111 protein-coding genes and 1 pseudogene (2 of these 112 cut by a window edge) are annotated in these 110,619 nt (G+C 62.5%); 64 read left to right on the top strand and 48 right to left on the bottom strand.

All coding sequences use genetic code 11. The features are described 5' to 3' along the window. The 5 genes from J5M73_RS13880 to gatC all read right to left on the bottom strand — a co-directional run. Positions 1–94 carry the 5' end (the start) of a calcium/sodium antiporter gene (locus J5M73_RS13880; protein WP_102861133.1) on the bottom strand. Its footprint begins 971 nt before the window's first position, so only the first 94 of its 1,065 coding nucleotides appear in the window; the start codon lies at positions 92–94; its stop codon lies beyond the left edge, outside the window. Positions 95–144: 50 nt separating this feature from the next. Then, positions 145–525: a septal ring lytic transglycosylase RlpA family protein gene (locus J5M73_RS13875; protein ID WP_102861134.1), complete on the bottom strand. Its 381-nt coding sequence runs from the start codon at positions 523–525 to the stop codon at positions 145–147. A gap of 82 nt (positions 526–607) precedes the next feature. After that, positions 608–2,053, bottom strand: coding sequence for an Asp-tRNA(Asn)/Glu-tRNA(Gln) amidotransferase subunit GatB (gene gatB / locus J5M73_RS13870; protein ID WP_102861135.1), 1,446 nt, complete (start codon positions 2,051–2,053; stop codon positions 608–610). Between the two features lie 10 nt (positions 2,054–2,063). After that, positions 2,064–3,515, bottom strand: coding sequence for an Asp-tRNA(Asn)/Glu-tRNA(Gln) amidotransferase subunit GatA (gene gatA / locus J5M73_RS13865; RefSeq protein WP_102861136.1), 1,452 nt, complete (start codon positions 3,513–3,515; stop codon positions 2,064–2,066). Positions 3,516–3,531: 16 nt separating this feature from the next. After that, a complete protein-coding gene (gene gatC / locus J5M73_RS13860; RefSeq protein ID WP_022642307.1) occupies positions 3,532–3,819 on the bottom strand; it encodes an Asp-tRNA(Asn)/Glu-tRNA(Gln) amidotransferase subunit GatC in 288 nt (95 codons plus the stop codon). Between the two features lie 211 nt (positions 3,820–4,030). Between gatC and mreB the strand changes: the two genes are divergently transcribed. From mreB to tldD, 8 genes are all read left to right on the top strand, one after another. Continuing rightward, positions 4,031–5,068 (top strand): rod shape-determining protein MreB, encoded by a 1,038-nt coding sequence (gene mreB / locus J5M73_RS13855; RefSeq protein WP_002555108.1) that lies wholly within the window; start codon positions 4,031–4,033, stop codon positions 5,066–5,068. A 142-nt stretch (positions 5,069–5,210) separates the two neighbouring features. Next, positions 5,211–6,308 carry a rod shape-determining protein MreC gene (gene mreC, locus J5M73_RS13850; protein WP_102861137.1) on the top strand — a complete coding sequence of 366 codons (1,098 nt, stop codon included), beginning with the start codon at positions 5,211–5,213 and terminating at the stop codon, positions 6,306–6,308. Then, entirely contained in the window at positions 6,308–6,799 is a 492-nt protein-coding gene (mreD, locus tag J5M73_RS13845; RefSeq protein ID WP_102861138.1) for a rod shape-determining protein MreD, read from the top strand. The genes mreC and mreD overlap by 1 nt, the downstream gene beginning before the upstream one ends. Before the next feature lie 43 nt (positions 6,800–6,842). Next, the gene (locus J5M73_RS13840) at positions 6,843–7,448 is read left to right on the top strand and encodes a nucleoside triphosphate pyrophosphatase (protein WP_102861139.1); all 606 of its coding nucleotides are present in this window, start codon (positions 6,843–6,845) and stop codon (positions 7,446–7,448) included. Positions 7,449–7,504: 56 nt separating this feature from the next. Next, a complete protein-coding gene (gene rng, locus J5M73_RS13835; RefSeq protein ID WP_102861140.1) occupies positions 7,505–8,962 on the top strand; it encodes a ribonuclease G in 1,458 nt (485 codons plus the stop codon). 75 nt (positions 8,963–9,037) lie between these two features. Next, complete coding sequence (locus tag J5M73_RS13830) at positions 9,038–12,841, top strand: YhdP family protein (RefSeq protein ID WP_102861141.1); 3,804 nt, start codon at positions 9,038–9,040, stop codon at positions 12,839–12,841. Positions 12,842–12,899: 58 nt separating this feature from the next. Further along, positions 12,900–13,739 (top strand): carbon-nitrogen hydrolase family protein, encoded by an 840-nt coding sequence (locus J5M73_RS13825; protein WP_102861142.1) that lies wholly within the window; start codon positions 12,900–12,902, stop codon positions 13,737–13,739. A 26-nt stretch (positions 13,740–13,765) separates the two neighbouring features. Continuing rightward, a complete protein-coding gene (gene tldD / locus J5M73_RS13820) occupies positions 13,766–15,208 on the top strand; it encodes a metalloprotease TldD (protein WP_102861143.1) in 1,443 nt (480 codons plus the stop codon). 48 nt (positions 15,209–15,256) lie between these two features. Here tldD and yjgA read toward each other — a convergent pair whose 3' ends face one another. Then, positions 15,257–15,778 carry a ribosome biogenesis factor YjgA gene (yjgA, locus tag J5M73_RS13815; RefSeq protein ID WP_102861144.1) on the bottom strand — a complete coding sequence of 174 codons (522 nt, stop codon included), beginning with the start codon at positions 15,776–15,778 and terminating at the stop codon, positions 15,257–15,259. A gap of 108 nt (positions 15,779–15,886) precedes the next feature. Here yjgA and pmbA point away from each other — a divergent pair, with 108 nt between their 5' ends. The 6 genes from pmbA to J5M73_RS13785 all read left to right on the top strand — a co-directional run bounded on the left by pmbA (position 15,887) and on the right by J5M73_RS13785 (position 21,252). Next, positions 15,887–17,233 (top strand): metalloprotease PmbA, encoded by a 1,347-nt coding sequence (gene pmbA, locus J5M73_RS13810; RefSeq protein WP_102861145.1) that lies wholly within the window; start codon positions 15,887–15,889, stop codon positions 17,231–17,233. 237 nt (positions 17,234–17,470) lie between these two features. Next, entirely contained in the window at positions 17,471–17,866 is a 396-nt protein-coding gene (locus tag J5M73_RS13805) for a FagA protein (protein WP_102861146.1), read from the top strand. Further along, the gene (locus J5M73_RS13800) at positions 17,859–19,235 is read left to right on the top strand and encodes a class II fumarate hydratase (protein WP_102861147.1); all 1,377 of its coding nucleotides are present in this window, start codon (positions 17,859–17,861) and stop codon (positions 19,233–19,235) included. Before J5M73_RS13805 ends, J5M73_RS13800 begins: the two co-directional genes overlap by 8 nt. A gap of 27 nt (positions 19,236–19,262) precedes the next feature. Continuing rightward, complete coding sequence (locus J5M73_RS13795; protein ID WP_102861148.1) at positions 19,263–19,712, top strand: hypothetical protein; 450 nt, start codon at positions 19,263–19,265, stop codon at positions 19,710–19,712. 1 nt (position 19,713) lies between these two features. Next, a complete protein-coding gene (locus tag J5M73_RS13790; protein ID WP_102861149.1) occupies positions 19,714–20,325 on the top strand; it encodes a superoxide dismutase in 612 nt (203 codons plus the stop codon). A 33-nt stretch (positions 20,326–20,358) separates the two neighbouring features. Then, entirely contained in the window at positions 20,359–21,252 is an 894-nt protein-coding gene (locus J5M73_RS13785) for a ZIP family metal transporter (RefSeq protein WP_207815829.1), read from the top strand. A 29-nt stretch (positions 21,253–21,281) separates the two neighbouring features. On the opposite strand, the gene J5M73_RS13780 is transcribed toward J5M73_RS13785, so the two are convergent. From J5M73_RS13780 to J5M73_RS13735, 10 genes are all read right to left on the bottom strand, one after another. Further along, positions 21,282–21,554 carry an HPr family phosphocarrier protein gene (locus J5M73_RS13780; protein WP_041115979.1) on the bottom strand — a complete coding sequence of 91 codons (273 nt, stop codon included), beginning with the start codon at positions 21,552–21,554 and terminating at the stop codon, positions 21,282–21,284. A 16-nt stretch (positions 21,555–21,570) separates the two neighbouring features. Continuing rightward, positions 21,571–22,428: an RNase adapter RapZ gene (gene rapZ / locus J5M73_RS13775; RefSeq protein ID WP_016966640.1), complete on the bottom strand. Its 858-nt coding sequence runs from the start codon at positions 22,426–22,428 to the stop codon at positions 21,571–21,573. Between the two features lie 2 nt (positions 22,429–22,430). Beyond that, positions 22,431–22,895 (bottom strand): PTS IIA-like nitrogen regulatory protein PtsN, encoded by a 465-nt coding sequence (ptsN, locus tag J5M73_RS13770; protein ID WP_011059267.1) that lies wholly within the window; start codon positions 22,893–22,895, stop codon positions 22,431–22,433. Between the two features lie 12 nt (positions 22,896–22,907). Next, the gene (gene raiA, locus J5M73_RS13765) at positions 22,908–23,213 is read right to left on the bottom strand and encodes a ribosome-associated translation inhibitor RaiA (RefSeq protein ID WP_016966642.1); all 306 of its coding nucleotides are present in this window, start codon (positions 23,211–23,213) and stop codon (positions 22,908–22,910) included. 125 nt (positions 23,214–23,338) lie between these two features. After that, on the bottom strand, positions 23,339–24,832 hold the full coding sequence (locus J5M73_RS13760; protein WP_102861151.1) for an RNA polymerase factor sigma-54: 1,494 nt from the start codon (positions 24,830–24,832) through the stop codon (positions 23,339–23,341). A 182-nt stretch (positions 24,833–25,014) separates the two neighbouring features. Next, complete coding sequence (gene lptB, locus J5M73_RS13755; RefSeq protein ID WP_011059270.1) at positions 25,015–25,740, bottom strand: LPS export ABC transporter ATP-binding protein; 726 nt, start codon at positions 25,738–25,740, stop codon at positions 25,015–25,017. Beyond that, on the bottom strand, positions 25,740–26,285 hold the full coding sequence (gene lptA, locus J5M73_RS13750) for a lipopolysaccharide transport periplasmic protein LptA (protein ID WP_102861152.1): 546 nt from the start codon (positions 26,283–26,285) through the stop codon (positions 25,740–25,742). The genes lptB and lptA overlap by 1 nt, the downstream gene beginning before the upstream one ends. Next, positions 26,272–26,844: an LPS export ABC transporter periplasmic protein LptC gene (gene lptC, locus J5M73_RS13745; protein ID WP_102861153.1), complete on the bottom strand. Its 573-nt coding sequence runs from the start codon at positions 26,842–26,844 to the stop codon at positions 26,272–26,274. The genes lptA and lptC overlap by 14 nt, the downstream gene beginning before the upstream one ends. A 9-nt stretch (positions 26,845–26,853) precedes the next feature. Then, positions 26,854–27,378 (bottom strand): HAD family hydrolase, encoded by a 525-nt coding sequence (locus J5M73_RS13740; protein ID WP_102861154.1) that lies wholly within the window; start codon positions 27,376–27,378, stop codon positions 26,854–26,856. Continuing rightward, positions 27,378–28,352, bottom strand: a complete 975-nt coding sequence (locus J5M73_RS13735) for a KpsF/GutQ family sugar-phosphate isomerase (RefSeq protein WP_102861155.1) — start codon at positions 28,350–28,352, stop codon at positions 27,378–27,380. Before J5M73_RS13735 ends, J5M73_RS13740 begins: the two co-directional genes overlap by 1 nt. A 264-nt stretch (positions 28,353–28,616) precedes the next feature. Here J5M73_RS13735 and J5M73_RS13730 point away from each other — a divergent pair, with 264 nt between their 5' ends. The 10 genes from J5M73_RS13730 (at position 28,617) to hisC (ending at position 36,605) form a co-directional block, all read left to right on the top strand. Continuing rightward, positions 28,617–29,426, top strand: coding sequence for an ATP-binding cassette domain-containing protein (locus J5M73_RS13730; RefSeq protein WP_102861156.1), 810 nt, complete (start codon positions 28,617–28,619; stop codon positions 29,424–29,426). After that, the gene (gene mlaE, locus J5M73_RS13725; RefSeq protein WP_102861157.1) at positions 29,426–30,223 is read left to right on the top strand and encodes a lipid asymmetry maintenance ABC transporter permease subunit MlaE; all 798 of its coding nucleotides are present in this window, start codon (positions 29,426–29,428) and stop codon (positions 30,221–30,223) included. Before J5M73_RS13730 ends, mlaE begins: the two co-directional genes overlap by 1 nt. Further along, positions 30,223–30,690: an outer membrane lipid asymmetry maintenance protein MlaD gene (gene mlaD / locus J5M73_RS13720; RefSeq protein WP_011059277.1), complete on the top strand. Its 468-nt coding sequence runs from the start codon at positions 30,223–30,225 to the stop codon at positions 30,688–30,690. The genes mlaE and mlaD overlap by 1 nt, the downstream gene beginning before the upstream one ends. Before the next feature lie 11 nt (positions 30,691–30,701). Next, complete coding sequence (locus J5M73_RS13715; RefSeq protein WP_102861158.1) at positions 30,702–31,355, top strand: ABC transporter substrate-binding protein; 654 nt, start codon at positions 30,702–30,704, stop codon at positions 31,353–31,355. Beyond that, positions 31,352–31,657 carry an STAS domain-containing protein gene (locus J5M73_RS13710; RefSeq protein ID WP_102861159.1) on the top strand — a complete coding sequence of 102 codons (306 nt, stop codon included), beginning with the start codon at positions 31,352–31,354 and terminating at the stop codon, positions 31,655–31,657. The genes J5M73_RS13715 and J5M73_RS13710 overlap by 4 nt, the downstream gene beginning before the upstream one ends. Before the next feature lie 117 nt (positions 31,658–31,774). After that, positions 31,775–32,014: a BolA family protein gene (locus J5M73_RS13705; RefSeq protein ID WP_011059280.1), complete on the top strand. Its 240-nt coding sequence runs from the start codon at positions 31,775–31,777 to the stop codon at positions 32,012–32,014. 22 nt (positions 32,015–32,036) lie between these two features. Further along, complete coding sequence (gene murA / locus J5M73_RS13700; protein ID WP_102861160.1) at positions 32,037–33,302, top strand: UDP-N-acetylglucosamine 1-carboxyvinyltransferase; 1,266 nt, start codon at positions 32,037–32,039, stop codon at positions 33,300–33,302. Between the two features lie 129 nt (positions 33,303–33,431). Beyond that, the gene (gene hisG / locus J5M73_RS13695) at positions 33,432–34,067 is read left to right on the top strand and encodes an ATP phosphoribosyltransferase (protein WP_016968619.1); all 636 of its coding nucleotides are present in this window, start codon (positions 33,432–33,434) and stop codon (positions 34,065–34,067) included. Positions 34,068–34,221: 154 nt separating this feature from the next. Further along, positions 34,222–35,550: a histidinol dehydrogenase gene (gene hisD / locus J5M73_RS13690; protein WP_047283941.1), complete on the top strand. Its 1,329-nt coding sequence runs from the start codon at positions 34,222–34,224 to the stop codon at positions 35,548–35,550. Between the two features lie 2 nt (positions 35,551–35,552). Then, positions 35,553–36,605, top strand: coding sequence for a histidinol-phosphate transaminase (hisC, locus tag J5M73_RS13685; RefSeq protein WP_207815827.1), 1,053 nt, complete (start codon positions 35,553–35,555; stop codon positions 36,603–36,605). Positions 36,606–36,694: 89 nt separating this feature from the next. Here the strand turns inward: hisC and J5M73_RS13680 are convergent, their stop codons facing one another. From J5M73_RS13680 to algW, 3 genes are all read right to left on the bottom strand, one after another. After that, on the bottom strand, positions 36,695–37,423 hold the full coding sequence (locus J5M73_RS13680) for a DUF4198 domain-containing protein (RefSeq protein ID WP_207815825.1): 729 nt from the start codon (positions 37,421–37,423) through the stop codon (positions 36,695–36,697). A gap of 12 nt (positions 37,424–37,435) precedes the next feature. After that, positions 37,436–39,541: a TonB-dependent siderophore receptor gene (locus J5M73_RS13675; RefSeq protein ID WP_207815810.1), complete on the bottom strand. Its 2,106-nt coding sequence runs from the start codon at positions 39,539–39,541 to the stop codon at positions 37,436–37,438. Between the two features lie 85 nt (positions 39,542–39,626). Next, positions 39,627–40,781 (bottom strand): Do family serine endopeptidase AlgW, encoded by a 1,155-nt coding sequence (gene algW, locus J5M73_RS13670; RefSeq protein WP_207815809.1) that lies wholly within the window; start codon positions 40,779–40,781, stop codon positions 39,627–39,629. Between the two features lie 102 nt (positions 40,782–40,883). Here algW and J5M73_RS13665 point away from each other — a divergent pair, with 102 nt between their 5' ends. The 3 genes from J5M73_RS13665 to cysN all read left to right on the top strand — a co-directional run bounded on the left by J5M73_RS13665 (position 40,884) and on the right by cysN (position 44,704). After that, positions 40,884–41,642, top strand: a complete 759-nt coding sequence (locus tag J5M73_RS13665; RefSeq protein ID WP_207815808.1) for a Nif3-like dinuclear metal center hexameric protein — start codon at positions 40,884–40,886, stop codon at positions 41,640–41,642. Between the two features lie 236 nt (positions 41,643–41,878). Next, positions 41,879–42,796 carry a sulfate adenylyltransferase subunit CysD gene (cysD, locus tag J5M73_RS13660; RefSeq protein ID WP_102861165.1) on the top strand — a complete coding sequence of 306 codons (918 nt, stop codon included), beginning with the start codon at positions 41,879–41,881 and terminating at the stop codon, positions 42,794–42,796. A 9-nt stretch (positions 42,797–42,805) separates the two neighbouring features. Then, entirely contained in the window at positions 42,806–44,704 is a 1,899-nt protein-coding gene (gene cysN, locus J5M73_RS13655) for a sulfate adenylyltransferase subunit CysN (protein WP_102861166.1), read from the top strand. Between the two features lie 120 nt (positions 44,705–44,824). Here the strand turns inward: cysN and J5M73_RS13650 are convergent, their stop codons facing one another. The 3 genes from J5M73_RS13650 to J5M73_RS13640 are packed head-to-tail and all read right to left on the bottom strand — an operon-like array spanning position 44,825 to position 48,226. After that, positions 44,825–45,730, bottom strand: a complete 906-nt coding sequence (locus tag J5M73_RS13650) for an acyltransferase (protein WP_207815803.1) — start codon at positions 45,728–45,730, stop codon at positions 44,825–44,827. Beyond that, entirely contained in the window at positions 45,731–47,830 is a 2,100-nt protein-coding gene (gene pta / locus J5M73_RS13645; protein ID WP_102861168.1) for a phosphate acetyltransferase, read from the bottom strand. A gap of 57 nt (positions 47,831–47,887) precedes the next feature. Continuing rightward, entirely contained in the window at positions 47,888–48,226 is a 339-nt protein-coding gene (locus J5M73_RS13640; RefSeq protein ID WP_102861709.1) for a DUF3565 domain-containing protein, read from the bottom strand. Between J5M73_RS13640 and J5M73_RS13635 the strand changes: the two genes are divergently transcribed. From J5M73_RS13635 to J5M73_RS13625, 3 genes are all read left to right on the top strand, one after another. After that, entirely contained in the window at positions 48,195–48,680 is a 486-nt protein-coding gene (locus J5M73_RS13635) for a peptidylprolyl isomerase (RefSeq protein WP_102861169.1), read from the top strand. The two genes, J5M73_RS13640 and J5M73_RS13635, sit on opposite strands and share 32 nt — an antisense overlap. Positions 48,681–48,802: 122 nt before the next feature. Continuing rightward, positions 48,803–49,285: a glutathione peroxidase gene (locus J5M73_RS13630; protein WP_102861170.1), complete on the top strand. Its 483-nt coding sequence runs from the start codon at positions 48,803–48,805 to the stop codon at positions 49,283–49,285. Positions 49,286–49,471: 186 nt separating this feature from the next. Then, complete coding sequence (locus J5M73_RS13625; RefSeq protein WP_102861171.1) at positions 49,472–50,575, top strand: NADH:flavin oxidoreductase; 1,104 nt, start codon at positions 49,472–49,474, stop codon at positions 50,573–50,575. Here the strand turns inward: J5M73_RS13625 and J5M73_RS13620 are convergent. Together J5M73_RS13620 and cysZ are read right to left on the bottom strand one after the other, a co-directional pair. Continuing rightward, complete coding sequence (locus J5M73_RS13620; protein WP_102861172.1) at positions 50,572–51,852, bottom strand: glycosyltransferase family 1 protein; 1,281 nt, start codon at positions 51,850–51,852, stop codon at positions 50,572–50,574. The two genes, J5M73_RS13625 and J5M73_RS13620, sit on opposite strands and share 4 nt — an antisense overlap. Before the next feature lie 45 nt (positions 51,853–51,897). Continuing rightward, the gene (cysZ, locus tag J5M73_RS13615) at positions 51,898–52,647 is read right to left on the bottom strand and encodes a sulfate transporter CysZ (protein ID WP_102861173.1); all 750 of its coding nucleotides are present in this window, start codon (positions 52,645–52,647) and stop codon (positions 51,898–51,900) included. A 310-nt stretch (positions 52,648–52,957) separates the two neighbouring features. Here cysZ and trxB point away from each other — a divergent pair, with 310 nt between their 5' ends. After that, positions 52,958–53,920 (top strand): thioredoxin-disulfide reductase, encoded by a 963-nt coding sequence (gene trxB, locus J5M73_RS13610; RefSeq protein WP_060837566.1) that lies wholly within the window; start codon positions 52,958–52,960, stop codon positions 53,918–53,920. A 67-nt stretch (positions 53,921–53,987) separates the two neighbouring features. Here trxB and J5M73_RS13605 read toward each other — a convergent pair whose 3' ends face one another. From J5M73_RS13605 to J5M73_RS13580, 6 genes are all read right to left on the bottom strand, one after another. Beyond that, a complete protein-coding gene (locus J5M73_RS13605) occupies positions 53,988–54,326 on the bottom strand; it encodes a HopJ type III effector protein (RefSeq protein WP_102861174.1) in 339 nt (112 codons plus the stop codon). Further along, the gene (locus J5M73_RS13600; RefSeq protein WP_102861175.1) at positions 54,319–54,615 is read right to left on the bottom strand and encodes a DUF1244 domain-containing protein; all 297 of its coding nucleotides are present in this window, start codon (positions 54,613–54,615) and stop codon (positions 54,319–54,321) included. The genes J5M73_RS13605 and J5M73_RS13600 overlap by 8 nt, the downstream gene beginning before the upstream one ends. A gap of 80 nt (positions 54,616–54,695) precedes the next feature. Then, positions 54,696–55,067, bottom strand: a complete 372-nt coding sequence (gene folX, locus J5M73_RS13595) for a dihydroneopterin triphosphate 2'-epimerase (RefSeq protein WP_102861176.1) — start codon at positions 55,065–55,067, stop codon at positions 54,696–54,698. 2 nt (positions 55,068–55,069) lie between these two features. Then, positions 55,070–55,630 carry a GTP cyclohydrolase I FolE gene (gene folE / locus J5M73_RS13590; protein ID WP_102861177.1) on the bottom strand — a complete coding sequence of 187 codons (561 nt, stop codon included), beginning with the start codon at positions 55,628–55,630 and terminating at the stop codon, positions 55,070–55,072. 23 nt (positions 55,631–55,653) lie between these two features. After that, positions 55,654–56,364 (bottom strand): dihydromonapterin reductase, encoded by a 711-nt coding sequence (gene folM, locus J5M73_RS13585; RefSeq protein WP_102861178.1) that lies wholly within the window; start codon positions 56,362–56,364, stop codon positions 55,654–55,656. Positions 56,365–56,500: 136 nt separating this feature from the next. Further along, a complete protein-coding gene (locus J5M73_RS13580; protein ID WP_102861179.1) occupies positions 56,501–57,070 on the bottom strand; it encodes an antibiotic biosynthesis monooxygenase in 570 nt (189 codons plus the stop codon). 209 nt (positions 57,071–57,279) lie between these two features. On the opposite strand from J5M73_RS13580, the gene J5M73_RS13575 reads away from it, so the two are divergent. Further along, positions 57,280–58,239: a MerR family transcriptional regulator gene (locus J5M73_RS13575; RefSeq protein WP_102861180.1), complete on the top strand. Its 960-nt coding sequence runs from the start codon at positions 57,280–57,282 to the stop codon at positions 58,237–58,239. Positions 58,240–58,257: 18 nt separating this feature from the next. Here the strand turns inward: J5M73_RS13575 and J5M73_RS13570 are convergent, their stop codons facing one another. Together J5M73_RS13570 and J5M73_RS13565 are read right to left on the bottom strand one after the other, a co-directional pair. Then, positions 58,258–58,863, bottom strand: coding sequence for a hypothetical protein (locus J5M73_RS13570; RefSeq protein WP_102861181.1), 606 nt, complete (start codon positions 58,861–58,863; stop codon positions 58,258–58,260). A gap of 53 nt (positions 58,864–58,916) precedes the next feature. After that, positions 58,917–59,390: a PAS domain-containing protein gene (locus J5M73_RS13565; RefSeq protein ID WP_102861182.1), complete on the bottom strand. Its 474-nt coding sequence runs from the start codon at positions 59,388–59,390 to the stop codon at positions 58,917–58,919. A 159-nt stretch (positions 59,391–59,549) separates the two neighbouring features. Between J5M73_RS13565 and J5M73_RS13560 the strand changes: the two genes are divergently transcribed. Continuing rightward, positions 59,550–60,005, top strand: coding sequence for a flavodoxin (locus J5M73_RS13560; protein ID WP_102861183.1), 456 nt, complete (start codon positions 59,550–59,552; stop codon positions 60,003–60,005). On the opposite strand, the gene J5M73_RS13555 is transcribed toward J5M73_RS13560, so the two are convergent. Then, positions 59,986–60,882: a LysR family transcriptional regulator gene (locus tag J5M73_RS13555; protein ID WP_102861184.1), complete on the bottom strand. Its 897-nt coding sequence runs from the start codon at positions 60,880–60,882 to the stop codon at positions 59,986–59,988. The genes J5M73_RS13560 and J5M73_RS13555 overlap by 20 nt on opposite strands. Positions 60,883–60,980: 98 nt before the next feature. Between J5M73_RS13555 and J5M73_RS13550 the strand changes: the two genes are divergently transcribed. The 9 genes from J5M73_RS13550 to J5M73_RS13510 all read left to right on the top strand — a co-directional run bounded on the left by J5M73_RS13550 (position 60,981) and on the right by J5M73_RS13510 (position 71,853). Beyond that, entirely contained in the window at positions 60,981–61,367 is a 387-nt protein-coding gene (locus J5M73_RS13550; protein WP_102861185.1) for a CidA/LrgA family protein, read from the top strand. Beyond that, complete coding sequence (locus J5M73_RS13545) at positions 61,357–62,043, top strand: LrgB family protein (protein WP_060837578.1); 687 nt, start codon at positions 61,357–61,359, stop codon at positions 62,041–62,043. Before J5M73_RS13550 ends, J5M73_RS13545 begins: the two co-directional genes overlap by 11 nt. A gap of 144 nt (positions 62,044–62,187) precedes the next feature. Next, positions 62,188–62,970, top strand: coding sequence for a class II aldolase/adducin family protein (locus J5M73_RS13540; RefSeq protein ID WP_115581620.1), 783 nt, complete (start codon positions 62,188–62,190; stop codon positions 62,968–62,970). Then, positions 62,970–63,872, top strand: a complete 903-nt coding sequence (locus tag J5M73_RS13535) for an alpha/beta hydrolase (RefSeq protein WP_207815800.1) — start codon at positions 62,970–62,972, stop codon at positions 63,870–63,872. The genes J5M73_RS13540 and J5M73_RS13535 overlap by 1 nt, the downstream gene beginning before the upstream one ends. A gap of 168 nt (positions 63,873–64,040) precedes the next feature. Next, entirely contained in the window at positions 64,041–64,952 is a 912-nt protein-coding gene (locus tag J5M73_RS13530) for an SDR family oxidoreductase (protein WP_102861710.1), read from the top strand. A gap of 162 nt (positions 64,953–65,114) precedes the next feature. Beyond that, positions 65,115–65,474 (top strand): hypothetical protein, encoded by a 360-nt coding sequence (locus tag J5M73_RS13525; RefSeq protein ID WP_102861188.1) that lies wholly within the window; start codon positions 65,115–65,117, stop codon positions 65,472–65,474. 483 nt (positions 65,475–65,957) lie between these two features. Further along, entirely contained in the window at positions 65,958–67,757 is a 1,800-nt protein-coding gene (locus J5M73_RS13520; protein ID WP_207815798.1) for a DUF1302 domain-containing protein, read from the top strand. A gap of 24 nt (positions 67,758–67,781) precedes the next feature. After that, a complete protein-coding gene (locus J5M73_RS13515; RefSeq protein ID WP_207815796.1) occupies positions 67,782–69,149 on the top strand; it encodes a DUF1329 domain-containing protein in 1,368 nt (455 codons plus the stop codon). 148 nt (positions 69,150–69,297) lie between these two features. Next, positions 69,298–71,853: a LuxR C-terminal-related transcriptional regulator gene (locus J5M73_RS13510; RefSeq protein WP_207815794.1), complete on the top strand. Its 2,556-nt coding sequence runs from the start codon at positions 69,298–69,300 to the stop codon at positions 71,851–71,853. Between the two features lie 10 nt (positions 71,854–71,863). Here J5M73_RS13510 and J5M73_RS13505 read toward each other — a convergent pair whose 3' ends face one another. Further along, positions 71,864–72,664, bottom strand: coding sequence for an IclR family transcriptional regulator (locus J5M73_RS13505; RefSeq protein WP_102861192.1), 801 nt, complete (start codon positions 72,662–72,664; stop codon positions 71,864–71,866). A gap of 167 nt (positions 72,665–72,831) precedes the next feature. Here J5M73_RS13505 and hmgA point away from each other — a divergent pair, with 167 nt between their 5' ends. The 4 genes from hmgA to J5M73_RS13485 all read left to right on the top strand — a co-directional run bounded on the left by hmgA (position 72,832) and on the right by J5M73_RS13485 (position 77,600). Continuing rightward, on the top strand, positions 72,832–74,136 hold the full coding sequence (gene hmgA, locus J5M73_RS13500; RefSeq protein ID WP_207815792.1) for a homogentisate 1,2-dioxygenase: 1,305 nt from the start codon (positions 72,832–72,834) through the stop codon (positions 74,134–74,136). Positions 74,137–74,139: 3 nt separating this feature from the next. After that, positions 74,140–75,441, top strand: a complete 1,302-nt coding sequence (gene fahA, locus J5M73_RS13495) for a fumarylacetoacetase (protein ID WP_207167081.1) — start codon at positions 74,140–74,142, stop codon at positions 75,439–75,441. 11 nt (positions 75,442–75,452) lie between these two features. Beyond that, positions 75,453–76,091, top strand: a complete 639-nt coding sequence (maiA, locus tag J5M73_RS13490) for a maleylacetoacetate isomerase (RefSeq protein WP_102861194.1) — start codon at positions 75,453–75,455, stop codon at positions 76,089–76,091. A 138-nt stretch (positions 76,092–76,229) separates the two neighbouring features. After that, positions 76,230–77,600 (top strand): aromatic acid/H+ symport family MFS transporter, encoded by a 1,371-nt coding sequence (locus J5M73_RS13485; RefSeq protein ID WP_207815791.1) that lies wholly within the window; start codon positions 76,230–76,232, stop codon positions 77,598–77,600. A 12-nt stretch (positions 77,601–77,612) separates the two neighbouring features. On the opposite strand, the gene J5M73_RS13480 is transcribed toward J5M73_RS13485, so the two are convergent. The 3 genes from J5M73_RS13480 to J5M73_RS13470 form a co-directional block, all read right to left on the bottom strand. Continuing rightward, the gene (locus tag J5M73_RS13480; RefSeq protein WP_102861196.1) at positions 77,613–78,080 is read right to left on the bottom strand and encodes a GNAT family N-acetyltransferase; all 468 of its coding nucleotides are present in this window, start codon (positions 78,078–78,080) and stop codon (positions 77,613–77,615) included. A gap of 56 nt (positions 78,081–78,136) precedes the next feature. Continuing rightward, the gene (locus J5M73_RS13475) at positions 78,137–78,958 is read right to left on the bottom strand and encodes a class I SAM-dependent methyltransferase (protein WP_207167082.1); all 822 of its coding nucleotides are present in this window, start codon (positions 78,956–78,958) and stop codon (positions 78,137–78,139) included. A gap of 66 nt (positions 78,959–79,024) precedes the next feature. Then, complete coding sequence (locus J5M73_RS13470; RefSeq protein ID WP_102861198.1) at positions 79,025–79,828, bottom strand: transglutaminase family protein; 804 nt, start codon at positions 79,826–79,828, stop codon at positions 79,025–79,027. Between the two features lie 182 nt (positions 79,829–80,010). Here J5M73_RS13470 and J5M73_RS13465 point away from each other — a divergent pair, with 182 nt between their 5' ends. From J5M73_RS13465 to J5M73_RS13455, 3 genes are all read left to right on the top strand, one after another. Next, positions 80,011–81,030 (top strand): Glu/Leu/Phe/Val dehydrogenase dimerization domain-containing protein, encoded by a 1,020-nt coding sequence (locus J5M73_RS13465; protein WP_102861199.1) that lies wholly within the window; start codon positions 80,011–80,013, stop codon positions 81,028–81,030. A gap of 110 nt (positions 81,031–81,140) precedes the next feature. Then, positions 81,141–81,395 carry a hypothetical protein gene (locus tag J5M73_RS13460; protein ID WP_102861200.1) on the top strand — a complete coding sequence of 85 codons (255 nt, stop codon included), beginning with the start codon at positions 81,141–81,143 and terminating at the stop codon, positions 81,393–81,395. Beyond that, positions 81,392–81,817 carry a hypothetical protein gene (locus J5M73_RS13455; RefSeq protein WP_207815790.1) on the top strand — a complete coding sequence of 142 codons (426 nt, stop codon included), beginning with the start codon at positions 81,392–81,394 and terminating at the stop codon, positions 81,815–81,817. The genes J5M73_RS13460 and J5M73_RS13455 overlap by 4 nt, the downstream gene beginning before the upstream one ends. A 192-nt stretch (positions 81,818–82,009) precedes the next feature. On the opposite strand, the pseudogene J5M73_RS13450 reads toward J5M73_RS13455, so the two are convergent. Next, positions 82,010–82,249, bottom strand: a pseudogene (locus tag J5M73_RS13450) (YebG family protein); the annotation flags it as partial. A gap of 266 nt (positions 82,250–82,515) precedes the next feature. Between J5M73_RS13450 and J5M73_RS13445 the strand changes: the two are divergent. Then, complete coding sequence (locus tag J5M73_RS13445; RefSeq protein ID WP_102861203.1) at positions 82,516–83,016, top strand: phosphate-starvation-inducible PsiE family protein; 501 nt, start codon at positions 82,516–82,518, stop codon at positions 83,014–83,016. On the opposite strand, the gene J5M73_RS13440 is transcribed toward J5M73_RS13445, so the two are convergent. From J5M73_RS13440 to J5M73_RS13430, 3 genes are all read right to left on the bottom strand, one after another. Further along, the gene (locus tag J5M73_RS13440) at positions 83,013–83,330 is read right to left on the bottom strand and encodes a DUF3509 domain-containing protein (protein WP_102861204.1); all 318 of its coding nucleotides are present in this window, start codon (positions 83,328–83,330) and stop codon (positions 83,013–83,015) included. The genes J5M73_RS13445 and J5M73_RS13440 overlap by 4 nt on opposite strands. A 219-nt stretch (positions 83,331–83,549) precedes the next feature. Further along, positions 83,550–84,845 (bottom strand): serine/threonine transporter, encoded by a 1,296-nt coding sequence (locus J5M73_RS13435; RefSeq protein WP_102861205.1) that lies wholly within the window; start codon positions 84,843–84,845, stop codon positions 83,550–83,552. A gap of 63 nt (positions 84,846–84,908) precedes the next feature. Next, positions 84,909–86,285, bottom strand: coding sequence for an L-serine ammonia-lyase (locus J5M73_RS13430; RefSeq protein WP_207815789.1), 1,377 nt, complete (start codon positions 86,283–86,285; stop codon positions 84,909–84,911). A 135-nt stretch (positions 86,286–86,420) separates the two neighbouring features. Here J5M73_RS13430 and J5M73_RS13425 point away from each other — a divergent pair, with 135 nt between their 5' ends. Both J5M73_RS13425 and J5M73_RS13420 read left to right on the top strand, forming a co-directional pair. Then, positions 86,421–87,368, top strand: a complete 948-nt coding sequence (locus J5M73_RS13425) for a LysR substrate-binding domain-containing protein (RefSeq protein ID WP_102861207.1) — start codon at positions 86,421–86,423, stop codon at positions 87,366–87,368. A 213-nt stretch (positions 87,369–87,581) separates the two neighbouring features. Then, complete coding sequence (locus J5M73_RS13420) at positions 87,582–87,989, top strand: HPF/RaiA family ribosome-associated protein (RefSeq protein ID WP_102861208.1); 408 nt, start codon at positions 87,582–87,584, stop codon at positions 87,987–87,989. Positions 87,990–88,056: 67 nt separating this feature from the next. Here the strand turns inward: J5M73_RS13420 and fecA are convergent, their stop codons facing one another. The 3 genes from fecA to J5M73_RS13405 all read right to left on the bottom strand — a co-directional run bounded on the left by fecA (position 88,057) and on the right by J5M73_RS13405 (position 92,013). Then, positions 88,057–90,417 (bottom strand): TonB-dependent Fe(3+) dicitrate receptor FecA, encoded by a 2,361-nt coding sequence (gene fecA, locus J5M73_RS13415; protein WP_207815783.1) that lies wholly within the window; start codon positions 90,415–90,417, stop codon positions 88,057–88,059. A gap of 133 nt (positions 90,418–90,550) precedes the next feature. Continuing rightward, a complete protein-coding gene (locus J5M73_RS13410; RefSeq protein ID WP_207815781.1) occupies positions 90,551–91,516 on the bottom strand; it encodes a FecR family protein in 966 nt (321 codons plus the stop codon). A gap of 8 nt (positions 91,517–91,524) precedes the next feature. Continuing rightward, positions 91,525–92,013 carry a sigma-70 family RNA polymerase sigma factor gene (locus J5M73_RS13405; protein WP_102861211.1) on the bottom strand — a complete coding sequence of 163 codons (489 nt, stop codon included), beginning with the start codon at positions 92,011–92,013 and terminating at the stop codon, positions 91,525–91,527. Positions 92,014–92,233: 220 nt separating this feature from the next. Between J5M73_RS13405 and J5M73_RS13400 the strand changes: the two genes are divergently transcribed. The 11 genes from J5M73_RS13400 (at position 92,234) to J5M73_RS13350 (ending at position 104,912) form a co-directional block, all read left to right on the top strand. After that, positions 92,234–92,539 carry a DUF3649 domain-containing protein gene (locus J5M73_RS13400; RefSeq protein ID WP_102861711.1) on the top strand — a complete coding sequence of 102 codons (306 nt, stop codon included), beginning with the start codon at positions 92,234–92,236 and terminating at the stop codon, positions 92,537–92,539. After that, on the top strand, positions 92,536–94,101 hold the full coding sequence (locus J5M73_RS13395) for a PepSY-associated TM helix domain-containing protein (RefSeq protein WP_102861212.1): 1,566 nt from the start codon (positions 92,536–92,538) through the stop codon (positions 94,099–94,101). The genes J5M73_RS13400 and J5M73_RS13395 overlap by 4 nt, the downstream gene beginning before the upstream one ends. Further along, positions 94,101–94,427 carry a DUF3325 domain-containing protein gene (locus J5M73_RS13390; RefSeq protein WP_102861213.1) on the top strand — a complete coding sequence of 109 codons (327 nt, stop codon included), beginning with the start codon at positions 94,101–94,103 and terminating at the stop codon, positions 94,425–94,427. Before J5M73_RS13395 ends, J5M73_RS13390 begins: the two co-directional genes overlap by 1 nt. A gap of 14 nt (positions 94,428–94,441) precedes the next feature. Continuing rightward, on the top strand, positions 94,442–95,017 hold the full coding sequence (locus J5M73_RS13385) for an RNA polymerase sigma factor (protein WP_115581634.1): 576 nt from the start codon (positions 94,442–94,444) through the stop codon (positions 95,015–95,017). Next, complete coding sequence (locus J5M73_RS13380) at positions 95,014–96,003, top strand: FecR family protein (RefSeq protein ID WP_115581635.1); 990 nt, start codon at positions 95,014–95,016, stop codon at positions 96,001–96,003. Before J5M73_RS13385 ends, J5M73_RS13380 begins: the two co-directional genes overlap by 4 nt. Positions 96,004–96,171: 168 nt before the next feature. Then, positions 96,172–96,579, top strand: a complete 408-nt coding sequence (locus tag J5M73_RS13375) for a biopolymer transporter ExbD (RefSeq protein ID WP_060837609.1) — start codon at positions 96,172–96,174, stop codon at positions 96,577–96,579. A 4-nt stretch (positions 96,580–96,583) separates the two neighbouring features. Then, the gene (locus J5M73_RS13370) at positions 96,584–97,354 is read left to right on the top strand and encodes an energy transducer TonB (RefSeq protein ID WP_207815779.1); all 771 of its coding nucleotides are present in this window, start codon (positions 96,584–96,586) and stop codon (positions 97,352–97,354) included. A 43-nt stretch (positions 97,355–97,397) separates the two neighbouring features. Beyond that, entirely contained in the window at positions 97,398–99,638 is a 2,241-nt protein-coding gene (locus tag J5M73_RS13365; RefSeq protein WP_102861217.1) for a TonB-dependent receptor, read from the top strand. A 28-nt stretch (positions 99,639–99,666) separates the two neighbouring features. Further along, positions 99,667–100,305 carry a MotA/TolQ/ExbB proton channel family protein gene (locus J5M73_RS13360; protein WP_207815777.1) on the top strand — a complete coding sequence of 213 codons (639 nt, stop codon included), beginning with the start codon at positions 99,667–99,669 and terminating at the stop codon, positions 100,303–100,305. A gap of 147 nt (positions 100,306–100,452) precedes the next feature. Further along, positions 100,453–102,156, top strand: coding sequence for a bifunctional metallophosphatase/5'-nucleotidase (locus J5M73_RS13355; RefSeq protein ID WP_207815775.1), 1,704 nt, complete (start codon positions 100,453–100,455; stop codon positions 102,154–102,156). Positions 102,157–102,473: 317 nt separating this feature from the next. Next, positions 102,474–104,912 (top strand): TonB-dependent receptor, encoded by a 2,439-nt coding sequence (locus J5M73_RS13350; protein WP_102861220.1) that lies wholly within the window; start codon positions 102,474–102,476, stop codon positions 104,910–104,912. Positions 104,913–104,946: 34 nt separating this feature from the next. On the opposite strand, the gene J5M73_RS13345 is transcribed toward J5M73_RS13350, so the two are convergent. From J5M73_RS13345 to J5M73_RS13335, 3 genes are all read right to left on the bottom strand, one after another. After that, positions 104,947–105,774, bottom strand: coding sequence for a phosphatase PAP2 family protein (locus J5M73_RS13345; protein WP_102861221.1), 828 nt, complete (start codon positions 105,772–105,774; stop codon positions 104,947–104,949). A 52-nt stretch (positions 105,775–105,826) separates the two neighbouring features. Continuing rightward, positions 105,827–107,101, bottom strand: coding sequence for an OprD family porin (locus J5M73_RS13340; protein ID WP_207815773.1), 1,275 nt, complete (start codon positions 107,099–107,101; stop codon positions 105,827–105,829). Positions 107,102–107,575: 474 nt separating this feature from the next. After that, complete coding sequence (locus J5M73_RS13335) at positions 107,576–108,451, bottom strand: AraC family transcriptional regulator (RefSeq protein WP_207815770.1); 876 nt, start codon at positions 108,449–108,451, stop codon at positions 107,576–107,578. A gap of 156 nt (positions 108,452–108,607) precedes the next feature. On the opposite strand from J5M73_RS13335, the gene J5M73_RS13330 reads away from it, so the two are divergent. Further along, positions 108,608–109,555 carry a DMT family transporter gene (locus J5M73_RS13330; RefSeq protein WP_102861224.1) on the top strand — a complete coding sequence of 316 codons (948 nt, stop codon included), beginning with the start codon at positions 108,608–108,610 and terminating at the stop codon, positions 109,553–109,555. A 90-nt stretch (positions 109,556–109,645) separates the two neighbouring features. Here the strand turns inward: J5M73_RS13330 and J5M73_RS13325 are convergent, their stop codons facing one another. Further along, on the bottom strand, positions 109,646–110,619 hold the 3' portion of the coding sequence (locus J5M73_RS13325; protein WP_207815767.1) for a D-glycerate dehydrogenase. 1 nt of this gene lie beyond the right edge of the window; the window shows 974 of its 975 coding nt (coding positions 2–975); only part of the start codon is in view: it crosses the right edge, with 2 bases visible at positions 110,618–110,619; the stop codon is at positions 109,646–109,648.

Below are 110,619 nucleotides of genomic sequence, written 5' to 3'. Positions count from 1 at the left end.
GTACATGCAGGCGTGCGGACAAACGTACTGCGGCACGCACCAGCAACTCGGCGCCGACGATCAGCATCACCAGGCCGCTGATGAGTTGGATCAGGCTGAGCAGGGGCAGTTCGGCAAAGGCGGTAATGGCTCGGGCTCCGTCGTTCAGTCGCTGAGGGCTTGGATGCGTACTTTGGCGGTGCCGCTGCGCAGCATGCCCAGCTGTTGCGCGGCAGCGCGGGATAAGTCGATCAGGCGGCCGCGAGTGTGCGGGCCACGATCGTTGATACGGACCACGACGCTTTTGCCGTTGCCCTGGTTGGTGACTTGCACTCGGGTGCCGAACGGCAGTTCGCGATGGGCCGCAGTGAGGCCGTTCTGATCGAAGGGCTCGCCGCTGGCGGTGCGTTTGCCATGATGGCGGGCGCCGTAATAGGAGGCTGTCCCGGTCTGGTCATAACCTCGAGGGTCGACGATATGGCTGCTTGCGCAGCCCGTGAGCAGAGCGAGCAGGGCACAGGCCACGAACCAGGGACGGGGAGTCATTATTCGCAGGAACTGGCTTGCCAGCGAAGACGGGCTTGCATCCCCGCGATTTCGACTGACAAGCCAAGGCTGCATTTTTCGATCAGCCTTCGAGCTTGCTTTTCAGCAGCTCGTTGACCTGTTGCGGGTTGGCCTTGCCCTTGGACGCTTTCATCGCCTGGCCGACGAAGAAGCCGAACATCTTGCCGCGCTTGGCCTCGTCGGCGGCGCGGTACTGTTCGACCTGTTCGGCGTTGGCCGCGAGCATTTCATCCAGCACCGCGGAGATCGCGCCGCTGTCGGTGACTTGCTTGAGGCCGCGCTTGTCGATGATCTCGTCGGCGCTGCCCTCGCCATTGGCCATGGCTTCGAACACGGTCTTGGCGATCTTGCCGGAGATGGTGTTGTCCTTGATCCGCAGCAGCATGCCGCCCAGCTGTTCGGCGGAAACCGGGGCTTCGTCGATTTCCAGACCCTGCTTGTTGAGCAGGCTGCCCAGTTCGACCATGACCCAGTTGGCGGCGAGCTTGGCGTCACCGGCAATGCTGGCAACTTTCTCGAAGTAGTCCGCCTGCTCGCGGCTGGTGGCCAGGACGCTGGCGTCGTAGACCGACAGGCCGAACTGCTCCTGGAAGCGCTCGCGTTTCTGCGGTGGCAGTTCTGGCAGGGTGGCACGTACCTGGTCGAGGAAGGAATCCTCGATAACCACGGGCAGCAGGTCCGGATCGGGGAAGTAACGGTAGTCGTTGGCTTCTTCCTTGCTGCGCATCGGACGGGTTTCGTCCTTGTTCGGGTCGTACAGGCGGGTCTGCTGGATCACTTTGCCGCCGTCTTCGATCAGATCGATCTGGCGACGGATCTCGCTGTTGATCGCCTTCTCGATGAAGCGGAACGAGTTGACGTTCTTGATCTCGCAGCGGGTGCCAAACTCGACCTGGCCCTTGGGGCGGACCGAGACGTTGCAGTCGCAACGCAGCGAGCCTTCGGCCATGTTGCCGTCGCAGATGCCCAGGTAGCGAACCAGCGCGTGGATCGACTTGACGTAGGCCACGGCTTCCTTGGCGCTGCGCATGTCCGGCTCGGACACGATTTCCAGCAGCGGCGTGCCGGCGCGGTTCAGGTCGATGCCGGTGGCACCGTTGAACTCTTCGTGCAGGCTCTTGCCGGCGTCTTCTTCCAGGTGCGCGCGGGTGATGCCGACGCGTTTCATGGTGCCGTCTTCCAGAGGGATGTCCAGGTGGCCCTTGCCAACGATTGGCAGCTCCATCTGGCTGATCTGGTAACCCTTGGGCAGGTCCGGGTAGAAGTAGTTCTTGCGGGCGAACACGTTGTGCTGGCCGATCTCGGCGTCTACCGCCAGGCCGAACATCACCGCCATGCGCACCGCTTCCTGGTTCAGCACCGGCAGCACGCCGGGCATGCCCAGGTCGATCAGGCTGGCCTGGGTGTTGGGCTCGGCACCGAAGGCGGTGGAGCTACCGGAGAAAATCTTCGATTGAGTGGTGAGCTGGGTATGAATCTCCAGCCCGATCACGACTTCCCATTGCATGTGTGTCTCCTCAGAAGCCGGTTGGGGTGCGGGTGTGCCAGTCAGTGTTCAACTGATACTGGTGCGCAACGTTGAGCAAGCGGCCTTCCTGGAAATACGGGGCGAGCAGTTGCACGCCGACCGGCAAGCCGTCGACGAAACCGGCCGGCATCGACAGGCCCGGCAGGCCCGCGAGGTTGGCGGTGATGGTGTAGACGTCTTCCAGGTACGCGGCGACCGGATCGCTGCTCTTGGCGCCGAGCTTCCAGGCCGGGTTGGGCGTGGTCGGGCCGAGGATGATGTCGACTTCGTTGAAAGCGGTCATGAAGTCGTTCTTCACCAGGCGACGGATTTTCTGCGCCTTGAGGTAGTAGGCGTCGTAGTAGCCGGCGGACAGCGCGTAGGCGCCGACCATGATCCGGCGCTGCACTTCGCTGCCGAAGCCTTCGCCACGGGAGCGCTTGTACAGGTCTTCAAGGTTGGCCGGGTTCTCGCAACGGTAGCCGAAGCGCACGCCGTCGAAACGCGACAGGTTGGAGGAGGCTTCCGCCGGGGCGATCACGTAGTACGCGGGAATCGCGTGCTGCATGTTCGGCAGGCTGATTTCCTTGATCACCGCACCGAGCTTTTCCAGCTCCTTGATGCTGTTGTGGATCAGTTCGGCGATGCGCGGGTCGAGACCGGCGCTGAAGTACTCCTTCGGCACGCCGATGCGCAGGCCCTGCAGCGAGCCGCTGAGGCTGGCGCTGTAGTCCGGCACCGGTTCATCGATGCTGGTGGAGTCGTTCGGGTCGAAGCCGGCCATGCCTTGCAGCAGGATCGCGCAGTCTTCGGCGGTGCGTGCCAGCGGGCCACCCTGATCGAGGCTGGAAGCGTAGGCGATCATGCCCCAGCGGGAAACGCGACCGTAGGTCGGCTTCAGGCCGGTGAGGTTGGTGAAGGCGGCGGGCTGGCGGATCGAACCGCCGGTGTCGGTGGCGGTGGCCGCAGGCAGCAGGCGCGCGGCTACGGCGGCGGCGGAACCACCGGACGAACCGCCGGGCACGTGCTCCAGGTTCCACGGGTTTTTCACTGCGCCGTACCAGCTCGACTCGTTGGCCGAGCCCATGGCGAATTCGTCCATGTTGGTCTTGCCCAGGGTCACGGCTCCGGCCGCGGCCAGCTTGGCGACCACAGTGGCGTCATAGGGCGCCTTGAAGTTGTCGAGCATCTTCGAACCGCAGCTGGTGCGGATGCCTTGGGTGCAGAACAGGTCTTTGTGGGCGATCGGTGTGCCCAGCAGGGCTCCGCTCTCACCGTTGGCGCGACGTTCGTCGGCGGCCTTGGCCTGGCCCAGGGCCAGGTCTTGGGTGAGGCTGATGAAACTGTTGATCTGCGGATCCAGCTGAGCGATGCGCGCCAGCAGGGTCTGGGTCAGTTCTACAGAGGAAAACTTCTTGTCGGCGAGGCCGCGGGCGATCTCGGCCAGAGTCATGTGGTGCATTGCAGGCTCTTTCCCTTTAGTCGATGACTTTCGGAACCAGATACAGGCCGTTTTCGACCGCTGGTGCGATGGACTGATAGGCCTCGCGATGATTGGACTCGGTCACAACGTCTGCGCGCAGGCGCTGGCTGGCTTCCAGAGGGTGGGCCAGGGGCTCGATACCATCGGTATCGACTGCCTGCATTTCATCCACCAGCCCGAGAATGCTGTTAAGGGCGGAGGTGATGTGTGGAAGATCGCCTTCATTGAGCTTGATGCTGGCCAAATGAGCGATTTTTTCCACGTCGGAGCGTTCAAGCGCCATGGGATTCTCCAGTGGAAAACAAAAACGGATTTCGTCCGCGTGTTAGATTGTCGGAACACTACCGCATTTCTACGGTCTTATGGCCGCGATTGTGGGGTTTGGTGCACAGAAAAGCGGCCAATTTAACATATTGGCGCCTTGCCCAAAATCCCTGTCGTTGTTAGAGTTTGCCGCACTTTTTTACCCACGCGTTGCCTAGGGTCCCTTTCCCATGTTCAAGAAACTGCGTGGCATGTTTTCCAGCGATCTTTCCATTGACCTGGGCACTGCCAACACCCTTATTTACGTGCGCGAGCGCGGTATTGTCCTGAATGAACCATCGGTTGTGGCCATTCGGACCCACGGTAATCAGAAAAGTGTTGTTGCGGTTGGTACTGAGGCCAAGCGCATGCTCGGTCGTACTCCGGGCAACATTGCCGCCATTCGTCCGATGAAGGACGGCGTGATCGCCGACTTCAGCGTCTGCGAAAAGATGCTGCAGTACTTCATCAACAAGGTTCATGAAAACAGCTTTCTGCAGCCCAGCCCTCGTGTGCTGATCTGCGTTCCATGCAAGTCCACCCAGGTTGAACGTCGTGCCATCCGTGAGTCGGCCCTTGGCGCCGGTGCCCGTGAAGTGTTCCTGATCGAAGAGCCAATGGCCGCTGCGATCGGTGCCGGCCTGCCGGTTGAAGAAGCCCGTGGTTCGATGGTCGTGGACATCGGTGGTGGTACCACTGAAATCGCCCTGATCTCCCTGAACGGTGTGGTTTATGCCGAATCCGTACGTGTTGGCGGCGACCGTTTCGACGAGGCCATCATCACCTACGTGCGTCGCAACTACGGCAGCCTGATCGGTGAGTCCACCGCTGAGCGCATCAAGCAGGAAATCGGTACTGCCTATCCAGGCGGCGAAGTGCGTGAAGTCGACGTACGCGGCCGTAACCTGGCTGAAGGCGTGCCACGTGCCTTCACCCTGAACTCCAATGAAGTGCTGGAGGCTCTGCAGGAGTCCCTGGCAACCATCGTTCAGGCGGTGAAAAGTGCCCTGGAGCAATCGCCTCCGGAACTGGCTTCGGACATCGCCGAGCGCGGTCTGGTGCTGACCGGTGGTGGCGCTCTGCTGCGTGATCTGGACAAGCTGTTGGCCCAGGAAACCGGTCTGCCGGTGATCGTTGCCGAAGATCCGCTGACCTGTGTTGCTCGCGGCGGTGGCCGTGCATTGGAAATGATGGACAAACACACCATGGACCTGCTCTCCAGCGAGTAACTTCGCCTGTTGCATCTATGCTGTTGCGCTCACAGGCAGCACTTTGCAGTGCTGCCTGTGGCGTTTATCTTCTGTCAATCTGCATCCAGGCCGGTTTGATGCCGTATGAATAAACACAACATTTGCCTGGGAGGAGCGGCTTATTAAACCGCTTTTCGCCAAAGGCCCCTCATTGGGCGTGCGCCTCCTGGTGCTGGTCGTACTGTCGGTCGCACTGATGGTGGTCGATGCCCGCTTCACACTGCTCAAGCCAGTGCGTAGCCAGATGTCGCTGGTGTTGATGCAGTCCTACTGGATCACCGACCTGCCGCAGCGGCTATGGCAGGGCGTTGCCAGTCAATTCGGCAGTCGCACCGAGCTGGTCGCTGAAAACGAAAAACTCAAGACCGAAAACCTGCTGCTGCAGGGGCGCATGCAAAAGCTTGCCGCCTTGACCGAGCAGAACGTGCGTCTGCGCGAGTTGCTCAACTCTTCGGCACTGGTCAACGAGAAGGTTGAAGTGGCCGAGTTGATCGGCATGGACCCGAACCCCTTCACCCACCGCATCATCATCAATAAAGGTGAGCGCGATGGCGTCTTTCTCGGTCAGCCGGTGCTCGATGCCCGTGGCCTGATGGGACAGGTGGTGGAGTTGATGCCCTACACGTCCCGCGTGCTGCTGCTCACCGACACCACCCACAGCATTCCGGTACAGGTCAATCGCAATGGCCTGCGGGCCATTGCCAGTGGCACTGGCAACCCGGAGCGCCTGGAGTTGCGCCACGTGGCCGACACCGCCGATGTCAAGGAAGGCGATTTGCTGGTCAGTTCGGGCCTTGGCCAGCGTTTCCCCGCTGGATATCCGGTGGCCACGGTCAAGGAAGTGATCCACGATTCCGGTCAGCCATTCGCCATTGTGCGAGCGGTGCCCACTGCCGCGCTGAACCGCAGCCGTTACCTGTTACTGGTATTCAGTGATCCGCGCACGGCCGAAGAGCGGGCCAATGATGCGGCCCAGGCTCAGGAAGCCCAGGACCAGCAGGGTGGCAATACCACCCCGGTGGTGCCGACCACGGTGCCCAAGCCTGCGGTGACTCCAGCTGCGACCGCAGCCCCTGCCAGCGCCCCCGCGACTGCACCAGCGACTCCGGTCAAACCGGCCGCCCATGCTCCGGCCAAGCCGGTCAATAAACCTGTGGTGAAACCGGCGGCGGCCAAGCCTCCGGCTGCGGCACCGGCCACCACCGGAGGAAGAGAATAATGGCGGGTAGCACCTATTCGCAAAACGGCTGGATCGTCTGGCTGACGTTTCTGATCGGCATGCTGCTGAGTGTGTCGCCTTTGCCTCAGTTCATGGAAATCCTGCGCCCGCTATGGCTGGCCCTGCTACTGGCCTTTTGGGCCCTGGCCCTGCCGCACAAGGTGGGCATGGTCACGGCTTGGTGCCTTGGGCTGGCGGAGGATGTGCTTTACGGCACGCTCCTGGGGCAGAACGCCTTGATCCTGACGCTGATTACCTTCCTTGTGCTGTCCCTGCAACAGCGTCTGCGGATGTTCCCGATGTGGCAGCAGAGTTTGGTGATCCTGGTGATCTTTGGCTTGGCGCAGTTGGTCCAACTCTGGCTCAGCGCCCTGACCGGTAATCGCCAGCCGACCCTGGCGCTGGTCCTGCCAGCCCTGGTCAGTGCGCTGTTGTGGCCGTGGGTCAGCTTTGGCCTGCGTGGGTTGCGCCGACGTTTCAAAATCAATTAGTTCGGTCAGGCATTGGCCCGCACCTCGACAGGGAGATGTCTTGATGAATCCGCTTTACCTCGCTTCCGGTTCGCCCCGTCGGCGTGAGCTGCTCACCCAGATCGGTGTGCCCTTCACCGCCATCAGCGCGGACATCGATGAAACTCCGCTGGCTGATGAATCCCCTGCGGCTTATGTCGAGCGTCTTGCCCGTGGCAAGGCGGCGGCCGGGCGCGCCCTGATCACCAGCAGCGAATCCCGGGCCCCGGCCTGTGTGCTGGGAGCCGATACGGCCGTGGTGCTGGACGGGCGGATCCTCGGCAAACCGCTGGACCAGGCCGACGCCCTGGCGATGCTCATGGCGCTGGCCGGGCGCGAGCACGAAGTGTTGACCGCCATTGCCCTGCTCGACGGGGAGCGCTGCGAGTCGAGAGTGGTGCGCAGCCTGGTGCGGTTTCGCGCCATCTCCCCTGAGGAAGCGAGCATCTACTGGGCCAGCGGCGAGCCTCGGGACAAGGCCGGCGGTTATGCAATCCAGGGGCTTGCGGCGGTGTTTGTGTCAGGGCTCAATGGCAGTTACTCCGCTGTGGTTGGCTTGCCGGTGTGCGAAACCGCAGAACTGCTTGGCCATTTCGGCATACCCTGTTGGCAAAACCTTCCAGTGCGCTAAAGCGCCGTACCCGACTGCTGCGGCCTTCTATGAACACGCCTGAACGAGACACTGCCATGAGTGAAGAGATTCTGATCAACATCACGCCGATGGAATCACGGGTGGCGGTGGTCGAAAACGGAGTGCTGCAAGAGGTTCACGTCGAACGGACCCAGCGCCGCGGTATCGTTGGCAACATCTATAAAGGCAAGGTGGTGCGGGTATTGCCTGGCATGCAGGCCGCCTTCGTCGATATCGGCCTGGACCGCGCAGCGTTTATTCATGCTGCGGAAATTTCCACCCGTGAAGGTACGGCGGTGGAAAGCATCAGTGCCCTGGTGCATGAAGGGCAGAGCCTGGTGGTGCAAGTCACCAAAGACCCCATCGGCACCAAGGGCGCCCGACTGACCACCCAGTTGTCGATTCCTTCACGTTATCTGGTGTACATGCCCCGTACCGCCCATGTCGGCATCTCGCTGAAGATCGAGGATGAAGCCGAGCGTGAGCGCTTGAAGCAGGTGGTCAGCGACTGCGTGGCCCAGGAAGGCATCAAGGAGGCGGGCGGGTTCATCCTGCGTACTGCCGCCGAGGGCGCCGGTGCCGATGAGATCCTGATGGACATTCGCTACCTGCGTCGGCTCTGGGATCAGATCGGCGTTCAGATCAAGACCATTGGCGCGCCCAATGTGATCTACGAAGACCTGGGCCTGGCGCTGCGTACCCTGCGGGATCTGGTGAGCCCGAAAATCGAGAAGATCCGCATCGACTCCCGGGAAACCTTCCAGAAGACCACTCAGTTCGTTGCCGAGCTGATGCCGGAAATCGCCGATCGCCTGGAGCACTACCCCGGTGAGCGGCCGATCTTCGACCTGTACGGCGTCGAGGATGAAATCCAGAAGGCCCTGGAGCGCAAGGTGCCACTCAAGTCCGGTGGTTATCTGGTGGTGGACCCGGCGGAAGCCATGACCACCATCGACGTCAACACCGGGGCCTTCGTCGGTCATCGCAATCTTGAGGAAACCATCTTCAAGACCAACCTCGAAGCCGCTACCGCCATTGCCCGGCAGCTGCGCCTGCGCAACCTGGGCGGGATCATCATCATCGACTTCATCGACATGGAAGACGAGGAGCATCAGCGTCAGGTACTGCGGACCCTGGAGAAGCAACTGGAGCGCGATCACGCCAAGACCAACATCATCGGCATCACCGAACTGGGCCTGGTGCAGATGACCCGCAAACGCACGCGCGAGAGCCTGGAGCAGGTGCTCTGCGAGCCCTGCAGCAGTTGTCAGGGACGGGGCAAGCTGAAGACCCCGGAAACCATCTGTTACGAAATATTCCGTGAAATCCTCCGTGAGGCCCGGGCTTATCAGGCAGAAGGGTATCGAGTGCTGGCCAATCAGAAAGTGGTGGATCGTCTGCTGGACGAAGAGTCGGGCAATGTGGCGGAGTTGGAAGGTTTTATCGGCCGTACCATCAGGTTCCAGGTCGAAACCATGTACTCCCAGGAACAATACGACGTGGTGCTGCTCTGATTTCCCGTGTTTTACACCACTGGAAACGGCTGGCTTCAGCTTTTTGCATGACTTTTGCCATGGGAGCCAACTGAGATGGAGCGGCTGATCCGCTTGTTCACCACGCTGATTCGCTGGGGGCTGGGTGCCTGCGCGTTGCTGTTGGTGGTGACGGCCTTGTACGTCAGCCTGGGTCGGGAACTGACTCCGCTGGTGGCTGAGTACCAGGCCGAGGTCGAAGCCAAGGTGCAGCAGGCCGTGGGGCTGCCGGTGCATATCGGTAGCCTGGAAGGGCGTTGGAGCGGACTGTCGCCGATTCTCCTGGCACACGATGTGATGGTGGGCGAGGGGGCCAACGCCCTGCGCCTGGACCAGGTCAGCGTGGCCCCGGACATGCTCGGCAGCCTGTTGGCCCGTGACCTGCGCATAGGGCGCCTGGAGCTCAGCGGTCTGAGTCTGAGCCTCAAGGAAGGCGCGGACGGCCAATGGCAATTGCAAGGCCTGCCAATGCAGCAGGACCAACCCATGGATCCGGGACAACTGCTGACTCGCTTGCAGCAAGTCGCGGAACTCTCCCTGTTGGACAGCCAAGTCACTTTGCTGCCGCAGGATCATTCGCCGCTGGCCCTGACCTATGTCGGACTCAATCTGCGCACCGGTCCCAGCCGCCAGCGCCTGGACCTGCGCCTGACCCTGCCGGACGGGCAGCCCCTGGCCGTCAACCTGCGCACACGCATCCAGGCGGATGCATGGCGCGACGCCCGGGCCGAGCTGTACCTGAGCCTGCCGCAAAGTGACTGGTCGCGCTGGCTTCCGGCCCGTGTCACTCAGCAATGGAAACTCTCCGAACTCAAGGCCGGTGGCGAGCTGTGGCTGACCTGGGCCAAGGGCACAGTGCAGAGCGCGGCGCTGCGCTTGAATGCGCCACAGCTCAGCGGCGCCTATGCCGAGCGCACGCCAGTCACCCTGAAGAATCTGGCGTTGAATGCCTTCTTCCAGCGCAGCGATCAGGGCCTGCAGGTACAACTCGATTCCCTGGCGCTGAGCCTTGGCGAAACCCGCTGGGAATCGCGCCTGCAACTGCAGCAAACCCAGGCCGGCGATAACCGTGAAGAACTCTGGCATCTGCAAGCCGACCGCCTGGACCTGACGCCGCTCACGCCGATCCTCAATGCCCTGGCACCTTTGCCGCAAGGCCTGGCCACCACCATCGAGCGCTTGAAGGTTAGCGGCGGGCTGCGCAATGTGCTGCTCGACTATCGCCCCCAGAACACCGGCGACCAGCGGCTGAGCTTTGCCGCCAACCTTGATCGGGTCGGCTTCGACGCCTATCACGGCGCTCCGGCGGCGCGAAACGTCAGTGGCAGCATCAGCGGCGACCTGGGTAAGGGCGAGCTGCGCATGGACAGCAAGGATTTCTCCCTGCACCTGTACCCGATCTTCGCCAAGCCCTGGCAGTACATCCAGGCCAACGCCACCCTGACCTGGAAACTCGACAAACAAGGTTTCACCCTGATCGCGCCCTACCTCAAGGTGCTGGGGGAAGAGGGCAAGATTGCCGGCGATTTCCTGATCCGGCTGCACTTCGACCACAGCCAGGAAGACTACATGGACCTGCGGGTCGGCCTGGTGGACGGCGATGGGCGCTACACCGCCAAGTACCTGCCCCAGGTGCTCAGTCCGGCGCTGGATGAATGGCTGCGTACGGCGATCCTCAAGGGCGCGGTGGATGAGGGGTTCTTCCAATACCAGGGTTCGCTGAACCATGACGCTATCGAGGCGGCTCGCAGCATCAGCCTGTTCTTCAAGGTGCATGACGCCGAACTGGCGTTCCAGCCGGGCTGGCCGCACCTGAGCAAGATCAGCGGCGACGTGTTCGTCGAAGACAGCGGCGTACGCATCGTCGCCAGCAAGGGGCAGCTGTTGGATACCAAGGTGCGGGATGTTTTCGTCAACATTCCCCATTCCGTTGCCGGTCAGAGCAGCCACATGTTCATCGACGGCAGTTTTGCCGGCGGCCTGGGTGACGGGGTGAAGATTCTGCAGGAAGCACCGATCGGCACCGCATCGACCTTTGCCGGCTGGCAGGGCGAGGGTGACCTGCAAGGCAAGCTGAACCTGGACATCCCCCTGGTCAAGGGCGAGGAACCGAAGATCCTGGTGGACTTCAAGACTGACAAGGCGCGCCTCAAACTCAGTGAACCCGAGTTGGAACTGACCCAGCTCAAGGGCGACTTCCGCTTTGACAGTGCCAGGGGCCTGAGCGGTACAGGCATCAGCGCCCAGGCTTTCGATCGGCCGGTCACGGCGCAGATCTTTGCCGATGGCAAGCCAGGCAAGCCCAATACCCGGGTGGTTGCCAAGGGCCAGGTTACGGTGAAGAAACTCACCGACTGGTTGAAAGTCAGCCAGCCGTTGCCGGTGTCCGGCGAAGTGCCCTTTCAGTTGCAACTGAACCTTGACGGTGCCGACAGTCAATTGATGGTCAACTCCAGCCTCAAGGGCGTGGCGGTGGACCTGCCGGCGCCGTTTGGCATGGCTGCCAGCACCGGGCGTAACAGTGTGTTTCGCATGACCCTGCAAGGGGCCGAGCGGCGCTACTGGTTCAAATACGGCGAGTTGGCCGACTTCACTTTCGCGGCGCCCAGCGGCAAGCTCGCCGAGGGTCGGGGCGAACTGTTCCTCGGCGATGGTGCGGCCTTGCTGCCTCCTGGCAAAGGGCTGCGGGTACGGGGGATTCTCTCCGAGCTGGATGTGGAACCGTGGAAGGCCCTGGTGGATCGCTATGCTGGAAAGGACCCGGGGGGCAGCGCCAAGCAGTTGCTCAGCAGTGCGGACTTCAAGGTCGGCAAGCTCAGCGCCTTCGGCACCTCGCTGGATCAGGTCAACCTGCTGCTGAGCCGCAAGCCCTCTGCCTGGGAGCTGCAGATCGACAGTCAACAGGCCAAGGGCAAAGTCGGGATTCCCGATGCCAAGGTGGCGCCAATGGTCATCGACATGGCGTACGTACGCCTGCCGGCCGCCGACCCGACGGCCCAGACCGATGAAAATGCACCTGATCCTTTGGCTTCAGTGGACCCGAAGAACGTTCCGCCCCTGGATATTTCCATTGCCCAACTGTTCCAGGGCCAGGACCTGATCGGTCGCTGGGCGCTCAAGGTTCGGCCGACGGCCAAGGGCATGGTCTTCAATGGCCTGGACCTGGGCCTCAAGGGCATGCAGTTGCAAGGCGAGGGGGGCTGGGAAGGTCAGGCCGGTGCCAGCAGCAGTTGGTACCGTGGCCGTATTGGTGGCAAGAACCTGGCGGATGTGCTCAAGGGCTGGGGCTTCGCACCGACCGTAACCAGTGAAGACTTTCACCTGGATGTCGATGGCCGCTGGCCAGGCTCACCGGCCTGGGTGGGCTTGAAGCGCTTCTCCGGCAGCCTGGACGCCACCCTGCGCAAGGGGCAGTTCGTTGAAGTCGAAGGCGGGGCCCAGGCCCTGCGGGTATTCGGCCTGCTCAACTTCAACTCCATCGGCCGGCGCCTGCGCCTGGACTTCTCCGACCTGTTCGGCAAGGGCTTGAGCTATGACCGGGTCAAGGGCGTGCTGGCGGCGAGCAATGGCGTGTATGTCACTCGCGAGCCGATCACCCTCACGGGGCCGTCGAGCAATCTGGAGCTCAATGGCACCCTGGATATGGTGGCCGATCAGGTGGACGCCAAGCTGCTGGTGACCCTGCCGGTCACCAACAACCTGCCGATTGCCGCGCTGATCGTCGGGGCGCCTGCGGTGGGCGGGGCGTTGTTCCTGATCGACAAGCTGATCGGAGACCGCGTGGCGCGCTTTGCCAGCGTCAAATACAACGTCAAAGGCCCGTGGAAAGATCCCCAAATCACCTTCGACAAGCCGTTTTGAGAATCCTCGATTCGTGCCTATGGAGTAGCATGGCGGCCTACCCTACAAGGAGTTCGCCATGTCTCTTGCGGTGATTCAAATGGTCAGTCAGAGCGATGTGCTGGCCAATCTGAACCAGGCTCGGAGCCTGCTTGAGCAAGCCGCCGTTGCTGGCGCCAAGCTGGCCGTGCTGCCGGAAAACTTCGCCGCCATGGGCCGCCGCGACATGGCAGCCATCGGTCGCGCCGAAGCCCTGGGCGAAGGTCCGATCCTGCCATGGTTGAAACAGACCGCCCGCGACCTCAGGTTATGGATAGTGGCCGGCACCTTGCCGCTGCCCCCCGAGGATCAGCCCGAGGCCAAGGCCAACGCCTGTTCATTGTTGGTGGACGATCAGGGACAGATTGTGGCGCGCTACGACAAGCTGCATCTGTTCGATGTCGACGTGGCGGACAATCGCGGACGCTATCGCGAATCCGATGACTATGCTCATGGAGACCGCGTGGTAGTGGCGGATACGCCGGTGGGTCGGTTGGGGCTGACGGTTTGTTATGACCTGCGCTTTCCCGAGCTGTACAGCGAATTGCGCGCCGCCGGCGCTGAACTGATTACCGCGCCTTCGGCTTTTACCGCGGTGACCGGCGCCGCCCATTGGGAGGTGCTGATCCGGGCCCGGGCCATTGAAACCCAGTGCTACCTGCTGGCGGCGGCCCAGGGTGGCGTGCATCCCGGCCCACGGGAAACCTACGGCCATGCGGCCATCGTCGACCCATGGGGACGCGTGCTGGCGGAGCAGGATCAAGGTGAGGGCGTGCTGTTGGCCGAGCGCGACAGCAGTGAACAGGCGTCCATTCGGGCGCGGATGCCGGTGGTCAGTCACCGGCGCATTTTCTCGCAAGGCGTTCAACGGCTTGCATAAGTACGACGAATTTAAGGCCAAAGCATATGAGCGGGTTGTTGTCCTCAGTCAGTGAACATCTTCTAGCCCCTGGCGGCGTGACCATCGAAAGCTTGCAGGGCGTGCTGGGGGATCTGGCCGGCCCGGGCATCGATGCCGCCGACCTGTATTTCCAGGGGCAGATTTCCGAGTCCTGGTCCCTGGAAGACGGGATCGTCAAGGAAGGCAGTTTCAACCTCGACCAAGGGGTGGGTGTGCGTGCGCAGTCCGGGGAGAAGACCGGCTTTGCCTACAGCAACGCCATCACCCTGGAAGCCCTGGGACTGGCGGCCCGTGCTGCGCGTTCGATCTCTCGGGCCGGACAGAACGGTACGGTGCAGGCCTTCACCAGCCAGGACGTGGCGCAACTGTATGCGCCGGACAATCCTCTGGAAGTCATCAGCCGGGCCGAGAAAGTCGAACTGCTCAAGCGAGTGGACGCGGCGACTCGTGCTCTGGACCCGCGTATCCAGCAGGTCAGCGTGAGCATGGCCGGGGTCTGGGAGCGGATTCTGGTGGCCTCGACGGACGGCGGCCTGGCGGCGGATGTGCGGCCGTTGGTGCGCTTCAACGTCAGCGTCATCGTCGAGCAGAATGGCCGCCGCGAGCGCGGTGGCCATGGTGGCGGCGGGCGTACCGATTACCGCTATTTCCTCACTGAAGATCGGGCCATGGGCTATGCCCGTGAAGCGCTGCGTCAGGCCCTGGTCAATCTCGAAGCCATTCCGGCACCGGCGGGCACCTTGCCGGTGGTACTCGGCTCCGGCTGGTCCGGTGTGCTGCTGCACGAAGCCGTGGGCCACGGCCTGGAAGGCGACTTCAACCGCAAGGGCAGCTCGGCCTACAGCGGCCGCATGGGCGAGAGGGTGGCTTCCAAGCTTTGCACCATCGTCGACGATGGCACCCTGGCTGGGCGTCGCGGCTCCCTGAGTGTGGACGACGAAGGCACCCCGACCGAATGCACCACCCTGATCGAGAACGGTGTGCTCAAGGGCTATATGCAGGACAAACTCAATGCCCGCCTGATGGGCGTGGCCCGCACTGGCAACGGGCGTCGTGAGTCCTACGCGCACTTGCCGATGCCGCGCATGACCAACACCTACATGCTGGCTGGCGAAAGCGATCCGGCGGAAATCATCGCCTCGGTGAAGAAAGGCATCTATTGCGCCAACCTTGGCGGCGGCCAGGTGGACATCACCAGCGGCAAGTTCGTGTTTTCCACCAGCGAGGCGTATCTGATCGAAGACGGCAAGATCACCGCACCGGTCAAGGGCGCGACCCTGATTGGCAACGGTCCTGAAGCGATGAGCCGAGTGTCGATGGTGGGCAACGATTTGTCCCTGGACAGCGGCGTTGGCACTTGTGGCAAGGACGGGCAATCAGTGCCGGTAGGCGTCGGTCAGCCGACCTTGAAGATCGATGCGATCACCGTGGGTGGCACAGGGGCATAAGAGAAGAGGGCGCCGGGTGAACTGCTGGGCAGCTCACCCGTGGAGGACTCAACGCAGACCGCGTTGGGTCTCGTCCAGCTCGCGGATGTACTTGAAGATTTTACGGCTGGAGGCCGGTGCCTTGTTATGGGCCACCTCGTGCTGGGCCTGACGAATCAGGGAGCGCAGTTGCTGGCGATCGGCGTCCGGGTATTCACTGACGAACTTTTCCAGAACGTCATCGCCGCCGCCGATCAGGCGGTCACGCCAACGTTCCAGGTTATGGAAACGTTCGTTGTACTGCCGGGTGGAGGCGTCGAGTTGGTCGAGCAGTTGCAGAATCGCGTCGGTGTCCTGGTCACGCATCAGCTTGCCGATGAATTGCAGGTGGCGCTTTCGGGCGATATGGGCGACGTGCTTGGGCGCATCCGCCAGGGCCCGGCGCAAGGCGTCGGTCAACGGCAGTTTGTTCAGCAAGTCAGGCTTGAGAGTGGTAAGGCGCTCGCCGAGATCAACCAGAGCATGCAGCTCGCGTTTGACCTGGGATTTGCTTTTCTCCCCATCGAGGGAGTCGTCGTAAGAATCAACCATGGTGGCAGTCCGCAAAGAAACGCCGCCATGATAACCAGTCGAGGGCCGCTTGTCCGGCCCGGTCGCTCGCCGGCCTTAATCGAAAGCAGAATTTGAGTGGAGAACAGCATGAGTGCAGCACAAAGCGTCGGCCCACAGGCTTTGCCGGCCCTGCAGGAGCAAGTCGAGCAGATCGTTGCCGAGGCCAAGCGCCAGGGGGCCAGTGCCTGCGAAGTAGCGGTGTCTCTGGAGCAGGGCCTGTCGACTTCGGTGCGCCAGCGGGAAGTGGAAACCGTGGAGTTCAACCGCGACCAGGGCTTTGGCATCACCCTCTACGTGGGCCAGCGCAAGGGTTCGGCCAGCACCTCTGCCAGCGGCCCCGAGGCCATTCGTGAAACCGTGGCCGCGGCCCTGGCAATCGCCAAGCACACCTCCGAAGACGAAGCCTCGGGGCTGGCCGATGCATCCTTGATGGCCAAGGACCTGCAGGACTTCGACCTGTTCCATGCCTGGGACATCACCCCAGAGCAGGCCATCGAACAGGCCCTGGCCTGTGAAGCTGCGGCCTTTGCCGCCGACAGCCGGATCAAGAATGCCGACGGCACCACCCTGAGCACCCATCAGGGCTGCCGGGTGTATGGCAACAGTCACGGTTTTATCGGTGGTTATGCCTCCACTCGCCACAGTCTGAGCTGCGTGATGATTGCCGAGGCTGACGGCCAGATGCAGCGCGACTACTGGTATGACGTCAATCGCCAGGGCCAGTTGCTGGCCGACCCTGCGAGCATTGGTCAGCGTGCTGCCCAACGCGCAGCCAGTCGACTTGGCGCCCGCCCGGTGCCGACCTGCGAAGTGCCGGTGCTGTTTTCCGCGGAACTGGCCGGCGGCCTGTTCGGCAGTTTTCTCGGCGCGATTTCCGGCGGCAATCTGTATCGCAAGTCATCCTTCCTTGAAGGCGCCTTGGGCCAACAGCTGTTTCCCCAGTGGCTGACCATCGATGAGCGTCCGCACCTGATGCGCGCCATGGGCAGTTCGGCGTTCGATGGTGACGGCCTGGCCACTTACGCCAAGCCTTTCGTCAAGGACGGTGAACTGGTGTCCTATGTGCTGGGTACCTACTCGGGTCGCAAGCTGGGCATGCCGAGCACCGCCAACGCCGGTGGCGTGCACAACCTGTTTGTCACCCATGGCGATGAAGACCAGGCGGCTTTGCTGCGGCGTATGGGGCGTGGCCTGTTGGTGACCGAGTTGATGGGGCATGGCCTGAACATGGTCACTGGGGATTACTCCCGTGGTGCGGCGGGTTTCTGGGTCGAGAATGGCGAGATCCAGTTCGCGGTACAGGAAGTCACCATTGCCGGGAATTTGCGGGACATGTTCAAGCAGATCATTGCCGTGGGTAACGACCTGGAACTGCGCAGCAACATCCGCACCGGCTCGGTGCTGATCGAACGCATGACTGTCGCTGGTAGCTGACCGCCCTCCTGGGTCACCCCAACGCGCCACCTCCCCGGGTGGCGCGTTTTTTTATGCCTGGCGCTTTCTAGGAGCTGGCTTGCCAGCGAAGGCGTCCTGACGCTCGATACCAGGCTCAGGGGCTCATTCGCCGCCAAGTCGGCTCCTACAAGAGTTGGGCAAAATTCGTACAAGTCAGATTGATTTGATTCTCAATATCATTTAATAATGAAAATCATTATTCAATGAGCCCAGGTCATGAGTTCTGCCTTGCACGAGCAGCCCTACCTCGAAAGCTGGCGCTGGATGAGTCGCCAGATCCGTTGCGCACTGGAACCGGACGAACCGCGTCTGATCGAGCATTACCTCGCCGAGGGCCGCTACCTGGCGTGCTGCACCGCGATGTCGGCCTGGACCGTCGCTGAAACCTCCTTCCGTTTGTTGATCGATACCGCTACCGATACTGCGCTGCCCTGGCACTGGCGCAGCCTGTGCCTGGATCAGGCCTGGCGGCCATTGCGTGACATGGAGCGGTTGTCTTTGTGCAAGTGCCGGCTCAAGCGCTGGCAAAGCCATGCCTGGCAACTGGCGACCTGCTCGCTGTTGCCTTCCATTCCTCTGATTGAACTGGTGCAAGGATTTCCCGATGAGTAATACCCGTATCGAACGAGACAGCATGGGCGAACTGCAGGTCCCGGAGCAGGCCTTGTATGGCGCGCAGACTCAGCGCGCGGTGGATAACTTTCCCATCAGCGGGCAACGCATGCCGGCAGCCTTCATTCGTGCCCTGATTCTGGCCAAGGCTGCAGCGGCCGAGGCCAACGTCGAGCTTGGGCAGCTCAGCGCGTCCCAGGGCAAGGCCATTGTCGATGCCGCCCAGGGCTTGCTGGAGGGTGACTTCATGCAGCACTTCCCGGTGGATATCTTCCAGACCGGCTCCGGTACCAGTTCCAACATGAACGCCAACGAAGTGCTGGCGACCTTGGCCAGCCGCCTGTTGGGCGAGCCGGTCAATCCCAATGACCACGTCAACTGTGGTCAGAGCAGCAACGACATCATTCCCACCACCATTCACGTCAGCGCAGCCCTGACCCTGCATGAGCAACTGCTGCCGGCACTGGTGCATCTGGTGGAGGTCATCGAGCGCAAGGCGGTGCAGGTACATCCCTTCATCAAGACCGGTCGTACCCACCTGATGGATGCGATGCCGGTGCGAATGAGCCAGGTGCTGGACGGTTGGGCGCAGCAGCTCAAGGCCAATATCGCTCACTTGCAGGACCTGCTGCCGAGCCTGCAGGCCCTGGCTCAGGGCGGCACCGCCGTGGGTACCGGAATCAACGCTCACCCCGAGTTCGCTGCGCGCTTCAGCCGACAGTTGAGCAAGCTGACCCAGGTGCAGTTCACCCCGGGCAAGAACCTGTTCGCCCTGATCGGCTCACAGGACACGGCGGTCACGGTGTCCGGCCAGCTCAAGGCCACAGCGGTGTCGTTGATGAAGATCGCCAACGACTTGCGCTGGATGAACTCCGGTCCACTGGCGGGGCTTGGCGAGATCGAGCTGGAGGGGCTGCAGCCGGGCTCGTCGATCATGCCGGGCAAGGTCAATCCGGTGATTCCGGAAGCCGTGGCGATGGTCGCGGCCCAAGTCATTGGCAACGACAGCACCATCACCGTGGCCGGGCAATCGGGCAACTTCGAGCTCAACGTGATGCTGCCGATCATTGCCCAGAACCTGCTCGGTAGCATTGAACTGCTGGCCAACTCCAGTCGCCTGTTGGCGGACAAGGCCATTGCCAGCTTCAAGGTCAACGAGCCCAAGCTCAAGGAAGCACTGTCACGCAACCCGATCCTGGTGACTGCTCTGAACCCGATCATTGGGTATCAGAAGGCCGCTGAAATTGCCAAGACTGCCTACAGGCAAGGTTGCCCGGTGATCGACGTGGCACTTGAACTCACTGATCTGCCACGCAGCCAGCTTGAGGTCCTGCTGGACCCGGAAAAACTCACCGCAGGCGGCGTGTAACTCCCAACACCGCTTTGGAGGCTCACCATGGAGCACTGGAAACGCACGATCGAAAGGGCCAATCGCCTCTTTATGCAGGGCGAACTGGTGGATGCTCGCGAGTTCTACCTGCAGGCACTGGCCTTGGCGCAGGTGTTGTTCGAGCGCTGGGGGGATGCCGACGAGGCGGTGGCAGCCTGTGTGATTTCCCATCACAACCTGGCGGACCTGCATTTGCGCCTGAACCAGCCGGAGGAGAGCGCAGAGTACCTCTGCGCGATCCACCAGCGCCTGCTGCAGACCATGCAGGACAGCCGCCTCAGCCCGGCCTTGCGCGAAGCGGCTTTGCGCCAGAGCAGCAAGACCTACGTCGAACTGCTGAATTTCATCGGTGATCACGGTGAATACCCCCGTACTCATCGTTTGCTGGACAGCAACGTCGCGGGCCTGTCAGCCGACAGCCCGCTAGCCGACAGCCCCTCTTACGGAGCCCATTGATATGTCCTTTACCTTGCCTGCACTGCCTTATGCCTACGACGCCCTGGAGCCGCACATCGATGCGCAGACCATGGAGATTCACTACAGCAAGCACCACCAGACCTACATCAACAATCTCAATGCCGCTGTAGAAGGCACTGAATGGGCGGGCTGGGAAGTCGAAAAACTGGTGGCCAGCGTCCAGCAACTGCCGGAAAAACTTCGGGCCGCGGTGATCAACCAAGGGGGTGGCCACGCCAACCATTCGCTGTTCTGGGCGGTGATGACCCCGGCCGGCGGCGGTAAGCCCGAGGGTGCCCTGGCTCAGGCAATCGAGCAGCAGCTGGGTGGTTTCGAGCGCTTCAAGGAGGCGTTCACTAAGGCTGCGCTGACCCGTTTCGGCAGTGGCTGGGCCTGGCTCAGCGTGACTCCGGAGAAAAAGCTGCTGGTGGAAAGCAGCGGTAACCAGGACAGCCCGCTGATGAATGGCAACACGCCGATTCTCGGTCTGGACGTGTGGGAGCACGCCTACTACCTGCGTTATCAGAACCGTCGGCCGGAATACATCAATGCGTTCTACAACGTGATCAATTGGCCGGAAGTCGCTCAACGCTATCAGGCCGCGATGGCCTGATACCTCCATTCATAACAAGACCTAAGGCCGACTATGGGCACTGAAACACTGGCGATCAGCAGCGGACGGATGTTTCGTTATGCCTTCGGTTCGCTGTTGCTGTTGGCGGGCACTGCGCTGCTGGTGGCTCAAGGGCTGAGCTGGCTGGATCTGGAGCCAAGGTTGTTGCGCGCCTTGCAGGGTGGGTCGCTTTGCGCACTGGGCACGGCACTGGGGGCGGTCCCGGTGCTGGTGATCCGCAGAATGCCGATGGCCGTGAGCGATACGTTGCTGGGTTTTGGCGCTGGGGTGATGCTGGCGGCGACGGCGTTTTCGCTGATCGTTCCCGGTATTGCCGCTGCTCAAGACTTGGGCTTGTCTGCCTGGGGCTCCAGTGGCCTGGTTTGCGCCGGCATCATGCTGGGGGCTTTTGGCTTGTTCCTGGTGGATCGCAAGGTGTCGGGAGCCAGCCCTGAAGTGCTGGTAGGTACGGCGGAGCGTCCGGTGATTGCGCCACGCATCTGGCTGTTTGTCTTCGCCATCATTGCCCACAACATTCCGGAAGGCATGGCGGTGGGGGTGTCGGCAGGGGGCGGCATGGCGGACGCGGACAGCTTGGCCATGGGGATTGCCCTGCAGGATGTACCGGAGGGGCTGGTGATCGCTCTGGTGCTGGCGGGGGCGGGGATGTCGCGGGTCAGGGCATTTCTGATTGGCGCCGCTTCAGGCTTGGTAGAGCCGGTCTTTGCCTTGCTCTGTGCCTGGTTGGTCAGTCTGGCGCAGGTGCTGCTGCCGCTGGGGTTGGCCTTGGCGGCGGGAGCCATGTTGCTGGTGGTGACTCACGAAGTGATTCCCGAGTCCCGCCGCAATGGTCACGAAAAGCTCGCCAGCCTCGGATTGTGCATCGGCTTTTGCCTGATGATGGTGATGGACACGGCGCTTGCCTGAGGGCCGTTTGGCGAGTGGCCCGCAGGGGCTTACTCGCCCTCGTCGAAGTAGTTGTTGATCAATGCCACCAGCGCATTCAGCGCTTCCTGTTCCTGCTCGCCTTCGGTCTTCAGATGGATCTTGGTGCCCTTGCCTGCGGCGAGCATCATCATGGCCATGATGCTTTTGCCGTCCACCATTGACTCCGGGCTCCTGCCGGCGCGGATCTGGCAGGGGAACTGTCCCGCTACACCGACGAATTTGGCTGAAGCGCGGGCGTGCAAACCCAGTTTGTTGATGATCTCGATTTCCAGAGCTGGCATCGCGGGGTAGATCCTTTCAGCTAAGGTCGCGGTGGCGAACCTGGACGTTCTTCAGGGTTTTTTGCAACACCTTGCCCAGGCGCTCGGTCAGGTACACGGAGCGGTGATGTCCGCCGGTGCAGCCAATGGCAATGGTCACGTAGGCGCGGTTGCTGGCAGCGAAGCGTGGCAGCCACTTGAGCAGATAGCTTTCGATGTCCTGGAACATTTCTTCGACATCGGGCTGTGCGGCCAGGTATTCGGCCACGGGAGCGTCCAGACCGGATTGGGCGCGCAGTTCGGGCTTCCAGTACGGATTGGGCAGGCAGCGCACGTCGAACACCAGGTCGGCGTCCACCGGCATGCCGCGCTTGAAACCGAAAGACTCCACCAGGAACGCGGTCCCGGGTTCGGGTTGGTTCAGCAGGCGCAGCTTGATGGTGTCCCGCAATTGGTAGAGGTTCAGATTGGTGGTGTTGACCTTGAGGTCGGCCAGATCGACGATCGGCCCCAGCAGTTGAGTCTCATCGTGGATGGCTTCAGCAAGCGAGCGATTGGCACTGCTCAGCGGGTGGCGCCGCCGGGTTTCCGAGAAGCGCTTGAGCAGGGTTTCCTCATCGGCGTCCAGATAGAGCACGTCGCACTGGATATGCCGGCTGCGCACTTCTTCCAGCAACTCGGGGAAGCGCGACAGATGGCTGGGCAGGTTTCGGGCGTCGATGGAAACCGCTACCAGAGGTTGTGCCAGTTCCGTGTGAATCAACGCGCGCTCGGCCAGCTCGGGCAGCAAGCCGGCGGGAAGGTTGTCGATGCAGTAGTAGCCGTGGTCCTCAAGAACATCGAGGGCGGTGCTTTTACCTGAGCCGGAGCGGCCGCTGACAATGATCAAGCGCATGGTTACTGACCGTTTTGCTCGTCCAGGACAACCTGATACAAGGCTTCATTGCTGGTGGCACTGCGCAGCCGGTCACGGACTTCCTTGCGATCGAGCATGCTGGCGATCTGCCGGAGCAGTTCCAGGTGTGCGTCGGTGGCGGCTTCCGGAACCAGGAGGACGAACAGCAGATCCACGGGGGCACCGTCGATGGCGTCGAAATCGATCGGAGCGTCCAGGTGCATCAATGCACTGATAGGCGACTCACAGCCTTTGAGGCGGCAGTGGGGAATGGCGATGCCGTTGCCAAAACCGGTGGAACCGAGTTTTTCACGGGCGATCAGGCTCTCGAAGACATCCTGCATCTCCAGATCAGGCACTTCGCGGCTGATCAGGTTGGCAATTTGTTCGAGGGCGCGTTTTTTACTGCCGCCCGGCACGTTCACCAGGGAACGGCCGGGGGTCAGGATACTTTCAAGTCGGATCATGGGAGGGGAGTGTTAGCGACCCGTGCCTTGGAGAAGGTGGAGTTGCTTTTCCTTATGCTTTTTCAGTTGGCGGTCAAGCTTGTCCGTGAGCAGGTCAATTGCGGCATACATATCGTCATGTTCTGCATTGGCGACGACCTCCCCACCGTGGATGTGCAGGGTGGCTTCGATTTTCTGTTTCAGCTTCTCGACAGCCATGGTGACCTGCACATTGGTAATCTTGTCGAAGTGCCGCTCCAGCCGGTCGAGTTTCTCGCCGATGTAAGCGCGCAGAGGTTCAGTCACTTCGAGTTGGTGTCCACTGATGTTGACTTGCATACAGCTTCTCCTTCGTTGCCAGTGCATAACGCGACAGGCTGGGTTGCCTGCCACCTAGACCGCGTTTGAAACCGACTTTCGGCCTGTTTCAAACACACTCTGAAACGCTGTGGCCAGCCCTGCGGCTACATCAACCGCTTCCGTTCGCTGGAAGGCGCGATCCCAAGGGATTCGCGGTACTTGGCGACGGTACGACGGGCTACCTGAATGCCTTGTGCCTCCAGTAAACCAGCGATCTTGCTGTCACTCAACGGCTTTTTCTGATTTTCCGCAGCCACCAGTTTTTTGATGATCGCGCGGATGGCCGTGGACGAGCATTCGCCGCCTTCGGAGGTGCTGACGTGGCTGGAGAAAAAGTATTTCAGTTCATATATGCCCCGGGGGGTATGCATGAATTTTTGCGTGGTTACACGGGAAATGGTCGATTCGTGCATGCCCACAGCTTCAGCGATGTCATGCAGAACCAGAGGTTTCATGGCTTCGTCGCCGTACTCCAGGAAGCCTCGTTGGTGCTCAACGATCTGAGTGGCGACTTTCATCAGGGTTTCGTTGCGACTCTGCAGGCTCTTGATGAACCAGCGAGCCTCCTGCAACTGATTGCGCATGAAAGTGTTGTCGGCACTGGTGTCGGCGCGGCGAACAAAGCCGGCGTACTGTGCGTTGACCCGCAGGCGTGGCACCGATTCCTGATTCAGCTCCACCAGCCAGCGCTCGTTGTCCTTGCGCACGATGACGTCCGGTACTACGTACTCGGCTTCGCTGGATTCGATCTGTGAGCCCGGGCGCGGATTGAGGCTCTGCACCAGCTCGATGACTTGACGCAGTTCGTCTTCCTTGAGCTTCATGCGGCGCATCAGCTGGCTGTAGTCGCGACTGCCCAGGAGGTCGATGTAGTCACTGACCAGGCGCTGGGCTTCGCTCAGCCAGGGAGTTTTCGCTGGCAGTTGGCGCAGTTGCAGCAGCAGGCATTCACCCAGGTTGCGGGCGCCGATGCCGGCCGGCTCGAATTGCTGGATGCGGTGCAGGACGGCTTCGATCTCGTCCAGCTCGATGTCCAGCTCCGGATCGAAGGCCTCGAGAATCTCCTCAAGGGTTTCGTCCAGGTAACCCTGATTGTTGATGCAATCGATCAGGGTCACGGCGATCAGGCGATCGGTATCCGACATTGGCGCCAGGTTCAGTTGCCAGAGCAGGTGGCTTTGCAGGCTCTCGCCGGCCGATGTGCGAGTGGTGAAGTCCCATTCATCGTCATCGCTGCTGGGCAGGCTGCTGGCGCTGGTCTGGTAGACGTCTTCCCACGCGGTGTCCACCGGTAGCTCGTTGGGGATGCGTTCGTTCCATTCGCCTTCCTCGAGGTTATCCACCGTGGGGGCGGTTTCCTGGTAGGAGGGTTCCTGAATCTCGGTGTTGGGTTTGGACTCGGTGTTGTCGGCCAAGGGGTCGCTGTTGTCGAAGTCTTCGCCATCTTCCTGGCGTTCGAGCATCGGGTTGGACTCCAGGGCCTCCTGGATTTCCTGTTGCAGGTCCAGGGTCGACAATTGGAGCAGGCGGATGGCCTGTTGCAGCTGCGGTGTCATCGTCAGCTGCTGGCCCATTCTCAGGACTAGCGATGGTTTCATGGCAGGGGCTTAACACCTTATTTGCCGGCGCACATGCGCCATCCACTACAGGGCGCCGGAGCGCCAAACATAAGCAAATTATATGCCTGAAACTGAAGTGTTTGCCTAGAGCGCTGTAACAATAAAATCAGTAGGGATTTATTGTTCCTGGCGCTCTGGCATCTAGCCCGACACCTCAGCCTTTACAGGCGGAACTCATGGCCCAGATAGACTTCCTTGACCAATTCGTTGGCCAGGATGGTCTCGGAGTCGCCTTCGGCAATCAGTTGCCCGTCATTGACGATATAGGCGGTTTCACAGATGTCCAGGGTTTCGCGGACATTGTGGTCGGTGATCAGCACCCCGATGCCCTTGGCCTTCAGGTGATGGATGATCTGCTTGATATCGCCGACCGAGATCGGGTCCACGCCGGCGAAGGGTTCGTCCAGCAGGATGAACTTGGGCGCGGTGGCCAGGGCGCGGGCGATTTCCACGCGACGGCGCTCACCACCGGACAGGCTCATGCCGAGGTTGTCGCGGATATGGTTGATGTGGAACTCCTGCAGCAGGCTTTCCAGTTCCTGGCGACGGCCGGCCTTGTCGAGTTCCTTGCGGGTCTCGAGGATGGCCATGATGTTGTCGGCCACCGACAGCTTGCGGAAGATCGAGGCTTCCTGTGGCAGGTAGCCGATGCCGGCGCGGGCGCGACCGTGCATCGGTTGGTGGCTGACATCCAGGTCGTCGATCAGGACGCGACCCTGATCGGCCTGGACCAGGCCGACGATCATGTAGAAACAGGTGGTCTTGCCGGCGCCGTTGGGGCCGAGCAGGCCGACGATCTGGCCGCTGTCGATGGACAGGCTGACGTCACGCACGACCTGACGGCTCTTGTAGCTCTTGGCCAGGTGCTGAGCTTTCAGAGTTGCCATTACTGGGCCTTTTGCTCGTCGGTTTTCTTTTTCGGCTGGATGACCATGTCGATCCGCGGACGTGGCGCGGTGACCGAGCTGCCATTGGCGCGACCGGCGTTAGCCACTTGCTTGACGGTGTCGTAGACGATCTTCTCGCCTTCGGTGGTGTTGCCGTCGTTGATGACCTTGGCTTTGTCGATCAGCACGATGCGATTCTGCTGAGCGTGGTACTGGATGGTCACAGCGTAGGCCTGAACCGGTTTCGGGTCGGTCTGCTTCTGCAGTTGCTCGAAGTAGGCGAGGTTGCCCACCGACGTCACTACGTCGATTTCGCCGCTCTGGGCTCGGGTGATGGTCACGGTGTTGCCAGTGATCTTCATCGAACCCTGGGTGATGATCACATCGCCCTTGTAGGTGGCTACGCCGTTCTTGTCGTCCAACTGGGCGTCGTCGGCCTGGATGCGGATTGGCTGTTGGCTATCGTTCGGCAGAGCCCAGGCGCTCACGCTTCCCAGTGCTGCGCCCAGACTGAGCAAAATAGGGAGGGTTTTAACGAGCCTCATACTGTCCTCTTACGTTCGATAGCAGGTTCATCCTGCCGTCTTTCAAATACGCTTTCATTCCCTTGGCCGTAGTCACGCCGCCGGCGCCGTCGATTCTAACGGCTTGCTCGGTCTGCGCATATTGCTTCTGCGGGAATACTGTCATGCGGCTGGTGGTGATCAGCAGGTTGCGGTTGCGCTCATCAGTGCGGGAAACCCGTACCGAATCGATCAGCTCGACCTCGGTGCCGTCCGGATTGACTTCGCCGCGCTCGCTCTGGACGTGCCAGGGGAAAGTGGTGCCGCGGTACATCTGCAGGTCCGGCTTGGTCAGCAGCGTCACTTCGCTGGCCTTGACGTGCTCCACTTTGTCCGAGGTCATTTCGTACTGCAGCTTGCCGTCAGGCAGGTACTGCACGCTGCGGGCGTTGATCACGTAATAGTCGATGGCGTTGTCGTCGACCTGCACTACCGGCTTGTCGAGGAAGCGCTCAGGGCTGATGTTCCAGTAACCGACCGCCGCGAACAGCAGGGCGATGATCCCGAATATCAGGATGTTGCGAATCTTTTTACTCAGCATGGGAGGGCTCTATAAATAAGCGGCGTTGGCTGCTTCAAGGCGGTCCTGGGCTTGCAGGATCAGCTCGCAGAACTCGCGGGCAGCGCCTTCGCCACCGCGGGCTACAGTAATGCCATGGGCGTGTTCGCGGACAAAGCCGGCTGCGTTGGCCACCGCCATGCCCAGGCCGACACGGCGGATCACCGGCAGGTCGGGCAGGTCGTCGCCCAGATAGGCGACCTGTTCATAGCTTAGGCCCAGTTGGGCAAGAAGTTCGTCCAGCACCACCAGCTTGTCTTCACGACCCTGGTACAGGTGGGGAATCCCCAGGTTCTTGGCCCGGCGCTCCACCACGGGGGTCTTGCGCCCGCTGATGATCGCCGTTTGCACCCCGGCGGCCATGAGCATCTTGATGCCTTGGCCGTCGAGGGTATTGAACGTCTTGAACTCGCTGCCGTCTTCAAGGAAGTACAGGCGACCGTCGGTCAGTACGCCGTCGACGTCGAAAACCGCCAGCTTGATGTTTTTACCGCGTTGCAGCAGGTCGGCACTCATTACATCACTCCCGCGCGCAGCAGATCGTGCATGTTCAAGGCACCGATCGGCCGGTCTTCCTTGTCCACCACCACCAGGGCGCTGATTTTATGGTCTTCCATGATCTTCAGGGCTTCGGCTGCCAGCATATCGGCGCGTGCCGTCTTGCCGTGAGGAGTCATGACCGAGTCGATGGTGGCGTGATGAATATCGATGGCGCGATCCAGGGTGCGGCGCAAGTCGCCGTCGGTGAAGATCCCGGCCAGGCGGCCATCGGCCTCCAGGATCACGGTCATGCCCAGGCCCTTGCGGGTCATCTCCATGAGCGCGTCCTTGAGCAGGGTGCCCCTTTGCACCTGCGGCAACTCGGTGCCTTCATGCATCACATTCTCCACCTTGAGCAGCAGACGGCGGCCCAGGGCGCCTCCGGGATGGGAGAAAGCGAAGTCTTCGGCGGTGAACCCGCGAGCTTCCAGCAGGGCTACGGCCAGGGCATCGCCCATGACCAGGGCGGCAGTGGTCGAGGAGGTCGGCGCCAGGTTCAGCGGGCAGGCCTCGTGTTCGACATGCACATTGAGGTTGACGTCGGCGGCCTTGGCCAGCGGCGAGTCAGGGTTGCCGGTCAGGCTGATCAACTGGATGCCCAGGCGCTTGATCAAGGGCAGCAGGGTGACGATTTCGTTGGTGGAGCCGGAGTTGGAGAGGGCCAGGATCACGTCGTCGCGAGTGATCATGCCCATGTCGCCATGACTGGCTTCAGCCGGGTGGACAAAGAAAGCCGTGGTGCCGGTGCTGGCCAGGGTGGCGGCGATCTTGTTGCCGACGTGCCCGGACTTGCCCATGCCGACCACTACCACGCGGCCTTTACTGGCCAGAATCATCTCGCAAGCGCGTACGAAATCTGCATCGATATGGGGCAGCAAGCCTTCTACGGCCTGAAGTTCGAGGCGGATGGTGCGTTGTGCTGATTGAATCAGGTCGCTGGATTGGCTCATGTCTGAAATCGTATAGCCCGATGAAAAGGCGGCGATTATAGCGGTAATGAACAAATCCCTCACGCAAGTTCGTCAGCCTTTATCTGGCCGGTATTAGGATTCCTCCGATTTTGCCTGTCTTGGACCTGAACGTTCACGGCTTCGGCCTTGGGGGCTCCGTATCAGCAGTGATATAGTTCGCCGCCAGTTCGGCCTGCCCAGGGGCACGTACTCCCGGCAGGGAGCCAAGCGTCCGAGTGATAGGCTGCATCGCAAGGAGTTTAGATGAGTGCCGATAACGCCTACGCGGTCGAGCTGAAGGGACTGTCCTTCAAGCGCGGTACGCGCAGCATTTTCAATAACGTGGATATCCGTATTCCGCGGGGCAAGGTCACCGGCATCATGGGGCCTTCAGGCTGCGGAAAAACCACCCTGTTGCGCTTGATGGGCATGCAATTGCGGCCCAGCAGCGGCGAAGTGTGGGTCAACGGCCAGAATCTGCCGACCCTCTCGCGCAGCGATCTGTTCGATGCACGCAAGCAAATGGGCGTTCTGTTCCAGAGCGGTGCGCTGTTCACCGACCTGGACGTGTTCGAGAACGTGGCCTTTCCGCTGCGGGTACATACCGAGCTGCCGGACGAAATGATTCGTGACATCGTGCTGCTCAAGCTACAGGCGGTGGGCCTGCGCGGTGCCGTCGACCTGATGCCTGACGAGCTGTCCGGCGGCATGAAGCGTCGGGTCGCCCTGGCCCGGGCCATCGCCCTGGACCCGCAGATTCTCATGTACGACGAGCCTTTCGTGGGCCAGGACCCGATTGCCATGGGCGTCCTGGTGCGCTTGATTCGCCTGCTCAACGATGCCCTGGGCATTACCAGCATCGTGGTGTCCCACGATCTTGCGGAAACCGCGAGCATTGCCGATTACCTCTATGTGGTCGGCGATGGCCAGGTATTGGGGCAGGGAACTCCTGACGAACTGATGGACTCCGACAATCCGCGTATCCGTCAATTCATGAAGGGCGATCCCGACGGCCCAGTGCCGTTTCACTTTCCAGCGACGGACTACCGCGCAGATCTTCTGGGGAAGCGCTGATGCGCAAAATATCGCTAATCGAGAGGGTTCGCCTCTTCGGTCGCTCAGGCATCGATGTCCTGGCGGTACTGGGGCGCTCCACGCTGTTCCTGTTTCATGCGTTGCTGGGGCGCGGCGGCATTGGCGGCAGTTTTGGCCTGCTGGTCAAGCAACTGCATTCGGTGGGCGTGATGTCCCTGGTGATCATCGTCGTGTCCGGGATCTTCATTGGCATGGTGTTGGCGCTGCAGGGCTTCAACATTCTGTCCAGCTACGGTTCGGAGCAGGCCGTCGGGCAAATGGTTGCCCTGACCTTGCTGCGGGAGTTGGGGCCGGTGGTGACTGCGTTGCTGTTCGCCGGTCGTGCCGGGTCGGCGCTGACCGCGGAAATCGGCAACATGAAGTCCACCGAGCAACTCTCCAGCCTGGAGATGATCGGGGTCGATCCACTCAAGTACATCATTGCGCCGCGCCTGTGGGCCGGCTTCATTTCCCTGCCGTTGCTGGCGATGATTTTCAGCGTGGTGGGAATCTGGGGCGGTTCCTGGGTGGCTGTCGACTGGCTGGGCGTCTATGACGGTTCCTACTGGGCGAACATGCAGAACAGCGTGACCTTCACCGGTGACGTGCTCAACGGTGTGATCAAAAGTATTGTTTTTGCGTTTGTAGTGACCTGGATCGCCGTATTCCAAGGCTACGACTGTGAGCCCACTTCAGAGGGGATCAGCCGTGCCACTACCAAGACCGTGGTGTATGCCTCGTTGGCCGTACTCGGCTTGGACTTTATTCTGACCGCCTTGATGTTTGGAGATTTCTGATGCAAAACCGCACCCTGGAAATCGGTGTCGGCCTTTTTCTGCTGGCCGGCATCCTGGCTTTGCTGTTGCTTGCCCTGCGGGTCAGTGGCTTGTCTCCGACTGCGAGCACCGATACCTATAAACTTTACGCCTACTTCGACAATATCGCCGGTTTGACGGTCAGAGCTAAGGTGACCATGGCCGGTGTGACCATCGGCAAGGTTACAGCGATCGATCTGGACCGTGACAGCTTCACCGGCCGGGTGACGATGCAACTGGAAAAGCGTGTGGATAATCTGCCGACCGACTCCACTGCATCTATCCTGACGGCTGGCCTGTTGGGTGAGAAGTACATCGGTATCAGCGTGGGCGGGGAAGAAGCCTTGCTCAAGGATGGTGGAACCATCCACGACACCCAGTCGTCGCTGGTGCTGGAGGACCTGATCGGTAAATTCCTGCTCAATACCGTTAGCAAAGACGCCAAATGAGGAGTTTTTCGATGATCTCTATCTTGCGACGTGGCTTGTTGGTCCTGCTGGCGGCCCTGCCGTTGCTGGCCAATGCGGCAAGCACGCCTTCCGCGCATGATCTGGTGCAGGACACGACCACCCGTCTGCTGGCGGATCTGGCGGCCAATAAAGAGAAGTACAAGCAAAGCCCGAACGACTTCTACAACGCCTTGAACGGTATTGTCGGTCCGGTGGTGGACGCCGATGGCATCTCCCGCAGCATCATGACCGTGAAGTATTCGCGCAAGGCCACTCCGGAGCAGATGGCGCGCTTCCAGGAAAACTTCAAGCGCAGCCTCATGCAGTTCTATGGCAATGCCTTGCTGGAGTACAACAACCAGGGCATCACTGTTTCTCCGGCCAAGGATGAAAGCGGTACCCGTACCAGCGTGGATATGCAGGTCAAGGGCAACAACGGCGCGATCTACCCGGTGTCCTACACCCTGGAGAAGATCAACGACGAGTGGAAAGTGCGTAACGTGATTATCAACGGCATCAATATCGGCAAGCTGTTCCGTGATCAGTTCGCCGATGCCATGCAGCGTAACGGCAACAACCTGGACAAGACCATCGACGGCTGGGCCGGCGAAGTGGCCAAGGCCAAGGAAGTGACCGAAGACGCCGCAGATAAGGTTGCGCAATGAGCGAGTCCGCCGTACGCCTCGGGGACGCCGGGGAGTTGCTGATCAGCGGTGTGCTGGATTATCGCAGCGGCCCGGGTCTGCGCAAGCAGGGCCAGGCATTGATCAAGTCGAGCAGCGCTGCGGCGTTGGTGCTGGATTGTTCGGCGGTGGAAAAGTCCAGCAGTGTCGGCCTGGCCCTGCTGCTGGCCTTCATGCGTGATGCCCAGGACCTGGGCAAGGCAGTGAGTGTTCGTGCCTTGCCCGAAGACATGCGAGAAATTGCCGAAGTATCCGGGGTCACCGAGATCCTTCTCCATCCGTAGTAACCCACATCTATATAGAAGCCCCCCGTCAGAGTCCTGCTATGCGGGGTTCGCAGGCGCGGGGCTTTTTTGTATGATGTCCGACCCGCGCGCACAGGGCGCCGATTGAGGTTGAGCATGCAGGCCAACGAAGTGAAGAGCTTTCTTGAGGGAAAGCTGCCCGGAGCTCAGGTAGAAGTTGAGGGCGAAGGCTGCAACTTTCAGCTGAACGTGATTAGCGACGAACTGTCGGCCTTGAGCCCGGTGAAGCGTCAGCAGAGCATCTATGCCCATTTGAATCCATGGATTGCCGATGGCAGCATCCACGCGATCACTATGAAATTTTTCAGCCGCGCGGCCTGGGCCGAGCGCACCTGAGCCCAAGGGCGTCGAGACTGTTATGGATAAATTGATTATTACCGGCGGCGTTCGCCTTGATGGCGAGATCCGCATTTCCGGGGCCAAGAACTCCGCGCTGCCGATTCTGGCAGCAACCCTGCTGTGCGATGGCCCGGTCACCGTGGCCAACCTCCCGCACCTGCACGACATCACCACCATGATCGAACTGTTCGGTCGCATGGGCATCGAGCCGGTGATCGACGAGAAACTGAGCGTCGAAATCGATCCGCGCACCATCAAGACCCTGGTGGCGCCGTACGAGCTGGTGAAAACCATGCGCGCCTCGATCCTGGTCCTGGGGCCGATGGTTGCCCGTTTCGGCGAAGCCGAAGTGGCCCTGCCTGGCGGTTGCGCCATCGGTTCGCGTCCAGTGGACCTGCACATTCGCGGCCTGGAAGCCATGGGCGCGGTGATCGATGTCGAGGGCGGCTACATCAAGGCCAAGGCGCCTGAAGGCGGCCTGCGCGGTGCTAACTTCTTCTTCGATACCGTGAGTGTGACCGGTACCGAGAACATCATGATGGCCGCTGCCCTGGCCAAGGGCCGCAGCGTGCTGCAGAACGCCGCCCGCGAACCTGAAGTCGTCGACCTGGCGAACTTCCTGATCGCCATGGGTGCGAAGATTTCCGGCGCTGGCACCGACACCATCACCATCGATGGCGTCGAGCGTCTGCATTCGGCGATCTACAAAGTGATGCCTGACCGTATCGAAACTGGTACCTACCTGGTGGCCGCAGCCGTCACCGGTGGCCGGGTCAAGGTCAAGGACACCGATCCGACCATCCTTGAAGCCGTTCTGGAAAAGCTCAAGGAAGCGGGCGCTGAGGTTACCACCGGCAGCGACTGGATCGAGCTGAACATGCATGGCAAGCGCCCCAAGGCGGTCAACGTGCGTACTGCTCCGTACCCGGCGTTCCCGACCGACATGCAAGCGCAGTTCATTTCCCTGAACGCGATTGCCGAAGGCACGGGCGCGGTCATCGAGACCATCTTCGAAAACCGCTTCATGCACGTGTACGAGCTGCACCGCATGGGCGCCAAGATCCAGGTCGAAGGCAACACCGCGATCGTTACCGGCACCGAGATCCTCAAGGGCGCGCCAGTCATGGCCACCGACCTGCGGGCCTCGGCCAGCCTGGTGATCTCGGCCCTGATGGCCGAAGGCGACACCCTGATCGACCGCATCTACCACATCGACCGTGGTTACGAGTGCATCGAAGAGAAGCTGCAGATGCTCGGCGCCAAGATCCGCCGCGTACCGGGCTAGTAGCATGACGGGCATAGGGAGGTGCCCAACGCTGAATCAGTTCCACGTCGAGCCTGTCTTCAGGCTCGACGCATGTCTGGCGCCGTTTGCGTCCGGGCATCAGTCGCCGCATAAGGACTTACGTTACTCATGTTGACCATCGCACTGTCCAAGGGCCGTATCCTCGACGACACGCTGCCGCTTCTGGCTGAAGCGGGCATCGTGCCAACCGAGAATCCGGACAAGAGCCGCAAACTGATCATCCCCACGACCCAGGACGACGTTCGCCTGCTGATCGTGCGTGCCACTGACGTACCGACCTATGTCGAGCATGGCGCCGCCGACCTCGGGGTGGCCGGCAAGGACGTCCTGATGGAGTACTCCGGCCAGGGCCTGTACGAACCGCTGGACCTGCAGATTGCCCAGTGCAAGCTGATGACTGCCGGTGCGATTGGCGCCGTCGAACCCAAGGGGCGCCTGCGCGTGGCCACCAAGTTCGTCAACGTGGCCAAGCGTTATTACGCCGAGCAGGGCCGTCAGGTCGACATCATCAAGCTTTACGGCTCGATGGAGCTGGCGCCGCTGATCGGTCTGGCGGACAAGATCATCGACGTGGTCGACACCGGCAACACCCTGCGGGCCAACGGTCTGGAGCCCCAGGAACTGATCGCTACCATCAGCTCCCGCCTGGTGGTCAACAAGGCATCGATGAAGATGCAGCACGCCCGTATCCAGGCGTTGATCGATACCCTGCGCAAGGCAGTGGAATCGCGACACCGCGGCTGATTCACATGCGTGGCCTTGAGCCGCGCCCATCTATCCGCGTCATAGCCAGAATGCTCAGGTGCCCACGCGGATGGCTTGGTAGTCTTGCGGCGCCTGAGCTTTGCAAATCCAAGCTTGCCCTTTTGTGCACTCGCCAATCATTGAGGCCTTCGCTATGACCGCTCCGACTGCAATTCGCCGACTCAACGCTGCCGACCCGGATTTCGCCCGTCATCTGGATCATCTGCTGAGCTGGGAAAGTGTCTCTGACGATTCGGTCAATCAGCGGGTGCTGGACATCATCAAGGCCGTGCGCGAGCGCGGCGATGCGGCCCTGGTGGAGTTCACCCAGCGTTTCGACGGCCTGCAAGTGGCCTCCATGGCCGACCTGATCCTGCCGCGCGAGCGCCTGGAACTGGCCCTGACCCGAATCACCGTGGCCCAGCGCGAAGCCCTGGAGAAGGCCGCGGCGCGGGTGCGCAGCTACCACGAGAAGCAGAAGCAGGACTCCTGGAGCTACACCGAGGCCGACGGCACGGTGCTGGGCCAGAAGGTCACGCCGCTGGACCGCGCCGGCTTGTATGTACCGGGGGGCAAGGCGTCTTACCCGTCATCGGTGCTGATGAACGCGATCCCGGCCAAGGTGGCGGGCGTGACCGAGGTGGTGATGGTGGTGCCGACCCCCCGTGGTGAGGTCAACGAGCTGGTACTGGCCGCTGCCTGCATCGCCGGGGTTGACCGGGTGTTCACCATCGGTGGCGCCCAGGCCGTGGCCGCGCTGGCCTACGGCACCGAAAGCGTGCCCCAGGTGGACAAGGTGGTCGGCCCGGGCAACATCTATGTGGCCACTGCCAAGCGCCATGTGTTCGGCCAGGTCGGGATCGACATGATCGCCGGTCCGTCGGAGATCCTTGTGGTCTGTGACGGCCAGACCGATCCGGACTGGATCGCCATGGACCTGTTCTCCCAGGCCGAGCACGACGAAGACGCCCAGGCAATCCTGGTCAGCCCGGACGCCGAGTTCCTGGACAAGGTGGCGGCGAGCATCGCCAAGCTGCTGCCGACCATGGAGCGCGCGGAAATCATCAACACCTCGATCAATGGCCGTGGCGCCCTGATCCAGGTTCGCGACATGCAGCAAGCCATGGACGTGGCCAACCGCATTGCCCCCGAGCACCTGGAGTTGTCGGTGGCCGACCCGCAAGCCTGGCTGCCGCAGATCCGCCACGCTGGGGCGATCTTCATGGGCCGTCACACCTCCGAGGCGCTGGGCGATTACTGCGCCGGGCCGAACCACGTGCTGCCCACGTCCGGCACCGCGCGTTTCTCTTCGCCACTGGGGGTGTATGACTTCCAGAAACGCTCGTCGATCATTTTCTGCTCCGAGCAGGGCGCGTCCGAGCTGGGCCGGACCGCCTCGGTGCTGGCCCGTGGCGAGTCGCTGACCGCCCACGCCCGCAGCGCCGAATACCGCATCGTCGACGACCAAGATCAGGGGCAATGAACATGAGCAAATTCTGGAGTCCGTTCGTCAAGAACCTGGTGCCCTACGTGCCGGGCGAGCAACCCAAGCTGACCAAGCTGGTCAAGCTCAACACCAACGAAAACCCCTATGGCCCGTCGCCCAAGGCCCTGGCGGCGATGCAGGCCGAGCTCAACGACAACCTGCGCCTGTATCCCGACCCCAACAGCGACCTGCTCAAGCAGACGGTGGCCCGCTATTACGGGGTGCAGGGCAATCAGGTGTTCCTTGGCAACGGTTCCGACGAAGTCCTGGCGCACATTTTCCATGGCCTGCTGCAGCAGGATAAGCCGCTGCTGTTCCCGGACATCAGCTACAGCTTCTACCCGGTGTATTGCGGCCTGTACGGCATCGACTACCAGGCGGTGCCTCTGGACGAACAGTTCCAGATCCGTGTGGCCGACTACGCCCAGCCCAACGGCGGGATCATCTTCCCCAACCCGAATGCGCCCACCGGCTGCCTGCTGGCCCTGGACGCGGTGGAGCAGATCCTTCAGGCCAGCCCGGATTCGGTGGTGGTCGTGGACGAGGCCTATATCGACTTCGGTGGCCAGACCGCCATCAGTCTGGTGGACCGTTACCCCAACCTGCTGGTGACCCAGACTCTGTCCAAGTCGCGCTCTCTGGCCGGCCTGCGGGTGGGCCTGGCGGTGGGGCATCCGGACCTGATCGAGGCCCTGGAGCGGATCAAGAACAGCTTCAACTCCTACCCTCTGGATCGCCTGGCCATTGTGGGTGCAGCGGCGGCCTTCGAGGACCGCGAGTACTTTGCCAAGACCTGTCAGCTGGTGATCGACAGCCGCGAGTGGGTGGTGGCGCAGTTGCAGGCCAAGGGTTTTGAAGTGCTGCCGTCGGCGGCCAACTTCATCTTTGCCCGCCACCCGCAGCACGACGCAGCCGGCCTGGCGGCCAAGCTGCGTGAGCAAGGGGTGATCGTGCGTCACTTCAAGCAGGAACGGATTGCCCAATTCCTGCGCATCAGCATCGGCACGCCGGAGCAGAACCAGGCGCTGATCGACGGGTTGGGGCAGCTTTAAGCCGCAGGCTGCAAGTTAGAAGCCCAGAGCCAATGCTTGGAGCCTCTGGCTTGCAGCTACAAGCTTGTAGCTGCAGCCACCGGCTGCTCTCACTCGTGGTGCGGCTCGCCGAGGAAGGTCAGGGAGCTGAACAGGCCGCGTGAAGCCACATCCGGGTCGTCCTTGAGCGGTACTTCAAGCTCTGCGGCAATCACGTTCAAGCCTTCATTTCTCACCAACACTTGAGCGCGTCCCTGGGCATCGGTTTCGGTGCTCAGGGTGCTCGGTGCATTGCGGTAGTCGCCGATCAACTTGACCCCAGCCACGGGCTGCCCATCCAGCAGTACCCGTACCGGCAGGCTATTGCCCTGGCCCACGGTCAGCGGGTCGACTTCCGGCAGGATCAGCAGCTTGAGGTGTTCCAGCTTGGGCAGCTTCGCCCCCGCTTGATAGATCGCCAGGCTGTACTTGAAGGTGTGGGTCGAGGCGATGGCCCCCGGGACTTTGCTGCGCCCCTGGTTGACCCAGCGTTTGTCCGCCGTTTGCGACCACGGACCGTTGTCCAGCGCCACGGCCAGCACCGCCGCTGGCTTGAGTGGTTGCAGGCGCGCGTGGTCGGCCAGGCGTTGCACGCTCACCGGAATCATTCTGGCTGCGGCGTCGTAGGCCCAGGCACCACTGACCTTCTTGGCCTTGAAGGCGTCGTCTTCGGCGCCGTGGCCGTAGATCACTTCGATATTGCCGCGGCGCTGTTCGGTCCACAGACCGTGGGCCGAGGCCTGGGTTGTACCCAGGGTGGCGAGCAGGCCCAGCAGGGCGATTGATTTGAGGTTGTGCATGGCGATTTCCGGCTACAGGTTGAGTGTCAGGCTGACGGTGAAGTTGCGCGGCTCGCCGGGCGTGACCCAGTAGTTGCTGTAGGAGCGCTCGTAGTACTTCTCGTCGAACAGGTTGTTCAGGTTCAGGCCCAGGGTCAGGTTGTCACTGGCCTTGTAGTGGGCCAGCAGGTCCAGGGTGCGGTAGGCGGGCAACTCGAAGCGGCCTCCGGCCTCGCCCGAGCGATCGCCGACGTAGGTCAGGGCGGCGCCGACGTCCGAGCCTTTGAGTCGTCCGCCCTGGAACTCATAGACGCCCAACAGGCTGCCACTGTGCTTGGCCACGCCGAGTATGCGACTGCCGGCGGGGATCGCCCGATCACCCTTGGTGACCTCGGCATCGATCAGCGCATAGGCACCAATCACCCGCACCGCATCGCTCAACTGGCCGGTCACTTGCACGTCGAAGCCCTGGCTGCGGGCCTTGCCCACGGCGCGGCTGGAGTCGGTGCCGGGGTCCAGGGCCAGGACGTTTTCCTTGTCGATATGGAAGGCGGCGAGGGTGGCGCTCAGGCGTTCGTCGAACAGCTCGCTCTTGATCCCCACTTCATAACCGACCCCTTCCTCGGGCTTGAAGGTCTTGCCGGCCGCATCCAGCCCGTTGTTGGGCTTGAACGAGGTGGAGGCGTTGGCGAACAGGCCCAACTGCGGAGTCAGTTGATAGAGCAGGCCGGCGCGCTGGGTCAGGGCGTCGTGGCTCTGGCGGCTGCGCTTGCCGGTGGTGTGGTCGTCGATCCGTTGCTCGAAATGTTCAAAGCGGGCGCCGAGCATGCCGCGCAAGCGGTCGTTGAAGACAATCTGGTCCTGCAGGTTGAGGGCCTGGCTTTCGACATGTTCGAAAAAGTCCGTGCCGGAACGTTTGCCGTTGGGCTTGGCCTGGCCGTAGATCGGGTCGTAGATGTCGACAGCGTAGGCGCCGCCGGCGATGGTGGTGACCCGCTCGTTCTTGCGGTAGTTCTCGTATTCGCTGCCGATCAGCAGTTCGTGCTGCCAACTGCCGATGTCGAACAGGCCGCGCAGTTCCAGTTGGGTGATGCTGTCGTGCCAGTTGTTGTCGCGCTCGCGATAGCGCCGGTTGACGGTGTGCTGGTCGGCATTCAACGGGCGGGTTTCCGAGGCAAAGCCCCACAACTTGCCTTCCTTGTAGTGGCTGGCCAGGCGCAGCTTCCAGCTGTCGTTGAGGTGATGTTCCAGGGCGGCCTGGAGCATGGTGTTGTGGTTGTCGATGTTGCCGTCGTTGGGTTCACCGAGGAAGGTCGAGCGCGAGACGCCGCTCCAGCGATTGTTGGGCGCGACGATGCCGCGGTCGAAGGTCGAGCTGTGGCGCACGAACTCGCTCTCCACCAAGAGGCTGGTGTCCGGGTTCAGCTGCCAACTGAAGGAGGGGGCGACGAACAACCGGCGGCTGTCCACATGGTCGCGGAAGCTGTGGTTGTCCTCCACCGCCAGGTTGACCCGGGACAGCAGGTTGCCCTGGTCATCCAGCGGGGTGTTGAGGTCCAGGGCGGTGCGGTAGCGGTCCCAGCTGCCGGCGCTGGTCTGCAGGGTGGCGAAGGCTTCGGGCTGAGGTTTCTTGGTGACGATGTTCACCGTGCCGCCGGGATCGCCCCGGCCATAAAGGCTGGCCGCCGGTCCCTTGAGCACTTCGATGCGTTCGATATTGGCCGCATCCGGGGTGCTGGGATAACCGCGATTGGCGCTGAAACCGTCCTTGTAGAACTCCGAGGTGGTGAAGCCGCGCACGCTGTATTCATACAGGGTCAGGCCGCCGAAGTTGTTCTGCTTGGAGACTCCGCCGGCGAACTCCAGGGCCCGCTCGACGTTACTGCTGCCCAGGTCCTTGAGCACGCTGGCGGGGATCACGCTGATGGACTGCGGGATATCGCGGATTGCCGTGTCAGTCTTGGTGGCGCTGGCCGAGCGAGTGGCCCGGTAACCTTTGACCGGGCCGCTGGCAGACTCGTATTCGGTGGTGATGCGGGTGGTTTCAAGTTCCAGCGACTGCGGTTCTTCGGCAAGCAGCGGGTCTGCCAGCAGGCCCAGGGTCAGGCCTGCCAAGGGGAGGATTTTTCGGGACGTCATCGGGCTGTTCCAATAGCAATATTGAAACAATATAACATGACTGATGAGAATGTATGTTGTTAGCCCGGCATGGCCGGGCGCACATTCACTCTTCTTCTTTGACCGGTGCGGGCGGTGGACGCAGGCCGATTTCTGCGGTCAGCTTGAGTTCCTTGCCGTTGCGCATGACCTGGATCGAGACTTTGTCCGTCGGCTTGATCCGTGCCACCTGATTCATCGAACGACGACCATCGCCGGCGGGTTCGCCGTCGATGCTGAGGATCACATCACCCAGCTGCATACCGGCCTTCTGCGCCGGACCGTCGCGGAAGATCCCGGCCACCACGATTCCAGGCCGCCCGGCCAGGCCGAAGGACTCTGCCAGCTCCTGGGTCAGCGGCTGCACTTCGATGCCCAGCCAGCCCCGGATCACCTGGCCATGCTCGATGATCGATTTCATCACCTCCATGGCCAGTTTGATCGGGATCGCGAAGCCGATGCCCTGGGAACCGCCGGACTTGGAGAAGATGGCGGTGTTGATCCCGGTCAGGTTGCCGTTGGCGTCTACCAGTGCGCCACCGGAGTTGCCTGGGTTGATCGCGGCATCGGTCTGGATGAAGTCTTCGTAGTTGTTCAGGCCCAACTGGTTGCGCCCGGTGGCGCTGATGATGCCCATGGTCACGGTCTGGCCGACCCCGAACGGGTTGCCGATGGCCAGGGCGACATCACCGACACGGACGCTTTCCGAGCGGCCGACGGTGATCGAAGGCAGTTTTTTCAAGTCGATCTTGAGTACCGCCAGATCGGTTTCCGGATCGCTGCCGATGACCCTTGCCAGGGTTTCACGGCCATCCTTGAGCGCCACCACGATCTGCTCGGCGCCGGAGGTCACGTGGTTGTTGGTCAGCAGGTAGCCTTCGGGGCTCATGATCACCCCGGAACCCAGGCTTGACTCCATGCGCTGCTGCTTGGGCAGGTTGTCGCCGAAGAAACGCCGGAACTGCGGGTCTTCAAACAGCGGATGCGCGGGTTTGTTGATCACTTTGGTGGTGTACAGGTTGACCACCGCGGGCGCGGCAATCAGTACCGCATCGGCGTAGGAGACTGGCCCCTGCTGGGTACTGGTGCTTTGCGGAGCTTGCTGCAGGTTGACGTCCAGGCTGGGTAGCCCGACCCATTGCGGATAACGCTGAATAATCAACAACGCGATAAGCACGCCGGCCAGTAGCGGCCAGCCAAAAAAACGCAGAGCCTTGAGCATTGAGCAAGTCCTGGGTGGTTACGAAGGGCTGCGCACGGCCCATAATGTCGCGCATTATACGAGGCCGCGCGCGCCTCTGAACGGGATATTTAGGAGTCTTTTATGGCCGTTGCCCTGAGCACACTGGTGGAAGAAGCGGACCGCTACCTGGGCAGTTCACGTATCGCCGACTATTGCCCCAATGGCTTGCAAGTCGAAGGACGCCCGCAGGTGATGCGCATCGTCAGTGGCGTGACCGCCAGCCAGGCGTTGCTGGACGCAGCCGTGGAGGCCAAGGCCGATCTGGTGCTGGTGCATCACGGCTACTTCTGGAAAGGCGAGAACCCCTGCATCACCGGAATGAAGCAGCGTAGGTTGAAAACCCTGCTCAGGCACGACATCAGCCTCTTGGCCTATCACCTGCCCCTGGACCTGCACTCGGAGGTGGGCAACAACGTGCAGTTGGCCCGGCAGTTGGATATCACCGTGGAAGGCCCATTGGACCCGGAGAACCCCAAGGTCGTCGGTCTGGTCGGTTCCCTCAGCGAACCCATGACGGCGCGGGACTTTGCCCGGCGGGTGCAAGAAATGATGGGCCGCGAACCCTTGCTGATCGAAGGCAGCGAGATGATCCGTCGGGTCGGCTGGTGCACCGGCGGCGGCCAGGGCTACATCGACCAGGCGGTCCAGGCCGGCGTTGACCTGTACCTGAGTGGTGAGGCTTCGGAACAGACCTTCCACAGCGCCCGGGAAAACGACATCAGCTTCATTGCTGCCGGTCACCACGCCACTGAGCGTTACGGCGTCCAGGCCCTGGGCGACTACCTGGCCCGGCGCTTCGCCCTGGAGCATCTGTTCATCGACTGCCCCAACCCGATCTGACCCCGTGCAGGAGCCGGCTTGCCGGCAAAAAGATCTTCAGCCCTGAAGTGCGCTTGCAAGCGCCTTCGCTGGCAAGCCAGCTCCTATAGAGGGGGCGTTTGGGGGCTAACGGAGCGGTATATTCATATACCGTTTCGTTCTAGTTGGCGTCCTGATTAGAAGCAGGTCGCTGTGCTAGCATGCCCCGCTCGAACACGGCCCGCTGGCCGTCCATAAGAAAGCTTTCGTGAGTAGCCATGGTCGACAAACTGACGCATCTGAAACAGCTGGAGGCGGAAAGCATCCACATCATCCGCGAGGTGGCCGCCGAGTTCGACAACCCGGTGATGCTGTACTCCATCGGTAAAGACTCCGCCGTGATGTTGCATCTGGCCCGCAAGGCGTTCTTCCCCGGCAAGCTGCCGTTCCCGGTGATGCACGTCGATACCCAGTGGAAATTCCAGGAAATGTACAAGTTCCGCGATCGCATGGTCGAGGAACTGGGCCTGGACCTGATCACCCACGTCAACCCGGATGGCGTGGCCCAGGGCATCAACCCGTTCACCCACGGCAGTGCCAAGCACACCGACATCATGAAGACCGAGGGCCTCAAGCAGGCTCTGGACAAGTACGGTTTCGACGCCGCATTCGGCGGTGCCCGTCGCGATGAAGAGAAGTCCCGCGCCAAGGAGCGCGTCTACTCGTTCCGCGACAGCAAGCACCGCTGGGACCCGAAGAACCAGCGCCCCGAGCTGTGGAACGTCTACAACGGCAAGGTCAACAAGGGCGAGTCGATCCGCGTGTTCCCGCTGTCCAACTGGACCGAGCTGGACATCTGGCAGTACATCTACCTGGAAGGCATCCCGATCGTGCCGCTGTACTTCGCCGCCGAGCGTGAAGTGATCGAGAAGAACGGCACCCTGATCATGATCGATGACCAGCGCATCCTCGAGCATCTGTCCGATGAAGAGAAAGCCCGCATCGTCAAGAAGAAAGTGCGTTTCCGTACCCTTGGCTGCTACCCGTTGACGGGCGCGGTGGAGTCCGAGGCCGAGAGCCTGACGGACATCATCCAGGAAATGCTCCTGACGCGAACTTCCGAGCGCCAGGGTCGGGTCATCGACCATGATGGCGCCGGCTCGATGGAAGATAAAAAACGTCAGGGTTATTTCTAAGGGGCTGTCATGTCGCATCAATCTGATTTGATCAGCGAGGACATCCTCGCTTACCTGGGCCAGCACGAACGCAAAGAGCTGCTGCGCTTTCTCACCTGCGGTAACGTCGACGACGGCAAGAGCACCCTGATCGGGCGTCTGCTGCACGACTCGAAGATGATCTACGAAGACCATCTGGAAGCCATTACCCGGGATTCGAAGAAGGTCGGCACCACCGGTGACGACATCGACCTGGCGTTGCTGGTCGATGGCTTGCAGGCCGAGCGCGAGCAGGGCATCACCATCGATGTCGCCTATCGTTATTTCTCCACCGCCAAGCGCAAGTTCATCATCGCCGACACCCCCGGCCATGAGCAGTACACCCGCAACATGGCCACCGGTGCTTCCACCTGTGACCTGGCGATCATCCTGGTGGACGCCCGCTACGGTGTGCAGACCCAGACCCGTCGTCACAGCTTCATCGCCTCCCTGCTGGGCATCAAGCACATCGTCGTGGCCATCAACAAGATGGACCTCAAGGACTTCGATGAAGGTGTGTTCGAGTCGATCAAGGCCGACTACCTGAAGTTTGCCCAGGGTTTGAAGATCCAGCCCACCAGCCTGCACTTTGTGCCAATGTCGGCCCTCAAGGGCGACAACGTGGTGAACAAGAGCGAGCGTTCGCCCTGGTACACCGGCCAGTCGCTGATGGAAATTCTCGAGACTGTGGAAGTGGCCGGTGACCGCAACTTCACCGACCTGCGTTTCCCGGTGCAGTACGTCAACCGTCCGAACCTGAACTTCCGTGGTTTTGCCGGCACCCTGGCCAGCGGCATCGTGCACAAGGGCGACGAAGTCGTGGTGCTGCCGTCGGGCAAGAGCAGCCGGGTCAAGTCCATCGTCACCTTCGAGGGCGAGCTGGAGCAGGCCGGTCCAGGCCAGGCCGTGACCCTGACCATGGAAGACGAGATCGACATCTCCCGCGGCGACCTGCTGGTGCATGCCGACAACGTGCCGCCGGTCACCGACAGCTTCGAAGCCATGCTGGTGTGGATGGCTGAAGAACCGATGCTGCCGGGCAAGAAGTACGACATCAAGCGCGCCACCAGTTACGTGCCGGGTTCGATTGCCAGCATCAATCACAAGATCGATGTGAACACCCTGGAAGAGGGCGCGGCCAGCGCGCTGCAACTGAACGAGATCGGCAAGGTCAAGATCAGCCTCGACGCGCCGATTGCCCTGGATGGCTACGAGAGCAACCGCACCACCGGTGCTTTCATCGTTATCGACCGCTTGACCAACGGCACCGTCGGCGCCGGCATGATCATCGCCCAGCCAGTGGCCCATGGCAGCGCCACCCACCATGGCAAGCTGGCTCATGTGGCCACCGAAGAGCGTGCCCAGCGCTTCGGCCAGCAACCGGCCACCGTGCTGTTCAGCGGCCTGTCGGGCGCGGGCAAGAGCACCCTGGCCTACGCGGTGGAACGCAAGCTGTTCGACATGGGCCGTGCGGTGTATGTGCTCGATGGCCAGAACCTGCGGCACGACCTGAACAAGGGCCTGCCACAGGATCGTACCGGGCGTACCGAGAACTGGCGCCGTGCGGCTCACGTGGCCCGTCAGTTCAACGAAGCTGGCCTGCTGACCCTGGCCGCGTTCGTGGCGCCGAGTGCCGAAGGGCGCGAGCAGGCCAAGGACCTGATCGGCAAGGATCGTCTGTTGACGGTGTATGTCCAGGCATCGCCTGCGGTGTGCGCTGAGCGTGATCCTCAAGGCCTGTACGCTGCCGCTGGGGACAACATCCCGGGCGAGTCCTTCCCCTATGACGTTCCGCTCAACGCCGATCTGGTGATCGACACCCAGGCGCTGTCGGTGGAAGAGAGCGTCAAGCAGGTGCTGGACCTGTTGCGTGGCCGCGGCGTGATCTAAGCCGTAGCAAAAAGCCCGCAGCCGAGTGATCGGCTGCGGGCTTTTTTGTGCGCTGCAGATAGCGTCAGCCGGCCAGGACGGTGCAGCTACGCAGGCGCTGGCCTGCCAGCGAACAGGCCCTCAGGGCTTTGCCGGATACTCGCGATGCAGTTCTTCCAGCAGCGCGTCCTTGTCCAGCCACTGCTGGTTGATCCAGCCCTGGAATGCCTGGCGATAGCTCGTGTCCTGCTCGTAATTCTTGCCAATGAACTGCGGTGGAATCTGCACTTCCTCAAAGCGCACCACCACCTCCTTGACCCTGCCGCACAGCAGGTCCCAGAAACCGGGCCGGCCAGCGGGGTAGTGGATGGTCACATCGATGATCGATTGCAATTGCTCGCCCATGGCATCCAGGACAAAGGCGATGCCGCCGGCCTTGGGCTTGAGCAGGTAGCGGAACGGCGACTGTTGCTGGGCATGCTTGCCTTCGGTGAAGCGCGTGCCCTCGACGAAGTTGAAGATCCCCACCGGGTTGTTGCGGAACTTCGCGCAGGTCTTGCGGGTGGTTTCCAGGTCCTTGCCCTTTTTCTCCGGATGCTTTTCCAGGTAGGCCTTGGAGTAGCGCTTCATGAACGGAAAGCCCAGGGCCCACCAGGCCAGGCCAATCACCGGCACCCAGATCAGCTCCTGCTTGAGGAAGAACTTCAGCGGGCGGATGCGGCGGTTGAGCACGTACTGCAGGACCATGATGTCGACCCAGCTCTGGTGGTTGCTGGTGACCAGATAGGAGTGCTGGTAATCCAGGCCTTCAAGGCCTTTTACGTGCCAGCGGGTGCGGCACACCAGCTGCATCCAGGCCTTGTTATTGCTGATCCAGGCTTCGTGGGTGTGGTTCATCAGCCAGTGGGTGAAGCGCTGGGTGAGGGCGAAGGGCAGGGCCTTGCAGATCGCCACGCAGAACAGGAACGAGCACAGCAGGATGGTGTTCAGCGCCAGCAGGATCGAAGCGATGATCCCGCGCACGGCGGCAGGTAGGAATTCCAGCATTTAGACATCCATGGGTCGGTTGGCGGCTTGAATCGCGGTCAGGGCGATGGTGTAGACAATGTCATCCACCTGGGCGCCCCGAGGCAGGTCGTTAACAGGCTTGCGCAGGCCTTGCAGCATCGGCCCCAGGCTCACGCAATCGGCACTGCGTTGCACGGCCTTGTGGGTGGTGTTGCCGGTGTTCAGGTCGGGGAACACGAAAACCGTGGCCTTGCCTGCCACCTGGCTGTTGGGGGCCAGTTGCCGGGCGACGTTTTCGTTGGCCGCGGCATCGTATTGCAGCGGGCCGTCGATCAACAGCGAACGCTGGGCTTCATGGGCCAGCAGGGTCGCCTCGCGGACTTTCTCCACTTCTTCGCCGCTGGCCGAGTCGCCGCTGGAGTAGCTGATCATGGCCACTCTTGGGGTAATGCCGAACGCCGCCGCCGAGTCGGCACTCTGCAGGGCGATCTCCGCCAGTTCGCTGGCGCTGGGGTGCGGGTTCATCACGCAGTCGCCGTAGACCAGCACCTGTTCGGGGAACAGCATGAAGAAAACCGAGGACACCAGGGTGCAGCCCGGGGCGGTCTTGATCAGTTGCAGGGCCGGGCGGATGGTGTTGGCGGTGGAATGGATGACCCCCGATACCAGGCCATCCACCTCATCCAGGGCCAGCATCACGGTGCCGATCACCACCGGGTCCTCCAGTTGCTGCTCGGCCATGGGGGCGTTGAGGCTCTTGCTCTTGCGCAGGGCCACCATGGGCTCCACGTAGCGCTCGCGAATCAGGTCCGGGTCGAGAATCTCCAGGCCTTCGGGCAACTCGATGCCCTGGGCCCGGGCTACCGCATGCACTTCCTCTGGCTTGGCCAGCAGTACACAACGGGCGATGCCCCGGGCCTGGCAGATGGCGGCGGCCTGTACGGTCAAGGGTTCGCTGCCTTCGGGCAGGACGATACGCTTGTTGGCGTCCTGTGCCCGCTGGATCAACTGATAGCGGAACACCGCCGGCGACAGGCGCATTTCCCGCGGAGTGCCGCAGCGCTGGTGCAGCCAGTTGGCGTCCAGGTGGCTGGCGACGAAGTCGGTGATGATTTCCGCGCGCTCGCGGTCATCGATGGGGATTTCCTTGTTCAGGCCATTGAGCTGGTTGGCGGTGTCGTAGGACCCGGTGCTGACCGACAGTACCGGCAGGCCGGCGTTCAGGGCACCACGGCACAGATCCATGATGCGCGGGTCGGGCAGGGTGTCGCTGGTCAGCAGCAGGCCGGCCAGGGGCACACCGTTGATCGCCGCGAGACTCACGGCGAGGATGATGTCGTCGCGATCCCCCGGGGTCACCACCAGTACGCCGGGCTTGAGCAGTTCCACGGTGTTGCGCATGGTGCGGGCGCAAATGATGATCTTGGTCATGCGCCGGGTTTCATAGTCCCCGGCATTGAGCACCTGGGCGCCCATCAGGTCGGCTACGTCGCGGGTGCGCGGTGCGTTCAGTTCCGGCTGGAAGGGAATGCAGCCCAGCAGGCGGAAGTCGCCGCTGCGTAGCAAGGGCGAGTGCTCCTTCAAACGGGCGGAGAACGCCTCCATGCTTTCGTCGGTACGCACCTTGTTGAGGATCACCCCCAGCACTTTCGGGTCTCGCGGGCCGCCGAACAACTGCGCCTGCAGCTCGACCCGTCCCGACAGCTCGGTGAGCACTTCGTTTTCCGGAGCAGAGACCAGGATTACTTCGGCATCCAGGCTTTTGGCCAGGTGCAGGTTGACCCGGGCGGCGTAGCTGGCGCTGCGGGTCGGCACCATGCCTTCGACGATCAGCACGTCCTTGCCGATGGCGGCCTGCTGGTAGAGGGTGATGATTTCCTCCAGCAATTCATCCAGCTGGCCATCGCCGAGCATTCGCTCCACATGGGCCAGGCCCAGGGGTTGTGGCGGCTTCAGGCCGTGGGTCCGGGCTACCAGCTCGGTGGAGCGCTCGGGGCCGGTATCACCGGGGTGGGGCTGGGCAATGGGCTTGAAAAAGCCGACCTTGAGGCCGGCCCGTTCCAAGGTACGCACCAGCCCGAGGCTGATGGAGGTCAGACCCACACCAAAATCGGTGGGCGCGATAAAAAAAGTTTGCATGCGAGTTCTCAGAAGGTGCATGGCAAAGGCGACGGTCTGCAGCCGTCTGCCTGGTCGTCAGGCGCTAAGGTTATCGTTATCCGGTGCTTGAGCACACCAGCCGCAGTCAAAGCGCTGGCCTATTTTTTCCGCCCGCAACTGCGGGTCCAGTACCCAGGCCCGGGATTGCCAGGGCGGCAAGTGGCGCAGGTGCTGGGTATGCCCACAGGACAGTTCGGCCACCCAATGACCCTCTTCGTCCTGATGGAAACCGCAGATTGTCGAGTGATTTTTCACGTTCCGTTGGTCCGGGTTCCGTTCGCTTTCGAGCGATTGCTTCGCTAAACTTGCTCGTTCTTCATTCTTATGCAAAAGGTCCCGCCCCATGCTGATCGCCGCCAATAAGGCTGTCTCCATCGACTATACCCTCACCAACGATGCTGGTGAGGTCATCGACAGCTCTGCCGGCGGCGCCCCGCTGGTTTACCTGCAAGGCGCAGGTAACATCATTCCTGGTCTGGAAAAGGCTCTGGAAGGCAAGCAAGTCGGTGACGAACTGAACGTCTCCGTGGAACCTGAAGATGCCTACGGCGAATACGCTGCCGAACTGGTCAGCACCCTGAGCCGCAGCATGTTCGAAGGCGTCGACGAACTGGAAGTGGGCATGCAGTTCCACGCGTCCGCTCCGGACGGCCAGATGCAGATCGTGACCATCCGTGATCTGGACGGTGACGACGTGACCGTAGACGGCAACCACCCGTTGGCCGGTCAGCGCCTGAACTTCCAGGTCAAGATCGTTGCCATCCGTGATGCCAGCCAGGAAGAAGTTGCTCATGGTCACGTCCATGGCGAAGGTGGCCATCACCACTGATTTTCTGCGCTAAGCTCAAGCTTACTGGAGAGGCGCCCGAGGGCGCCTTTTTAGTCCGCGGCTTTTGGCTGTACTGTCGAGAGGCTGTTTTTCTGTAAGAACACAGGAATTTGGAGTTCGTCATGAGTGCTTTTCACGACCTTAAATTGAAAGCCCTGGATGGTCAGGAGCTGCCGCTCGCGCCCTTCAAGGGGCAAGTCGTGCTGGTGGTCAACGTCGCCTCCAAATGTGGTCTGACACCACAATATGCGGCGTTGGAGAATCTCTACCAGCAATACAAGGCCCAGGGATTCAGCGTGCTGGGGTTGCCCTGCAACCAGTTCGCCGGGCAGGAACCGGGCACCGAGCAGGAGATCCAGGAGTTTTGCAGCCTCAACTACGGGGTGACTTTTCCGTTGAGCAGCAAACTGGACGTGAACGGTCCCGAGCGTCATCAGCTGTACCGTTTGCTGGCGGGCGAGGGCGCGGAGTTTCCCGGGGATATCACCTGGAACTTCGAGAAATTCCTGTTGGGCAAGGACGGTCGGGTACTGGCGCGTTTCTCGCCCCGTACCGCTCCGGATGATCCGACTGTGGTCCAGGCCATCGAAAAAGCCCTGAGCTAAGCACTGCCGGGCCCCTCTTTCACGCCGCTGCAATGCGGCGTTTTTGCATCTAAATCACTCAAATCAATAATGCTGTGCAGCACTGTGAGGGGGCCATATTATTCTCATCATAAGTGCGCCGGGGCAGGTACCCGGCGCAGTCTTGTGCGTCGAGTATCGACTCGAGCCTTTTTGTCGGAGTGCAGCATGCCTGTTCAAGCCTTGTTCAAACCCTTTCAACTCGGCGCGCTGGAGCTGCCGAGCCGCGTAGTGATGGCGCCGATGACCCGTTCGTTTTCTCCGGGTGGCGTGCCCAACGCCAAGGTCATCGAGTATTACCGTCGCCGCGCTGCTGCGGGTGTCGGCCTGATCATCACCGAGGGCACCACGGTGGGGCACCAGGCCGCCAACGGTTACCCCAATGTGCCGCAGTTCCATGGCGAGGCGGCCCTGGCCGGGTGGAAGAAGGTGGTGGATGCGGTCCACGCCGAAGGTGGCAAGATCGTTCCGCAACTGTGGCATGTGGGTAATGTGCGGCGCCTGGGCACCGAGCCGGACGCCAGCGTGCCCGGCTATGGCCCGACCGAGAAGCTCAAGGACGGCAAGGTGCTGGTGCACGGCATGACCCACCAGGACATCCAGGAAGTGATCGCAGCCTTTGCCCAGGCCGCCAAGGATGCCCAGAGCATCGGCATGGACGGTGTGGAAATCCATGGTGCCCACGGTTACCTGGTGGATCAGTTCTTCTGGGAGGGCACCAACCAGCGCACCGATGAATACGGCGGCGATCTGGCGCAGCGCTCGCGTTTCGCCATCGAGTTGATCCAGGCGGTGCGGGCTGCCGTCGGCCCGGATTTCCCGATCATCCTGCGTTTCTCCCAGTGGAAGCAGCAGGATTACAGCGCGCGTCTGGTGCAGACCCCGGAAGCTCTGGGCGCCTTTCTCAAGCCGTTGGCAGATGCAGGTGTGGATATCTTCCACTGTTCGACGCGACGCTTCTGGGAGCCGGAGTTCGAAGGCTCGGACCTGAACCTGGCAGGCTGGACCCGCAAGCTCACCGGCAAACCCACCATCACCGTGGGCAGCGTCGGCCTGGACGGCGAGTTCCTGCAGTTCATGGTCAACACCGACAAGGTGGCGCAGCCGGCCAGCCTGGAAAACCTGCTGCAGCGCTTGAACAACGACGAGTTCGATCTAGTGGCCGTGGGTCGGGCGCTGCTGGTGGACCCGGATTGGGCGCAGAAAGTCCGTGAAGGCCGTGAGCAGGACATCCTGCCGTTCAGCCGTGAAGCACTGACGACCCTGGTCTAACTTCTGGCCCCGGGCGGTGAGGGGGGCAGCCTCCTTGCCGCACCTAGTGCCTCTGTGGCGCTGCGTGGTTCCAGCGCTGCTTCGATCATCCCTTCGTAATCCACGACCGGCGCTGGCTGGCAGACACTGCGCAACTGATCCTCAAACTGTGCGATCACGGCCGGCCAGCCCTGGCGGCTGGCGTGTTGCCGGGCGTTGAGACGTACCCGGCGCAGGGTTTCCGCTTCCTCCAGCAGCCAGCCGGCGGCCTCACAGAACGCGCCTTCATCCCCGGGCATGGCCAGCACGCCGTTGTAGCCATGGCGGATATGCTGGGCTGCCGCGGCCTGATCGTAGGCCACCACCGCCAGCCCGGAAGCCAGGGCTTCCAGCACCACATTGCCGAAGGTTTCCGTGAGGCTGGGAAACAGGAACACATCCCCCGAAGCGTAATGGGCCGCCAGGGCTTCACCCCGCTGACTGCCACAGAACAGGGCCTCGGGCAGGCTTTTCTCCAGGGCGGCGCGTTGTGGGCCGTCACCCACCACGATCAGTTTCATCTTCCGCTGTGGATAAGTGGCCTTGAGCTGCTCGAAGCAGCGCTTGAGCAGGCTCAGGTTCTTCTCCGGGGCCAAGCGCCCGACATGGATCACCGCCAGATCATCGTTGCCCAGGCCCCAGCGGGTGCGCAGCTCATTGAGGCGTTTGGCCGGATGGAACAGTTGGCTGTCGACGCCACGGGACAGCAGGGCCAGGCGTTCGAAGTGCCGACGCTCCAACTCCAGGCGCTGACTGGCGCTGGGCACCAGGGTCAGCTTCGAACGGTTGTGGAACCAGCGCAGGTAATGGGTCAGCAAGCGCGTCAGCAAACCCAGGCCGTACTGGCTGGAATACTGCTGGAAGTTGGTATGGAAGCCACTGACCACCGAAATTCCCAGACGTTTCGCCGCCCGCAGCGCGGACAGCCCCAGCGGGCCCTCGGTGGCGATGTAGAGCACGTCCGGGCGTTGGCGTTTCCAGCGTCGCAGCAGTTTATGCATCGACGACTGGCCCCATTGCAGCCCCGGGTATCCCGGCAGCGGCCAGCCGCGGCACAGCATCAGGGCCTCGTCGCTGGGACGGCTCTGATCACAACCCTGGCGCGGACGCACCAGTTCCACCTGATGCCCACGGGCACGCAGGCCATCACACAGGCGGCCAAGGGTATTGGCCACGCCATTGATTTCCGGTGGGAAGGTTTCAGTGATGAGGGTGATGTGCAGAGCTGTCGTCATGACCTCAGTGTCGACTGAGGCCATGTCGTCATTGTGACGTCTGGATGATGGATTTATGACACGTCAGCCTTATTTGGCCGGCAGGTTCTCCATCCCGCGCTCACGCACCCAGAAGAGCGTCGCACCGGCCACGGCGGCCGGCATCATCAGGATGTTGACGAAGGGGATCATCAGCGCCAGGTAGACGATGCCGCCAAAACCCAGGCTCTGCCAGCGCTTCTGCCGCAGCCAGACGATCATCTCCTGCCAGCTCATCTTGTTGTTATCCGCCGGGTAGTCGATGTACTGGATGGCCATCATCCAGACGCCGAACAGCAGCCACAGCGGCGCGGCAATCAGGTTGACCACCGGGATCAGCGACAGGATGAACAGGCCGATGGCCCGGGGCAGGAAGTAGCCGAGCTTGCGCATTTCCCGGGATAGGGTGCGGGGGATCATGGCGATCAGTTCGCCCCAGCTGAAGGGCGGGAAATCGTCAGTGCCACGCACCACGATTTCGACTTTTTCCGATAGAAAGCCGTTGAAGGGAGCGGCAATGATATTGGCCAGCATGGTGAAGGTGAAAAACACCATCAACACCACCAGCACCATGAACAGCGGCCAGAGGATGTAGCTCAGAAAGCTCAGCCATTGCGGCAGGGTCGGCATCAGGGTGTCGATCCACAGGCTGAACTGGTGGCCGGCGAAATAGATCAATCCGATGAACAACACCAGGTTGATCACCAGGGGCAGTAGCACGAACAGGCGCAGGCCGGGACTGAGGACCAGTTTCAGGCCTTCACGCAGGTATTGCGGGCCGGACAGTACGGGGGCGGGCATAGAACGCTCCGAGCAGATGGAAAACGCGCCGACCTTACCGGCTTTACCCGGGGGGCGAAAGCACCGTGAACAGGTCGACATCAACGGTAACAAAGACCCTTTCAAATGGGCCTGCTGAGGATAGAGACCGCCTATGAGCTGGATTGTTAAACCGTATTTCCTTAATCTTCGCCCCCTCTATACGCTTCACCCATTATTTTTTGGACGGTCGAGTTCAAGCCTTCCCCAAGGTTTCACCGTCCTTTTTTATTCCAGCCGGCAATCCGGCGTTCCGCGCCAGGGCACCCGGGCCGGTCGATAGGAGTGAGTCATGTCTGAAGTACGCCATTCGCGTGTGATTATTCTCGGTTCCGGCCCTGCCGGTTACAGCGCCGCCGTCTATGCCGCCCGTGCCAACCTGAAGCCGCTGCTGATCACCGGCATGCAGGCCGGTGGCCAACTGACCACCACCACTGAAGTCGACAACTGGCCTGGCGACGTGCACGGCCTGACCGGCCCGGCGCTGATGGAGCGGATGCGCGAGCACGCCGAGCGTTTCGAAACCGAAATCGTCTTCGACCATATCAATGCCGTGGACTTCGCTGCCAAGCCTTACACCCTGACCGGCGACAGCGCGACCTACACTTGCGACGCCCTGATCATCGCCACCGGCGCCAGCGCCCGTTACCTGGGCCTGCCTTCGGAAGAAGCGTTCATGGGCAAGGGTGTATCGGCCTGCGCCACCTGTGACGGTTTCTTCTATCGCAACAAGCCGGTGGCGGTGGTCGGTGGTGGCAACACCGCTGTCGAAGAAGCCCTGTACCTGGCCAACATCGCCAGCACCGTGACTTTGATCCACCGTCGCGAAACCTTCCGCGCCGAGAAAATCCTGATCGACAAGCTCAACGCCCGCGTGGCCGAAGGCAAGATCATCCTCAAGCTCAATGCCAACCTGGACGAAGTCCTGGGCGACAACATGGGCGTGACCGGTGCGCGCCTGAAGAACAACGACGGCAGCTTCGACGAGCTGAAAGTCGACGGCGTGTTCATCGCCATCGGCCACACCCCGAACACCTCGCTGTTCGAAGGCCAGTTGACCCTCAAGGACGGTTACCTGGTGGTGCAGGGCGGTCGTGACGGCAATGCCACGGCCACCAGCGTCGAGGGTATCTTTGCCGCTGGCGACGTGGCTGACCACGTTTACCGTCAGGCCATCACCTCGGCCGGCGCCGGCTGCATGGCGGCACTGGACACCGAGCGTTACCTGGACGGTCTGCAGAACGCTGCACACTGATTTCCAGGCGATAAAAAAACCGGCGCAAGCCGGTTTTTTTATGGGTGATGGTTTTGTCGGAGCCAGATCAGCGGCGAGTCAGCGGCTGGGCGGCGAACTTGACCCCGGCCAGGCCGTGGGCGATCAGGGCGCGGATATTGCCGTGGTCAGTGCCTTCGGGGGTGGCCAGTACCGAGCGGTAGTGCTCGCCGAAGGCGAGCAGGGCTTCTGTGTCGCTCAGGCCTTCCAACAGGGCCAGGCCCAGGGTCTTGCACGAGCCTTCGTTCTGCCCGGCGGCGTTTTCCACGCCACCGTTGTTGAAGGCCTGGGGCTGGTAGTCGTAACCGGCGGCGACAAAGGCCAGGGTGTCGGCAAAAGCGTGTTCACCGCTGTTCAGGCTGGCGCGCAGGGTGTTCAGATCAGTCATGGGACTTTCCTTTGGCGAACGCCGCTTGCTGCTCGGCGCTGGCTTCTTTCTGGTAGAGATTTTTCCATTCGGCGTAGGGCATGCCGTACACCACTTCACGGGCGTCATCGAGGCTGACCTCGATCTGGCGTTCGTCGGCCTCGGCCTTGTACCACTTGGACAGGCAGTTGCGGCAGAACCCGGCCAGGTTCATCAGGTCGATGTTCTGCACGTCCTTGCGGTTGTCCAGGTGGGCCACCAGGCGGCGAAAGGCCGCGGCTTCCAGTTCCAAGCGTTGTTGAGGGGACATAAGACTCACTGCACGTAGAGGGATGGGAATAGCCGCCAGCGGCCAATCAAAGCCGAATCGCTTTGACTGGCCGCTTGGCGCTAGCGACTTGCCGCTAACGTGATCGATACCGATTCGGCAAAGCGCAGGGCGTGGGGTTTGTCGACTTCGACTTCGGCGTACTGCACCGAGAGGTTGCCCATCACCAGGTCCAGCAGTTCCTGGGTCAGGCGCTCCAGCAAGGCGAAGCGATTGCCTTCGACGTGGGCAATGATTGCCTTGGTGATGGTGCGGTAGTTCAGCGCGTGATCGATGTCGTTGTCGCGCACCGCATCCTGGGCGGGGTACAGGATGGTCAGGTTGATCAGCACATCCTGCTTGTTGAGGATCTCTTCCTCGTTGATTCCGATATAGGTCCGCAGGAGCAGGTCCTTGACTCGGATACGAGCCATTCCTGGCTGAAGTTGTGGCATTGCTACTTGCTCCGTCCAATCAATTGCAGGAATTCCTGGCGAGTGGTGCTCGAATCGCGAAAGGCGCCGAGCATCACCGAGGTGTGCATGGTGGAATTCTGTTTCTCGACGCCGCGCATCATCATGCACATGTGCTTGGCTTCGATCACCACCGCGACGCCCGCGGCCTGGGTCACGCTTTGCACCGCGTCGGCGATTTCCCGGGTGAGATTTTCCTGGATCTGCAGGCGTCTGGCGAACATATCGACGATCCGGGCGATCTTCGACAGCCCCAGCACCTTGCCGGTAGGAATATAAGCCACATGGGCCTTGCCGATGAAGGGCAGCAGGTGATGTTCGCACAGGGAGTACAGCTCGATGTCGGCGACTATCACCATTTCGTCGCTGTCGGAGGCGAACAGTGCGCCATTGACGATCTCGTCCACCGACTGGCTGTAGCCATGACACAGGTACTGCATGGCCTTGGCCGCGCGCTTGGGGGTGTCGAGCAAACCTTCGCGCTCGGGGTCTTCACCGAGGCCCTTGAGGATCTCGCGGTAGTGTTGGGGCAGGGAAAGGCTCATGCAAGGTCCTCGTGGGGGCCGGCTTATTTGACGTGCCGCCCGCCGTTGACGGTCAAGGTGGTGCCGGTGACATAGGGGTTGTCCAGCAGGTAGCGCAGGCTCTGGTAGATCACTTCGCTGCCGGGTTCGATGCCCAGGGCGGATTTGGCCAGGGTCTTGGCGCGGTACGCCGCGTCGTCGTCGGGGTTGAACAATAGCAGGGCCGGAGCGATGCCGTTGACCTTGATTGCCGGGGCGTATTTTGCCGCGAAGGACAGGGTCAGGCTGTCCAGCCCGGCTTTGCTGGCGCAGTAGGCGATGTGCTTGCTGCTGCCCTTGCGGGTCACGTCGTCGCTGATGTGGATGATGTCCGCCGGGCTCGAACACTGCAGCAACTCTGCGCAGTGCAGGTTGATCAGGTAGGGCGCGAGCATGTGCACGCTGAACATCCGGGTAAAGGCGGCGCTTTCCTCGCCTGGGCTTTCTTCCAGCCACTCTGAGGCGTTGTGGACGATGGCCCGCAAGCGGTCGGTGTGGTGTTTCACCGCGCTGATCAGGGCCAGGATTCCGGCTTCGCTGGAGAAGTCGGCATGCAGCAGGATCGCGCCCTTTTCCCGCAAGGTCTGCAGGCCCGGGCGGTCGCTGCGGTAAGTGACGATCACCGGCTGCCCGTCTTCCAGCAGGCGCAGGGCGCAATGCAGGCCGACACGCTGGCTGGCACCAGTGATCAGGATCGGAGCGGAGGAGGTGTTCATGAAGGGCTCGCGTCGCGGGTAGGGGAAAACTATACCAGCGGTGGGACGGGTTGTGCCTGTTGCTCGGGGGCTGCGCTGGCAAGCCAGATCAGCAGCCGACTCCTGCGCAGTGTGCAGGAGCCGGCTTGCCGGCGAATCACGGATTCTGCGTCGAGGCGCTGGTCGGTAGCGGGCGCGCCGGTGTGCTGTTGAGCCAGTTAGCCAGCAGGCGGGTGGACATAGGAATGAAGAAGTAGACCATCAACGGGGTCAACGCCAGGGTGCTGACAAACACTCGGGGCAGCAGGCTCAGGTCGCTGAGCAGGGGACCTAAGACGAAGTTGAACAGCAGCGACACCGGGAAGAACGCCAGCCAGATGGCCACGGCCTGTTTCCAGCGCGGGGGTCGTTGTCCGGCTGCGCCGAACCAGCCATCGATACCGCTGACGCGATGTTCCGATGGGTGGGCAAACAAGTCGCTGCCCCGGGCCAGCCAGGCGGTGCGCGAGGCGGAGTGTTCCCAGGTGTGCAGGGTCTGTTCGTCGGCGAAGCGGAAGATGATCTGGAATTCGTCGTCGTCAGGTGGTGGGGCCAGAACGCCGGAACCCAGGTAGCCGGGAAAGTCGGTGGCCAGTTGTTCGCCTTCGCGCAGCCAGGCGATCAGGTCCTGGTAACGGCCGTCGGCAACGCGCCGGGCAACCATCAGGGTGACGGGTGAGGTAGACATTATGTATCTCCGTAAACCAATGCGCGGCCTGGGTAAGGCAGTCGCTGACGTGGCACCGGGGTAGTGGGCCGCGCCTGAATCAAGCAAGGATTATTCCTGATTGGCGCGAGGCTACCAATGACACCGGTCGGTTTTTCTCGCGCTTGAAGCATTTGCACCTGGGGAGAGTAGAATGGCCGCCACTTTGTTTACTGGTGTTTTCTCCCCAGATGCCCGTCATGACTGAACCTGTCCCTGTTGCTCCGGCTCCTGACCCTGCCCGTCAGGATGAGCTGTTTCCGATCCGTGAAGTGGCGCGCCTGACTGGAATCAACCCGGTGACCCTGCGAGCCTGGGAACGACGCTACGGTCTGATCCAGCCGACGCGCACCGAAAGCGGGCATCGCCTGTATTCCATGCACGATGTTGAGGCGGTGCGGGAGATTCTGGGTTGGATCGAGCGCGGTGTGGCGGTCAGCAAGGTCGGCAAGATTCTGGCCAAGAGCCGGGCAGACCAGGCTCAGGCCAAGGTGGCGGTGGACGATGGCCTGCAAGGTGAATATGGCCAGTGGCGCGATCAGTTGAAGCTGGCGGTGAGCGCTTTCGATGAAGAGCAACTGGAGCGTCTCTACGGCCAGGTCTTCTCCAGCTACGCCTTGCCGGTGGTATTCCAGGACATTTTCCTGCCGTTCTGGAAGCAACTGCTGCAGGACCGGGAGACTTTCGGTCAGACCAGCGAGTGGTTGTTTCTGGATGGTTTTTTGCGGGCGCGGATCACGCAAAGGCTGGTGTTGCAGCGTGCCACTCAGCACCGGCAACTGCTGCTGACGGCGCTCAGCCCGCAGTGCCGCGAACTGGAGCTGCTGGTGGCGGCGCTGATGCTCGGGCATGACCAGATCGGTGTCCGCCTGCTGGGGCCGGGAGCACCGCTGGATGAACTGACCCTGGTCTGCGAAAAACTCAAGCCTGTGGCCCTGGTGGTGTTTTCCAATCACGCGCCGACGGCGGAGTTGCCCAAGCGCCTCAAGCGTCTGGCGCTGACTCTGGACTGTCCATTGATGCTTGCCGGAGATGCGGCGGACCTGGCCCAGGAAAGCTTCAGCGGTTCGCCGGTGGCGTGCCTGGGAAATGAGGGGCGCCTGATGCAGAAGCGCCTGCGGCAGTTCCTCAGCGGTCGCCTGGATACCTGAAACGGCTCTCGGTCAGCTTCAGGCGTGCAGGGCCGGATGGGTATGGCGGTGCTGCTGGAGGATGAACTGGCGCAGGCGTTCGGTTTCTTCCGCGTCACTCTGATCCAGGCGATAGGCATAGAAACCGGCTTCGGTCTGGCGCTCGAAGCGCCCGTGCAGCGCAATCCGTTCATATCCCGAAGGGCTGAACCACTGGGCGAACTGCTTGGGGGGCCGGGTCCGGTTGCGGATCTCCAGCAATACGCCCTTGAACGACACCTCCCGCACCCACAGGCGTCCAGGCTGGCCCCTGGAGTTTTCCAGGGCCACCGGCTCTTCCAGCGTCAGGCGCCAGGGCCGGATCATGGGGCCGTCCTCGAAGATGCTCGGCACCCCCAGGCGCAGATGCAGGGCATGGAATTCGTCTTCCACCAGATGCAGGGGGAAGGTCATCTGCTGGTTGTCGAAATGGGCCTGGATGGTGACCTTTTCATTGGCAGCCAGACGGGTCAGCAGGTCACGGATCTGCGAGCCGCCATTGACCAGCAGGCTCGATGTGGCATCGCGCACATTGAGCTGCGGGTTGTGCTGCATGGTTTGGATGAAGTCCAGTTCATCCTGGGTGAGGAGAGCGTCACGCTGCATGATGTTGCTCGAAGGGTGAAGGACAAATCGGTGGGGAATATCCCTACAGACCACTAAATCTGCGACTTATTAGAGCCGTCGGTCGCCTTGAGGGCGGCGAGCTCGGCTTGCACTGCGGCCAGTTGCTGCTCCAGCTGGAGCAAGCGTTGCTGCGCCTTGATCTGCACACTGACGTCTTTCTGCACGCCAATGAAATAGGTCAGTTGATCGCTGTCGTTGAATACTGGGGTGATCGACAGTTCGTTCCAGAAGTGGCTGCCGTCCTTGCGATAGTTGCGCAGCACCTCGCGGCATGGCTGACCCTGGCTCAGGGCCTGGCGAATCCGTTCCAGCCCCGGCTGGTCACGGTCTCCGGACTGCAGGAAACGACAATCCTGATACAGCACTTCGTCGGCGCTGTAGCCGGTCAGTCGCTCGAAAGCCGGATTCACGTAAATCACGATGTTGTCTTCGCCTTCCTGTTCCGCGACCACAATCCCGTCGTTGGAGGCGTTGATCATCTTTTGCAGCAGATGAGCGTTGATCATCCCGAAGTTCCGCTATCAATCAGCAAGTGTTGAATTGAATTCTAAGTCACGCTGGCACGCTGTCCACAGGCGCTTTTGAGCGGTGCGGGCAGCAGAGGCGGGATTTTACTCCGTAGCTGGTAATATCCCAGTCTTTTAGTCAGCTTCAGGAACAGATTGATGAAAGTCGCCATCCTTTCCGGCTCGGTGTACGGCACGGCTGAAGAAGTCGCCCGGCACGCCGCCAAGCTCCTCAACGCCGCAGGTTTCGAGGCCTGGCACAACTCTCGGGCCACTTTGACCGAGCTTCAGGCCTTCGCACCGCAGGCGTTGCTGGCCGTGACCTCGACCACCGGCATGGGCGAACTGCCAGACAACCTGCTGCCGCTGTATTCGAGCATTCGCGATCAGTTGCCCGCCGCCTGGCGTGGGCTGCCCGGAGCGGTGATCGGCCTGGGGGATTCCAGCTACGGCGATACCTTCTGTGGCGGTGGCGAGCAGATGCGTGAGCTGTTTGCCGAGCTGGGAGTGGAAGAAGTGCTGCCGATGTTGCGCCTGGACGCCAGCGAGAGCGTGACCCCGGAAACCGATGCCGAGCCCTGGCTGGCCGAGTTGATCAGCGCCCTGCGGGGCTGACCGGCTGTTCCCGTAGCAGCGCCAGCCAGGCTTGCGCTGCCTTGGACAGATACGCGCCCTGGCGCCAGATGAAGGCAATGTCCCAGCGCAGATAGTCCGGGGCCTTCAGCGTCAGGCGCACCACCCCCGGCCGCACCAGGCCGCGGGCCACCACACTGGGCAGCAACACCACACCTTGACCGGCGGCCACCAGCGCCGCAAGAAAGTCTGCCTGGCCGCTACGTCCTCCCTCCTTTGGCGTGAAGCCCACCTGCTGGCAGGCCTGGAGCAGTCGGTCGTTGAGCACAAAGCTGCGCTGATAGAGGAGGAAGGGCGTATCGGCCAGTTCTTCCAGGCGCACCTGGGCGTTCAGCGCCAGGGGATGATCGGCGGGCAGCAAGGCATCCAGGGGCTCATCGCAGAAGGGTTGATAGGCAAACGCCGGGTCCTTGGGGGTCAGGCTGCCGCCCAGTTCCAGCTCGCCACTGCGCACGGCCTGCTCGACATTCAGGCTGCCGCCTTCGAGCAGTTGCACCTGGATATTCGGGTAGCGCCGGCGGTATTCGGCGAAACGGCTGGCGAACAGTGCATCGCTGCCCAGCAGCGGCAGACCCAGGCGCAGTTCACCCCGTGCCAGTTGGCTCAGGTCATCCAGTTCGCTGAGCAGTTCATGGCGCAGGCGCAGCATGTCCTCGGCCCGCTGCAGCACCACGCCGCCGGCGGCGGTGAGATGAATGTGCGAGCCCTGGCGCTCCAGCAGGGGCGTGCCCAGGCTTTGCTCCAGCTGCGCGATCTGCTTGCTGACCGCCGACTGGCTGATGTGCAGGGTCCTGGCCGCCTGGGTGAAACCGCCCTGGCGGATGACTTCGACAAAACTGCGCAGTTGTTTGAAATCCATGGTGGTAATTCCAGATTGGAATGGTTTCAAGTCTAACAATTCGCTTCGGTGATGCAGGGACTTTTCATAAAATGGGCCCCTGAGAGGACTCAACCACCATGAACATTTCCACCTGTAAACGCCTGGGCCGCCTGATTGGCGAATTGGCAGTGCTGCTGGCCATCTATTTTCTCGGTTGCCAACTGGCTACCTGGCTGCCCTGGCCGATTCCCGGTGGGGTCATTGGCCTTGCGCTGTTGCTGCTGGCCTTCGCCCTGGGCTGGGTCAAGCCGGCGGCCTTGCAACTGGGGGCCGGCCTGCTGATGGCGGAGATGCTGCTGTTCTTCATTCCGGCGCTGATGAGCTTGCTGGACTACGGCGGCCTGCTGCGTCAGGACGGCTGGCGGATTCTGCTGGTGATCGGTATCAGCACCCTGCTGGTGATGCTGGTGACCGCACTCACGGTGGAGATGGTCTGCCGCTGGAGGATGCGCCATGAAGCTTGAACTGATGCCGATGTTCTGGCTGGCCCTGACCCTGGGGGCGTATCTGTTCAGCCGCTGGATCTACCGGCGCACCGGGCGCTACCTGCTGTCGCCGTTGATCCTGGTGCCGGCCCTGCTGCTGGCAATTGCGGTGCCGCTGCACACCGCCTATGCCGAATACGCCGCCAACACCCACTGGCTGATGCTGGTGCTGGGGCCGGTGACGGTGGCCTTTGCGATTCCCATCTGGCAGCAGCGCCAGTTGCTGATGCGCCACTGGTCGGCCCTGTTGCTGGGCATGCTGGCGGGCAGCGCCGCGTCCATCGGCAGTTCCTTCGGCTTGGCGAAGATGCTGGCCCTGGACAGCTCGGTGACCCTGTCCCTGGTGCCACGTTCCATTACCACGCCGTTCGCCATGCCCCTGGCCCATGACCTGGGCGGCGTGCCTGAGTTGACGGCGGTGTTCGTGATGTTCACCGGGGTGTTCGGTGCCATGCTCGGCGGTGTGCTGCTGCGCTGGCTGCCCTTGCGCAGTGCCCTGGCCCGGGGCGCGCTGTTTGGTGTCGGCGCCCACGGAGCCGGAGTCAGCCGGGCCCATGAAGTCGGGGGTGAAGAGGGCTCGGTGGCCGGCCTGGTGATGGTGTTGACCGGGTTGCTTAACCTTTTCGCGGCCCCTTTGCTGGCGTCGGTGCTTTGACGCAAAGCCGCGGACCAGAGCCTTCTCTCCGGCTGACCCGCACGGTCATCAAGCTGGCTGTCAATGCAACTCCGCAGTCGATGCAAGCTGTCTAGACTCTGGGGGTTCCCTCATCCAATAAGAACCATCACCGAGGTCCTTGCCGTGAGCCTAGCCCCCGTTCAATCGACACCGAGTGTAAAAAAACAAGTCAGCGCCGTTGAGTGGCAAACCCGTCTGGACCTCGCCGCCTGCTACCGTCTGGTGGCCATGCACGGCTGGGACGACCTGATCTTCACCCATATCTCCGCCAAGGTGCCGGGCACCGAAGACTTCCTGATCAACCCCTTCGGCATGATGTTCCACGAGATCACCGCCTCCAGCCTGGTGAAGGTCGACCAGGCCGGTAACAAGCTGATGGACAGCCCCTTCGAGATCAACCCGGCGGGCTACACCATTCACAGTGCCGTGCACGCGGTGCGTCACGATGTGCTCTGTGTGCTGCATACCCACACGGCCGCCGGGGTCGCGGTGTCGGCGCAGAAGCAGGGCGTGCTGCCCATCAGCCAGCAGTCGCTGTTCGTGCTGTCGAGCCTGGGCCGTCACCCTTATGAGGGCGTGGCCCTGAACCCCGAGGAGAAAGAGCGGCTGCAGGCCGACCTGGGGGACAACAACTTCCTGCTGCTGCACAACCATGGCTTGCTGACCTGCGGCGCCAGCATCGCCGATACCTTCCTGATGATGTTCACCTTCCAGCGTGCCTGCGAGATCCAGGTGCTGGCGCAGAATGGCGGCGCCGAGCTGATTACCATTCCCGCGTCGATCCTGGCGGGGGCCAAGGCGATGATCGCCGGTGTCACCCGCAGTGCCCAGGGGATGGGGGGCGCACTGGCCTGGCCGGCCCTGTTGCGCAAACTCGATCAACTCGACCCGGGTTACAAAGTCTGATGCCTATCACCGAGATTCCTCTGTGTGTCTGGCGCAAGCGCGGCAAGGACTTTGTGTTTCGCGGCCAGCGCATTCGTTACTGGGTGGCGGGGCAAGGAGAGCCGCTGCTGTTGATCCATGGCTTTCCCACTGCCAGCTGGGACTGGCATTACCTGTGGCAACCCCTGGCGCGGCGCTATCAGGTGATCGCCTGCGACATGCTCGGCTTCGGCGACTCGGACAAGCCGCAGGACCATGAGTACAGCCTGCTGGAGCAGGCAGACTTGCAGCAGGCGTTGCTGGCCCATTTGCAGATCCAAGAGCCGCTGCACCTGCTGGCCCATGACTACGGCGACAGCGTCGCCCAGGAACTGCTGGCCCGGCATTATGAAGCGCGGATCGAGATCGCCAGCTGCGTGTTCCTCAATGGCGGTCTGTTTCCGGAAACCCATCGCCCGGTGCTGACCCAGAAGCTGTTGCTAAGCCCCGTGGGCTGGATGCTCGGGCGGGTGTTCAGTCGCCAGGGGCTGGCGAACAGCTTCCGGCAGATCTTCGGCCCCCAGACCGGTCCCAGCGAGTCGGTCCTGGATGACTTCTGGAGCCTGGTGCACAGCAACAACGGGCCGCGCATCCTGCACAAGTTGATCGCTTATATCCCCGAGCGACGGGCCCAGCGCGAGCGTTGGGTCGGCGCCATGCAACGTGGCGAGGTGCCGCTGCGGGTGATCGATGGCGCCCAGGACCCGATTTCCGGGGCGCACATGGTGGAGCGCTATCGCCAGCTGATCCCCGAGCCGGACACCGTGCTGCTGCCGGGCATCGGCCATTACCCGCAGATCGAGGCGCCGTTGCCGGTGCTCAAGCATTACCTGGGGTTTCGCGACACATTGCTCGCGCCGCCACGCCAGGCAATGGGTTCCTGAGCGCCTTGGGTCACTGTGTGGCCCAAGGCAGGGGCGTGCTCTGGTGCGGGCGGGGCGATTATCCCGCTGTCTTATTGGGCACCATTCAGGCCCGGACGTTTTTATTGTGACCGCCGGCTGGCTGTCCGACACTCGAAGAATTGTCCATTGGCCCTGCTGGAGTTCGGTATGAGTGAATCTGTGCGCTTGCAAGACAAAGTAGTGATCATCACCGGAGCCGGCGGCGGCCTGGGCCGGGCCCATGCCTTGCTGTTCGCCAGGCACGGGGCCAAGGTGCTGGTCAACGACCTGGGGGGCTCGGCCCAGGGCGAGGGCGCCAGTGCCTCGGCGGCCGATCGGGTGGTGGCGCAGATCCGCGAGGCTGGAGGCATCGCCGAGGCCAACCACGACTCGGTCACCGAGGGCGAAAAGATCGTGCAGAACGCCCTGGATGTGTTCGGCCGGGTCGATGTGGTGGTCAACAACGCTGGCATCCTGCGGGACAAGACCTTCCACAAGATGGACGACGCCGATTGGGACCTGGTGTACCGGGTGCATGTCGAAGGGGCCTACAAAGTCACTCGTGCCGCCTGGCCGCATCTGCGGGACCAGGCTTACGGACGGGTGATCTTCACCGCGTCCACATCAGGCATCTACGGCAACTTCGGCCAGTCCAACTACGGCATGGCCAAGCTCGGCCTGTACGGCCTGACCCGGACCCTGGCCATCGAAGGGCGCAAGAACAACATCCTGGTCAACGCCATTGCCCCGACCGGTGGCACGCGGATGACCGAGGGCCTGATCCCGCCACAGGTGTTCGAGCAGCTCAAGCCGGAACTGGTGAGCCCGCTGGTGGTGTACCTGGGCAGCGAGCAGTGCGAGGAAACCTCCGGCCTGTTCGAAGTGGGCGGCGGCTGGATCGGCAAGGTGCGCTGGGAGCGCAGCCTGGGCGCCGGTTTTGATCCGCGCCAGGGCTTTTCGCCCGACGATGTGGCGGCGCACTGGCAGCAGATCTGCGATTTCGAAGGGGCGGCCCATCCCAGGGACAACATCGAGGCACTCAAGGAGATGATGCAGAATCTGCAAAAGTACGCCCTCTGACGCTGCGCGGACCAGCCTTGTCCGGCGCTGATCGGCGGGCGCTTTTTCCAGGCTTGAAAGCCGCCAGGCAATGAACCGCCGGAGCCTGGGCTCCGGCGGTTTTACTCCTGTGGCGTTCGTCTCTATGCTCGACGGCTGGCGAACGCACAAGGAGCGCTTGAGATGTATGAATCAAAGGATCAGCCGGTACTGTCGCGACTGCTGTTTATCCGGCGTCTATGTGTTCACGGCCTGGTGGTCCTGGCCCTGATCAGCTTTTCGGTGTTGCTGGGCATCAGCGGTCTGCTGTACTTCGAGCAGGACATTTCCTTTCACGACGCCTTGTATGACGCAGCCATGATCCTCGGCGGCATCGGGCCCATCAACATGCCACAAACCCCTGGCGGCAAACTGTTTTTTGCCACCTACGGGCTCTACACCAACCTGGTGTTCGCCGCCACTCTGGGCTTGATCCTGTCACCGGTGGCGCATCGTCTGTTGCACAAGTTTCATTACGACGATGGTGATGACGACACCTTGTAAGGCCAACTGGGCCGTTGTCTTGCGCGCATAAAAAAGGCCGCTGCAAGAGCAGCGGCCAAGGTAAGACGTTAGATCAAGGAGCTACAAAATCAACGTCGGTGAACCTGGAGTAGTGGCCTGAACTGAATCTTTTCAAGCCAACTGGAAGTCTGTTTCGGGCAACGGGCGGCGGGCTCTTTGCGCGGCAGTGGCGTGGCGTTGTTTGCCGTGACTGCTAGGTAAGAATAAGCCCTGGCATGACCTGGAAAAATAGCCATTCAGGACAAGGACTATTACAGCTTGAGCAACAGTCCAGAGTGCGCAGCACCTGTATCGATGCACTTGATGGTCGCGTATCCAGCCCGTGGATACATCTCTGAACGGCCCCTGTGGCAAGGGCGCTAATCCTTTCGGGCGACAACTCGAATACCTCCTTGGTGCGCTTATCGGCCGTGGTACCCCGGCAGTAGGGTGAGGCCTCCTGTCACTCACCGGGGAAGACGCATGACAAGAACAACAATGCGCGCCATCTTCAAACCGCAGGCGCTGGCTGTTGCGGTAGCGCTGGGCTGCAGCGCTCAGGCGCAGGCGGTTTCGTTCAATATTGGGGAAATTGAAGGGCAGTTCGACTCATCGTTGTCCGTCGGCGCCAGTTGGGGCATGCGCGATGCCGACCGGGCGTTCGTCGGTACGGTCAACGGCGGCACCGCGCAGTCTTCCACCGGTGACGATGGCCGCTTGAACTTCAAGAAGGGCGAGACTTTCTCGAAGATCTTCAAGGGCCTGCACGACCTTGAGCTTAAGTACGGCGACACCGGCGTCTTCGTGCGCGGCAAGTACTGGTACGACTTCGAACTCAAGGACGAGGATCGCCAGTTCAAACCCATCAGCGACCACAACCGCAAGGAAGGCGCCAAGTCCTCGGGTGCACAGATTCTCGACGCCTTCGTCTACCACAACTACTCGATTGCCAACCTGCCGGGTACCGTGCGCGCCGGCAAGCAGGTGGTCAGTTGGGGCGAGAGCACCTTCATCGGCAACTCCATCAACAGCATCAACCCGGTGGACGTCTCGGCTTTTCGCCGCCCGGGGGCCGAGATCAAGGAAGGCCTGGTGCCGGTGAACATGCTGTTTGCTTCCCAGGGCCTGACCAACCAGTTGACCGTGGAAGGCTTCTATCAGCTGGAGTGGGACCAGACCGTGGTGGACAACTGCGGCACCTTCTTCGGCAACGATGTGGTGGCCGATGGCTGCACCACCGGCTACACCGTCGGCAGCCCGGCGATCGCGCCCCTGCAACCGGTGGCAGCGGCGTTCGGCCAGGGCTTTCAGGTGTCCCGTGAAGGGGTGATCCTGCCCCGCGGCGGCGACCGCGATGCCCGGGATTCCGGGCAGTGGGGCGCCGCTCTGCGCTGGCTCGGCGATGACACCGAGTACGGCCTGTATTTCATGAACTATCATGCGCGCAGCCCGGTGGTGAGCACCACCACGGCCAACATCAGTCCGGCCACCCTGGGGGCTATTGGTGCCGCAGGAGCTGCGGCCGCGCCCACGGTTCCCGGCGCGGGAGCCAGCCTGGTGCAAAGCGTGATGCTCGGCCGTGGCCAGTACTACCTGGAATACCCCGAAGACATCCGCCTGTATGGCGCCAGCTTCTCCACCACCTTGCCCACGGGCACCGCCTGGACCGGCGAGATCAGCTACCGCCCCAACGCCCCGGTGCAGGTCAACACCAACGACCTGACCCTGGCCCTGCTCAACCCCATCGCCGGGGGCGCGGCGTCGCCGATCAAGACCGCCCTGGGCGCCGACAACACCGGCTACCGGCGCAAGGAAATCACCCAGATCCAGAGCTCCATGACCCAGTTCTTCGACCAGGTGCTGGGGGCTGATCGCCTGACCCTGGTGGGCGAGGCGGCGATCGTCCGGGTCGGTGGCCTGGAGGATAAAAGCAAGCTGCGCTACGGCCGCGACTCGGTCTACGGCCAGTACGGCTATGGCGGCGACACCGATGGGTTCGTCACCGCCACTTCCTGGGGTTATCGGGCCCGGGCCATCCTCGACTACAGCAACGTGATCGGCGGGGTCAACTTCAAGCCCAACCTGTCCTGGTCCCATGACGTCAACGGCTACGGCCCCAACGGCTTGTTCAACCAGGACGCCAAGGCCCTCAGCGTGGGTGTCGACGCCGACTACCGCAACACCTACACCGCCAGCCTCAGCTACACCGACTTTTTTGGCGGGCGCTACAACACCCTCACCGACCGGGACTTCCTCGCGTTGAGCTTTGGCGTGAACTTCTGAACCGGCACAAGAAGGAGCACTTGAATGCGTAAGATGATTCTGCAATGCAGCGCCCTGGCACTGGGCCTGTGGGCGGCCAACCTGATGGCTGCAGTGAGTCCGGAAGAAGCCGCCAAGCTGGGCACCAGCCTGACTCCCGTGGGGGCGCAGAAGGCCGGCAACGCCGATGGCTCGATTCCGGCCTGGACCGGCGGCCTCCCGAAGAACGCCGGGGCGGTGGACAGCAAGGGCTTTCTCGCCGATCCCTTCGCCAATGAGAAACCGTTGTTCATCATTACCGCGGCCACGGCGGACCAGTACAAGGACAAGCTGTCCGCAGGGCAGCTGGCGATGTTCAAGCGCTACCCGGACAGCTACCGGATTCCGGTCTACCCGACCCATCGCAGCGTCGGCCTGCCACCGGAAATCTACGAGTCGGCCAAGCGCAGCGCGCTGAACGTGACCACCACCAACGACGGCAACGGACTGGCCAACTTCACCGGCAACCGCTACTACGCCTTCCCGATTCCGAAGAGCGGCATCGAGGTGCTGTGGAACCACCTGACCCGCTATCACGGTGGCAATCAGAAACGCATCATCACCCAGGCCACCCCGCAGACCAACGGCAGCTACACCTCGATCCGTTTTGAAGAGGAAGTGGCGGCGCCGCAACTGATCCCCGACCTGGACCCGGCCAAGGGCGCCAACGTGCAGAACTTCTTCAAGCAGTCGGTGACCGCCCCGGCGCGGCTGGCGGGCAACGTGCTGCTGGTCCATGAAACCCTGGATCAGGTCAAGGAGCCCCGCTCGGCCTGGATCTACAACGCCGGGCAGCGCCGTGTACGCCGCGCCCCGCAGGTGGCTTACGACGGTCCGGGCACCGCCGCCGACGGCCTGCGCACCTCGGACAACTTCGACATGTTTTCCGGCGCCCCCGACCGTTACGACTGGAAACTGGTGGGCAAGAAGGAGATGTACATCCCCTACAACAGCTACAAGCTGGACTCGCCGAGCCTCAAGTACGACGACATCATCAAGGCCGGGCACATCAACCAGGACCTGACCCGCTACGAACTGCACCGGGTCTGGGAAGTGGTGGGCACGGTCAAGCCCAACCAGCGGCATATCTATGCCACCCGCCACATGTACATCGATGAGGACAGCTGGCAGGTGGCGCTGGTGGATCACTACGACGGTCGTGGCCAGTTGTGGCGAGTGGCCGAGGGACACGCGCAGTACTACTACGACCATCAGGTCCCGGCCTACACCCTGGAAGCCCTGTATGACCTCAACGCCGGTCGCTACCTGGCCCTGGGCATGAAGAACGAGGAAAAGCACAGCCTGGAATTCGGCTTTGCCGCCAAAGCGGCCGACTACACCCCGGCCGCCTTGCGCGCCAGCGGGGTGCGCTAGGCACCGGTGACGCACGAGGTGCAAAGGCGACCGCCCGGTCGCCTTTTTTATGGCAGAGGATCAGCCCGCTGAATACTTCTTCAACAGGTCGGGAGGTCGAGGCTAGGGTGGGGGCACGCTGGCTAAAACTATAAAAAGGCTCGCCGCAATGACTGCCATGACTCGTTGTCCAGAGCGTCCCGGGTTCATGCCCCGTTTGTCTTCCCATCATTCTCCACGCGACCACCTGAGTACGCCGTTGCTGGCCTCCAGTGCGCGGGTCAAGTTGTTGTGTGCCCCCGCCGGCAGCGGCAAGACCGCCCTGCTCAGCGAATGCCTGCAGCAGGCCCCCGCTTCGTGCCGGGTCATCTGGTTGCCCCTGGGCGGTGCGTGCCAGAGTCCTGACGACTTGTGTCGTGTCCTGGCCGACGCCTTGGACCAGGCCGATGCCGATCCCGCCGCGCTGCTGTTACACCTGGCTCATCTGCCCAGTCCGGCCTGGCTGTGCATTGATGACTATTGCCGTTTGCCGGCTCCGGAGCTGGACGGGCTGCTGGACCGCTTGCTGAGCATCGACAACCCCTTGCTCACCTGGTGGATCGGCAGTCGCCGCCGCCCCCAATGCAACTGGCCACGCCTGTTGCTGGACGACCAACTCTATGAGCTGGACGGCAGCGCCCTGGCCTTCAGCCAGCGTGATATCGAGCAACTGCTGCAACGTTTGCCGCAACCTTTGTGTGCCCAGACCGCCAGCAGCATCCTGCAGCGCAGTGGCGGCTGGTGTGCCGGGGTGCGCATCGCCTTGCTCGATGGCAGCGAGCGGGTGACCCAACCCTGCAAGCCAGGGCGCCCCAATACCTTGCTCGAATACCTGGAGCATGAGCTGTTCAGCGTGTTACCGGCGGAACTGGCGGAAGTCTGGCAAGTGCTGGCCCAGATGCCGCGGTTCAATGCCGAGTTGTGCGAGCACCTGTTTGGCGCCGGAGAAGGGGCCCAGTACCTGCGTACCCTGCAGGACCTGGGCTGCTTTATCGAACCCTGGGAAGGCGGTGCCGACTGGCTGCAGGTATTTGCACCCCTGGCCCGGCTGATGCGGGATGAGGCCTGGCCCGCCGGGCGCTCCTGGCATCGGCGGGCGTGCCAGTGGTTTACCGCTCAGGAGGATTGGCAGTCGGCCTTTGAGCAGGCGCTATTGGCCCAGGAGTACGAAGTCGCGGTCAGCCTGCTGGAGCATTTCAATATTGAGTTCCTGTTCCAGCAGCACAATGGCTTGTTGCTGTTGCAACTGCATGAGCGCCAGGGCGCCGAGTTGCTGCTGGGCAGTCCGCAGTTACTGGGGTTGCTGGTGGCGGCCATGCTGTTTGCCGGACGCTTCGAACAGGCCGGGCAATGCATGGCCCAGATGGCACGGTTTGCACCGCAACCTTCGGCGGTTGAACAACGTCAACTGCTGGCTCGCTGGCAGGCGCAGCAAGGGTGGCTGTTGCACCTGGGCGGGCGGATGGAGGACGCGCGGCAGCACTTTCGCGAAGCCTTGAACGAGTTGGAGGACGGCGCCTGGACCACCCGTTTGCTGTGCCTGTCCGGCCTGACCCAGCAAGCGCTGCTGTGCGGCGAGCTGGAGGCGGCCCAGTCCCTCAATCGTGAGGCGTTGTGTCTGGCCCGGGCCCAGGATGCGTTGTTGTTCGAAGGCTTGCTGGAGCTCGATCATGCCCAATTGCTGGAACAACGCGGCGCGCCCCATCGGGCGCAAAGTTTGCTGGAACAGGTGATCGAGCGTTTGTCCGGGCAAGCGCTGCGCGCCACGCCCTTGCTCGGGCGCCTGGCCTTGCGCCTCGGCCGGCTGGCGTTGCGCCAGGGAAACGATGGGCAAGCAGCCGAGTATTTTCGCCGAGGGCTTGAGGATTGCCTGGTCAGTCATGACAAGCGCGCCTTGTATGGCTTTCTCGGTGAAGCCCAGTTGGCGGCCAACCAGGGCGACTACGCCCAGGCGTTCGTGCGCCTGCGGGACGCCGAGCGGCTGATGCAGCAACGGCAGATCCCGGACACGGTCTACCGTGGCGTGCTGTTGCAGCTCAGCAGCCAGCTCTGGCTGCAGCAGGGGCGGGCGGATCTGGCTCACGAAGCCTTGAGCCGGGTGCTCCGGCACTTTCGCGGGCCCCAGGCCCTGCAGGCGCCGCCGGCCTCCCTGGAATTGATCCCGAGCATTGAGTACCTGCTGGTGCTGGCTGAGGTCCATCTGGGGCGGGCCCAGGCGCCAGTGGCCACGTTGCAGGGGCTGCTGGCCCGGGCCCAGCGCCACGGCATGCTGGGGCTGGAGGCACAGGTGCAATTGGCCCTGGCCGAGGTGGCCTTCATCCTCGGCGATCAAGCCCTGGCGGCGCAGGCGTTGCAGGCCGGGCAGCAGCGGGTGGCGCGCTGCAATCTGCCCCAGGCCCTGCACGAGTTGCGCCTGCGACAACCAGCGTTGTTGCAAGCACTGGACAGCCCGCCAACCACGCTCGCGGCGCCGCCGCAGGAGGATCACGACAGCCTGCTCAGCCTGCGGGAGCTGCAGGTGCTGCAATTGATCGCCCAGGGCTGCTCCAACCAGCAGATTGCCGAGCAGTTGTTCATCTCCCTGCACACGGTGAAGACCCACGGCCGCAGGATCCACAGCAAGCTGGGGGTCGAGCGGCGCACCCAGGCCGTGGCCAAGGCCCAGGCCCTGGGGCTGATGAGTTGAGGCGCGCCGGTTACTCGGGCTGCGGTTGATAACCCATGCGCCAGCTCACCGCAGAGCTGGCCGCCAGCAGGCGTTGGGCCGCGGGTCCATGTTCATCGGCGTGGAACAGCGACGTCGGCCCTACCACGGTCAGCACCGCGGCGATCTTGCCGGTGGCATCGAATACCGGCGCCGACAGGGCATCGACCCCAGGCATCAGTAAACCGTGGACATGGTGCAAGCCGCGCTGGCGGATCTGCTCGGCCAGTGCGTCGTGGACCTGCGGGTCGGCCAGGGCATGGGGGGCACCTGTGGACAGTTCCTGCTGGCGCAGATCGAGGGTTTCCCGTTGTGGCAGGTAGGCGTTGAACACCAGCCCGGTGGATGAGCTGAGCAGGGGCAGCACCGAGCCCAATTGAGTGACCACGGTCACCGCTCGCACCGCCGGCTCGATGTGCACCACGGTCGCGCCCTGATTGCCCCACACCGCGAGGAAGCAGGTTTCGTTCAATTCGTCCCGCAGTTCCGCCAGGGGCAGGGCGCCCACTTTCAACACATCCATGCTGCCCAGGGCCGCCAGCCCCACCCGCAAGGCTTCACGACCCAGGCCGTAATGATTGGTGGCGGTGTTCTGCTCGGCAAAACCGCTGGCGATCAACGCCTGCAGATAACGGTGCACCTTGCTCGCCGGCATCTGCACATGTTCGGCCAGGCGCGAAAGAGAAGTGGCCGGTGACAGTTCGGCCAGGGCCTTGAGGATGTCGGTGCCGACTTCGGCCGAGCGGACTTTCTGTTTACCGGTGCTGTCGCTGGTGCTGCGCGGCTTTTCCATGGAGGTGTCGGGGTCCCGTGACAAGTGGCGGTCTTTATAGCTTGACGCTCATAGGCAATCAAATTACGTTATGCGTAATTGGATTACGATAAAAATAACCCAGGCGTGCCGATAACTCTTGTGAAGGAGTGGTGGGCCCCTGCCTATTCCAACTTCCAGGAGGCTCCATGAACCTCGATTCTTCGGCGTCGGCCCTCAGCTACCAATCGGGCTTCGGCAATGAATTCGCCAGCGAAGCCCTGCCGGGCGCACTGCCCGTCGGCCAGAACTCCCCGCAAAAAGCCCCGTACGGCCTGTACGCCGAACTGTTTTCCGGCACCGCCTTCACCATGACCCGCAGCGAAGCCCGGCGCACCTGGATGTACCGCATCCAGCCTTCGGCCAAGCACCCGGCTTTTGCCAAGCTGGCGCGGCAACTGGCAGGCGGCCCGTTGGGTGAAGTCACCCCCAACCGCCTGCGCTGGAGCCCCTTGCAGATTCCAGGCGAGCCCACCGACTTCATCGACGGCCTGGTGGCCATGGTGGCCAACTCGGCAGCGCAGCATCCGGCCGGTATCAGCGTCTATCACTACCGCGCCAACCGCTCGATGGAGCGGGTGTTCTTCAACGCCGATGGCGAGTTGCTGCTGGTGCCAGAACTGGGCCGCCTGCGCATCGTCACCGAGTTGGGTGTGCTGCAGCTGGAGCCGCTGGAGATCGCCGTGCTGCCCCGCGGCCTGAAATTCCGCGTCGAGCTGGTGGACCCGCAAGCCCGTGGCTATGTCGCCGAGAACCACGGTGCGCCATTGCGCCTGCCGGACCTCGGGCCCATTGGCAGCAACGGCCTGGCCAACCCTCGCGACTTCCTGGCGCCGGTGGCCCATTACGAAGACCTGCGCCAGCCCACCACGCTCATCCAGAAATACCTCGGCGAACTCTGGGGCTGCGAGCTCGACCACTCGCCGCTGAACGTCGTCGCCTGGCACGGCAACAACGTGCCGTACAAATACGACCTGCGCCGTTTCAACACCATCGGCACGGTCAGCTTCGACCACCCGGACCCGTCGATCTTCACCGTCTTGACCTCGCCCACCAGCGTGCCGGGCCTGGCCAACCTGGATTTCGTGATCTTCCCGCCACGCTGGATGGTGGCCGAGAACACCTTCCGTCCACCGTGGTTCCACCGCAACCTGATGAACGAGTTCATGGGCCTGATCCAGGGCGCCTACGATGCCAAGGCCGAAGGCTTCCTGCCCGGCGGGGCGTCGCTGCACAGCTGCATGAGCGCCCACGGCCCGGACGGCGAAACCTGCACCAAGGCGATCAACGTCGAGCTGCAGCCGGCCAAGATCGATAACACCATGGCCTTCATGTTCGAAACCAGCCAGGTGCTGCGCCCGAGCCAGTTCGCCCTGGAATGCCCGGAGCTGCAGAACGACTACGATGCTTGCTGGGCCTCGCTGCCCGTCACCTTCAACCCGAATCGGAGATAACCCATGACCTCAACCATCACCCGTAGCTGGGTCGAGTCCGCCAACGGTCACCCCGACTTCCCGTTGCAGAACCTGCCCCTGGGGGTCTTCAGCACCCAGGGTTCGGCGCCCCGCAGTGGCGTTGCCATTGGCGAACAGATTTTCGACCTGGAAGCGGCGCTGGACGCCGGCCTGTTCGAAGGCCAGGCCAAGGCCGCGGTGCAAGCCGCCCGTGGTGGTCAGTTGAACGCTTTCTTCCAGCTTGGCCGTCCGGCCCGCGTCGCCCTGCGTGAGCGCCTGCTGGAACTGCTGGGCGAGGGCAGCAGCCTGCGCGACAAGATCCAAGCCCTGGGCGCGAAGCTGCTGCCCCTGGCGGCGGACTGCCAGATGCACCTGCCGGCCAAGATCAATGACTACACCGACTTCTATGTCGGCATCGAGCACGCGCAGAACGTCGGCAAGCTGTTTCGTCCCGACAACCCCCTGTTGCCCAACTACAAGTACGTGCCCATCGGCTACCACGGTCGCGCCTCGACCATCCGCGTCTCCGGTGCCGATGTGCGCCGGCCCAAGGGCCAGACCCTGCCGGCCGGGCAGAGCGAGCCGACCTTCGGCCCCTGCGCACGCCTGGACTATGAACTGGAACTGGGCATCTGGATTGGCCAGGGCAACGAGATGGGCGAGCCCATCGCGATTGGCGACGCCGCCGAGCACATTGCCGGTTTCTGTCTGCTCAACGACTGGTCGGCGCGGGACATCCAGGCCTGGGAATACCAGCCGCTGGGGCCGTTCCTGTCGAAGAGCTTCATCACCAGTATTTCGCCCTGGGTGGTGACCGCCGAAGCCCTGGAGCCGTTCCGCCAGGCCCAGCCCCAGCGTCCTGAAGGCGACCCGCAACCCTTGCCTTATCTGCTGGACAAGCGCGATCAGGCCGCTGGCGGCTTCGACATCGAGCTGGAAGTGCTGCTGATCACCCAGGCCATGCGCGAGCAGGGCTTGCCGCCCCACCGCCTGACCCTGAGCAACACCCAGTACATGTACTGGACCGTGGCGCAAATGGTCGCGCACCACAGCGTCAACGGTTGCCAGTTGCAGGCGGGTGACCTGTTTGGTTCGGGCACCTTGTCCGGTCCGCAGAGCGGTCAGTTCGGCAGCCTGCTGGAGATCACCGAAGGCGGCAAGAAGCCCATCGAGCTGGCTTCCGGCGAGGTGCGCAAGTTCCTCGAAGACGGCGATGAAATCATCCTGCGCGGGCGTTGCCGCCGCGAAGGCTTCGCCTCCATCGGCTTCGGCGAATGCCGTGGCACGGTCCAATCGGCGCGTTAAGGGAGAGCCCCATGCAGCTCTATACCTACTACCGTTCCACCGCGTCCTATCGGGTGCGGATTGCCCTGGCCCTCAAGGGCCTGGAGTTCCAGGCCATCCCGGTCAACCTGCTGGTGCCCAAGGGCGGCGCCAACCGCCAGCCGGAGTACCTGGAGATCAACCCCCAGGGACGGGTACCGGCCCTGCGCACCGACGACGGCGACCTGCTGATCCAGTCCCTGGCGATCATCGAGTACCTGGAGGAACGTTATCCACAGGTGCCGCTGCTGTCCGAGGACCTGGCCAGCCGTGCCCGGGAACGGGCGGTGGCGGCGATCATCGGCTGCGACGTCCATCCGCTGCATAACTCCAGCACCCTCAACCTGCTGCGCGAGTGGGGGCATGAGGAAGAACAGTTGCTGGTGTGGATCGACCACTGGATCAGCCAGGGCCTGGCCGCCCTGGAACAACTGATCGGTGACCACGGCTTCTGTTTCGGCGATGAGCCGGGGCTGGCCGATGTGTTCCTGATTCCCCAGCTGTATGCCGCCGAGCGCTTCAAGGTGTCTCTGGATGAGTATCCACGGATTCTCCGAGTCGCAGCCCTGGCTGCGGCGCACCCGGCGTTCCAGGCTGCGCACCCGGCCAACCAGCCGGACACCCCGGCCTGAGCCTGCACGCTGCCCCGGCGTGCGGGGCAGTGTGGCATCCGTATCAACCGGGCCCCGCAACGGGGCTTGAGCGGTCACCGCCTGTGACCTGCGCAACACTGCTGCTCATAACCATAAAAAACGAACAGGTACCTTGCGATGCAAAATCAGATTGCCAGCTTTCGTGCTGCGCTCGACGCCCGCCCGGTGTCCCGCTATCAGTGGTTGCTCCTGTTGCTTCTCGCCTTGCTGCTGGTCACTGACGGCTACGATGCCCAGGTCCTGGGTTATGTGGTGCCGGCCCTGGCCCAGGACTGGGGCCTGGAAAAGTCCGCCTTCGGCCCGGTGTTCAGCGCCAACCTGCTGGGCTTGACTCTCGGCTCTCTGGCAGTGACACCTCTGGCAGACCGGTTCGGGGTGCGACGGATTCTGCTCGGTTGCGTGCTGATCTACGCCAGCCTGACGGTGCTGATGGTGTTCGCCAATTCCCTCGACAGCCTGATGGCCGCGCGCTTTATCTGCGGGATTGGCATGGGCGGCGCCATGCCCAGCGCCATGGCCCTGATGTCCGAGTATTCGCCGCCACGCTTGCGCACCTTGATGGTGACCTTGGCCGCCTGCGGTTTCTCGTTCGGTGGCGCTGCCGGTGGTTTTGTCGCTGCCGGTTTCATCGACCGCTTCGGTTGGGAGGCGGTGTTCCTGGCCGGTGGGATCACGCCGTTGTTGCTGTTTCCGTTCCTGGTCTGGCGCCTGCCCGAATCCCTGCCGCGCTTGCTGCGCGATGCGCCGCCTTATGCGCGCTTGCGCAAGGTCACTGCGCAGATGCTCCCGGACTGGCAGCCACCGCCGGTTGTCGGCGACGCCACTGAAGCACCGGCAGGCAGCAAGCTCACGGTGCTGGAGCTGTTCCGCCAGGGCTATGCGCGGCCAACGCTGCTGATCTGGTCGACGTTTTTTGTCAGCCTGATCCTCCTGTACTTCATGATCAGTTGGTTGCCGACCTTGCTGCTGGAAAGTGGCCTGGCCCTGAAACAGGCCAATCTGGTGACCTCGATGTTCCTCTTCGCCGGCACCCTGGGGGCGATCTGCATGGCCTGGTTCGCCGACCGCCTCAAGCGCAAGGTGCGCTTGCTGGCGGCCGTGCTCGGCGCCGCGGCCCTGTGCACGGTGTTGCTCGGCCTGAATCACGACAACCCGCGTTATCTGGTGGTGTTCGTGTTCGCCGCCGGTTTTTGCATTATCGGCGGCCAGCTGACCCTCAACGCTTTCGCCAGCAATTTCTATCCGGCTCAGGTGCGCGCCACCGGCACTGGCTGGGCGCTGGGGGTGGGGCGCTTCGGTTCGATCCTCGGGCCCTTGTTCGGCAGCCTGCTGTTGGCGATGCATATCCCGGTGCAGCAGATTTTCTTCTTCTGCGCGATTCCGGCGGTACTGGCGGCCTTGCTGATCATCCAGGTGCGCTCGCCGTCCGAGGCTCCCGCAGGGGGGGCGGGAGTGGCCCCCGAGCTGCAGGCACCGCTCAAGTCCTGATGTGCTGTCGGTTCAGCGTGCCAGGTGCTTGATCATCGGCACGCAGGCCAGAGTCAGGCCCCGGGGCGACTGGTACTGGGCGATCCGCTCGCCGACGAAACCGCACTGACGATAGAAGTGGGCGGCGTTCAAGGTCGAGTCCAGGATCAGGTGCGGCAGCCCGGCTTGCAGGGCCCGTTCCTCAAGGTAGGCCATCATCTGCCGGCCAATCCCCTGGCCCATGTAGGGCGGGTCGACGAACACCGCGTCGACCTGTCCGGTCTCCAGGTCGAGCAGGCCGCTGGCGGTTACCTGGTCGTCGATGACGGCCACGTAGCCGGTGTTTTCCACCACTTCGATGAAGTAGTCCGCCAGGCTGCCGGCGGTCCATACCTGCAAGTCGGCGTCGGGGTAGTGGCCGCGGCACTGGTGGTTGATGGCTTGGTTACGAATGTCGAAGACCCGTTGCGCGTCGCCGCCATGAGCTTTTCTGATCAGCATGCTGTGCCCGTTCCGTGGAGTGAGCCGAGCATCCTGCCTGAGCTCGGGTGGGGCTGTCATGCGGCCCTGGCCTGGATCAGCAGCAGCCCCCAGCCGGTCAGCAGCGTGCCGTCCGTCCGCAGCAAGGGTTGCATGGCCCCGTGCAGTTCGTCCTTCATCAGTGTGCAGGTGGCGGGCGTCAGACGGTCAAGGTCGTAGGTTTCCCCCAGGGAGTTCCAGAACTCCTCGAAGGTGGGGGTCCATTCAAGGTCCAGCTCTTCGAATTGCACGTCACGGTAATGGCGCGCCAACAGTTCTTGCCAGCCACTCGGGGACTGGGTACGTGGGTCCACCAGAGGCAGGGGCGCTAGCCGGTCGCGTTGGGCGGCGGCACGAAAGGCCTGCAAGTAGCGCTGGCCCGGTTCGCCCAGGAGAAAGCTGCGGCCGACGATGGCCGACAGTTGTCCACCCCGGGCCAGGACTCGATGCACTTCGGCCAGTACCTGTTCGATATCGCTCATGAGCATCAGCGCCAGGTGCGAGACCACAGCGTCGACGCTATCGGTGGCCAGGGACAGGGACTGGGCACGCTCATTGAGCAACATACTGCGCTCCCCGAGACGGGCGCGTGCAGCCTGCAGTTCGGTGGTGCTCATGTCCACACCGACCAATCGCGCCGCGGGATACTGCCTGGCGAGCAGATCCAGCAGGAAACCGTCGCCGCAGCCCAGGTCCAGTAGTTGCGCGCCGGGCCGAGCGGTGGCCAGTGTGGCGGCCAGCATGTCGTAGGAGGAACCGCGTCCCGGCAGGCTCAACCCGGAAAAGGCCGGTGGCGTGGTGCCGGGGCGGCGCTGGTGAAAGTCCTGAAGAAAGCGTTCGGCACTGTTCATGCTGTTCATCCTTGATGCAAGCGGTGAGCGGAGGTGGCGCGCGGGTGATTGTCGCACGCAGGCAGTGCCCAGCTCTCAATGGACGATGTTGTTGGGCGGCAGATGCCCCAGGCGCTCGGTCAGGCGCAGGCGCTGGATCGGGTCGTCGCTGAGCAGCAAGGCGTGTTCCAGGTCGAAGCGCTCGGCATTCGGGCACTCCAGGCGTTGATAGAGGCTGGCCCGGGCCAGGTAGTCGGCGGCGCTGCCGTTGCCCAGTTCCAGCACGCGCTCGGCATTGATCAGGGCCGCCAGGTTGTCGTCGTAGGACAGGTGCAACTGGCGCAGATTGCGCGACAGGCGCTGGAACATCTGCAGCGGCTCGGCATTGGCCAGGTGTTCGGCACTGAGCTTGATATGGGCGCCGTACTGGCGTTGCAGCAGTTCCCGGCAGTCGGCGGGGTACAGTCGGCGTCCGCCGCAGGGATCGAGCAGATGGTCGGCGCCGGGCACCCGCAGCAGAAAGTGCCCGGGGAAGTTCACCCCCACCAGGGGAATCTGCAACCGTTGTGCCAGCTCCAGGGCAATCAGGGCCAGGGCCAGGGGTTGCCCGCGGCGCGATTCCAGGACCTTGTCCATCAGCGCCGCCTGGGGGCGCAGAGGCAGGTGCTCGTCCTGCTGGAAGCCCAGGTCGTTCATGCGCCGCAACAGTGGCTGGCCCAGTTCGTTCGGCGGTAGATGAGGCAGGCTGCTGCCGATCTGCAGCTGGATCTCCTTGAAGGCTTCCAAGTGACGCTCGGGCACAAGTTTTGGTGCATGCTCGGCGGCAATCCACAGGGCCGCTTCCAGCAGGGCTGGTGGCGAGCGGTGCAGGCAGGCGAAAAAGGCTTGGCGCGGGTTCATCTCAACCTCCGACGGATGCCTCGTTTTAGCCTCGTGGCGCAGGTTCGTCCAGTGCTGACACAGGTGGTAGCAGGTTATTTCCCAATGCCTGCAAAAGCCTGCGGCTTATTCCAGCCTGGCGCAGCAAATTCCAGGCGCAAGCCTATACTGGCGACTACAAGAAGTGATTCGGGAGCCCGTCGATGTTCGCTCTCATGCACAGCACTCGCCTTGAATCGCTGCACCTCAGCGTCGACCCCAGCACCGGGTTGAAGGCAGTGATCGCCATCCACAACAACCGCCTGGGGCCCGCCCTGGGCGGTTGCCGTTATCTGGCCTATCCCGACACCACCAGTGCCGTGGAAGACGCTGCGCGACTGGCCCAGGGCATGAGCTACAAGGCGGCCCTGGCCGGCTTGCCTCAAGGCGGCGGTACCGCGGTGATCATCCGTCCGGCCCATGTGGAAAACCGCGCGGCGCTGTTCGAGGCCTTTGGCCGTTGCATCGAGCAACTGGACGGGCGCTACATCACCGCCATCGACAGCGGCACCTCGGTGGCCGACATGGACTGCATCGCTCAGCAGACCCGCTACGTCACCAGCACCAGCGCCGCCGGAGACCCGTCGCCCCACACCGCCATGGGCGTATTCGCCGGGATTCGCAGCACCGCCATGGCCCGCCTGGGCAGCGACAACCTGGAAGGCCTGCGGGTGGCGATCCAGGGCCTGGGCAACGTCGGCTTTGCCTTGGCCGAGCAACTGCACGCCGCCGGTGCCGAGCTGCTGGTCAGCGACATTGATGCCGGCAAGGTGCAGTTGGCCATGGAGCAACTCGGGGCGCATCCCGTCGCCAACGATTCGTTGCTCAGCACCCCTTGCGACATTCTCGCCCCTTGCGGCCTTGGCGCCGTGCTCAACAGCCTCAGCGTGGCCCAGTTGCGCTGCGCGGCGGTGGCCGGTTCGGCCAACAATCAACTGACCAACCTGCAAGTGGCCGATCAACTGGAGCGGCGCGGGATTCTCTATGCGCCGGACTACGTGATCAATTCGGGTGGCCTGATCTATGTGTCCCTCAAGCATCGCAATGAGCAGCTTCCGGTGATCACCGCGCACCTGTCGAAGATCAGCCTGCGGCTGACGGAGATCTTCGCCCACGCCCAGGCGGAAAAACGCTCCCCGGCGCGGGTCGCGGACGAACTGGCGGAGCGGGTGCTGTACCGTTAGGTAGCTGTGTCTTATCCCTTTGGCTTGCCCTCTGTAGTATCAGGGCCCGGGAAAGGTTGCCGGGCTGAGCCTGAACCCTCACAGGCCAACGACAAGGAGTGAATTCGACGATGCCTCAAGTGCTGGATAGTGGCCTGGATGAGCAGTTGTCCTCGCTGTTGCGCAAAGGTGCGGATATTCAATCGATACGCCAGCTTCTTGAGCGGTGCCGGGATTGGGGCGTTGGCGCGCAGGCGGTGTACAACTATCTGGCGTCGCTCAGGCATGACGCATCTGCAGAACTTGAAGACAGAATCCTGGAAGCCATGGATATAGCGTCCGGATACTGCTCCCCAGGCTGCAGGGTGTGGGAGGTTGCGCCATGACCCAGGCCCATACCGACCAACCATTGATCGGGTGTTCTGTCAGGGACCAGCAGTTGTACGCTGCGGCGTGCCTGGAGGCTTACTGCCTGAGCAAAGGTATTGCTCATCCTGCTGTAGATGACTTGTTAAAGCACCTTGAGGACTACCCGGAAAAAGATCGTTTACTGGCCTGGGACAGGGCCGGAGCGCAACTGGCATTGAATGGTCGAGGGGATGATTTGCCACAAAGCCTTGTTGCTTTGATAGCGCCTGAAGATATCGAGGCGTTCTCCAGTCTCGTCGACAGCGCGGTTGAAGTTGGAATGGTCGACCTGTATGGAGGCGCGACCGATTTGCCCGTGATTTTCATGGGCAAGATCACTGCGATATTGCGTCGCAACCTGATCGATTTGCCCGAGCCGAAAGGCGCGGCAGTCGTTTGACCGGCGGCTGCATCAAGGGCACTCCTTGATTGGCAAACATGAAAAAAGCCCTGTGCCATGGACACAGAGCTTATTCAATTCGCGTAAAGCCTATTTCGCTGCCTTGGCCGCTTTCGCCGGTTTGGTCGGCGCCTCGACTTCAGCAGGTTGCTGCGCTTCAACCACCTCCAGCGCGGGAGCGGGGGCGCTGAGCAATTCGGACAACGCATCCGGCTGGCTCTTGAAGGCCCTGGCGAATACATCGCGGTTCTTCGCCATGTAGATCCCGGCTTCTTCCACCTGTTGCTCGCTCAGCGACGGCACGGCTTTTTGCAACACTTGCGCCAGCATTTCAGCCAGTTCGAGCATTTTGTCATGACGGTCAGCTTCGGCTTTATCCATGAACAAGCGCTCCAGATCTCGGCTGCTGCGGTATACCACTTCGACGGCCATTCACCACCTCACATGCCTTCACGATAATGGGTCTGTATAAATACTGTATCTATATACAGGTCGAGAGAATAGGCGAATCCTTTTCCCTTGGATAGTGGCTTTTTAATGTAGACGGAATTTTTTTCCCGGGTCGATTGTGATGGGGCCGTGCCTCGTTGCGGGCGGCCACCATCTCATTGACGGCTCCTGGCCTTTTTTCTGCATGCAGAACAACCGTCACGTCCAATCCGCATCATCCGGTCGAACCGACCTAAGGAAGAACCATCGTGAAAATCAATTGGGCCGAGAACCTGCGGCAGAACGTCCATCAACTGGCCGAGTCCCTGGGCAACCTGTTTGTCGAGTCGTTCCATTACCTGGCGCTGTTCGCCATTGGCGCGGTGACTGCCTGGGCGGCGGTGATGGAATTCCTGCAGATGCTCGAGGCAGGCCACATCAAGATCGATGACATCCTGCTGTTGTTCATCTACCTGGAATTGGGGGCGATGGTCGGTATCTACTTCAAGACCAACCATATGCCAGTGCGTTTCCTGATCTACGTGGCGATCACCGCGCTGACCCGGCTACTGATTTCCAACGTCTCGCACCACAGCCCGCCAGACCTGGGGATCATCTACCTGTGTGGCGGCATCCTGCTGCTGGCCTTCGCCATTCTGGTGGTGCGCTACGCCTCGTCGCAGTTTCCCTCGGTGAAGATCGAGCATCCGCAACGCAAGATCGGCGCGGGCTCCGGCGAGCACCCGGAAGTGGAGAAGGGCGAGCTCTAGAAACGCAAGGCCTGGGGCGCGGGCTTATGGCCAGCGGACGGCAGCAGTGCGAGGCTGTCGCCGTTGGTCATGGCTTCGAGGATGGCCACGGCGCTGTGGCCTTGCTCGATGGCGATGCCGAATTGAATGCTTTGCACCAGGCGCTTGATGCGCTGCGGGTCATTGCGCTGGGCTGCGCTGATCATGCGCTTGGCCACCACGCGGCCGGCCTGGGACAAGGTCAGCATGATGCTGCCGTCCAGGCCCTGGATGCTCAGGTTGACCTGATAATCCGGGGTGAAGGTGTCGGTAATCAGTTGAAATGGGTTGTCCATGATGCGTCACCGCCTGATTGGATCGTGCAGTCATTGACTGGCAGGGCGCGGAATTAGTTCGCGATTCCAGACCGCTGGCCGGTCGTGTGCCGAGGTTTGCCTACGTCCGTGTTGCTCAAGGATGAACAAAGCAAGGGGCATGCCGGGAACCTCGCCGGGCAATGATTGCGGGGACAAAAAAGCGGACCACAAGGTCCGCTTTTTTTATTCCTGCCCGTTTCAGGGCACGACCGAGTAAATGATCGCAGACAGTGCGATCAGGCCGATCAGCACCACGAACAGGTTCGACAGCTGGCCCGAATACTGGCGCAGCGAAGGCACCCGCTGGATCGCGTACATCGGCATCAAAAACAGCAGGCAGGCGATCACCGGTCCGCCCATGGTCTCGATAATGTGCAGGATACTCGGGTTGAAGGTGGCCACGGCCCAGCAAGTGAGGATCATGAACAGCGCGGTGATCTTTTCCAGGCGGGTGGACGACAGCGAGCGCCCCCGCAGGTTTTTTACGATCAGCCCCTGAAAGCCTTCGCTGGCGCCGATGTAGTGGCCCAGGAACGACTTGGTAATGGCCACCAGGGCGATCAGCGGTGCGGCGTAGGCGATGACCGGGGTCTGGAAGTGGTTGGCCAGGTACGACAGGATCGAGATGTTCTGTTCCTTGGCCGCCACCAGGTCCGCCGGCGACAGGGCCAGCACGCAGCTGAAGCAGAAGAACATCACCGTCAGCACCATCATGGCGTGGGCCGTGGCCAGGATGCCGCTGCTCTTGCGTTCGGCCTGGGCGCCGTAATGGCGTTTCTGATCCAGGGCGAAGGCCGAGATGATCGGCGAATGGTTGAAGGAGAACACCATCACCGGAATCGCCAGCCACAGGGTCTTGAAGAACAGCGGCAGGGGCATGCCCTCGCTGGCCGAGGCGAAGAACGCGCCGTTCCAGTTGGGAATCAGGCTCAGGGCCAGTAGCAGCAAGGCGGCGACGAACGGATAGACCAGCAGGCTCATGGCCCGCACGATCACGTCCTGGCCACACCGCACGATGGCCATCAAGCCGAGGATCAGCAGCAGCGACAGCAGCGCCCGAGGCGGCGGGGTCATGTGCAACTGGTGCTCCATGAAGTTGCCCAGGGTGTTGGTCAGGGCCACGCTGTACACCAGCAGGATCGGGAAGATGGCGAAGAAGTAGAGCAGGGTGATCAGCTTGCCGGCACCGACCCCGAAGTGTTCTTCCACCACCTCGGTGATGTCCCCGGAGCGCCCGGAGAGGACGAAACGGGTCAGGCCGCGGTGAGCAAAGAAGGTCATGGGGAAGGCCAGCAGCGCCAGCACGATCAATGGCCAGAAGCCACCGACCCCGGCGTTGATCGGCAGGAACAGGGTGCCGGCGCCGATGGCGGTGCCATACAGGCCGAGCATCCAGGTGGTGTCGTGCTTGCTCCAGCCTTGCCGGGCTGTCGCCGTGTCGCGGGGTGTGGCTACTGCGGGATTTTCGGCAGCAGGTGTGGGTACATCGGTCATCGGTATCGCCTCGTTATTATTTTTGCTCGGGCTCACGTGTTACGGACGGTCAGGGAAGGCTCCTCAGCATTCCACCCAGCTCACTGCCAGGCCGCCCCGTGAAGTTTCTTTGTATTTGTCATGCATGTCGGCGCCGGTATCGCGCATGGTGCGGATCACCCGGTCCAGGGAAATGAAGTGTTTGCCGTCGCCGCGCAGGGCCATCTGGGTGGCGTTGATCGCTTTCACCGCGGCAATCGCGTTGCGCTCGATGCAGGGCACCTGCACCAGCCCGCCCACCGGGTCGCAGGTCAGGCCGAGGTTGTGTTCCAGGCCGATCTCGGCAGCGTTCTCCAGTTGCTCGGGGGTGGCGCCGAGGACTTCCGCCAAACCCGCTGCGGCCATGGCGCAGGCCGAGCCCACTTCGCCCTGGCAGCCGACTTCGGCGCCGGAGATGGAGGCGTTCTTCTTGCACAGGATGCCTACGGCTGCGGCGCCGAGGAAAAAGCTCACGACATCGTCGTCACAGGCCTGGGGATTGAACTTCATGTAGTAGTGCAGCACCGCCGGGATGATCCCCGCCGCACCGTTGGTAGGAGCGGTGACCATGCGCCCGCCGGCGGCGTTTTCCTCGTTTACCGCCAGGGCGTAGAGGTTGACCCACTCCATGGCCGAGAGGGTCGAGGTGATGACATTCGGCTTGCCGATTTCCAGCAGGCTGCGGTGCAGCTTGGCGGCGCGCCGGGGGACATCGAGGCCGCCAGGCAGGATGCCTTCGTGGCGCAGGCCCTGTTCGACGCATTCGCGCATCACCGACCAGATATGCAGCAGGCCGCTACGGATTTCGGCGTCGCTGCGCCAAGCCCTTTCGTTGGCCAGCATCAGCTCGCCGACCCGCAGCTTGTGGGTCTTGCACAGCGCCAGCAGTTCAGCAGCGCTGTTGAAGTCGTAAGGCAATTCGACGCTGGCGCCGGCTTCAGTTCCGGCCTCGACCTGGGCGGCCTCGATGATGAAGCCACCACCCACCGAGTAGTAGGTCTGCTCCAGCAGCGTGCCTTGCTCGCCTGAGGCGGTCAGGGACATGGCGTTGGGGTGGTAGGGCAGGCTTTGGTCCAGCAGGAGCAGGTCCTGTTGCCAGTCGAAGGCGATGTTCGTGCGCCCCCCCAGCAGCAATTGGCCGCTGTCGCGCAGTTGCTGGATGCGTGGGCCGATGCTGCCCGGGTCGATGCTGTCGGGCCATTCGCCCATCAGCCCCATGACGCTGGCGCGGTCGGTGGCATGGCCGACACCGGTGGCAGAGAGGGAGCCGTAAAGGCGGATCTGCACCCGCTGTACCTGATCCTCCAGGCCCAGGTCGAACAGTGCCTGGGCGAAGGTGGCGGCGGCGCGCATCGGGCCCACGGTGTGGGAACTGGAGGGACCGATACCGACTTTGAAAAGATCGAAAACACTGATAGCCATGCTAAAGCCTTACAAGCAATGGAAGGTGGATCGCTGCCATTTTTTGTAGGCCAAGCGCAATGTCGGCGATACTGCCCGGGTCGGTCGGAACTGACCAACGAAACTTCCTAAGAGATCCTTTAGCAGGACTAAACGATGAGCCGTCAGTTTCATGCCCAGACCTATGTCTGGCTGCATGTGTTTTCCTGTGCCGCGCGGCACCTGTCCTTTACCCGCTGTGCCGAAGAACTGCACATCACCCCCGGTGCGGTCAGCCAGCAGATCCGCCAGTTGGAAGAGCGCCTGGGTCTGCGCCTGTTTCACCGTCGGCCCCGGGGAGTGGAACTGAGTGCCGAAGGCCAGCGGCTGGCGCTGACGGTGAGCGAGGCCTACGGCAGCATCGATGCGGAACTGCGACGCCTGGACGCGGGAATGATCAGTGGCACCCTGCGTCTGCGTTCGATCCCTTCGTTTCTCGGCAAGTGGCTGACCCCGCGTTTGCCGCGGCTGCAGCAGCGTTATCCGGAGATCCAGCTGCGGCTGGTGGCCGAAGACAGCAGCGTGGCCTTGCACGAAGGCGACTTCGACCTGGCCATCGACCTGAACGACGGCAGCTACCCCGGCTTGCAGTCCACCGCGTTGCTGGATGAGCAGATTTTCCCGGTCTGCGCGCCGAGTCTGCTGCGGGGCCGTCCGCCGTTGCACGGGCCGGCAGATCTGGCGCATTTCCCCCTGCTGCACGACATCACCGCCTGGCGCGGCAGCTTCGAATACGCTGAATGGGAGTTCTACCTCAATGCCATCGGCTTCGAAGGCGCGGATGTGCGTCGTGGCCACACCTTCAACCGCAACCACCTGACCATCGAGGCGGCGATCGCCGGCATGGGCGTGGCGATTGCCCGGCGCACCCTGCTCAATGACGAACTGGAGCGCGGCACCCTGATCGTGCCTTTCGGCCTGGCGGTGCCCAATCACAAGCGTTATGTACTGCTCTATGCACCGGGCGCCCTGAGCCATCCGGGGGTGCGTGCGGTGCATGACTGGCTGGTGGAAGAAGCGGAGATATTTCGCGGCTTGCACCCTCTGGGTGAGGGGCAATTGTGAGGGGTTGAGCGAGGAAGCCGAATCGAGCTAACTCCCGACCTTAACAGCGCCTTTGCAGTTTGTCCGGCTTTATTTGCGTATGAATATTTATCTTTTTTAAGGGGTTGAAATGTTCGCCGCCGTGCCTAATTGTGTAATCAAGAGGTCACGAAATGCAGGTCCAAACGTCCTGCCTTGACCCTCTTACGAGCAAGCTGAAATAAGGGAAGAACTATGCAAATCCAAGTCCATAGCGATAACCATATTCAAAGCAGCCTTCGGTTGGAGGAGTGGGTGCGCAGCACCGTTGAAAGCACGCTCGAACGCTACGAAGAAGACCTGACCCGGGTCGTGGTCCACCTGCGGGACGAGAACGGTGGCAAGTCAGGTCCGGACGATATGCGCTGCCAGCTGGAAGCCCGTCCGAAAGGTCACCAGCCGATTTCCGTGACCCACAAGGCCGACACCCTGGAACAGGCCATTGATGGTGCGACCATCAAGCTGGAAAGTGCCCTGGAGCACATGTTCGGTAAATTGCGCGGCAAACGTGCGGCGGCCGTGCCCAGCAGCGACGGCACCGAGGCGGATGCCCTGCTCGAAGAAGAATTCCTGGAAAACCAACAGGCCGCGCTCAATAGCTGACGGCTGAGTTTCTCCCCCAACCCACGGGCCTGCATTGCAGGCCCGTTTTGTTTTGTGGCGAGAAAAGTCAGAACGCCACTGACGTTTGTACATAGAGCGTGCGTGGCTCACCCACGTACTTGCCCTTGTTGTTGTCATCGAAGGAGCGGGTGAAGTACTGGTGGTTGAAGATGTTCTTCACGCCCACCGCCACATTCAGATCCGACAATTGCGGGCCGAAGTCGTAGCCGGCACGGGTGCCGAACAGCATGTAGCCGGGGATGCGGCCGTTGCTGCCGTCGGCACTTTCACGCGAGGTGTTGGCGTTGTCGGCGAACTGGCTGCTCTGGTAGCTGCTGTCGAGGTTGAGCTTCCACGGACCTTCGGTGTAGCTCACCCCCAGGGTGCCCTTGTGCTTGGAGGAGAAGGGCACGCGGTTGCCCTTGTTCGGACCGTCCTCACGAATCGTGGCATCGACGTAGGCATAGGTGGCGTAGACATTGAAACCGGCCAGCGCCGGATCGAGGCCGTCCAGGGCATAGTTGATGCTGCTCTCGATACCCTGGTGGCGGGTTTCGCCCCGGGCGATCACCGTGTCGTTGGTCTGGTTGCTGTCGTACTGATTGTCGAAGTTGATCAGGAAGGCGCCGATCTCCGCCCGCAGGTTGCCATCGTCATAGCGGGTGCCCAGTTCCCAGGTGCGGGCCTTTTCCGGTTTGACCTCGCCGCTGGCCACCCGGTTGGGCATCTGGCTGTATTGCACGCTGCCGAAGGAGCCTTCGGTGTTGGCGTAGAGGTTCCAGCTCTCGTTGAGGTGATACAGCACATTCAGCGCCGGCAGCGCGGTGTTGTAGTCGCCCTGGTATTTGACGTGGGTGAGGTTGTTGCTCTGCTGGGACTCGATCATCTCGTAGCGGATGCCCGGGGTCAGGGTCCACTTGCCGATATCGATCCGGTCGTCGACGAAGAATGCGTGGGCCTCGGTGCCGCCACGAGTGTCCCGGTCGTTGCGACTGTTGCTGGTGGGCAGTTGCTGATTGGCGGTCAGCGGTGTGCGATAGCGCAGTTCATGCCCGGCTTCGTTGATGTAGCGGTAGCCGACGCCCACTTCATGGCTGCTGTCCCCCAGGTCGAAGCCCTGGGCGAAGCGGGTTTCCAGGCCACGGACCCAGTACTCGCGGGGTGACAGGGAGAGGAAGCTGCCCTGGTCCAGGTAGCCGCTGCGCAGGGTCTTGGTGAAGAAGCTGTTGACGCTGAACTCCCGGCGATCTTCCTGATAGTGATAACCGACATTGAACATCGTGCGCCGGCCCCAGAATTTGTCATAGGGACGAGTGGACTGATACGGATCGGCTTTGTAGTCCGCCACGTTCAGGCCGCCGGGCATGTCCGCTTCACCCTCGTAGTACTGGGCCATGGCGTTGAAGCTGTTGGCCTCGTCGAGCTGGTACTTGCCCTTGAGGATCAGGTCGTCGATCTGCGTGTCGCTGTGTTCGCGCCAGTCGCCGCCGCGGGTGCCGGAATACAGCAGGGCGCCACCCAGGCCGTTGTCGGCCGTGCCGCCGGCCAGCAGGTTGGCGCTGGTCTTGAAACCGTCATGGCTGGAGGAGGGGCTGGTCTCGGTCTGAAAACCACCCTTGACCGTTGGCGCATCGGGAATCGCCCGGGTCACGAAGTTGACGATGCCGCCGACGTTCTGCGGGCCGTAGCGCACGGCGCCGCCGCCACGCGCCACGTCCACGGCATCCATGTTGCCCATGCTGATGGGGGCAAATGACAGTTGCGGCTGACCGTAGGGGGCGAACGGTACCGGGATGCCGTCCATCAGCACCGTGGAACGCGAGGCCAAACGCGGATTGAGGCCGCGAATGCCGAAGTTCAGGGCCATGTCGTGGCTGCCGGTGCCGTTGTTGTCCGGTGCATTGACCCCGGGAATCCGATTGAGTACGTCCCGAGCCTGGGTCGCGCCTTGACGCTCGAACTCTTCCCGCCGAATCACGTCCCGCGCGCCAGGGTGCTCGAAGACATCGCTCTGCTGGGCATCGCCGAGCCAGTCACCAACCACGCTGGAGGTCTCCAACTGCACCGACGCCGGGGTTGCCTCGGGGTTGGCCGGTTGCAGGCTGAAGGCATTCTGGCCCTCGGCCCGGGCTTGCAGGCCGGTGCCTTGCAGCAGGGCTTTGAGGCCCTGTTCCGGGCTGTAGTTACCTTCCAGGCCACGACTTTGCACGCCACGGGTGACCTCTGAGCCGAAGGAGATCAGTACCCCGGCTGCACGACCGAACTGGTTCAGCGCGCTTTCCAGGCTGGTCGGGGCAATGTGGTAAGGCTTGGTCTCGGTGGTGGCGGCCAGGACCTGGGGCAGGCTGGCAAGACTCAGGCTGGCGCCTAGCAACAGGTGACGCAGGGTACGGGCCAGGGGTGTGAGGCGGATGGGGTGCTCGGTCATGAACGGCGATCCTGAGAAGGGGGAATCAAGGTGGCTTTCCCTCTCTGTCACCCGAGCCGGGCAAAACGGCTCAACGGCCATGAAAAAATCTTTCTGAGCGAAAGAACCAGCGACGGATGGCGGTTGCCGACAATCAGGCCCGAGCCTCGACCGTGACCCAATAGCGGGTAAAGCGCCGCACCCTGACCGGCAGGCTGATGGCCAGCAGGTCGAGAATCCGCTCGCTGTCATCCAGGGGATAACTGCCTGAGATCAGCAGGTCCGCCACCTGGGCATCGCAGTTCAACTGGCCACGACGGTAGCGCCCCAACTCATCGAGGAAATCCGCCAGGCGCATATGGGCCGCCACCAGCATGCCTTCGCTCCAGGCACCGCTGCCGGCATCCAGCGCTCGGGGCGGCTGCCAGCTGCTGTGGGTGAAATTCAGTTGTTGTCCGGCCGCTACCTGAGGCGGCAGTGCGCTGTAGTGCGCAGGCGTCACACTGACCGTTCCGGAAAACACCGCCAGCTGACTGTGCTCCTTGAACTGGCGCAGGTTGATTCGTGCGGTAGTGGGGCGGACCTGCCCCTGGGCGGTCTGTACCACCAGCGGCCGGGCGTCCTGGCCGGCGCTGAGCATGATCTCGCCCTCCAGCAGGCGGATCAGTCGTTGTTGTCCATCGAAGCGCACATCCACCGCGCTGCGGGTGTTGAGCTGCAACTGGCTGCCATCGCTCAGTTGCAAGGTGCGCCGCTGGCCCACGGCGCTGCGGTAGTCCGCCAACAGCGGCGGCAGCGGGTTGTGCTCCCGCAGGCCCCAGGCGGCGGCCGAGCCGGCACCGAGGATCAGCAACAGCTTCAGGGTCTGGCGCCGGCTGGCGGATTTCGGTGCATTCAAGGCCGCGTGGGCCAGGGGCGAGGACAAGCCGCGCAAGCGCTGATTGACCCTTTGGATATGCGCCCAGGCTCGCTGGTGTTCGCTATGGGCGTCGTGCCATTGCTGCCAGGCCGCCTGCTGGCGCGGGCTCAAGGGGCCGCCTTGCATTTCGATCAGCCAGTGCACGGCCTGTTCGGCCACGGCGTTGCTGAAGTCGGGCTGGCCATTGAGGTGTGGATTCATCGAGGTGCTCACAGGGCGAAATAACAACGCATGGCGGCTTTGTTCAGATGCCGTTTGACTGTGGCGATGGAGATGTTCAATTGCTCGGCAATCTGACCGTAGGTCAGGCCATCGAGCTGACAGAGCAGAAAGGCCCGCTTGACCGGGCGTGGCAGGCCGTCGAGCAAGGCGTCCAGCTCCATCAGGGTCTGCAGGATGATGGCCCGTTCCTCCTCGGAAGGGGCCACCTGTTCCGGCATCTGCGCCAGGGTTTCCTGATAGGCCCGCTCCAGATCCTGGCGCCGGTAGTGGTTGAACAGCACCCGTTTGGCGATGGTGGTGAGAAACGCCCGGGGCTCGATCAGGGTTGGTGTTTCCCGGGCGCTGAGCACACGAATAAAGGTGTCCTGGGCCAGGTCGGCGGCACTGTGCGGGCAGCCGAGCCGGCGCCGCAACCAAGTGTTCAGCCAGCTGTGATGGGCTTGGTAGAGGCCTTCGACGGTAGCGCAATGGGACAAGTCGGACGCTCCTGCACCCATAAGGCGCATAAGAGAACAAGAATTGTTCGCATTGTAGTGTTGCGACAGGGCATTCGGCAATCAGCCCGTACCGACAGAAATGGGCCGCGTTGTCGGTGTTTTTTTGCACATGAGAATATTTATCATTAGTATTGTGCGCCTGTTTCTCCCCGACGGCCTGCGCAGTGCCCCGGGCATCCCCTCGCTGCAAGGTTCAAACATGAAAAGCAAGGCCGGCGGAGTTCCCGCTTCCTATCGTCTGGCAGTGGTCTCGCGGGTCTGTGCCGCGGTCCTGGGTGGTTACCTGCTGGCGGCGCTGTCCAGCGTCTGCCTGACCCTGCTGCTGCCCATTCCCCGGGCCGACGCCGTGCTCAGCGGGATGATGGCCTCCTTTGTGTTCTATCTCTTGGCGGTGCTCTGGTGCTTCGCCTGTCGCACTGCCTGGCAGGCCTGGTTCGGCCTGTTGCTGCCAAGCCTGGTGCTGGCGCTGGTCGCCGGCAGCGCCTATTGGGTGGCCTTGCCATGAAGGAAGGTTTGCGTCAGTCCATGGCCTGGCTGCACACCTGGGCCGGGCTGGTGTTCGGCTGGTTGCTGTTCGCGATTTTCTTCACCGGAACCCTGTCCTACTTCAAGGAAGAAATTACCCACTGGATGCAGCCGGAGGCCCCGGTTCGGGCCGTGCATGCCGATATCAGCCTGGATCTGGCCCAGCGTTACCTGGAACAGCACGGCCAGGGCGCGCAGCGCTGGTTCATTACCCTGCCCGATGCGCGTCAGCCGCTGCTGTCGGTGGCCTGGCAGGCGCCGAGCGCCCCGGGCGAGCGCGGCGAGTTCACGGAAAAACTCCTGGACCCCAGCACCGGCAGCGAACTGCAGGTGCGCGATACCCGTGGCGGCGAGTTCTTCTACCGCTTCCACTTCCAGTTGCAAATGCCTTATCCCTGGGGCCGCTGGTTGTCGACCCTGGCCGCCATGGTGATGTTCGTGGCCCTGATCAGCGGCATCATCATCCACAAGAAAATCTTCAAGGACTTCTTCACTTTCCGGCCCCGCAAGGGCCAGCGCACCTGGCTCGACGGGCACAACGCGGTGGGCGTGCTGGTGCTGCCATTCCACTTGATGATCACCTACAGCAGCCTGGTGATCTTCATGTCCATGGTCATGCCGGCGAGCATCCTGGTGGCCTACAAGGGCGACAGCAATGCGTTCTTCAAGGACTTGCGGCCGGCCAGCAACAGCATCCCGGCGGCTGGGCAGCCGGCAGCGCTGACGCCCCTGGACCCGCTGCTCAAGCACGCCCTGGAGCAGTGGCCGGGGGGCCATGCGCAGCGCCTGGTGGTCAACCACCCGGGGGATGTGAACGCGTCGGTGCACGTCATGCGCCACAGCGCCGACCGGGTGGCCCGGGATCTTGGCAGCAGCGTGTCGTTCAACGGGGTCACTGGCCAGCCGTTGGACGCCAGCCCCGAACAGTCCCTGCCCATGGCCATCGGCGGCAGTTTCTATGGCTTGCACATGGGCCTGTTCGCCGGTCCGGTGTTGCGCTGGCTGTACTTTATCTGCGGCCTGGCGAGCACCGCGATGATCGGCACCGGGCTGGTGATCTGGCTGGGCAAGCGCCAGCTCAAGCACGCCAAGCGCGGGGTCATGCCCTTCGAGCTGCGCCTGGTGGAAGTGCTGAACATTGCCAGCATGTCCGGGCTGGTGCTGGCGGTGGCCGGCTTCTTCTGGGCCAACCGGCTGTTGCCGGCAGCCTTCGCCGAGCGCGCCGAGTGGGAGGTCAACAGTTTCTTCATCCTGTGGGGCCTGAGCCTGGTGCATGCCGTGGTCCGGCCCGGGCGGCGTGCCTGGGTCGAGCAATTGAGCCTCGCCGCCTTGCTGTTCTCCAGCATCCCCTTGCTGGACGCGGTGACCAGCCCGAGCCTGATGGACGGCTTCATGGTGCGTGGCGACTGGATGCTGGCGGGCTTCGACCTGGCCTGCCTGAGCAGTGGCCTGTTCCTGGCCTGGGCTGCGCGCAAGCTGCATCGCGGCCAGCACGCACCGGCCCGGCAGCGGCCTCTGCCCCCTGACACCGAGGTGAACTGATGTTGCTGGCGCTGCTGTTGTGTTTTAGCGGATTCACCGGCCTGTGCCTGTCCCTGGACCGGCATCACGGCGAAGTGCTGGGGCACAAGCCCACGACTCGGCGCCAACAGGGCCTGCGCCTGGGAGGCTGGTTGTTGCTGGGCCTGTCGCTGGCGGCGGCAGTGCAGGGCACCGGCTGGAGCCTGGGGCTGGTGCAGTGGTGCGCCGTGCTGATGTGCAGTGCCTTGCTGCTGGTGTTGCTGCTGCCCTATCGCCCGCGTCTGGTGCTGTCGATGGCGGGGGCCAGTCTGTTGGCCTGCCCCCTTGCGGCCCTGGCCCGGTTCTGAGGGAGCGGACCGTGATGAGCGCCCTGCCACCGGACCCCGGCGACCTGGATCACCCCGATCTGCGGGGCAGTCGTGCGCATTTTCTGCAGGTGTTCCTGTCCCAGCGTTCGCAGATGGAAGCCTTGGTCAGCCGCCGGGTCGGCTGCCGGGCCACCGCCGCGGACCTGGTGCAGGACCTGTTCCTGCGCTTCTGGCGCCGGCCCCTGGTGCAGGTCGAAGAGCTCAGCACCTACCTGCTGCGCTGCGCCGGCAACATTGCCATCGATCATTTGCGCAGCGAAGGCGCGCGGGTGCGGGTCAGTGAAGGCTGGCTACCGGAACAGCAGGACAACCAGGGCAGCGAGCCCCAGGCCGCCCTGGAAGCCGGCAATGACTTGCGACACGTGGAGGCCGCCCTGCGCAGCCTGCCGCAGCGAACCCGGCAGATCTTCCTGCTCAACCGTATCCACGGACGCAAGTACGCCGAGATCGCTAAGGTCATGGGGCTGTCCCAAAGCGCCGTGGAAAAACACATGATGCGCGCCCTCGAAGCCTGCAAGGCCAGCCTGCGGGAACCTGCGCCCCCGCGCACGCCAAGGAATGCACCGTGAATCAGCGCTCCAGAGTCATCCCGACGCCAGCCCAGGAACAGGCCGCCCTGGCCTGGCTGAGCCTGCTCCACGACCAGCCCAGCAGCGGCGATCAGGCCACCTTCAGCCAATGGCTGCAGGCCGATCCGGCCCACGTCGAAGCCTATGCCCAGGCCCAGGTGCTGTGGGAGTTGAGTGAACAGCCGGCGCGGACCCTGGCGGATGAAGACGCCTTGGCCCTGCAGGGCCTGCTGCGCGCCATGGACGGAGCCCGGGCTCGGGCCCGGCGGCGCTGGTCGGCAGGGTTGGCCATGGCCGCCAGTGTGCTGCTGGTGATCGCCCTGGGCGCCGGCTGGCAGCCGGGCCGTTGGCTCGATGACCTGGGCGCCGATTACGTTTCCGCGCCGGGTCAGGTACGCACGGTGATGCTTGCCGACCAGAGCCAGGTCACCCTGGACGCCGACAGCGCCATTGCCGTGGACTTCAGCCGCGGCGAACGTCATGTGCAGTTGCGTCGTGGCGCCGGTTTCTTCAGCGTCAGCCACACGGGCGCGCCCTTTGTGGTGGCGGCCGGGGAGGGCGAAGCGCGGGTCCTGGGCACCCAGTTCGAAGTGCGTCTGCAAGCCGACGGTGCCCAGGTCACGGTGCTGTCTGGGCGTGTCGCGGTCACGGCCGCCAAAGGCGCGGCGCAGCAGGTGCTCGGTGCCGGCCAGCAGGTGGCGTACGGTCATGGCCAGGCGACCCCGTTGCAGGGTGTCGACAGCGAAGCGCAACTGGCCTGGCGCCAGGGTTGGCTGAACTATTACCACGCGCCCCTGGCCGAGGTGGTGCAGGACCTGCGACGCTATTTCCCCGGACGCATCCTGCTGCTCAATGACCAACTGGCAGCGCGCCGGGTCAGTGGCAGTTTCTCCAGCAAGGACCCTCAGGCGGTCCTCGATTCCCTGCAGGCGGCCTTAGGGTTCGAACAGCACCAAGTCCTCGGCAGGTTCATAGTCCTGCGCTGAAAGGCCCGTCCCAGAGCTCCCGAACATTCATCGATATCACACCTTTCTGTCACCAAACCGTTATATCAGGCGCGGATGATCTGCGGATTCCTGAGCACATGGTCAGGATCGGCGAGGGTTGTGATTCAGCTCTCACAAGGGAGGGAAGGCTGAAGCGGGAGCAAGACGATGCGCAGCTGGGATGTCGCAAAAAAGAAGAAGGCCCACATCGAAATCATTCCGATGATCGATGTGATGATGTTTCTCCTGGTGTTCTTCGTACTGATCAGTCTCAACGTGATTCCCGCCGTGGGAATCAAGACGCAGTTGCCGGTGGCCAGTACCGCGCAACAATTGAAGCCGCAAAACAAGGCGGTGATTACCCTGGGTCTGCAAGAGCGCCTGCAACTCGACGGCCAGGACCTGGATGAAGGGGCGCTGTTGGCACAACTTAAAGTGCTGAACAACGGCAGCGAAAAGTTGGTGATCATTATCAACAGCGATCAGGGTGTTGAAGTTAAACGCCTGGTTTCGGTGATGGACTTGCTCAAGGGCAATGGCTTCTCTTCCGTCTCCATCGCTACGCGCAAGTCCTGACGCCATGTTCGGTTTATATAGAACTCGCAAGTGGCTGGCGTGCCTGCTGCCGGCCGGCCTGCTGTTTCTGCTGATCTATGCCAGTCAGTTGCAACAGTTGCAGATCAAGCCGGTGTATGACGAAAGCACGGTGGAAATTGCCCTGGTGGATGCGGCGGAACTGGTGGCCGCGGCAGAGCCAGCACCGCCTGAGCCCGAGCCGCTGCCGATCGAGCCCGAGCCACCGCTGGTGGTGCCTGAGGAAGAGCCGCTGGTGATCGAGCCGCCCAAGCCCAAGCCGGTGGTCAAGCCCAAACCGCCGGCGCCCAAGCCGCTGGTGGCCAAGCCGCAACCACCCAAGCCGGCTCCGGCTCAGGTGGCCAGGAGTGCCCCCGCGGCGCAGCCGGCGGTGCTTGCAGCGCCGCAACCGGTGGTGGCGCCAGCGGCTCCTGCACCGGCTCCGGCCCCCGCACCTGCGGCGCCCGCCAGTGCAATCAAGGAAAGCCTGTACACCGCCGCTTTGCGCAAGGAACTGGAAAAGCACAAGCAGTACCCCAGCGGCCGCGAGGCCTCGCTGCAACGTCCCCAGGGCGATGTGGTGATCTGGCTGGAAGTCGATCGGGCCGGCAACGTGCTCGACAGTGGCATCGAAAACAAGGCGCCGAACATGTTGCTCAATCGCGCGGCGCAAACCAGTTTGCGCCGTGTGGAGAAAGTTTCACCGTTTCCCTCGGACGCGTTCTCCGGCAAGAACAAGCAACGTTTTACCGCGACCTTTAGTTACAACGTGGAATAAACCCATCACCTATTAACGAAAGTTGTAAGCAAGGGATTGACCCGTGAAGATCAATAAACTTTATGCCCTGCTTCTGGCATCGGGCCTGGGCAGTTTTGCGCCATTGGTTTTGGCCGAGGATACAGTTGACGTCGGTTCGGTGAACGTTGCCGGTAAACAGACCCTGGGCAACGGCCACATGATCAAGGAAGAAAGCGCCAAGGGACGTTCCACCGTGACCAAGGAGGCCATGGACCAGATGGCCCCCACTGCCAACGCCGTGGACAAGCTCAAGTACACCCCGGGGATCAACGTTTCCAGCACCGACGCCACCGGCCTGAGCGGCACCAACTTCACCATGCGCGGGATGAACTCCGACCAGGTGGGTCTGTCCGCCGATGGTTTCCCGATCAACGACTCGGGGGACTACAGCATCTACCCGAACCTGATGGGCGACCCGGAGAACTTCAGCGAAGTCTTCGTCACCCAGGGCTCGTCCGAAGCCGACGGCCCGCACATCGGCTCCAGCGGCGGCAACATCGGCCTGGTGACCGTGCGCCCGACCAAGGACTTCGGCGTGTTCGCCAAGCAGTCCATCGGCTCGAACAACGTGCGCAAGAGCTTCGCCCGTCTCAACACCGGTGACCTGGGCGGCTTCAAGACCTGGGTCTCGGCGTCCCACACCGAGGGCGACAAGTGGCGCGGCAAGGGCACCCTGCGGGCTGACAAGGTCGAGTGGAACACCCTGTTCGAAGACGGCAACGGCAACTCCACCAACGCCATCGTCAAGTACAACCAGCAGGAAAACTACAACTACAACAGCCTGAGCAAGGCCCAGTTCCAGAACCAGGGCCGGCGCCTGGACTACTCGGAAAGCACCGTGTTCAAGAACGGCAGTGTGTCCCAGTCCTACAAGCTCAATCGCAACCCTTTTGAAAGCCTGACCGCCTCGGTGACCCAGCGCTTCCAGCTGCGCGACGACCTGAGCCTGACCTTGAACCCCTACTACGTGTGGTCCAACGGCGGCAGCTTCAGCGGCCAGACCGCCACCAGCTTGTCCGCCAGCTCGAACAAGGCCGGCAACTACGACCTGAGCGGCTTGCCTGCCGGCACCTACTACCGGCCGTCGTGGACCGAAACCTGGCGCCCCGGGATGACCACCAAGCTCAAGTGGGACCTCAACGAAGAGCACAGCCTGGACGTCGGTTACTGGTACGAGCGCGCCCGCCAGCGCCAGACCCAGCCCTTCATCGGGATCAAGGGCAATGGCGCCCCGGAAAATGTCTGGGGCGACTACAACGGTTCCGACCAACTGGTGGACCGCAACGGCGCCACGGTCCAGGGCCGTCACCAATACACCGTGACCCCGGCGCAGAAACTCTGGGTGCAGGACACCTGGCAGGCGACCCCGGACCTGACCCTGACCGGGGCCCTGGCCTACCAGTACGTGGAACGTGACGGCAACAACCTCGGCAGCCTCACCGACAAGCCGGAAAAACGCGACGCCAAGTACCACGAGTTCCTGCCCAGCTTCAACGCCAAGTACCAGATCGACCCGAACAACCAGGCCTTCTACAACGTCACCCGCAACATGCGTACGCCGCCCAACTACGTGCTCTACAACAAGGGCGATTCCATCAGCCTGAAACCCGAGCTGAGCTGGAACCAGGAACTGGGCTGGCGCTACAGCGAAGACAACATGGCCCTGAGCGCAACCCTGTTCTACATCAGCTTCAAGGACCGGCAGATCTCCACCACCGACGTCAACGGCGACTATGTGGTGGCCAACGTTGGCGAAGTGAAGAACCGCGGCCTGGAACTGGAGTGGAGCGGCAAGTTGCCCCACGATTTCAACTACTACGCCTCGTACACCTACACCCAGTCCGAGCAGATGGACGACCTGAGCAACAAGAACGTGCTGCTGCCCACCTCCGGCAAGCAACTGGCCAACGTGCCGGAAAACATGTTCAACCTGAGCCTGGGCTACGACGACTCGCGCTACTACGGCAACGTGGTCGGCAAATACGTCGGCGCCTTCTACGGCGACCTGACCAACGACGAGAAGATCGCCGGCCGCACCGTGGTGGATCTCAACGCCGGTATCCACTTGCCGGTGGACAAGAAGGTGCTGAAGTCTGCGACCCTGCGCTTCTCCATGCTCAACGTGTTCGACAAGGAATACCTGGCCTCGACCCGTACCGTGTCGTTCAACACCCAGCGCACCAACGGCCTGGCGCCGAGCACCGCCTACTACAACGTCGGTGAGGAACGCACCGCGATGGTCTCCCTGGAAGCCGGGTTCTGATGCCCTTCGGGGCCAAGAGGAAATGACGATGGACATGAATCTGCTGCACGACATCACCTTCTACACCATGTACGGCGCCGCTGCGATTGCCGCCTTTATCGCCGTGGAGCGCGGCATCTACTTCAGCTTCAGCCTGCGCCAGGCGAAGAAACTGGAGAGCGTGCTCAACCCGAAGATGCACAGCGTTGACGACCTGCCCGCCGAGCTGCGCCAGCGCAACAGCCTGCCCCTGGAGATGGTCGCCGAGCTGTTTGCCCACAAGCAGGGGCTGGCCAGCCACAAGGACCTGGAAGACCTCAGCGAGTCGATCTACATCGCCACCCGCAGCAAGCTGATGCATGGCCTGTGGCTGCTGGAAACCGTGGTCACCGCCGCGCCCCTGCTGGGCCTTCTGGGCACCATCCTGGGGATCATCGACACCTTCAAGGCCCTGGCCGAGACCGGCGTCAGCGACCCCGGTGAAGTGTCCAAGGGCATCGGCACCGCGCTGTACGCCACCGCCTTGGGGATCGCCATTGCCCTGGGCAGCATGATTTTCCACAACCACTTCCAGGACCGGGTCGAGCGCATCACCGACCACCTGAAGATCCTGCTGCTGCGCGCCGGCATGGGCACCGCGCTGAAGGCCCCCGCACCCACGGTCCAGGGCAGTCTGCAACCGGCCTGATGACCTGACGTGACCTGTAGCCGCTGCCGCAGGCTCGGGCCGCGTTCGGACGATCGACGGCGAGCGCTGTTCCCCAGCGCTCGTCTCTGTCCGATCCAGGCCTGTGTCAGCGGCCTTTTTTTTGCTGATCTGCCAAGGATTTCTTTCATGTCCCGTCTTCGTCCCATGCCCCGTTTGCTGGGTGCACTGACCCTGGCCCTGGTCACCCTGGCCGGTTGCAGCTCGCTGCCGCGCGAGCCGCAACCGGTGGCGGTGAACATCGTCGCCATCAACGACTTGCACGGCTATTTGCAGGCCAACCCCTTCAGCTACAAGGACCCCCAGGCCCCGGGCGGAGTGCGCAAGCTTGCGGCCGGCGGTATCGCCACCCTGGGCGGCATGCTCACCCAGCTGCGCCAGCAGGACCCGCAACTGCTGTTCATCGGCGCCGGTGACCTGGTGGGCGGCAGCCCGCCGCTGTCGGCCATGTGGGCCGACGAGCCGACCCTGGAAGCCCTGCGCCGCATGGACATGAAACTCAGCGCCATCGGCAACCACGAACTGGACAACGGCAAGGCCGAGTTCCTGCGCCAGCTCAATGGCGGCTGCCAGTCATCGCGGCCGGACAAGGCCTGCCAGTTCCGCCCGAACTACCCCGGCAGCGGCTTCCCCTACCTGGCGGCCAACCTGCTGGACAGCGACACCGGCCAGCCGCTGTTGCCGGCCTACCGCATCGAAGAGGTGCGCGGGGTCAAGGTGGCCTTCGTCGGCGCGGTGCTGCGGGACGTGTCTTCGGTGGTCAGCGCCAAGGGCATGCGCGGTTTGCAGGTGGCCGATGAAGCCGACGCCATCAACCGGCTGATTCCCGAACTCAACGCCAAGGGGGTCAACGCCATCGTCGCCGTGGTGCACCAGGGGGGCGCGACCCCGGAACCGTTCGACCAGCAGGACTGCTCGCAGTTGAGTGGCGATATTGTCGACGTGGCCAAGCGCCTGGACCCGGCGGTGGACGTGTTGATCAGCGCTCACTCGCACCAGGGCTACCTGTGCAAGGTCGGGCCATTGCTGGTGACCCAGGGCAATGCCTACGGCCATCTGTTGACCCACCTGACCCTGCAAGTGACCCCGGGCCAGCACCGGGTGACGAGCATCCAGGCCCTTAACCTGCTGGCCGATCCGGCCCGTTATCCACAGGACCAGGACTTGGCGAAGCTGCAACAGGAGGTCGAGGCCCGCAGCAATCAGGTGCTGCTCCAGCCGGTAGGGGCGATTGCCGCCTCGCCGATTGCCCGGCGCGCCGACAACGCCGGGGAAATGCCCATCGGCGACCTGATCGCCGACGCCCATCTGGCGGGTGGCCGGGCCAACGGTGCGCAAATCGCCTTCATGAATACCGGCGGCATTCGCAGCGATCTGGCCCTGGAGCCGGGGCAGACCCAGGTGAACTACGGGCAACTGGCGACCTTGCAACCGTTCAACAACAACCTGATCGCCTTCGATCTCACGGGGCGGCAGATCGAACAGGTGCTCAACCAGCAATGGAAGGGCGCGGAGGATGCCAACATCCTGCAAGTGTCCCAGGGCTTCAGCTACCGCTGGGACGCCAAGCGTCCGCTGGACAGCCGCGTGGTGCCGGGCAGTGTGCGTCTCGATGGCCAGCCACTGCAGGCCGACCGCAGCTACCGGCTGGTGATGAATGGTTTCCTGGCCGATGGCGGCGACCGTTTCAGCCTGTTCAAGAGCGGGGGCAACCGCAGCGACCTCGGGCTCAGCGACCTGGACGCGATGCTGCAGTACCTCAAGGCCATGGACCAGCAGGGCCGGCCTGTGGGCTCCAGCAGCAGCGCCGGGCGTATCCAGCGCCTCAACTGACACCAGAAGCGTCCCGATCCTTGTAGCCGCTGCCGAGCCTGCGAGGCTGCGAAAAGGTCCGCAGGACCTTGCTTGGCGATCTCCCGCCAAGCCAGCAGCGGCCTCAAGACCGCCGCGACCGCTTCGTCGGAATACCGCCCAGCCCGTTCGCCGCCTGCGCCAGCGGCTATAGGGGATGCATCGGGCCGGGAGGGGCGTTTTCGCCGTCGTGAAAATATTTTCAAAAAACAGGTGAGGTCTTTGCGTTCGAGCCACGTGTAGTGCTTGAAAGTGCGACTAATTCGCATTCATGGCTTTTTTACACGCGAGTCTCAAGCATGAAGTCCAGGGCACATTCGGCGGCAAACGCTTCGGTCAAACGGTGGTTCGGCGCTTCGGCGCTGGTGGTGTCGGGGTTGGCATGGCTGCCCCTGAGCGTGGCGCAGGCGGCCGAGGCCGGCAGTGCGCAACACGGTGCGCTGTTCAACTTTGCCATCGTGGCCAAGCCGCTGCCCCAGGCCCTCAGCGATTTCACCCGGGTCACCGGGATCAGCGTGGTCTACACCGACGAAGCGCCTTACGCGTTCAAGGCACCGGCCCTCAGCGGCCCCTTCAGCGCCGAACAGGCCCTGCAGCGTCTGCTGGGCGGTTCCGGCTTCACCTACCGGCGCAGCGACGCGCACACCCTGGTCCTGGAACCCTTGCCCAGCAGTGGCGCACTGAACCTGGGGGCCACCAGCATCACCACCCCGGGCCTCGACGACAGCACCAGCTACCAGCCGCCGGCCACCACTTCGGTGGCCCGTTCCCAGGCGCTGAACCAGGAAATCCCGCAGATCATCAACGTGGTTCCAGCCCAAGTGCTGCGGGACCAGACCCCGCGCAATCTGGACGATGCCCTGAAGAACGTCAGCGGCATCACCCAGACCAACACCCTGGGCGGCACCCAGGATGCGGTACTGCTGCGCGGCTTCGGTGACAACCGCAACGGCTCGATCATGCGCGACAGCATGCCGGTGGTGCAGGGCCGGGCGCTGAATGCCACGGCGGACCGGGTGGAAGTGCTCAAGGGCCCGTCGTCTCTGCTGTACGGCATCCAGGACCCGGGCGGGGTCATCAACATTGTCAGCAAGAAGCCTGAACTGCAGCAGTCCACGGCCCTGACCGTGCGTGGCTCGACCTACGGCTCGGGCAAGAACGGCAGCGGCGGCAGCCTCGACACCACGGGGCCGCTGGGTGATTCCGGGCTGGCCTACCGCTTGATCGTCGACCATGAGGACGAAGACTACTGGCGCAACTTCGGCACCCATCGCGAATCCCTGGTGGCGCCGTCCCTGGCCTGGTACGGCGAGCGCACCAAGGTACTGCTGGCCTATGAGCACCGCGAGTTCCTGACCCCCTTCGACCGTGGCACCGCCATCGATCCCAAGACCAACCACCCGCTGGACATCCCGGCCACCCGACGCCTGGACGAGCCGTTCAACAACATGGAAGGGCGCTCGGACCTGTATCGCTTTGAAGTCGACCACGAGCTCAGCGACGACTGGAAGGCCCACTTCGGCTACAGCTGGAACCGCGAGACCTACGACGCCAGCCAGGTGCGCCTGACCGCGGTAAATGCCAACGGCACCCTGACCCGGGCCATGGACGGCACCCAGGACGCCCTGACCACCGACCGCTACGCCACCGTCAGCCTGGAAGGCCAGGTGCAACTGGGCGGCATGCGCCACGATCTGGTGTTTGGCCTGGATGATGAGTACCGCAAGATCTACCGCGCCGACCTGATCCGGCAGAAAAGCCGGACCACCTTCAACTACCTGAACCCGGTCTACGGCCGGGAAGTGGCCGGAACCACAGTCAGCGCCAACGACAGTGCGCAGACCGACCTGTTGCGCAGCGACTCGCTGTTTTTCCAGGACGCCATCCACCTTACCGACCAGTGGATTCTGGTGGGCGGCGGACGTTTCCAGGAATACGACCAGTACGCCGGCAAGGGCCGGCCGTTCCGGGTCAATACCAACAGCAACGGACAGAAATTCGTGCCGCGGGCCGGGCTGGTGTATCGCTACACCGACCAGTTGTCGCTCTACGGCAGCTACACCGAGTCGTTCAAGCCGAACTCCAGCATCGCCGATCTGGCCGGTGGCAGCGCGGTGCTCGACGGCTCCATCGCCCCGGAAGAAGCCAAGTCCTGGGAGCTGGGGGCCAAGCTCGACATCCCTGGGCGCATCACCGCCAGCGCGGCGCTGTTCGATATCACCAAGCGCAATGTGCTGGTGACCACCGCCACCGCTACCGAGACGGTCACCAGCGTCGCCGGCGAAGTACATTCCCAGGGCCTGGAACTGGACCTGACCGGGCAGCTCACCGATCAGTGGAGCCTGATCGGCAGCTACGCCTACACCGACACCGAAGTGACCAAGGACACCCAGTACAAGGGCAAGCAACTGCAGAACGTGGCCAAGAACACCGGCTCGCTGTCGGCGGTCTACGACTTTGGCAGCCTGATCGGTGGCGACCGCCTGCGCGTCGGCGCCGGGGCCCGTTATGTCGGCGAGCGCGCCGGGGATGCGCCCAACAGCTTCGACCTGCCGGGCTACACCGTGGCCGATGCCTTCGCCACCTACGACACCCGGGTCGAAGGGCAGAAGGTCAAGTTCCAGCTCAACGTGAAGAACCTGTTCGACAAGACCTACTACACCTCGTCGGCCAGCAAGTTCTTCGTATCCATGGGTGATGCCCGCCAGGTGTCGCTGTCCAGCACCCTGGAGTTCTGATGAGCACCCTGATCCCGGGCCTGGCCGTGGCGCCTTAGTCGGCGCCCAGTGCCAGGGCTTGCGCTTGCGCCGCACAGTCGCCGCCGGCAGTCAGGCCCTTGGCGCGAACGGCCAGCAGCTCTTGCCGGGCGACGGCGAAGTCGGCCTGGAAGGTTGGATCGGTGTGCAAGCGTGCCACGGTGGTCGCGCCAATCTCGCGGCCTTCACGGACGTCGCTGTACCAGTGCACGTTGCACACCATGCGGCTTTCCGAATAGGCCCGGCCACGGGCCCAGAGCGCGTTGCCGTACTCGGGGGCCAGTTCGCTCAACAGCAGCGCCCAGGCCCAGCCGATGGCGCTGTGGCCCGATGGGTAGGAACCATCCGCGGCCAGCTTGGCTTCATCTTCCGGGGTGCAACTGGGCTGCTGGTTGTAGACGAAGGGCCGGGGGCGCTGGTAGCGCTTCTTTGCGCTATAGGTGGCCAGCCCGGCATCGGTCAGGGTCCGGCGCAAGACTCTGTACAGCGCAGGTGTCTGCTGTTCGCTGATGGGCGCATTCAGCGCACAGGAAAACGTCTCTGCGGCGGCGGGGAATTTCAGGTTGGCATCGCTGATGGCCAACGCCCAGCGTTTGCTGCCACGCAAGGCCTGGCTTTTTTCAGCCATGCTCTGGTCCAGCGCGAAGGCTGGCGTGCCCACCGCAGGAGGTGGTGGTAACAGCGACAGACTATTGGGCAGATCCTGCTGTTTCAGATAACCGATCAAGTAACCCGGTCGGAACTCCGGGACGTTTTCCGCTTGGCTGGTTTGTTTGGCTGCGGCGCTGTGGATCAGACTTGAAAACAATAGACCGGCCAAACAGTTCGATAGTAGGCGTTGCATGTGGATATCACCTCTAGGAGTTTGATTCGCTACATGGGTTCTGCTTATTGGGTTACTTGATGTTCCAGGCGTAATTGAACATCAGCCGTGTATCATCGGTGTCGCGAATGAAGTTCTTGGCATAGTTGGAGCGATAGTGTGCGGTGCGCAGGCGCACACTCAAGTTTTTCAGTGGGCCTTGTTGCACGACATAACGCAGTTCGTTATCCAACTCCCATGACTTGCCAATGGTTCGGGTTCCGGTGATTTCTGCATGGCTGCCGGATATATAGCGGCTGTTGATACTCAGTCCCGGCAAACCCAGGTTGGCGAAGTCATAGCCATAACGCAGTGCCCAGGAACGTTCCTTGGCATTGGCGAAGTCACCCAGTACCGATAAGTTGATCAAGTTGGCATCGGCGCCCAGGATGTTGGCATAACCGGTGTCTCCCAACATTCGCTGATAAGCCAGGCCAAGGCTGTGGCCTTTATAGGCATAGCCGAGCAGCCCCTGCAGAGCGCGGTTGTCGATCTTGCCGCCTTTGGCATTGCCATAGTCGTTCATCAGGCTCAAGCGCAGATCGCTGCTGAACGTCCCCGCGCCCCAGGGGCTCTTGTTGACCAGGGTGAAGACCTGCTGGCGGTAGATGTCCTGCAGTTGGGCGACATGCACCCGCGCCAGCCATTGCTTGTGGAACCGATAGTCGACGCCCGCCATGTCGAAGTGTTCTGCCGTGGCCCCCTGACCCTGGAAGCGCCGGTTCAAGGGGCTCAAGGTCAGCGGCGTGTACTGCGTGGCGTTGCGCTGCATGACCCGGCTCAGGCGCCCGGCGGTCAACTCCAGGTCATCGATTTCATTCGAGGTCAGCAGCCTGCCTTCGAAAATCTGCGGAAACAGGCGGCCGTCGTTGGGTTTCAAGGTTGGCAGTACCGGTGGCACCAGCGCGCCGAACTTGAACAGGGTCTTGCTGGCCTTGAGCTTCCCGGTCAGGGCCAGTTTCCAATAGTCATCCTCTGCCCGGCCATCGCGCCCCACCTTCAGCAGCCCGGTGCCGGTTCGGCCAGGCGCGGAGTCCAGCTTGATGCCGAGCATGCCGATGGCGTCGGCACCCACACCCAGGCGGCCCTCGGTAAACCCCGAGTCCAGGCGCAGGAGCAAACCTTGTGCCCATTCTTCGCGGGTGGGCGCGGTGCCTTCGCGATAGTCCCGATTGAAGTAATAGTTGCGCAGTTCCAGGCGCGCGCTGCTGTCTTCAAGCAGTTCGGCTTTTACCGGGATGGCCAGCAGCCCGGCGCAAATTAGGGTAGAGCGGTTGAGCCATCGTCGTGGCCAGTGTCTTGAAGGCATTTCATCGTCCTCTGTTTTTGTTGTTTTAGGAGAAAGGCGATTGGGGGCTGATGTGTTGAGTCTTTGCCGCTTTGTTTAAATCTGATGAAGGGTGGGTGAAGTTGTGGGTGTGGCTGTTTTGGGGTTGAAGTTAATGGGGGGAAGGCGTGTGGCTGTTTGTTGAATCGTTGCGTAATACCGGGGGTTCAAGGCCTAAAGACTAAGTTGGGGCTGGGGTTAAACAAGAATCATCAGTTCTGTGAATGGGGTGATAACTGAAGTTTTAAAATAATTACCTGTTTGCGTTTTTGTTTGTCATACAGGTACTTGTTAGAAGTGCTCTTTTATAGAGGGCTGCGTAGGAGTTTGTTAATTGTTTGGTAAGAGTTGTCCTGTTTAGGTAAAGAATTTGAGTAACTTACTTATTCAGGCGTGCCGTTGCGGACTTTGGCATAAGAAGGGGCCTACAGAGGCGGGTCAGGATCAAGCCGAACTTCAGCGCAGGAATGCCAGGCGGTAGTCCCCCGGTGTTCCACCCAGGGCCTGGCGGAAGCGATTGTTGAAGTGGCTGGCACTGGCAAAACCACAGGCCAGGGCAATCTCCCCCAGGGGCTGGGCAGTGCTGCGTAGCAGGTGCCGGGCCCGGCTCAGGCGTCGGGCCAGCACATACTGATGGGGCGGCAGGCCGAAGCTGGCGCGGAACATGCGGGCGAAGTGGTACTCCGACAGCGCACACAACCCCGCCAGTTGGCCCAGGCTCAGGGGCGCGTCCAGCTGGCTGTCGATGTAGTCCACCAGCAGGCGGCGCTGGTGCGCGGCCAAGCCGCCCTTGAGCCGGGCACCCTGGCGCAGGCCCACTTGATTGAGCAGGGCATGGCTGAGCATCTCGTGGGCCAGGCTGCTGGTGAGCAGGCGCTCGCCGGGCTCGTCCCAGTTCAGGCGGACCAGTTGCGTAAAGCGCCGGGTCTGCTCGGGGTCATCGACAAAGGTGCTTTCGCGCAGTTGCATTGCCCGGGGTTCGCGGTCCAGCAGGGTGACGCAACCCAGGGCGAATTGTTCGGGGCTGAAGTACACGTGGGCCAGGCGGATATCGCCGTTGATCACCCAGGCCGACTGGTGCTCGGCAGGCAGGATGCACAGCTTGCCCGGGCCGCCTTTGCTGCCCGGCTGATCGCGGCGAAAGGTGCCGGTGCCGCCGGCCAGGTAGCAGGACAGGGTGTGGTGGCCGGGTGCCTCATATTCCTGGGCGTCGTGATGGTTGCTCCACAAGGCGGCGGACAAGCCGTCTCCGAGCTCGGCGCTGTGCTCCAGGCGAGCATGGGGCGAGCGGTTCAAGGCTTGGAAGACTTGCAGGGTATCCAGTGCGGGCATGCTGTTCGAGTCGGCAAGGGGTCCGGTTTCCGGTGGTTCGCATGCTACTCCCTCGCCGGTTCGCCGCCAGCCCCGGGCCGATAAAAAGCGCAAGTTTATGCAAGCGCCCAAGGTCGGGCGGGCGGGACACTGCACGCCTTATAAAGGAGTCGCGCCATGAACCTATCGCTGTACCTGTTGACCGTGCTGATCTGGGGCACCACCTGGATCGCCCTGAAACTGCAACTGGGGGTGGTGGCGATTCCGGTGTCCATCGTCTATCGCTTCGCCCTGGCGGCCCTGGTGCTGTTCGTCCTGCTGCTGCTCAGTCGCAAGCTGCAGCCAATGAACCGCCGTGGCCACCTGATCTGCCTGGCCCAGGGCCTATGCCTGTTCTGCATCAATTTCATGTGCTTTCTGCACGCCAGCCAATGGATTCCCAGCGGCCTGGTGGCGGTGGTGTTTTCTACCGCGACCTTGTGGAACGCCTTGAATGCGCGAGTGTTCTTTGGCCAGAAGATCGCCCGCAACGTGCTGCTGGGCGGCGGCCTGGGCTTGCTGGGGTTGGGGCTGCTGTTCTGGCCGGAACTGGCAGGCCACAGCGCCAGTCCGCAAACCCTGCTGGGCCTGGGCCTGGCCCTGCTGGGCACCCTGTGTTTCTCGGCGGGCAACATGCTCTCCAGCCTGCAGCAGAAAGCCGGGCTCAAGCCCCTGACCACCAATGCCTGGGGCATGGCCTACGGCGCGACGATGCTGGCGGTGTATTGCCTGTCCCAGGGCATCGCCTTCGATGTCGAGTGGACCACCCGCTACATCGGCTCGCTGCTGTACCTGGTGATACCGGGTTCGGTGATCGGCTTCACCGCCTACCTGACCCTGGTGGGGCGCATGGGCCCGGAACGGGCGGCCTATTGCACGGTGCTGTTCCCGGTGGTGGCGCTGAACGTCTCGGCCTTTGCCGAAGGTTACCAATGGACCGCTCCGGCATTGGCCGGACTGGTGCTGGTGATGCTGGGCAACGTGCTGGTGTTCCGTAAACCCAAGGCTGCGCCAGCCTCTGTAGCCGCTGCCGAGCTTGCGAGGCTGCGAACGGCGGCGCAGCCGTCGCAAAACCAGGCGACCTGATGCTGCCGGGCTATCGCTGAAGGTCCTGCGGACCTTTTCGCAGCCTCGCAGGCTCGGCAGCGGCTACAGGGGGTGATAGGCAGTGGGTGGTCAGCCCTTCCACACTTGCGGGTTGACCAGGTCCTGCGGGCGTTCGCCCAAAAGGGCGCTGCGCAGGTTGCGCATGGCGCGTTCGGCCATGGCGTCACGGGTTTCATGGGTGGCCGAGCCGATGTGCGGCAGGGTCAGCGCGTTCTTCAGCTGGAACAGCGGCGATTCTGCCAACGGCTCTTTCTCGTACACATCCAGGCCGGCGCCGCGGATCTGGCCCTTCTGCAAGGCGTCGATCAACGCCGGCTCATCCACCACCGGCCCGCGGGAAATGTTCACCAGGATCGCGCTGGGTTTCATCAGGGCCAGTTCGCGGTGGCTGATCAGGTGCCGGGTCTGTTCGCTCAACGGCACCACCAGGCAGACGAAATCCGCCTCGACCAAGAGTTGCTCCAGGCTGCGGAACTGCGCCCCCAGTTCCTGCTCCAGGGCGGTCTTGCGGCTGTTGCCGCTGTAGAGGATCGGCATGCCGAAGCCCAAACGCCCACGGCGGGCGATGGCCGCGCCAATGTTGCCCATGCCGACGATCCCCAGGGTCTTGCCGTGCACATCGCAACCGAACAGTGCCGGGCCGACGCTGGCCTGCCATTGCCCGGCCTTGGTCCAGGCATCCAGCTCGGCCACCCGGCGAGCGCTGCCCATGAGCAGGGCGAAGGCCAGGTCGGCGGTGCTTTCGGTGAGCACGTCCGGGGTGTTGGTGAGCATCAGCCCGCGTTCGTTGAAGTAGTCCAGGTCGTAGTTGTCGTAGCCCACCGAGATGCTCGACACCACTTCCAGCTCCGCGGCGTTTTCCAGCTGTGCGCGTCCCAGTTTGCGGCCGACGCCGATCAGGCCGTGGGCCTGGGGCAGGGCTTCATTGAACTGCGCGGCGATGTCCCCGAGCTTGGGGTTGGGGACGATGACCTCGAAGTCCTGTTGCAGGCGTTCGGTCATCGCGGGGGTGATGCGGCTGAAGGCAAGTACCGTCTTTTTCA

It is taken from the genome of Pseudomonas sp. 50_B, from assembly GCF_017491625.1.
GTDB classification, from domain to species: Bacteria; Pseudomonadota; Gammaproteobacteria; order Pseudomonadales; family Pseudomonadaceae; genus Aquipseudomonas; species Aquipseudomonas danubii.
The sequence above is the reverse complement of the archived record's forward strand: the minus strand, read 5'-3'. Positions and strand labels throughout refer to the sequence as shown.

Excerpts from the sequence above, each read along its gene's own strand:
- J5M73_RS13875 (WP_102861134.1), bottom strand. The coding sequence starts at position 525 with ATGACTCCCCGTCCCTGGTTCGTGGCCTGTGCCCTGCTCGCTCTGCTC.
- gatB (WP_102861135.1), bottom strand. The coding sequence starts at position 2,053 with ATGCAATGGGAAGTCGTGATCGGGCTGGAGATTCATACCCAGCTCACC.
- gatA (WP_102861136.1), bottom strand. The coding sequence starts at position 3,515 with ATGCACCACATGACTCTGGCCGAGATCGCCCGCGGCCTCGCCGACAAG.
- gatC (WP_022642307.1), bottom strand. The coding sequence starts at position 3,819 with ATGGCGCTTGAACGCTCCGACGTGGAAAAAATCGCTCATTTGGCCAGC.
- mreB (WP_002555108.1), top strand. The coding sequence starts at position 4,031 with ATGTTCAAGAAACTGCGTGGCATGTTTTCCAGCGATCTTTCCATTGAC.
- mreD (WP_102861138.1), top strand. The coding sequence starts at position 6,308 with ATGGCGGGTAGCACCTATTCGCAAAACGGCTGGATCGTCTGGCTGACG.
- J5M73_RS13840 (WP_102861139.1), top strand. The coding sequence starts at position 6,843 with ATGAATCCGCTTTACCTCGCTTCCGGTTCGCCCCGTCGGCGTGAGCTG.
- rng (WP_102861140.1), top strand. The coding sequence starts at position 7,505 with ATGAGTGAAGAGATTCTGATCAACATCACGCCGATGGAATCACGGGTG.
- J5M73_RS13830 (WP_102861141.1), top strand. The coding sequence starts at position 9,038 with ATGGAGCGGCTGATCCGCTTGTTCACCACGCTGATTCGCTGGGGGCTG.
- J5M73_RS13825 (WP_102861142.1), top strand. The coding sequence starts at position 12,900 with ATGTCTCTTGCGGTGATTCAAATGGTCAGTCAGAGCGATGTGCTGGCC.
- tldD (WP_102861143.1), top strand. The coding sequence starts at position 13,766 with ATGAGCGGGTTGTTGTCCTCAGTCAGTGAACATCTTCTAGCCCCTGGC.
- yjgA (WP_102861144.1), bottom strand. The coding sequence starts at position 15,778 with ATGGTTGATTCTTACGACGACTCCCTCGATGGGGAGAAAAGCAAATCC.
- pmbA (WP_102861145.1), top strand. The coding sequence starts at position 15,887 with ATGAGTGCAGCACAAAGCGTCGGCCCACAGGCTTTGCCGGCCCTGCAG.
- J5M73_RS13805 (WP_102861146.1), top strand. The coding sequence starts at position 17,471 with ATGAGTTCTGCCTTGCACGAGCAGCCCTACCTCGAAAGCTGGCGCTGG.
- J5M73_RS13800 (WP_102861147.1), top strand. The coding sequence starts at position 17,859 with ATGAGTAATACCCGTATCGAACGAGACAGCATGGGCGAACTGCAGGTC.
- J5M73_RS13795 (WP_102861148.1), top strand. The coding sequence starts at position 19,263 with ATGGAGCACTGGAAACGCACGATCGAAAGGGCCAATCGCCTCTTTATG.
- J5M73_RS13790 (WP_102861149.1), top strand. The coding sequence starts at position 19,714 with ATGTCCTTTACCTTGCCTGCACTGCCTTATGCCTACGACGCCCTGGAG.
- J5M73_RS13785 (WP_207815829.1), top strand. The coding sequence starts at position 20,359 with ATGGGCACTGAAACACTGGCGATCAGCAGCGGACGGATGTTTCGTTAT.
- J5M73_RS13780 (WP_041115979.1), bottom strand. The coding sequence starts at position 21,554 with ATGCCAGCTCTGGAAATCGAGATCATCAACAAACTGGGTTTGCACGCC.
- rapZ (WP_016966640.1), bottom strand. The coding sequence starts at position 22,428 with ATGCGCTTGATCATTGTCAGCGGCCGCTCCGGCTCAGGTAAAAGCACC.
- ptsN (WP_011059267.1), bottom strand. The coding sequence starts at position 22,895 with ATGATCCGACTTGAAAGTATCCTGACCCCCGGCCGTTCCCTGGTGAAC.
- raiA (WP_016966642.1), bottom strand. The coding sequence starts at position 23,213 with ATGCAAGTCAACATCAGTGGACACCAACTCGAAGTGACTGAACCTCTG.
- J5M73_RS13760 (WP_102861151.1), bottom strand. The coding sequence starts at position 24,832 with ATGAAACCATCGCTAGTCCTGAGAATGGGCCAGCAGCTGACGATGACA.
- lptB (WP_011059270.1), bottom strand. The coding sequence starts at position 25,740 with ATGGCAACTCTGAAAGCTCAGCACCTGGCCAAGAGCTACAAGAGCCGT.
- lptA (WP_102861152.1), bottom strand. The coding sequence starts at position 26,285 with ATGAGGCTCGTTAAAACCCTCCCTATTTTGCTCAGTCTGGGCGCAGCA.
- lptC (WP_102861153.1), bottom strand. The coding sequence starts at position 26,844 with ATGCTGAGTAAAAAGATTCGCAACATCCTGATATTCGGGATCATCGCC.
- J5M73_RS13740 (WP_102861154.1), bottom strand. The coding sequence starts at position 27,378 with ATGAGTGCCGACCTGCTGCAACGCGGTAAAAACATCAAGCTGGCGGTT.
- J5M73_RS13735 (WP_102861155.1), bottom strand. The coding sequence starts at position 28,352 with ATGAGCCAATCCAGCGACCTGATTCAATCAGCACAACGCACCATCCGC.
- J5M73_RS13730 (WP_102861156.1), top strand. The coding sequence starts at position 28,617 with ATGAGTGCCGATAACGCCTACGCGGTCGAGCTGAAGGGACTGTCCTTC.
- mlaE (WP_102861157.1), top strand. The coding sequence starts at position 29,426 with ATGCGCAAAATATCGCTAATCGAGAGGGTTCGCCTCTTCGGTCGCTCA.
- mlaD (WP_011059277.1), top strand. The coding sequence starts at position 30,223 with ATGCAAAACCGCACCCTGGAAATCGGTGTCGGCCTTTTTCTGCTGGCC.
- J5M73_RS13715 (WP_102861158.1), top strand. The coding sequence starts at position 30,702 with ATGATCTCTATCTTGCGACGTGGCTTGTTGGTCCTGCTGGCGGCCCTG.
- J5M73_RS13710 (WP_102861159.1), top strand. The coding sequence starts at position 31,352 with ATGAGCGAGTCCGCCGTACGCCTCGGGGACGCCGGGGAGTTGCTGATC.
- J5M73_RS13705 (WP_011059280.1), top strand. The coding sequence starts at position 31,775 with ATGCAGGCCAACGAAGTGAAGAGCTTTCTTGAGGGAAAGCTGCCCGGA.
- murA (WP_102861160.1), top strand. The coding sequence starts at position 32,037 with ATGGATAAATTGATTATTACCGGCGGCGTTCGCCTTGATGGCGAGATC.
- hisG (WP_016968619.1), top strand. The coding sequence starts at position 33,432 with ATGTTGACCATCGCACTGTCCAAGGGCCGTATCCTCGACGACACGCTG.
- hisD (WP_047283941.1), top strand. The coding sequence starts at position 34,222 with ATGACCGCTCCGACTGCAATTCGCCGACTCAACGCTGCCGACCCGGAT.
- hisC (WP_207815827.1), top strand. The coding sequence starts at position 35,553 with ATGAGCAAATTCTGGAGTCCGTTCGTCAAGAACCTGGTGCCCTACGTG.
- J5M73_RS13680 (WP_207815825.1), bottom strand. The coding sequence starts at position 37,423 with ATGCACAACCTCAAATCAATCGCCCTGCTGGGCCTGCTCGCCACCCTG.
- J5M73_RS13675 (WP_207815810.1), bottom strand. The coding sequence starts at position 39,541 with ATGACGTCCCGAAAAATCCTCCCCTTGGCAGGCCTGACCCTGGGCCTG.
- algW (WP_207815809.1), bottom strand. The coding sequence starts at position 40,781 with ATGCTCAAGGCTCTGCGTTTTTTTGGCTGGCCGCTACTGGCCGGCGTG.
- J5M73_RS13665 (WP_207815808.1), top strand. The coding sequence starts at position 40,884 with ATGGCCGTTGCCCTGAGCACACTGGTGGAAGAAGCGGACCGCTACCTG.
- cysD (WP_102861165.1), top strand. The coding sequence starts at position 41,879 with ATGGTCGACAAACTGACGCATCTGAAACAGCTGGAGGCGGAAAGCATC.
- cysN (WP_102861166.1), top strand. The coding sequence starts at position 42,806 with ATGTCGCATCAATCTGATTTGATCAGCGAGGACATCCTCGCTTACCTG.
- J5M73_RS13650 (WP_207815803.1), bottom strand. The coding sequence starts at position 45,730 with ATGCTGGAATTCCTACCTGCCGCCGTGCGCGGGATCATCGCTTCGATC.
- pta (WP_102861168.1), bottom strand. The coding sequence starts at position 47,830 with ATGCAAACTTTTTTTATCGCGCCCACCGATTTTGGTGTGGGTCTGACC.
- J5M73_RS13635 (WP_102861169.1), top strand. The coding sequence starts at position 48,195 with ATGCTGATCGCCGCCAATAAGGCTGTCTCCATCGACTATACCCTCACC.
- J5M73_RS13640 (WP_102861709.1), bottom strand. The coding sequence starts at position 48,226 with ATGGAGACAGCCTTATTGGCGGCGATCAGCATGGGGCGGGACCTTTTG.
- J5M73_RS13630 (WP_102861170.1), top strand. The coding sequence starts at position 48,803 with ATGAGTGCTTTTCACGACCTTAAATTGAAAGCCCTGGATGGTCAGGAG.
- J5M73_RS13625 (WP_102861171.1), top strand. The coding sequence starts at position 49,472 with ATGCCTGTTCAAGCCTTGTTCAAACCCTTTCAACTCGGCGCGCTGGAG.
- J5M73_RS13620 (WP_102861172.1), bottom strand. The coding sequence starts at position 51,852 with ATGGCCTCAGTCGACACTGAGGTCATGACGACAGCTCTGCACATCACC.
- cysZ (WP_102861173.1), bottom strand. The coding sequence starts at position 52,647 with ATGCCCGCCCCCGTACTGTCCGGCCCGCAATACCTGCGTGAAGGCCTG.
- trxB (WP_060837566.1), top strand. The coding sequence starts at position 52,958 with ATGTCTGAAGTACGCCATTCGCGTGTGATTATTCTCGGTTCCGGCCCT.
- J5M73_RS13605 (WP_102861174.1), bottom strand. The coding sequence starts at position 54,326 with ATGACTGATCTGAACACCCTGCGCGCCAGCCTGAACAGCGGTGAACAC.
- J5M73_RS13600 (WP_102861175.1), bottom strand. The coding sequence starts at position 54,615 with ATGTCCCCTCAACAACGCTTGGAACTGGAAGCCGCGGCCTTTCGCCGC.
- folX (WP_102861176.1), bottom strand. The coding sequence starts at position 55,067 with ATGCCACAACTTCAGCCAGGAATGGCTCGTATCCGAGTCAAGGACCTG.
- folE (WP_102861177.1), bottom strand. The coding sequence starts at position 55,630 with ATGAGCCTTTCCCTGCCCCAACACTACCGCGAGATCCTCAAGGGCCTC.
- folM (WP_102861178.1), bottom strand. The coding sequence starts at position 56,364 with ATGAACACCTCCTCCGCTCCGATCCTGATCACTGGTGCCAGCCAGCGT.
- J5M73_RS13580 (WP_102861179.1), bottom strand. The coding sequence starts at position 57,070 with ATGTCTACCTCACCCGTCACCCTGATGGTTGCCCGGCGCGTTGCCGAC.
- J5M73_RS13575 (WP_102861180.1), top strand. The coding sequence starts at position 57,280 with ATGCCCGTCATGACTGAACCTGTCCCTGTTGCTCCGGCTCCTGACCCT.
- J5M73_RS13570 (WP_102861181.1), bottom strand. The coding sequence starts at position 58,863 with ATGCAGCGTGACGCTCTCCTCACCCAGGATGAACTGGACTTCATCCAA.
- J5M73_RS13565 (WP_102861182.1), bottom strand. The coding sequence starts at position 59,390 with ATGATCAACGCTCATCTGCTGCAAAAGATGATCAACGCCTCCAACGAC.
- J5M73_RS13560 (WP_102861183.1), top strand. The coding sequence starts at position 59,550 with ATGAAAGTCGCCATCCTTTCCGGCTCGGTGTACGGCACGGCTGAAGAA.
- J5M73_RS13555 (WP_102861184.1), bottom strand. The coding sequence starts at position 60,882 with ATGGATTTCAAACAACTGCGCAGTTTTGTCGAAGTCATCCGCCAGGGC.
- J5M73_RS13550 (WP_102861185.1), top strand. The coding sequence starts at position 60,981 with ATGAACATTTCCACCTGTAAACGCCTGGGCCGCCTGATTGGCGAATTG.
- J5M73_RS13545 (WP_060837578.1), top strand. The coding sequence starts at position 61,357 with ATGAAGCTTGAACTGATGCCGATGTTCTGGCTGGCCCTGACCCTGGGG.
- J5M73_RS13535 (WP_207815800.1), top strand. The coding sequence starts at position 62,970 with ATGCCTATCACCGAGATTCCTCTGTGTGTCTGGCGCAAGCGCGGCAAG.
- J5M73_RS13530 (WP_102861710.1), top strand. The coding sequence starts at position 64,041 with ATGAGTGAATCTGTGCGCTTGCAAGACAAAGTAGTGATCATCACCGGA.
- J5M73_RS13525 (WP_102861188.1), top strand. The coding sequence starts at position 65,115 with ATGTATGAATCAAAGGATCAGCCGGTACTGTCGCGACTGCTGTTTATC.
- J5M73_RS13520 (WP_207815798.1), top strand. The coding sequence starts at position 65,958 with ATGACAAGAACAACAATGCGCGCCATCTTCAAACCGCAGGCGCTGGCT.
- J5M73_RS13515 (WP_207815796.1), top strand. The coding sequence starts at position 67,782 with ATGCGTAAGATGATTCTGCAATGCAGCGCCCTGGCACTGGGCCTGTGG.
- J5M73_RS13510 (WP_207815794.1), top strand. The coding sequence starts at position 69,298 with ATGACTGCCATGACTCGTTGTCCAGAGCGTCCCGGGTTCATGCCCCGT.
- J5M73_RS13505 (WP_102861192.1), bottom strand. The coding sequence starts at position 72,664 with ATGGAAAAGCCGCGCAGCACCAGCGACAGCACCGGTAAACAGAAAGTC.
- hmgA (WP_207815792.1), top strand. The coding sequence starts at position 72,832 with ATGAACCTCGATTCTTCGGCGTCGGCCCTCAGCTACCAATCGGGCTTC.
- fahA (WP_207167081.1), top strand. The coding sequence starts at position 74,140 with ATGACCTCAACCATCACCCGTAGCTGGGTCGAGTCCGCCAACGGTCAC.
- maiA (WP_102861194.1), top strand. The coding sequence starts at position 75,453 with ATGCAGCTCTATACCTACTACCGTTCCACCGCGTCCTATCGGGTGCGG.
- J5M73_RS13485 (WP_207815791.1), top strand. The coding sequence starts at position 76,230 with ATGCAAAATCAGATTGCCAGCTTTCGTGCTGCGCTCGACGCCCGCCCG.
- J5M73_RS13480 (WP_102861196.1), bottom strand. The coding sequence starts at position 78,080 with ATGCTGATCAGAAAAGCTCATGGCGGCGACGCGCAACGGGTCTTCGAC.
- J5M73_RS13475 (WP_207167082.1), bottom strand. The coding sequence starts at position 78,958 with ATGAACAGCATGAACAGTGCCGAACGCTTTCTTCAGGACTTTCACCAG.
- J5M73_RS13470 (WP_102861198.1), bottom strand. The coding sequence starts at position 79,828 with ATGAACCCGCGCCAAGCCTTTTTCGCCTGCCTGCACCGCTCGCCACCA.
- J5M73_RS13465 (WP_102861199.1), top strand. The coding sequence starts at position 80,011 with ATGTTCGCTCTCATGCACAGCACTCGCCTTGAATCGCTGCACCTCAGC.
- J5M73_RS13460 (WP_102861200.1), top strand. The coding sequence starts at position 81,141 with ATGCCTCAAGTGCTGGATAGTGGCCTGGATGAGCAGTTGTCCTCGCTG.
- J5M73_RS13455 (WP_207815790.1), top strand. The coding sequence starts at position 81,392 with ATGACCCAGGCCCATACCGACCAACCATTGATCGGGTGTTCTGTCAGG.
- J5M73_RS13440 (WP_102861204.1), bottom strand. The coding sequence starts at position 83,330 with ATGGACAACCCATTTCAACTGATTACCGACACCTTCACCCCGGATTAT.
- J5M73_RS13435 (WP_102861205.1), bottom strand. The coding sequence starts at position 84,845 with ATGACCGATGTACCCACACCTGCTGCCGAAAATCCCGCAGTAGCCACA.
- J5M73_RS13430 (WP_207815789.1), bottom strand. The coding sequence starts at position 86,285 with ATGGCTATCAGTGTTTTCGATCTTTTCAAAGTCGGTATCGGTCCCTCC.
- J5M73_RS13425 (WP_102861207.1), top strand. The coding sequence starts at position 86,421 with ATGAGCCGTCAGTTTCATGCCCAGACCTATGTCTGGCTGCATGTGTTT.
- J5M73_RS13420 (WP_102861208.1), top strand. The coding sequence starts at position 87,582 with ATGCAAATCCAAGTCCATAGCGATAACCATATTCAAAGCAGCCTTCGG.
- fecA (WP_207815783.1), bottom strand. The coding sequence starts at position 90,417 with ATGACCGAGCACCCCATCCGCCTCACACCCCTGGCCCGTACCCTGCGT.
- J5M73_RS13410 (WP_207815781.1), bottom strand. The coding sequence starts at position 91,516 with ATGAATCCACACCTCAATGGCCAGCCCGACTTCAGCAACGCCGTGGCC.
- J5M73_RS13400 (WP_102861711.1), top strand. The coding sequence starts at position 92,234 with ATGAAAAGCAAGGCCGGCGGAGTTCCCGCTTCCTATCGTCTGGCAGTG.
- J5M73_RS13395 (WP_102861212.1), top strand. The coding sequence starts at position 92,536 with ATGAAGGAAGGTTTGCGTCAGTCCATGGCCTGGCTGCACACCTGGGCC.
- J5M73_RS13390 (WP_102861213.1), top strand. The coding sequence starts at position 94,101 with ATGTTGCTGGCGCTGCTGTTGTGTTTTAGCGGATTCACCGGCCTGTGC.
- J5M73_RS13385 (WP_115581634.1), top strand. The coding sequence starts at position 94,442 with ATGAGCGCCCTGCCACCGGACCCCGGCGACCTGGATCACCCCGATCTG.
- J5M73_RS13375 (WP_060837609.1), top strand. The coding sequence starts at position 96,172 with ATGCGCAGCTGGGATGTCGCAAAAAAGAAGAAGGCCCACATCGAAATC.
- J5M73_RS13370 (WP_207815779.1), top strand. The coding sequence starts at position 96,584 with ATGTTCGGTTTATATAGAACTCGCAAGTGGCTGGCGTGCCTGCTGCCG.
- J5M73_RS13360 (WP_207815777.1), top strand. The coding sequence starts at position 99,667 with ATGGACATGAATCTGCTGCACGACATCACCTTCTACACCATGTACGGC.
- J5M73_RS13355 (WP_207815775.1), top strand. The coding sequence starts at position 100,453 with ATGTCCCGTCTTCGTCCCATGCCCCGTTTGCTGGGTGCACTGACCCTG.
- J5M73_RS13350 (WP_102861220.1), top strand. The coding sequence starts at position 102,474 with ATGAAGTCCAGGGCACATTCGGCGGCAAACGCTTCGGTCAAACGGTGG.
- J5M73_RS13345 (WP_102861221.1), bottom strand. The coding sequence starts at position 105,774 with ATGCAACGCCTACTATCGAACTGTTTGGCCGGTCTATTGTTTTCAAGT.
- J5M73_RS13340 (WP_207815773.1), bottom strand. The coding sequence starts at position 107,101 with ATGCCTTCAAGACACTGGCCACGACGATGGCTCAACCGCTCTACCCTA.
- J5M73_RS13335 (WP_207815770.1), bottom strand. The coding sequence starts at position 108,451 with ATGCCCGCACTGGATACCCTGCAAGTCTTCCAAGCCTTGAACCGCTCG.
- J5M73_RS13330 (WP_102861224.1), top strand. The coding sequence starts at position 108,608 with ATGAACCTATCGCTGTACCTGTTGACCGTGCTGATCTGGGGCACCACC.